At 64.6% G+C, this 115343-nt stretch carries 96 protein-coding genes (1 of these 96 running past the window's edge); 55 read left to right on the forward strand and 41 right to left on the reverse strand.

Going from position 1 to position 115343, the window contains the following annotated elements; translation table 11 throughout:
• The first annotated feature begins 310 nt into the window (after positions 1-310).
• The 3 genes from ACLFKU_RS08520 (at position 311) to ACLFKU_RS08530 (ending at position 2402) form a co-directional block, all read left to right on the forward strand.
• Positions 311-625 (forward strand): hypothetical protein, encoded by a 315-nt coding sequence (locus tag ACLFKU_RS08520; RefSeq protein WP_368583508.1) that lies wholly within the window; start codon positions 311-313, stop codon positions 623-625.
• A gap of 214 nt (positions 626-839) precedes the next feature.
• Entirely contained in the window at positions 840-1715 is an 876-nt protein-coding gene (locus ACLFKU_RS08525; protein ID WP_410848847.1) for a 3-hydroxyacyl-CoA dehydrogenase family protein, read from the forward strand.
• 75 nt (positions 1716-1790) lie between these two features.
• Entirely contained in the window at positions 1791-2402 is a 612-nt protein-coding gene (locus tag ACLFKU_RS08530; protein WP_368583509.1) for a flavin reductase family protein, read from the forward strand.
• 4 nt (positions 2403-2406) lie between these two features.
• Here ACLFKU_RS08530 and ACLFKU_RS08535 read toward each other — a convergent pair whose 3' ends face one another.
• Positions 2407-3846 (reverse strand): polyhydroxyalkanoate depolymerase, encoded by a 1440-nt coding sequence (locus ACLFKU_RS08535; protein ID WP_410848763.1) that lies wholly within the window; start codon positions 3844-3846, stop codon positions 2407-2409.
• 239 nt (positions 3847-4085) lie between these two features.
• Between ACLFKU_RS08535 and ACLFKU_RS08540 the strand changes: the two genes are divergently transcribed.
• Positions 4086-4739, forward strand: a complete 654-nt coding sequence (locus ACLFKU_RS08540) for a glutathione S-transferase family protein (RefSeq protein WP_368583511.1) — start codon at positions 4086-4088, stop codon at positions 4737-4739.
• A 44-nt stretch (positions 4740-4783) separates the two neighbouring features.
• Here the strand turns inward: ACLFKU_RS08540 and ACLFKU_RS08545 are convergent, their stop codons facing one another.
• From ACLFKU_RS08545 to ACLFKU_RS08555, 3 genes are all read right to left on the reverse strand, one after another.
• Positions 4784-6754, reverse strand: coding sequence for a Cache 3/Cache 2 fusion domain-containing protein (locus tag ACLFKU_RS08545; RefSeq protein ID WP_410848764.1), 1971 nt, complete (start codon positions 6752-6754; stop codon positions 4784-4786).
• Between the two features lie 189 nt (positions 6755-6943).
• On the reverse strand, positions 6944-9583 hold the full coding sequence (locus tag ACLFKU_RS08550; protein ID WP_410848765.1) for a heavy metal translocating P-type ATPase: 2640 nt from the start codon (positions 9581-9583) through the stop codon (positions 6944-6946).
• 95 nt (positions 9584-9678) lie between these two features.
• Positions 9679-10326, reverse strand: coding sequence for an FMN-binding negative transcriptional regulator (locus ACLFKU_RS08555; RefSeq protein ID WP_410848766.1), 648 nt, complete (start codon positions 10324-10326; stop codon positions 9679-9681).
• A gap of 343 nt (positions 10327-10669) precedes the next feature.
• Between ACLFKU_RS08555 and ACLFKU_RS08560 the strand changes: the two genes are divergently transcribed.
• Both ACLFKU_RS08560 and ACLFKU_RS08565 read left to right on the forward strand, forming a co-directional pair.
• Positions 10670-12088, forward strand: coding sequence for a DUF1254 domain-containing protein (locus ACLFKU_RS08560; RefSeq protein ID WP_368584184.1), 1419 nt, complete (start codon positions 10670-10672; stop codon positions 12086-12088).
• 215 nt (positions 12089-12303) lie between these two features.
• Entirely contained in the window at positions 12304-16086 is a 3783-nt protein-coding gene (locus ACLFKU_RS08565) for a DUF748 domain-containing protein (protein WP_410848767.1), read from the forward strand.
• A gap of 684 nt (positions 16087-16770) precedes the next feature.
• Here ACLFKU_RS08565 and acnA read toward each other — a convergent pair.
• The 6 genes from acnA to ACLFKU_RS08595 all read right to left on the reverse strand — a co-directional run bounded on the left by acnA (position 16771) and on the right by ACLFKU_RS08595 (position 25053).
• Positions 16771-19485, reverse strand: coding sequence for an aconitate hydratase AcnA (acnA, locus tag ACLFKU_RS08570; RefSeq protein ID WP_410848768.1), 2715 nt, complete (start codon positions 19483-19485; stop codon positions 16771-16773).
• Between the two features lie 42 nt (positions 19486-19527).
• Positions 19528-20979 carry a bifunctional 2-methylcitrate dehydratase/aconitate hydratase gene (locus tag ACLFKU_RS08575; RefSeq protein WP_410848769.1) on the reverse strand — a complete coding sequence of 484 codons (1452 nt, stop codon included), beginning with the start codon at positions 20977-20979 and terminating at the stop codon, positions 19528-19530.
• 24 nt (positions 20980-21003) lie between these two features.
• Positions 21004-21510 carry a hypothetical protein gene (locus ACLFKU_RS08580; RefSeq protein ID WP_018438462.1) on the reverse strand — a complete coding sequence of 169 codons (507 nt, stop codon included), beginning with the start codon at positions 21508-21510 and terminating at the stop codon, positions 21004-21006.
• A gap of 101 nt (positions 21511-21611) precedes the next feature.
• Complete coding sequence (gene prpC / locus ACLFKU_RS08585) at positions 21612-22799, reverse strand: 2-methylcitrate synthase (protein WP_410848770.1); 1188 nt, start codon at positions 22797-22799, stop codon at positions 21612-21614.
• Positions 22800-22856: 57 nt separating this feature from the next.
• Positions 22857-23873 (reverse strand): HpcH/HpaI aldolase/citrate lyase family protein, encoded by a 1017-nt coding sequence (locus ACLFKU_RS08590; RefSeq protein ID WP_368584179.1) that lies wholly within the window; start codon positions 23871-23873, stop codon positions 22857-22859.
• A gap of 196 nt (positions 23874-24069) precedes the next feature.
• On the reverse strand, positions 24070-25053 hold the full coding sequence (locus ACLFKU_RS08595; RefSeq protein WP_013092929.1) for a malate dehydrogenase: 984 nt from the start codon (positions 25051-25053) through the stop codon (positions 24070-24072).
• A 539-nt stretch (positions 25054-25592) separates the two neighbouring features.
• On the opposite strand from ACLFKU_RS08595, the gene ACLFKU_RS08600 reads away from it, so the two are divergent.
• From ACLFKU_RS08600 to ACLFKU_RS08715, 24 genes are all read left to right on the forward strand, one after another.
• A complete protein-coding gene (locus tag ACLFKU_RS08600) occupies positions 25593-26393 on the forward strand; it encodes a GntR family transcriptional regulator (protein WP_410848771.1) in 801 nt (266 codons plus the stop codon).
• Positions 26394-26550: 157 nt separating this feature from the next.
• On the forward strand, positions 26551-26967 hold the full coding sequence (sdhC, locus tag ACLFKU_RS08605; RefSeq protein ID WP_368584177.1) for a succinate dehydrogenase, cytochrome b556 subunit: 417 nt from the start codon (positions 26551-26553) through the stop codon (positions 26965-26967).
• 3 nt (positions 26968-26970) lie between these two features.
• The gene (sdhD, locus tag ACLFKU_RS08610) at positions 26971-27339 is read left to right on the forward strand and encodes a succinate dehydrogenase, hydrophobic membrane anchor protein (protein ID WP_013092932.1); all 369 of its coding nucleotides are present in this window, start codon (positions 26971-26973) and stop codon (positions 27337-27339) included.
• Positions 27340-27343: 4 nt separating this feature from the next.
• Positions 27344-29119: a succinate dehydrogenase flavoprotein subunit gene (sdhA, locus tag ACLFKU_RS08615; RefSeq protein WP_368584176.1), complete on the forward strand. Its 1776-nt coding sequence runs from the start codon at positions 27344-27346 to the stop codon at positions 29117-29119.
• Positions 29120-29145: 26 nt separating this feature from the next.
• Positions 29146-29850 carry a succinate dehydrogenase iron-sulfur subunit gene (locus tag ACLFKU_RS08620; protein WP_008924387.1) on the forward strand — a complete coding sequence of 235 codons (705 nt, stop codon included), beginning with the start codon at positions 29146-29148 and terminating at the stop codon, positions 29848-29850.
• An 84-nt stretch (positions 29851-29934) separates the two neighbouring features.
• Complete coding sequence (locus ACLFKU_RS08625) at positions 29935-30207, forward strand: succinate dehydrogenase assembly factor 2 (protein ID WP_008924386.1); 273 nt, start codon at positions 29935-29937, stop codon at positions 30205-30207.
• A 72-nt stretch (positions 30208-30279) separates the two neighbouring features.
• On the forward strand, positions 30280-31581 hold the full coding sequence (gltA, locus tag ACLFKU_RS08630) for a citrate synthase (protein ID WP_368584175.1): 1302 nt from the start codon (positions 30280-30282) through the stop codon (positions 31579-31581).
• Positions 31582-31899: 318 nt separating this feature from the next.
• On the forward strand, positions 31900-33309 hold the full coding sequence (leuC, locus tag ACLFKU_RS08635; RefSeq protein ID WP_368584174.1) for a 3-isopropylmalate dehydratase large subunit: 1410 nt from the start codon (positions 31900-31902) through the stop codon (positions 33307-33309).
• A gap of 5 nt (positions 33310-33314) precedes the next feature.
• Entirely contained in the window at positions 33315-33473 is a 159-nt protein-coding gene (locus ACLFKU_RS08640) for an entericidin A/B family lipoprotein (RefSeq protein WP_013092936.1), read from the forward strand.
• Positions 33474-33558: 85 nt separating this feature from the next.
• Positions 33559-34212, forward strand: a complete 654-nt coding sequence (gene leuD / locus ACLFKU_RS08645; RefSeq protein ID WP_410848772.1) for a 3-isopropylmalate dehydratase small subunit — start codon at positions 33559-33561, stop codon at positions 34210-34212.
• An 87-nt stretch (positions 34213-34299) separates the two neighbouring features.
• Entirely contained in the window at positions 34300-35367 is a 1068-nt protein-coding gene (leuB, locus tag ACLFKU_RS08650) for a 3-isopropylmalate dehydrogenase (protein WP_410848773.1), read from the forward strand.
• A 327-nt stretch (positions 35368-35694) separates the two neighbouring features.
• Positions 35695-36816 (forward strand): aspartate-semialdehyde dehydrogenase, encoded by a 1122-nt coding sequence (asd, locus tag ACLFKU_RS08655; protein WP_368584170.1) that lies wholly within the window; start codon positions 35695-35697, stop codon positions 36814-36816.
• Positions 36817-36954: 138 nt separating this feature from the next.
• Complete coding sequence (locus tag ACLFKU_RS08660; RefSeq protein ID WP_410848774.1) at positions 36955-39456, forward strand: FimV/HubP family polar landmark protein; 2502 nt, start codon at positions 36955-36957, stop codon at positions 39454-39456.
• On the forward strand, positions 39453-40265 hold the full coding sequence (gene truA / locus ACLFKU_RS08665) for a tRNA pseudouridine(38-40) synthase TruA (protein ID WP_410848775.1): 813 nt from the start codon (positions 39453-39455) through the stop codon (positions 40263-40265). The genes ACLFKU_RS08660 and truA overlap by 4 nt, the downstream gene beginning before the upstream one ends.
• Positions 40262-40972, forward strand: a complete 711-nt coding sequence (locus ACLFKU_RS08670) for a phosphoribosylanthranilate isomerase (RefSeq protein WP_410848848.1) — start codon at positions 40262-40264, stop codon at positions 40970-40972. The genes truA and ACLFKU_RS08670 overlap by 4 nt, the downstream gene beginning before the upstream one ends.
• Positions 40973-41032: 60 nt before the next feature.
• Positions 41033-42226 carry a tryptophan synthase subunit beta gene (gene trpB / locus ACLFKU_RS08675; RefSeq protein ID WP_410848776.1) on the forward strand — a complete coding sequence of 398 codons (1194 nt, stop codon included), beginning with the start codon at positions 41033-41035 and terminating at the stop codon, positions 42224-42226.
• A gap of 9 nt (positions 42227-42235) precedes the next feature.
• Complete coding sequence (locus tag ACLFKU_RS08680) at positions 42236-43150, forward strand: DNA-methyltransferase (RefSeq protein WP_410848777.1); 915 nt, start codon at positions 42236-42238, stop codon at positions 43148-43150.
• A gap of 80 nt (positions 43151-43230) precedes the next feature.
• A complete protein-coding gene (trpA, locus tag ACLFKU_RS08685) occupies positions 43231-44043 on the forward strand; it encodes a tryptophan synthase subunit alpha (RefSeq protein ID WP_410848778.1) in 813 nt (270 codons plus the stop codon).
• A gap of 78 nt (positions 44044-44121) precedes the next feature.
• Positions 44122-44994 carry an acetyl-CoA carboxylase, carboxyltransferase subunit beta gene (accD, locus tag ACLFKU_RS08690; protein ID WP_176378872.1) on the forward strand — a complete coding sequence of 291 codons (873 nt, stop codon included), beginning with the start codon at positions 44122-44124 and terminating at the stop codon, positions 44992-44994.
• A gap of 223 nt (positions 44995-45217) precedes the next feature.
• Complete coding sequence (folC, locus tag ACLFKU_RS08695) at positions 45218-46528, forward strand: bifunctional tetrahydrofolate synthase/dihydrofolate synthase (protein ID WP_368584165.1); 1311 nt, start codon at positions 45218-45220, stop codon at positions 46526-46528.
• Between the two features lie 29 nt (positions 46529-46557).
• Entirely contained in the window at positions 46558-47484 is a 927-nt protein-coding gene (locus ACLFKU_RS08700) for an SPOR domain-containing protein (RefSeq protein WP_410848779.1), read from the forward strand.
• A gap of 7 nt (positions 47485-47491) precedes the next feature.
• Positions 47492-48043, forward strand: coding sequence for a CvpA family protein (locus ACLFKU_RS08705; protein WP_368584163.1), 552 nt, complete (start codon positions 47492-47494; stop codon positions 48041-48043).
• Between the two features lie 89 nt (positions 48044-48132).
• Positions 48133-49683 (forward strand): amidophosphoribosyltransferase, encoded by a 1551-nt coding sequence (gene purF / locus ACLFKU_RS08710; RefSeq protein WP_368584162.1) that lies wholly within the window; start codon positions 48133-48135, stop codon positions 49681-49683.
• A gap of 121 nt (positions 49684-49804) precedes the next feature.
• Positions 49805-51001 (forward strand): O-succinylhomoserine sulfhydrylase, encoded by a 1197-nt coding sequence (locus ACLFKU_RS08715; RefSeq protein WP_410848780.1) that lies wholly within the window; start codon positions 49805-49807, stop codon positions 50999-51001.
• A gap of 17 nt (positions 51002-51018) precedes the next feature.
• Here the strand turns inward: ACLFKU_RS08715 and ACLFKU_RS08720 are convergent, their stop codons facing one another.
• Positions 51019-51825: a helix-turn-helix domain-containing protein gene (locus ACLFKU_RS08720; RefSeq protein ID WP_410848849.1), complete on the reverse strand. Its 807-nt coding sequence runs from the start codon at positions 51823-51825 to the stop codon at positions 51019-51021.
• Between the two features lies 1 nt (position 51826).
• Entirely contained in the window at positions 51827-52168 is a 342-nt protein-coding gene (locus ACLFKU_RS08725; RefSeq protein WP_368584159.1) for an FKBP-type peptidyl-prolyl cis-trans isomerase, read from the reverse strand.
• A gap of 196 nt (positions 52169-52364) precedes the next feature.
• On the opposite strand from ACLFKU_RS08725, the gene ACLFKU_RS08730 reads away from it, so the two are divergent.
• Together ACLFKU_RS08730 and ACLFKU_RS08735 are read left to right on the forward strand one after the other, a co-directional pair.
• Entirely contained in the window at positions 52365-53186 is an 822-nt protein-coding gene (locus ACLFKU_RS08730) for a sensor histidine kinase (RefSeq protein ID WP_410848781.1), read from the forward strand.
• A 91-nt stretch (positions 53187-53277) separates the two neighbouring features.
• Positions 53278-54621, forward strand: coding sequence for a hemolysin family protein (locus ACLFKU_RS08735; RefSeq protein ID WP_410848782.1), 1344 nt, complete (start codon positions 53278-53280; stop codon positions 54619-54621).
• A 40-nt stretch (positions 54622-54661) separates the two neighbouring features.
• On the opposite strand, the gene treY is transcribed toward ACLFKU_RS08735, so the two are convergent.
• The 8 genes from treY to ACLFKU_RS08775 form a co-directional block, all read right to left on the reverse strand.
• A complete protein-coding gene (gene treY / locus ACLFKU_RS08740) occupies positions 54662-57529 on the reverse strand; it encodes a malto-oligosyltrehalose synthase (protein WP_410848783.1) in 2868 nt (955 codons plus the stop codon).
• Positions 57526-59730: a 4-alpha-glucanotransferase gene (gene malQ, locus ACLFKU_RS08745; RefSeq protein WP_410848784.1), complete on the reverse strand. Its 2205-nt coding sequence runs from the start codon at positions 59728-59730 to the stop codon at positions 57526-57528. Before malQ ends, treY begins: the two co-directional genes overlap by 4 nt.
• Entirely contained in the window at positions 59727-61631 is a 1905-nt protein-coding gene (gene treZ, locus ACLFKU_RS08750) for a malto-oligosyltrehalose trehalohydrolase (RefSeq protein ID WP_410848785.1), read from the reverse strand. The genes malQ and treZ overlap by 4 nt, the downstream gene beginning before the upstream one ends.
• 135 nt (positions 61632-61766) lie before the next feature.
• Complete coding sequence (glgX, locus tag ACLFKU_RS08755; RefSeq protein WP_410848786.1) at positions 61767-63980, reverse strand: glycogen debranching protein GlgX; 2214 nt, start codon at positions 63978-63980, stop codon at positions 61767-61769.
• Between the two features lie 115 nt (positions 63981-64095).
• Positions 64096-66306, reverse strand: a complete 2211-nt coding sequence (gene glgB / locus ACLFKU_RS08760) for a 1,4-alpha-glucan branching protein GlgB (protein ID WP_410848787.1) — start codon at positions 66304-66306, stop codon at positions 64096-64098.
• Entirely contained in the window at positions 66299-69766 is a 3468-nt protein-coding gene (treS, locus tag ACLFKU_RS08765) for a maltose alpha-D-glucosyltransferase (protein ID WP_410848788.1), read from the reverse strand. The genes glgB and treS overlap by 8 nt, the downstream gene beginning before the upstream one ends.
• On the reverse strand, positions 69763-73215 hold the full coding sequence (locus ACLFKU_RS08770) for a maltotransferase domain-containing protein (protein ID WP_410848789.1): 3453 nt from the start codon (positions 73213-73215) through the stop codon (positions 69763-69765). Before ACLFKU_RS08770 ends, treS begins: the two co-directional genes overlap by 4 nt.
• A gap of 490 nt (positions 73216-73705) precedes the next feature.
• Positions 73706-74368 carry a DUF1345 domain-containing protein gene (locus ACLFKU_RS08775; RefSeq protein WP_368584149.1) on the reverse strand — a complete coding sequence of 221 codons (663 nt, stop codon included), beginning with the start codon at positions 74366-74368 and terminating at the stop codon, positions 73706-73708.
• Between the two features lie 344 nt (positions 74369-74712).
• Between ACLFKU_RS08775 and ACLFKU_RS08780 the strand changes: the two genes are divergently transcribed.
• The 4 genes from ACLFKU_RS08780 to ACLFKU_RS08795 all read left to right on the forward strand — a co-directional run bounded on the left by ACLFKU_RS08780 (position 74713) and on the right by ACLFKU_RS08795 (position 79399).
• A complete protein-coding gene (locus tag ACLFKU_RS08780) occupies positions 74713-75339 on the forward strand; it encodes a sugar dehydrogenase complex small subunit (protein WP_410848790.1) in 627 nt (208 codons plus the stop codon).
• An 80-nt stretch (positions 75340-75419) separates the two neighbouring features.
• Positions 75420-77021 (forward strand): GMC family oxidoreductase, encoded by a 1602-nt coding sequence (locus tag ACLFKU_RS08785; RefSeq protein WP_410848791.1) that lies wholly within the window; start codon positions 75420-75422, stop codon positions 77019-77021.
• 21 nt (positions 77022-77042) lie between these two features.
• Complete coding sequence (locus ACLFKU_RS08790) at positions 77043-78473, forward strand: cytochrome c (protein ID WP_410848792.1); 1431 nt, start codon at positions 77043-77045, stop codon at positions 78471-78473.
• Between the two features lie 188 nt (positions 78474-78661).
• Complete coding sequence (locus ACLFKU_RS08795; RefSeq protein ID WP_410848793.1) at positions 78662-79399, forward strand: metallophosphoesterase; 738 nt, start codon at positions 78662-78664, stop codon at positions 79397-79399.
• A gap of 37 nt (positions 79400-79436) precedes the next feature.
• Here the strand turns inward: ACLFKU_RS08795 and ACLFKU_RS08800 are convergent, their stop codons facing one another.
• Entirely contained in the window at positions 79437-80138 is a 702-nt protein-coding gene (locus tag ACLFKU_RS08800; RefSeq protein WP_410848794.1) for an RES family NAD+ phosphorylase, read from the reverse strand.
• Entirely contained in the window at positions 80135-80497 is a 363-nt protein-coding gene (locus ACLFKU_RS08805) for an antitoxin Xre/MbcA/ParS toxin-binding domain-containing protein (protein WP_368584143.1), read from the reverse strand. Before ACLFKU_RS08805 ends, ACLFKU_RS08800 begins: the two co-directional genes overlap by 4 nt.
• A gap of 186 nt (positions 80498-80683) precedes the next feature.
• On the opposite strand from ACLFKU_RS08805, the gene ACLFKU_RS08810 reads away from it, so the two are divergent.
• A complete protein-coding gene (locus tag ACLFKU_RS08810) occupies positions 80684-81310 on the forward strand; it encodes a hypothetical protein (protein ID WP_410848795.1) in 627 nt (208 codons plus the stop codon).
• 44 nt (positions 81311-81354) lie between these two features.
• On the opposite strand, the gene ACLFKU_RS08815 is transcribed toward ACLFKU_RS08810, so the two are convergent.
• Positions 81355-82206, reverse strand: coding sequence for a LysR family transcriptional regulator (locus tag ACLFKU_RS08815; RefSeq protein ID WP_410848796.1), 852 nt, complete (start codon positions 82204-82206; stop codon positions 81355-81357).
• 98 nt (positions 82207-82304) lie between these two features.
• Here ACLFKU_RS08815 and ACLFKU_RS08820 point away from each other — a divergent pair, with 98 nt between their 5' ends.
• The 6 genes from ACLFKU_RS08820 to arsH all read left to right on the forward strand — a co-directional run bounded on the left by ACLFKU_RS08820 (position 82305) and on the right by arsH (position 85917).
• On the forward strand, positions 82305-82697 hold the full coding sequence (locus tag ACLFKU_RS08820; RefSeq protein WP_410848797.1) for a tautomerase family protein: 393 nt from the start codon (positions 82305-82307) through the stop codon (positions 82695-82697).
• Positions 82698-82760: 63 nt separating this feature from the next.
• Complete coding sequence (locus tag ACLFKU_RS08825) at positions 82761-83093, forward strand: ArsR/SmtB family transcription factor (protein WP_410848798.1); 333 nt, start codon at positions 82761-82763, stop codon at positions 83091-83093.
• Entirely contained in the window at positions 83090-83557 is a 468-nt protein-coding gene (locus ACLFKU_RS08830; RefSeq protein ID WP_410848799.1) for an ArsI/CadI family heavy metal resistance metalloenzyme, read from the forward strand. Before ACLFKU_RS08825 ends, ACLFKU_RS08830 begins: the two co-directional genes overlap by 4 nt.
• A complete protein-coding gene (locus ACLFKU_RS08835; protein ID WP_410848800.1) occupies positions 83554-84075 on the forward strand; it encodes an arsenate reductase ArsC in 522 nt (173 codons plus the stop codon). The genes ACLFKU_RS08830 and ACLFKU_RS08835 overlap by 4 nt, the downstream gene beginning before the upstream one ends.
• Positions 84062-85159: an ACR3 family arsenite efflux transporter gene (arsB, locus tag ACLFKU_RS08840; protein WP_410848801.1), complete on the forward strand. Its 1098-nt coding sequence runs from the start codon at positions 84062-84064 to the stop codon at positions 85157-85159. The genes ACLFKU_RS08835 and arsB overlap by 14 nt, the downstream gene beginning before the upstream one ends.
• Positions 85156-85917, forward strand: a complete 762-nt coding sequence (arsH, locus tag ACLFKU_RS08845; protein WP_410848802.1) for an arsenical resistance protein ArsH — start codon at positions 85156-85158, stop codon at positions 85915-85917. Before arsB ends, arsH begins: the two co-directional genes overlap by 4 nt.
• Before the next feature lie 66 nt (positions 85918-85983).
• Here the strand turns inward: arsH and ACLFKU_RS08850 are convergent, their stop codons facing one another.
• Positions 85984-86232 (reverse strand): hypothetical protein, encoded by a 249-nt coding sequence (locus tag ACLFKU_RS08850; protein ID WP_410848803.1) that lies wholly within the window; start codon positions 86230-86232, stop codon positions 85984-85986.
• A gap of 144 nt (positions 86233-86376) precedes the next feature.
• Here ACLFKU_RS08850 and ACLFKU_RS08855 point away from each other — a divergent pair, with 144 nt between their 5' ends.
• Together ACLFKU_RS08855 and ACLFKU_RS08860 are read left to right on the forward strand one after the other, a co-directional pair.
• Complete coding sequence (locus tag ACLFKU_RS08855) at positions 86377-87081, forward strand: SDR family NAD(P)-dependent oxidoreductase (RefSeq protein ID WP_368584133.1); 705 nt, start codon at positions 86377-86379, stop codon at positions 87079-87081.
• An 86-nt stretch (positions 87082-87167) separates the two neighbouring features.
• Positions 87168-88013, forward strand: a complete 846-nt coding sequence (locus ACLFKU_RS08860) for a TOBE domain-containing protein (RefSeq protein WP_410848804.1) — start codon at positions 87168-87170, stop codon at positions 88011-88013.
• A gap of 63 nt (positions 88014-88076) precedes the next feature.
• Here ACLFKU_RS08860 and ACLFKU_RS08865 read toward each other — a convergent pair whose 3' ends face one another.
• From ACLFKU_RS08865 to ACLFKU_RS08880, 4 genes are all read right to left on the reverse strand, one after another.
• A complete protein-coding gene (locus ACLFKU_RS08865) occupies positions 88077-88787 on the reverse strand; it encodes a sulfate/molybdate ABC transporter ATP-binding protein (RefSeq protein ID WP_410848805.1) in 711 nt (236 codons plus the stop codon).
• 1 nt (position 88788) lies between these two features.
• Positions 88789-89463 carry a molybdate ABC transporter permease subunit gene (gene modB, locus ACLFKU_RS08870; protein WP_410848806.1) on the reverse strand — a complete coding sequence of 225 codons (675 nt, stop codon included), beginning with the start codon at positions 89461-89463 and terminating at the stop codon, positions 88789-88791.
• Between the two features lie 22 nt (positions 89464-89485).
• Positions 89486-90259 (reverse strand): molybdate ABC transporter substrate-binding protein, encoded by a 774-nt coding sequence (gene modA, locus ACLFKU_RS08875; RefSeq protein WP_410848807.1) that lies wholly within the window; start codon positions 90257-90259, stop codon positions 89486-89488.
• A gap of 189 nt (positions 90260-90448) precedes the next feature.
• Positions 90449-91150 carry a phosphatase PAP2 family protein gene (locus tag ACLFKU_RS08880; RefSeq protein ID WP_368584128.1) on the reverse strand — a complete coding sequence of 234 codons (702 nt, stop codon included), beginning with the start codon at positions 91148-91150 and terminating at the stop codon, positions 90449-90451.
• Positions 91151-91510: 360 nt separating this feature from the next.
• On the opposite strand from ACLFKU_RS08880, the gene ACLFKU_RS08885 reads away from it, so the two are divergent.
• Together ACLFKU_RS08885 and ACLFKU_RS08890 are read left to right on the forward strand one after the other, a co-directional pair.
• Entirely contained in the window at positions 91511-92689 is a 1179-nt protein-coding gene (locus tag ACLFKU_RS08885) for a PHB depolymerase family esterase (protein WP_410848808.1), read from the forward strand.
• A 109-nt stretch (positions 92690-92798) separates the two neighbouring features.
• Entirely contained in the window at positions 92799-92981 is a 183-nt protein-coding gene (locus ACLFKU_RS08890; RefSeq protein ID WP_176378905.1) for a DUF3563 family protein, read from the forward strand.
• On the opposite strand, the gene ACLFKU_RS08895 is transcribed toward ACLFKU_RS08890, so the two are convergent.
• From ACLFKU_RS08895 to ACLFKU_RS08925, 7 genes are all read right to left on the reverse strand, one after another.
• Entirely contained in the window at positions 92978-93436 is a 459-nt protein-coding gene (locus ACLFKU_RS08895; RefSeq protein ID WP_368584126.1) for a TspO/MBR family protein, read from the reverse strand. The genes ACLFKU_RS08890 and ACLFKU_RS08895 overlap by 4 nt on opposite strands.
• 45 nt (positions 93437-93481) lie before the next feature.
• Positions 93482-94981, reverse strand: a complete 1500-nt coding sequence (locus tag ACLFKU_RS08900) for a cryptochrome/photolyase family protein (RefSeq protein WP_410848809.1) — start codon at positions 94979-94981, stop codon at positions 93482-93484.
• Positions 94982-95167: 186 nt separating this feature from the next.
• Positions 95168-95587, reverse strand: a complete 420-nt coding sequence (locus ACLFKU_RS08905; RefSeq protein ID WP_368584124.1) for an organic hydroperoxide resistance protein — start codon at positions 95585-95587, stop codon at positions 95168-95170.
• Positions 95588-95758: 171 nt separating this feature from the next.
• Positions 95759-96211, reverse strand: coding sequence for a MarR family winged helix-turn-helix transcriptional regulator (locus ACLFKU_RS08910; RefSeq protein ID WP_368584123.1), 453 nt, complete (start codon positions 96209-96211; stop codon positions 95759-95761).
• A gap of 170 nt (positions 96212-96381) precedes the next feature.
• Complete coding sequence (locus ACLFKU_RS08915) at positions 96382-97188, reverse strand: BPSS1780 family membrane protein (RefSeq protein ID WP_368584122.1); 807 nt, start codon at positions 97186-97188, stop codon at positions 96382-96384.
• Complete coding sequence (locus ACLFKU_RS08920) at positions 97179-98174, reverse strand: homoserine kinase (RefSeq protein WP_410848810.1); 996 nt, start codon at positions 98172-98174, stop codon at positions 97179-97181. The genes ACLFKU_RS08915 and ACLFKU_RS08920 overlap by 10 nt, the downstream gene beginning before the upstream one ends.
• 214 nt (positions 98175-98388) lie before the next feature.
• Positions 98389-98787 (reverse strand): hypothetical protein, encoded by a 399-nt coding sequence (locus ACLFKU_RS08925; protein ID WP_013092991.1) that lies wholly within the window; start codon positions 98785-98787, stop codon positions 98389-98391.
• Positions 98788-98975: 188 nt separating this feature from the next.
• On the opposite strand from ACLFKU_RS08925, the gene ACLFKU_RS08930 reads away from it, so the two are divergent.
• On the forward strand, positions 98976-100502 hold the full coding sequence (locus tag ACLFKU_RS08930) for an AMP nucleosidase (RefSeq protein WP_368584187.1): 1527 nt from the start codon (positions 98976-98978) through the stop codon (positions 100500-100502).
• Between the two features lie 31 nt (positions 100503-100533).
• Here the strand turns inward: ACLFKU_RS08930 and ACLFKU_RS08935 are convergent, their stop codons facing one another.
• The 3 genes from ACLFKU_RS08935 to ACLFKU_RS08945 all read right to left on the reverse strand — a co-directional run bounded on the left by ACLFKU_RS08935 (position 100534) and on the right by ACLFKU_RS08945 (position 102530).
• Positions 100534-101064, reverse strand: a complete 531-nt coding sequence (locus ACLFKU_RS08935; protein ID WP_410848811.1) for a chromate transporter — start codon at positions 101062-101064, stop codon at positions 100534-100536.
• A complete protein-coding gene (locus ACLFKU_RS08940; protein ID WP_410848812.1) occupies positions 101061-101630 on the reverse strand; it encodes a chromate transporter in 570 nt (189 codons plus the stop codon). The genes ACLFKU_RS08935 and ACLFKU_RS08940 overlap by 4 nt, the downstream gene beginning before the upstream one ends.
• Positions 101631-101786: 156 nt before the next feature.
• Positions 101787-102530 carry a TIGR00730 family Rossman fold protein gene (locus ACLFKU_RS08945; protein ID WP_368584119.1) on the reverse strand — a complete coding sequence of 248 codons (744 nt, stop codon included), beginning with the start codon at positions 102528-102530 and terminating at the stop codon, positions 101787-101789.
• Between the two features lies 1 nt (position 102531).
• On the opposite strand from ACLFKU_RS08945, the gene polA reads away from it, so the two are divergent.
• From polA to ACLFKU_RS08960, 3 genes are all read left to right on the forward strand, one after another.
• Positions 102532-105273 carry a DNA polymerase I gene (polA, locus tag ACLFKU_RS08950; RefSeq protein WP_410848813.1) on the forward strand — a complete coding sequence of 914 codons (2742 nt, stop codon included), beginning with the start codon at positions 102532-102534 and terminating at the stop codon, positions 105271-105273.
• Positions 105274-105430: 157 nt separating this feature from the next.
• A complete protein-coding gene (locus ACLFKU_RS08955; RefSeq protein WP_410848814.1) occupies positions 105431-106786 on the forward strand; it encodes an NAD(P)/FAD-dependent oxidoreductase in 1356 nt (451 codons plus the stop codon).
• A gap of 99 nt (positions 106787-106885) precedes the next feature.
• Positions 106886-107758 carry a dienelactone hydrolase family protein gene (locus ACLFKU_RS08960; protein WP_368584116.1) on the forward strand — a complete coding sequence of 291 codons (873 nt, stop codon included), beginning with the start codon at positions 106886-106888 and terminating at the stop codon, positions 107756-107758.
• Between the two features lie 109 nt (positions 107759-107867).
• On the opposite strand, the gene ACLFKU_RS08965 is transcribed toward ACLFKU_RS08960, so the two are convergent.
• Positions 107868-108737 carry a sulfurtransferase gene (locus tag ACLFKU_RS08965; protein ID WP_410848815.1) on the reverse strand — a complete coding sequence of 290 codons (870 nt, stop codon included), beginning with the start codon at positions 108735-108737 and terminating at the stop codon, positions 107868-107870.
• A gap of 150 nt (positions 108738-108887) precedes the next feature.
• Entirely contained in the window at positions 108888-109994 is a 1107-nt protein-coding gene (locus ACLFKU_RS08970; protein WP_368584114.1) for an aromatic ring-hydroxylating oxygenase subunit alpha, read from the reverse strand.
• A 320-nt stretch (positions 109995-110314) separates the two neighbouring features.
• Here ACLFKU_RS08970 and ACLFKU_RS08975 point away from each other — a divergent pair, with 320 nt between their 5' ends.
• From ACLFKU_RS08975 to folE2, 4 genes are all read left to right on the forward strand, one after another.
• The gene (locus tag ACLFKU_RS08975; RefSeq protein ID WP_090808406.1) at positions 110315-110623 is read left to right on the forward strand and encodes an exodeoxyribonuclease VII small subunit; all 309 of its coding nucleotides are present in this window, start codon (positions 110315-110317) and stop codon (positions 110621-110623) included.
• On the forward strand, positions 110620-111501 hold the full coding sequence (locus ACLFKU_RS08980) for a polyprenyl synthetase family protein (protein WP_410848816.1): 882 nt from the start codon (positions 110620-110622) through the stop codon (positions 111499-111501). Before ACLFKU_RS08975 ends, ACLFKU_RS08980 begins: the two co-directional genes overlap by 4 nt.
• Before the next feature lie 87 nt (positions 111502-111588).
• Positions 111589-113496, forward strand: coding sequence for a 1-deoxy-D-xylulose-5-phosphate synthase (gene dxs / locus ACLFKU_RS08985; protein ID WP_410848817.1), 1908 nt, complete (start codon positions 111589-111591; stop codon positions 113494-113496).
• A 244-nt stretch (positions 113497-113740) separates the two neighbouring features.
• Positions 113741-114547 carry a GTP cyclohydrolase FolE2 gene (gene folE2, locus ACLFKU_RS08990; RefSeq protein ID WP_368584111.1) on the forward strand — a complete coding sequence of 269 codons (807 nt, stop codon included), beginning with the start codon at positions 113741-113743 and terminating at the stop codon, positions 114545-114547.
• A gap of 97 nt (positions 114548-114644) precedes the next feature.
• On the opposite strand, the gene tsaD is transcribed toward folE2, so the two are convergent.
• Positions 114645-115343 carry the 3' portion of a tRNA (adenosine(37)-N6)-threonylcarbamoyltransferase complex transferase subunit TsaD gene (tsaD, locus tag ACLFKU_RS08995; protein ID WP_410848818.1) on the reverse strand. Its footprint extends 330 nt past the window's final position, so only the last 699 of its 1029 coding nucleotides appear in the window; its start codon lies off the right edge, out of view — the gene reads right to left on this strand; it ends in the stop codon at positions 114645-114647.

Consider the following 115343-nt stretch of genomic DNA (forward strand, 5'->3'; position numbering starts at 1 on the left):
CTGCTGCACTCGTCCGATTCCTTGCGAAATATTTCGGGGCCGAAATGAATGTAACCGGCTTTCATGCCGGTTCAGCGGGTCGAACGACGGTGCCGCCGCGTAAGCCTTGTTCAATGCAGTGAGAAGGCGAAATCGAGCTTCGATCATCCGCCGCCAACTATGAAATGCACGCTTACAAGTGCTAACGTCTCTACGCGATCCTGGCCGCTAAAGTGGGTCTCAAGCGTACGGCGTCTGGTTCGGAAGCGAATCGAACGATCCGGACAAACACGGACGCTGGCCTGGAATAAAACTTTGACGGGAGGTCATTATGAAAACCTTTGGCAAGGCATCGCGCTCACTGATCGCAACGCTGCTCGCGGGCGGCGCACTCGTCGCGGCTGGTAGCGCATTCGCGCAAGACCGCGTGATCGTCGAGCACGGCCCGGCGCCGGTCGTGTACGGTCAACCGCACACGATGCCGGTGGGCTTGTCGATCAACATCGGCTGGCACGGCGATCGTTACTGGGACGGCCACCGCTACTGGGCGCACGACGACTGGATGCGCCGTCATCCGCACGACTACGATCCGCACCATCGCGGCGGCTATCACGACGATCACCGCCCGCCGCCCCCGCGCTACTAATGCGGACCTGACCGCGCCGCAACAGGCGGCGCGCGTCCACGAAGCCGGCCTTCTCTCCGCGGGAAGGCCGGCTTCGTCGCATTTGGGCTTGCAGGTCCGACCGGGGTATTGCTGCGTGCTGCGCTATGCTTCGGGACTTTGATCGACGGTGGTGGGAGTGCGGGTGGACAAGACGACGCAGGATGTAGCGATAGGGGTGGTGGGCACGGGACTGATGGGTGTCGGCATTGCGACGCAGGCCGCGCTGCATGGATACCGGACGATCGTTCACGACGTCGATCCGGCCAGGCTCGCGAGCGTCGCGCCGAAAGCGCAAGCGGTGCTCGACGAGCTGATCGACGCGGGCCGGATCGATGATGCCGCCAAACAGGCAGCGCTCGCGCGCATCGAAACGCATGCGCAGCTCGATGCGGTCGCGCAAGCGCGCTTCGTGATCGAGGCGATTCCCGAGGTGCTCGAACTCAAGCATCGCCTTTACACGACACTGACCGGCCTGCTCGCCGACGATGCGATCCTCGCGAGCAACACCAGCGGCTTCCCGCCCGACCAGCTCGCCACCCCGCTGCGCGCGAAAGAACGTTTCGTGATCGCGCATTTCTGGAACCCGCCGCACATGATCCCGCTCGTCGAGGTCGTGCCGGGCACCGAGACCGCCCCCGAAGTCGTGCAACAAACCGCTGCGCTGATGAGCGCGATCGGCATGGAACCGGTCGTGCTCGCGAAGGCGATTCCTGGTTTCGTCGGCAATCGGCTGCAGTTCGCGGTGCTGCGCGAGGCCTTGCATATCGTGCGTTCGGGGGCAGCAACGCCCGAAGTTGTCGATCGCGTGATGAAGGCTTCACTCGGACGCCGCTGGGGCATCGTCGGACCGTTCGAAAGCGCGGATATGGGCGGGCTCGACACCTTCGTCGACATCGCGTCGCATCTGATGCCGCAACTCGCAAAGGATGAGGACGTGATCGATCTGCTGCGCGCGCAGGTCGACGCCGGGCGGCTCGGCGTGCGCAGCGGCGCGGGTTTTCATGATTGGGACGAGGAGCGCATCGCGCGGGTCAAGGAGGGGCGCAAGCGCGTGATCGGGCGCGGCTAGTGCTGTTATAAATAGCCGTTCCGGACCTGCTTCTGCTCCCCTTTTTTGCGCTGACTATCACTCAAGTCTCAATTCATGCCTCACTACTTTTACGACCCCGCCGCCGGTCACGGCCTGCCGCACGATCCTTTCAAGGCGATCGTCGCGCCGCGGCTGATCGGCTGGATTTCGTCACGCGATGCCGAAGGCTCGCTCAACCTCGCGCCGTACAGCTTTTTCGGCGCGTTCGCGACCTTTCCGCCGATCATCGGTTTTAGCAGCGAGGGCCGCAAGGACAGTCTCGCCAACATCGAGGCGACCGGCGAATTCGTGTGGAATCTCGCCACCCGGCCGCTCGCCGAGCAGATGAACCGCTCGTCGGCGCCGGTCGCGCCCCACGTCGACGAGTTCGCACTGGCCGGGCTCACGCCGGCGCCGGGCCGCAACGTGGCGGTGCCGCACGTGGCCGAATCGCCCGCTGCGCTCGAATGCAAGCTGCTGCAGATCGTGCGTCTGCATGATGTCGACGGCAAGCCGATGGACAACTATCTGTCGCTCGGCCAGGTGGTCGGCGTGCACATCGACGAGGCGTATCTGAAGGACGGCCTGTTCGACACGCATGCCGCACAGCCGATCATGCGCGCGGGTTATCGCGCCGACTATGCGCAGATCGGCGAGATGTTCCAGATGATCCGGCCCACGGCCTGAACGCTCAGGACGTCGCGGACGGCGGTTTGCGCGACGACTGCCCGGACGATTGGGCCGACGAATCGCAGTTGCCGCTCCCGCTTCCGCCTACGGGCGCATCCACCTCCACCCCGACAACGGAGGCCGCGACCGGCGCGGCCGCCGCGACTTCCGCCGCGGTCGCCGCGGGCACCGGCTGGATCGGACGCGCGCGCGAACTGACGAGCACCGCGCGCGGTTCGTTGTCGTAAATCACGGCCCGCACGCGCGGATAAATGTGCCGCTCCCAGCGACGTCCGCTGAACACACCGTAGTGGCCGACGCCCGTTTGCACGTAATGCGTCTTCAGATACGGCCGCAGACGATCGCACATGTCCTGCGCGGCGAGCGTCTGACCGACTGCGCAGATATCGTCCTTTTCCCCTTCCACGGTCAGCAATGCGGTGCGGCGAATCTTCGATGGCTCGACCAGACGCCCCTCGACTTCGAGCGCGCGCAACGGCAGCGCATGCTGCTGAAAAACCGTGTCGACGGTTTCCAGATAGAAGTCGGCGGTCAGATCCATCGTCGCGAAGTACTCTTCGTAGAACGTGCGAATCGTGTCGGCCTTTTGTGGATCGCCCTTGCCGCGCTCGTAGTACATCGTTTCGAACGACTCGGCGTGGCGGCCCGGATTCATCGCCATGAACGCGGCCAATTGCACGAAACCCGGATACACGCGACGCTGCGCGCCGGCAAAACCGAACGGCACCGCGCTGATCAGGTTGCGCTCGAACCACTCGATCGGCCGGCTCCTCGCCAGTTCGTTGACGCGCGTCGGGTTGATGCGCGTGTCGATCGGGCCGGCCATCAGCGTCATGCTGGCCGGCTGCGCGGGATGGTCGTCGGCGGCCATCAGCGCGACGGCGGCTAGCGCCGCGACGGTCGGCTGGCAGACAGCGAGCAGATGCGTGCCGGACCCGATCGTCGCGGTGAAGTCGATCACGTGGCGCACGAATTCGTCGAAGCCGAAGCGGCCCTCGCCGAGCGGCACGTCGCGCGGATTGTGCCAGTCGGTGATATAGACGTCGTGCTCGGGCAGCATCGTGCGCACGGTTGCGCGCAGCAGCGTCGCGAAGTGTCCCGACATCGGCGCAATCATCAGCACGCGCGGCTGCGGCGTTGAAAGCACGGCGTCCTTGCGAAAGTGCAGCAGCGAGCAGAACGGCGTGCGCGCGACGACTTCCTCGATCACCGCGACCGGCTCGCCTTCGGTGACGACGCTGTCGATGCCGAACGGCGGCCGCGTCGGCGTGAGTCCGCCGAGTATCAGCAGTTCGCAGGTCGCGCGCAGCGAGCGTCCGTGGGGCGTAGCCGCGAATGCGGGCCACGCACCGAGCGAGTGGTTCGCCAGCGCCGCGCCGTGTCGCAGCGGCAGCAGCATGTCGGCGCAGGCCTGATAGGCGGGATAGGCGAACAGATTCATACTTTCACTCGAATGCGCCAGAAAAACAGGAACCCGAATAAAAGCAAGCGGTGCGCCAGGCGCTGGCGCGCGTCGCCCGGTGTGCCGAGCTATGTCGCGGCATGTCTGCGTGCGTCGGCATATCACTTGCATGCGTAGGCGAAACGGGCCGGCCTTGCCGCGCTTTGGTGCGCGCGCGCACCGTGGCGTGCATGAGTGCAGGCACGCGCGGCGCGATACCGGATCTGGAGGACACACGCATGGGAAATACTACGCTCACGATTAGCAGCAGGAACTATTCGTCCTGGTCGCTGCGCGGCTGGCTGCTGACGAAGTTCAGCGGCTTGCCGTTCGAAGAGCTCGTCGTGCCGATCGACGACCCCGCGACGCGCGCCGAACTACTGCTGCTATCGCCGTCGATTCTGGTGCCATGCCTCGTGCACGACGGCGTCAAGGTCTGGGACACGCTGGCGATCGCCGAATATCTGAACGAGCTGAAGCCGCAAGCCGCGCTGTTGCCGCACGAGGTCCGCGCCCGCGCGCATTGCCGCTCGATCTGCGGCGAGATGCATTCCGGGTTTGCGTCGTTGCGCTCGGCGCTGCCGATGAACCTGAAGGCGCATTTCCCGGGCTTCAAGGTCTGGGCGCGCGCGCAGTCGGATATCGAGCGGATCGTGACGATCTGGCGTGAATGCCTGAAGGAGTACGGCGGCCCGTTCCTGTTCGGCGAGCGGACCGCGGCGGACGCGATGTACGCGCCGGTGGTCACACGTTTCGTGACCTATGACGTGCAACTCGATCCGGATATCGTCGAATACGGGCAGCACATCATGGCGCTGCCCGAAATGCGCGAGTGGATCGCGCTCGCGCGGCAGGAGGTCGAGGAGATCGACGAACTGGACGTGGAGTTCTGAGCGCTGCGGGCGTCGTGCGCCGGCGCCCGCAGCAAGCAGATCCGTTAGCCGCGCTCGCCTTCTAGCTTGAACACGCTGACCAGTTGGGCGAGCCGCGCAGCCTGCTCGCGCAACTCGGCCGCCGCCGTTTCCGCATCGACGACGATCGTCGCATTCTGCTGCGTCGCCTCGCCGATCTGCGTGACCGCCCGGTTGACCTGCTCGATGCCGCCCGACTGCTCGCGCGACGCGACGTTGATCTCGCTCATGATCGCGCGGACCTGACCGACCTGAGTGACGATTCCCTGCATCGTCGCGCTCGCTTCTTCGGCGATGCGAAAACCGCTGTCGACGTTCGCGCCCGACGCCGCGATCACCCCCTCGATCTCCTTCACCGCGGCCGCGCTGCGCTGCGCGAGCGCGCGCACTTCCGACGCCACGACCGCGAAACCCTTGCCGTGCTCGCCCGCGCGCGCCGCCTCGACGGCCGCGTTCAGCGCGAGGATGTTGGTCTGGAAGGCGATGCCCTCGATCACCGTCGTGATCTCGGCGATTTTCTGCGACGAGCGGCCGATCTCGCCCATCGTCGACACCACGCGTTCGACCGCGCGGCCGCCTTCGAGCGCGGCGTCGGCGGCTTGCGTGACGAGCGTGTTCGCTTCGGTCGCGTTATCAGCGTTCTGCTGCACGGTCGATGTGATCTGCTCCATGCTCGCGGCAGTTTCCTCGAGGCTGCTTGCCTGGGTCGCGATGCGCATCGCGATGTTGCCGCTGCCGGCGGCGATTTTCTCGGTGCCCGCCGACATGTCGGCCGACGCGTTGCGCACCTGCGCGACGATGCGCGCGAGGCCTTCGCCGATGCCGTCGATCGCCTGCATCAGACGGCCGATCTCGTCGGCGCGCGCGCGGCCGTGTGCGAGGCGCACGCTCAGATCGCCCGCGGCAAGACGCTCGGACGCCCGCGCAGCTTCGTCGAGCGGACGGCTGACGAGCCGCCGCACCGCGATGAGGAACACGATCGCGAACAGGCCTACCAGCGCGAGGCCGACCAGCAGGAACGCGTTGCGGGTGCGCACGACGTCGGCCATCACTTCGTCGCGCGGCGCGACGCCGCCGACGAGCCACTGCCACTCCGGCACCGTGACGAACGACACGAACTTGTCGCGCGCGTCGCTCTCGCCGAGCGTCGCGTCGGCCGAGCGGTAGTCGAGCTCGCCCTGCTTCATGTCGAGCATGCGCTGATACGGTGCGTTCGCGTCGTCGGCTTTCTGGCCTGCGGCGGCCGGATGCACGAGCAGCTTGCCGCGCTCCGCGCCGCTCGACGCATCGAGCACGAAGTAATAGCCGCTCGTGCCGATCTTCAGCGCGCGGATGCCGTCCTGGACCGACTGGATCTCCTTGTCCACGTCGACGCCGACGAACAGCGCGCCGATCACCCGGCCGCTCGCGTCGGTGATCGGCTTGTACTGCGTGATCATGCGCTTGCCGAACAGCGGGGCGAGGCCGGTGTACGTGCGGTTCGCGAGCAGAGGCGCATACGCGGGCCCCTTGCGGTCGAGCAGCGTGCCGATCGCGCGGGTGCCGTCCTGCTTCTTCAGCGACGTCGTCACGCGCACGAAATCGTCGCCGCTGCGCGCAAAAATGGTCGCGATCGCGCCGCTGCGTTGGAGGAACTGGTCGGGAATCGTGAAGTCGAGGTTCAGCACCTTGTCGCCGGCTTTGAAAGTCGGCGTCGCGGTGCCGCCGATGTCGACTTTCTGCGTGTCGTCGAGCGAGAAGTCGGCGGGCAGGAAGCTCGCGAATAGCGCCATCGACCGATCGACCTCGGCCGACAGCGCCTGGTCGAACAGCGCGATCATCGCGGCGATCGAGCGGTCTTTTTCGGCGATGCGCGCGAGCACCTGGTCGCGCACCTGGTCGCCGGCGGCGCGTGCGAGCGCCCACGCGAAGGTGCTGAAAATTACCGCGACCAGCACGCACGAGAGCACGGCAAGCCGGGCGCCGACGCTGGCGCGGCGCGAGAAGAGTGAGTTCATGGGCAGGCGTGAAATGGGGATTAGGCGATGCTCGTCGGGCGTGGCCGCGATCGGGCATCGATTGACTTGTTTACGGCTCGGAGAGGGCGGGCTTGAGGGTGAATGTAAGCCGGCCGTAACAGGTCGAAAGGGGCCGCAGCGGGCCCCAAAAAGGACGAGACGGAAGGCGGGAAGGGTGTTCTTCGCTACTCAACGCGCCTGATCGACGGTGCGACCGCGCGCTGTGCGCCACGTCCGCAGCAGCAGCGCATTGGTGACGACGCTGACGCTCGAAAACGCCATCGCCGCGCCCGCCAGCATCGGATTGAGTAAGCCGAACGCGGCCAGCGGAATGCCGATCAGGTTGTACACGAATGCCCAGAACAGGTTCTGCTGGATCTTGCGCCAGGTTCGGCGCGAGATGTCGATCGCATCGGCGACCAGCGCCGGGTCACCGCGCATCAGCGTGATGCCGGCCGCGTGCATGGCGACGTCGGTGCCGGTCGCCATCGCAATGCCGATGTCAGCGGCGGCGAGTGCGGGCGCGTCGTTGATGCCGTCGCCAGCCATCGCGACGATGCCGGCGTGGCGCATCTTCAGGTCGCGGATCACCCGGGCCTTGTCGTCGGGCAGCACCTCGGCGTGAAATTCGTCGATGCCGAGCGCCCGCGCGACGCTCGCCGCACTGCCGTGGTTATCGCCGGTCACGAGTACGCTGCGGATGCCCATTTGCGCGAGCCGCGCGACGGCCGCGCGCGCGGTCGGCTTCACCGTGTCGCCGAACGCGATCAGCGCGAGCGCTTCGGGGGAGTCCGGCGCACGCGTCATCAGCCACGACACCGTGTTGTCCGCCGCTTCGAGTTCCTGCGCGCGCGCGGTGAGCGCGGCCGGCAATGCGATGTCGAGCTCGCGCAGCCAGCGCGTGCTGCCGAGCGCGAGGGTGCGGCCGTCGACGTCGGCTTCGACGCCCCGGCCGGCGACGGCGCGAGCGGCGCTGGCGGTTGGCCCGCCGGGTTCGCCAGCGATTCGCCCGAGTTGAGCCTCGTACGCGCGCACCACCGCCCGCGCCAGCGGATGATCGCTATGCCGCTGCACCGCCGCCGCGAGCGCGAGCGCTTCGTCGCGGCTCGTGCTGCCGACCGGCTCGAACGCCGTCACTGATGGCTGGCCGAGCGTCAGCGTGCCGGTTTTATCGAACGCGACGATCGACACGCGATGCGCGACTTCCAGCGCTTCCGCGTCCTTGATCAGCACGCCGTGGCGCGCGGCGACGCCGGTGCCGGCCATGATCGCGGCGGGTGTCGCGAGTCCAAGCGCGCACGGGCAGGCGATCACCAGCACCGCGACCGCGTTCAGGATCGCGGTTTCCGCGCCCGCGCCGGCGATCAGCCAGCCGATGAGGGTCAGCGCGGCGAGCGCGAGAATGGCCGGCACGAAGATTTCGCTGACGCGGTCGACTAGGCGCTGGATCGGCGCCTTCTCGGCCTGCGCGCTTTCGACGAGCCGGATGATGCGCGCGAGCGTCGTCTCCGCGCCGATCGCGGTGGTCGTCACCACGAGCGCGCCTTCGCCGTTGATCGAGCCGGCCGTGACGGCGTCGCCGGTCTGCTTCGGCACCGGCAGGCTTTCGCCGGTGATCAGCGCTTCGTCGATATGCGTGCGGCCTTCGAGCACTGCGCCGTCGACCGGCACGCGCTCGCCCGGCCGGACGATCACGATGGTGCCGACCCGCACCTGCGCGAGCGGTACCTCGCGTTCGCCGGCGCCGTCGCGGATGCGCGCGCGCTCGGGGCGCAGCGCGTTGAGCGCGCGGATCGCGTCGGTGGTCTGGCGCTTCGCGCGCGCCTCGAGCCATTTGCCGAAGCGCACCAGCGTGATCACGACCGCCGATGCCTCGAAGTACAGATGCATCGTGTCGCCCCGATGCAGAGCGAGTTCGTAGACGCTGATGCCGTACGCCGCCGACGTGCCGAGCGCGACCAGCAGGTCCATGTTGCCCGCGCCGGCGCGCACCGCGTGCCAGGCGGCGCGATAGAAGCGCGCGCCGAACACGAACTGCACGATCGACGCGAGCACGAACTGCGGCCACGCCGGCAGCATTGCGTGCAGGCCGAACCATTCGCCGAACATCGGCGCGACGAGCGGCAGCGTCAGCAACGCGGACGCGACCACGCTCGCGAGGTCGCGGCGGATTTGAATCTGCTTGCGGTCGACGGCCGGGGCGTGCGTCGTGTCGAGGATCTCGCTGACGTCGCCAGTCGAGGCGGCCGTCGCTGCCGTCGGCTCGGCCGGAGCGACAGCAGCAGGCGGCGCGCTCAGCGTCGCTTCGTAGCCGGCTTTCCTGACGGCGGCGATCAGCGCGGCGGCATCGGCGGATGCGGTGCCTTGCGGATGAACGGTGGCGGTTTCGGTCGCCAGATTGACCGACGCGCGCACGACGCCAGGCACCTTCGCGAGCGCCTTTTCGACGCGCAACGCGCAGGCGGCGCAGGTCATGCCGCCAATCTCCAGTTCAGTGGTTGGCGGCGTGTCGGCGGGTGCCGCGGCAAGCGGCGCGATTGTCTGTTCGGCGACATCGGGGTTAGCGACCGGCGTTGCTTCATATCCGGCCTTGCGCACGGCATCGGCCAGTTGCTGAGGCGCGAGCGTCGCGTCGCTTTCCACCCGGGCGCGCTCGGTCGCGAGATTCACCGATGCGCGCGCCACCCCCGGCAGCTTGGTCAGCGCTTTTTCGACGCGGCTCGCGCACGACGCGCAAGTCATCCCGCCGATGTCGAGTTCGACGACGCGCGTAAGTGAAGGGGAAGCGGCAGCGTCGGCGGGGCGCTGCGGGTTGGCAAGTCCGGTCATGGCAGGCAAGGCTCGTGGCGGCATCGGGCCGCATGGTGAAGCCAGTATCGACCTTCCCATGATGGGAAGGTCAAGGCCGGATTATGCGCTCGCCGTCAAAACGCCGGCGGCGCGTCGAGCATCGCCTGTCCGACCGCTTTCTGTTGATCGCCGTCGCGCGCGAGCAGCGTTTGCGCTGCGCCGCGCCGGTCTTCGGCCGCCTTGTTCTGGCCGAGCTTCCATTTGCCGACGAGCCGCGTCACCTCGATTTCGATACCGACTATCGCGCCGAGCATCTGCGCGATGTAGTCGGCCGGCGCGTCGCCCATCTTCCACGGCACCGGCTCGCCGGCTTCCATCTTGCGCGTGAGTCGCGCGACGAGGCCCCGCAGGAACGATTCATCGTCATGCACCACGATCCTGCCATGTGCATGTACGACCATATAGTTGTAGGTCGGCACCTGCTTGTGCGTTTCGTGTTTGCTCGGGTACCAGCTCGGCGAAATATAGGCGGTGGGCCCCTGGAAGATTACGAGCGCTTCGGGATGAGTCGCGGCTTCCTGCCAGACCGGGTTCGCCCGCGCGACGTGCGCGCGCAGTACCAGCCGTGACGAATCCGCCGCGTCCGCCTGCGCCTCGAACGGCAAATGATTCGCGTCGAGCCCATTGGGGCCGTGCGTAATCAGCGCGCCGAAAGAGTGCTCGGCGATCAGGCGGTGAAGAACCTCTGGACGGTTCTCTTCGAAATGGGCGGGCATGTACATTGAAACGCTCCGAATGCAGGACGACGAAAGAGTAGGGGCAATCGGCAAAAAGGCGGATCGACGGATTCGCGAATCAAAAAAGCGTCGCGCGTTCGCGCGAGCCGTTGGCGCGGGAACATAATGTGGCAGCGACGCTGGATGCTCCCTCTGGTAGCCGCCTGTGCGCCGCTAGCTGCAATTCCCTGCTTTGTGCTTGCCTGGCTAGCAAGGATACGATACAACGCGAGGTTGTCGGAATCGCAATCCGCGGACTCGCTGCGCAGTGTTTCGGGAGAACCGCGCATGCACGTGGCGCTGCACACCGGCATCTCCTATAGGACTGCACGCTCCGCACTCTGAACGAATGATAAAAAATCTCCGAGAACTGTTTTTGCTGCAACGAACCTGTGTTTCGCTCGCGGGTCTCGCACTGCTGGCCAGCTGCGCGTCGACCCCCATCGCGACGCAACAAAGCAACGGCTGGGTCAAGGACGAAGTCGCCGACTCGTACGTATTCGGCTATCCGCTCGTGCTGATGAGCGCCGCGCGCGATGCGGCGGTCGGCACAGAGCCGGGCCAGGCGCCGTTCAACACGCTGCGTCACGCGCAGGCGCTGCCGCCGATCGGCGCGACCAACCCGCCGCAGCCGAGCCTCGACACGCTCGACTCGACCGGCTGGCTCGACCTTGCAGCCGAGCCGGTGATCCTGGCGCTACCTGATTCGCATGGCCGTTACGTCGATGCGCGCGTGCTCGACATGTGGACCAACGTCGCGTGGTCGACCGGGCCGCAGTTCGCCACGGGCACGGGCACTGCGAAGGGCCTGCGCGCGCAGACGATCGCGTTCGTCGCGCCGGGCTGGAAGGGCGAGCTGCCGAAGGGCGCGACGCGCGTCGAGGTGCCGACCCGCAACGCCTGGATCAGCGTGCGCATCCAGTCGAGCGGTGCGCGCGATCTGAACGCGGTGCGCAAGCTGCAGCGCGCGATCCGTCTGGAGCCGTTGAGCGTGTTTGTCGGCGACGCGGAGCCGGCGGTGCCGCCGCGCAGTTACGCAAGCAGCGTGGCGGGCCCGAGCGGCACGCCGGCGCAGCAGGTCGCCGCGCTCGACGCAAGCGGCTTCTTCGGCCGTCTTGCCGATGCGTTGCCTGACAATCCGCCGACACCGGCCGATCCGCACGCGCTCAAGTTCCTCTCCGACCTCGGCGTGACGCCGGGCGATCCCGTGAAGCTGCCGAAGTCATCGGCTGTGCTCGCGGCCGGTCTCGCCGAGGGTCGCGAGCGCGTCGCGACACCGCCGTCGAATCTGCTGAGCGCGAATGGCTGGAGCTGGCTCGGCGACGGCGTCGGCAACTATGGTCCCGACTACGCATTGCGCGCGTATGCGGCGAGCGCGCAGTTGGGGATCGGCACGAAGGATGACGAAGTACGCGCGGTCGTCACGCAGGACAGCGACGGCAACACGCTGAACGGCGCGAATCGCTACGTGATCCACTTCGCGGCGAACCAGTTGCCGCCGGTGCGCGGATTCTGGACGATCACCGCGTACACGAAGGATGGCGCGCTGAGCGAGAACGCGCCGGCGCGGCTCGCGGTTGGCGATCGCAATGGCGCGCGCCGCAATCGCGATGGTTCGCTCGATGTGGTCGTGTCGTCGACGCGCAGCCGCACCGGCAACTGGCTGCCCGCACCGCGCGCGGACATGCAACTGGTGCTGCGCCTCTATGCGCCGAAGCCGCAAGCCACCGACGGCAGCTGGCAGCCGCCGCCGGTCGTGCGGCAATGATGTGAACGGCGCGCGGGCAAACCGCGCGCCGCCGTCCGGTGTCGTTATCTAACGCTCGCGATAATTTCTGCGCGGGAAAACCGGTCGGTCATCAGCACGATTCGTCAAGGTGGGCCTGACATTCCTGTCTAACCATTGATTCAAGACTTATACTGCCGCTTGCGGGATCTCTGTTTTTCGCGGCGGGCTTGCCGCCGCCTTCTTCCACATCGAGCATGGCAAGCCTCAATAAAGCATCGTTAGCCTCCTCCATTCAGACTGTGCGCGCAGTCGCGCAGTCGCACCGTACGCGGCGAATTCTCGTCGGTTTGTTGATCTTCGTCGTCGTGTTCGGCCTGCTCGGCTTTTTCGCGGCGCCGCCGCTGATTCGCCATATCGCGAGCCAGCAACTGAGCAAGCAGCTCGACCGGCCGGCGTCGATCGGCCGCATCGCACTCAATCCGTACACCCTGCGTTTCGAGGCCGACAACGTGCATATCGGCGAGCGCGGCGGCGCGGGTGACTTCGTCGATATTTCGCGGCTCATCGTGAAGCCGTCGTGGAGTTCGCTGTTTCGCGGCGCGCCGATCGTCGACGAAGTGCAGGTCGATTCACCGCGCTTTCATCTCGTTCGCCTCGATGCACAGCATTTCAATTTCAGCGACCTGATCGAGAAGTTCGCGAATCAGCCGGCAAAACCGAACAGCAAGCCGACGCAGTTCTCGGTGTCCAACATTCGCGTCGAAAACGGCCAGGTCAAGTTCGACGACCGCGTGCTCGGCACGAGTCACGTAATCGATGAATGGAAGCTCGGCATTCCGTTCATCGCGACGCTGCCGTCGAAGACCGATATCTTCGTCGAACCGCTACTGCGCGCGCGCATCGACGGCGACAGTCAGCTCGCGATCGACGGCAGGACCAAGCCGTTCGCTGCGTCGCGCGAGTCGGAAGTGTCGCTGCGCTTCGACGATCTTGACGTGCCGAAGCTGGTGTCCTACGCGCCGTCGAAGCTGCCGGTGATCGTGCAGTCGGGCAAGCTGTCCACCGACCTGAAGCTGAACTTTGTGATGGCGAACGACACGCCGTCGCTGCGCGTGGCCGGCACCGTCGACCTGAACGGCGTCGACGTGCAGGATCAGGGCAAGGCCCCGTTCTTCGCGGCGCGCGCGGTGCATGTGGCGGCGGCATCGCTCGAGCCGTTGAAGAGCGTCTATCACTTCGACGATATCCGCATCGACGCGCCGAGCGCGAGTCTCGCGCGCGACAAGAACGGTGTGTTGAGCGTCGAGCATATGTTTGCGCCCGCGCCGGGCAAACCGGCGGCAAAGGAAACCGCGGACACCAATGCCAAGCCCAAAGCCGCCGCCGCCGAAAAAGCGGCCCCGCCGTTCGACGTCGCGATCAAACGTTTCACACTCAACGACGGCACTGTGAACGTACACGACGAGGCCGCGTCCCGTCCGGTCGAAGCCGGTCTGCAAAATCTCGCGGTCACGCTGACCGATTTCTCGACGCTCGCGTCGGCGCCCGCGCATTACACGCTGAACACGAACCTGAAGGACGGCGGCGGTTCGCTCGCCGCCGACGGCACGGTCGGCCTCGCGGCGAAGACGGCGAGCGCGAAGCTCGATCTGAAGTCGCTGAAGCTGCCGCCGCTGCAGCCATATCTCGACACCGCGACGTCCGCGCAGGTGCTCGACGGTGCGTTGTCCGCGACGACGAATATCGACGCGAACTGGTCGAAGTCGCCCATGGCGCTGACGGTCGCGGACACGAAGCTGGACATGCAGAAGGTGAAGCTCGCGGCGCGCGGCGACAAAACGCCGCTGATCTCGCTCGCGCAGGGCAACGTGGTGGTCAAGCAGGTCGACGTCGCGGCGCGCACGGCCGACGTGACGAGCGTCGACGCAACTGGCCTCGCGGTCGACGCGCAACGCCTGAAGGACGGCACCATCAATCTGAACGCGCTCGCCGGGGCGCATCTACAGGCGACGGAGCGCACGGCGATTCACGCGGCGAAAAAAGCGCAGGCCGAGGGCCCGGCATGGCGCTACAAAATCGGCGAATTGACGCTCAAAGACGCGACCGCCGAGTTCACCGACAACACGACGCCGCAGCCAGTCAAACTGAGCTTTACGCCGGTGCAGCTGAAGGTGCAGCAGATCAGCGACGACCTGAGCCGACCGCTGCCCGTCGACCTGCAGGCGACGTTGAACAAAAAGGGCACGCTCGGCGTAAAGGGCGACGTCACCGCGACGCCGCTGAAGCTGGCCGTCAAGCTCAACGCGAACCAGCTCGACGCGGCCGCGTTCGAGCCGTACTTCGGCAGCAAGCTGAACGCGTCGCTCGCGAGCGCGCTGCTGAATGCGAATGGCGATCTCTCGGTCAGCCAGGCGAAGTCGCTGAAGGCGAACTATCGCGGCGACATGGCGCTCGTCGCCGTACGGCTGATCGACAAGGCGACATCCGACCTGTTCGCGGGCTGGGGCTCGCTTGCGCTGACGAACCTGAAGGCCGATTACGACGAGCACGGAGGGACCGTGGTCGACGCGGGGCGTGTGACGTTCTCGAAGTTTTATGGCCGCGTGCTGCTCGACGCCCAAGGCAAGCTGAACCTGAAGGATGTGGTCGCGCACGAGGGCGGTACGACGCAGTCGCTGACGCGCAGCAAGAGCGGCTCCCACCCGATTCCGCTGACGCCCGAGGCGGTGTCCGAAGCCGTCGCGGCGTCGGCGCCGGCGCCGGTCGCGGCAGCATCGGCTGTAGCGGCGGGCAAGGCAACCACCACGCCTGTGGCCACCGCCACGGCCGCGACGCCGCCACAAAATCCGCTCAAGATGCACTTCGGGCAACTGGTGTTGCAACAGGGCCGCGTGACTTACACCGACAACTTCATCAAGCCGAACTACACGGCGAACCTCGTCGACATTCAGGGCACCATCGGCGCGTTCGGTACGGAATCGACCACGCCCGCGCCGGTCGATGTCGCCGCGAAACTCGCGGCCAACGGTCCGCTGACGATTCGCGGCACCGTCAATCCGCTGATCGCGAAACCGGCGCTCGATCTGACCGCGACCGCGCACGACATCGAGCTGACCAACCTGACGCCGTATTCGGCGAAATACGCGGGCTATCCGATCACGAAGGGCAAGCTCAACGTCGATCTGCACTATCAGCTTGCGAACGACCAGTTGAACGCGAACAACCACCTGTTCATCGATCAGCTGACCTTCGGCGATCACATTGACAACGACACCGCGACCAAACTGCCGGTGCGTTTCGCGATCTCGCTGCTGAAGAACTCGCGTGGCGAGATCGACGTGAACCTGCCGGTGTCGGGCTCGCTGTCGAACCCCGAGTTCAGCATCGGCGGGCTGATCTGGCATGCGGTGCTGAATCTGCTCGAGAAGGCGGTGACCGCGCCATTCTCGTTGATTGCGCATGCGTTCGGCGGCAGTGGCGAGGACCTCGGCTATGTCGAATTCGAGGCCGGCTCGGCCACGCTCACCGACGCCGACAAGCAGAAACTGGACACGATCGTGAAGGCACTCACCGACAAGCCGTCGATCCGCATGGACCTGATTGGCCGCGTCGATCCGAAGGTCGACGAGCCGGCGCTGCGCACGCGATACGTCGATCAGATGGTCAAGCGGCAGAAGATCAAGGATACGGTGGGTAACGGCGAGAGCGTCGATCCGTCGACGGTCACGGTCGATCAGAAAGACTATGACAAGTATCTGACCAAGGCCTACAAGTCCTCCGACTTCAAGAAACCGCGCAACTTCATCGGCATGACGAAGACGCTGCCCGACGACGACATGAAGAGCGCGCTCGCGGCCAACGCGCCGATCGACGACGCGAGCCTGCGGCAGCTTGCGCAGCAGCGCGCGCAGAGCGTGCAACAGTACCTGGAGGGCAAGATCGACAGCAGCCGCGTGTTTATCGTCGCTCCGAAGATGAATGCCGACGATATCAAGGACAAGGGTGCGACCACGCGGGTCGATTTCGGCTTGAAGTGATGGTGGCGGTCACCGAACCCTGCACGTCCATCGCGGACTAGGTGCGTTCCCGTCGAGTTGGGCACCAGAAAAACAAACGCGCCGGACATTGCGTACCGGCGCGTTTCATACAGAACACGTCTTCAGACGTATCTATCAGGACCGTTCAGTCCTGCGGGATGCTCGCTGGCTCTTACCGAAGCCACGCGAGCGGCTTACATAGCAGTGGTCAGAGTCAGTATTCAAAGGCATTCCCTCCAAGGTGAAGTTGAGCATAGCATTCAGCTTGCGTTATATCAGGAGGACACGTCTCACGGGGCGCCGCAGCCAGGGGACAGCGTGCGGCCGTCATATGTGCGCTGTGCACGAGCGCGGCGCTGACGCCCGGGGGTGAGACGCATCCCACACACGTCTTCTCATGATCGAAGACGCCCTCGGCGGCTACTCCAACTACTTCAACTGTTTGCCGCCTCAAGGAAAATGTAAGGTATTTCCCGCGAAGAAGAAATTGGGCAGGTTGTCGCGCGGCATGTTGTCGTGATGCCGAACTTCGCGTCAGGTTCGAGTCCCTTCCGCATCCTGCTTGGCACGCTGCGAAGAACCAAAAAAAAAAGCCCGACCTGAGGTCGGGCTCCAAAGTCGGCTGCGCCCTCCACAGGACGCAGCCCCTGCAAAACAGCGAGGCTATATTCGTTGCCGCGGGGTTTAAGCAGCCAGCAGCGAGCGCAGCACGAACGGCAGAATCCCGCCGTGCTTGTAGTAATCCACTTCGATCGGCGTGTCGATACGCAGCAGCACCGGAACGCGCTTGTCGCCGTCCTTGCCGTGGATCACGAGCGTGACTTCCTGTTGCGGCTTGAAGTCGTCACCGAGGCCTTCGATGTCGTACGTTTCTTCGCCGGTGATGCCGAGCGACTGTACGCTATCCGAGCCCTTGAACTGCAGCGGCAGAACGCCCATGCCGACGAGGTTCGAACGGTGGATCCGCTCGAAGCTGCGTGCGACCACGGCCTTCACGCCCAGCAGCTGCGTGCCCTTGGCCGCCCAGTCGCGCGACGAACCCGTGCCGTATTCTTCGCCCGCGAAGACGATGGTCGGCGTGCCGGCGTCGATGTACTTCATCGCCGCGTCGTAGATCGACAGCTGTTCGCCGCTCGGCTGATGAATCGTCAGGCCGCCTTCGACGCGCGTGCCGTCCGCCTTCGCCGGGATCATCAGGTTCTTGATACGGACGTTCGCGAACGTGCCGCGCATCATCACGTCGTGGTTGCCGCGACGCGAGCCGTAGCTGTTGAAGTCGGCCTTCTGCACGCCGTTTTCCTTCAGCCAGCGGCCTGCCGGCGAGTCTTCCTTGATCGAGCCTGCCGGGCTGATGTGGTCGGTCGTGACCGAGTCACCGAAGATGCCCAGCGCGCGTGCGCCCTTGACCGGCGCGATGCTGGAAGCCGGCGTCATCGAGAAGTCCTTGCCGAAGAACGGCGGCTCGGCGATGTAGGTCGACTTCGGCCAGTCGTAGACCTGACCTTCTTCGCCCTCGATCTTGCTCCACAGGTCGCCCTTCTTCGTGAGCTGCGAGTAGTTCTTGCGGAACGCGTCGGCATCCATCGCGTACTTCAGCAGCGCGTTGACTTCGTCGCTGGTCGGCCAAATGTCGCCGAGGTAGATGTCCTTGCCGCCCTTGCCCTTGCCGACCGGCTCGGTCATCAGGTCGCGCGTGATGTTGCCGGCGATCGCGTATGCGACGACGAGCGGCGGCGACGCGAGGAAGTTCGCGCGGATATTCGGGTGGATACGCGCTTCGAAGTTACGGTTGCCAGACAGCACCGCTGCCGCGACGATGTCGTTCTTCGTGATTGCCTCGTTCAGTTCCGGCGTCAGGTCGCCCGCGTTGCCGATGCACGTCGTGCAGCCGTATGCGGCCAGCGTGAAGCCGAGCTTGTCGAGGTACTTCAGCAGGTCGGTCTTCGTCAGATACTCGGTGACGATGCGCGATCCCGGCGCCAGCGACGTCTTGATGTGCGGCGCAACCGTCAGGCCAGCCTCGACAGCCTTCTTCGCGAGCAGACCGGCGGCGAGCAGCACGCTCGGGTTCGACGTGTTCGTGCACGACGTGATCGCGGCGATCAGCACGTCGCCGTTCTTCACGTCGACGCCGTTGCTCGTCGTGTATTGCGCGTCGAGATCGGCGGCCTTTTTCGCGAAGCCGTTTTCAGAGACCGGCTTCGAGAACAGGTCGGTGAAGGTCGACTTCACGTGGCCGATCTCGATGCGGTCCTGCGGACGCTTCGGGCCTGCCAGCGACGGCGCGACCGTGGCGAGATCCAGCGTGACGACCTTCGTGTAGTCGATGTCGCCATCGGCCGGAATGCCGAACAGCTCCTGCGCCTTGAAGTAGTTTTCGAACGCCGAGATTTCCGCGTCCGTGCGGCCCGTGCCGTGGAAGAACTCGATGGTCTTTTCGTCGACCGGGAAGAAGCCCATCGTCGCGCCGTATTCCGGCGCCATGTTGCCGATCGTCGCGCGGTCCGGCACCGACAGCGAGCGCGTGCCTTCACCGAAGAACTCGACGAACTTGCCGACGACCTTCTCCTTACGCAGCAGTTCGGTGATCGTCAGCACGAGGTCGGTTGCGGTCACGCCTTCGATCAGCTTGCCCTTCAGGTGCACACCGACGACGTCCGGCGTCAGGAAGTACACCGGCTGGCCGAGCATGCCGGCTTCGGCTTCGATACCGCCCACGCCCCAGCCGACCACGCCGATGCCGTTGATCATCGTGGTGTGGCTATCCGTGCCGACCAGCGAATCCGGGTAGTACACGGTGTCCGCGCCGTCGGCCTTCTTGTGCACGCCGCGTGCGAGGTATTCGAGGTTCACCTGGTGAACGATGCCGACGCCCGGGGGCACGACCTTGAACGTGTCGAACGCCTGCATGCCCCACTTCATGAACTGGTAGCGCTCGTTGTTACGCTGGAATTCCAGCTTCATGTTCAGGTCGAGCGCGTTCTTCTCGCGGAAGTGGTCGATCTGCACCGAGTGGTCGACGACGAGGTCCACCGGCACCAGCGGCTCGATCGACTTCGGATTCTTGCCCACGGCCTTCGCGACGCCGCGCATCGCGGCGATGTCGGCGAGCAGCGGCACGCCGGTGAAGTCCTGCAGCACGACGCGCGACACGACGAACGGAATTTCATCGACGCGCGCCGCGTTCGGCTTCCAGTTCGCGAGTTGCGTGACATGTTCTTCGGCGATTTTCTTGCCGTCGTAGTTGCGCAGCACCGATTCCAGCACGATACGGATCGAGACCGGCAGACGGTCGATTTTGAGGTTCAGAGCCTTGCCGAGTTGCGGCAGGGAGTAGAACTTGCCTTTGCCGGAACCGCTTTCGAATTCCTTGAGCGTTTTGTGGAGGTTGTGGGCCATGGTGTTTTCCTTGGTTTGGATCGCGGAACTACAGTACTCAGCCTAGATGACGTAAAGATCGACGTATTCATTGACCGGCATCGCTTCGAGCCTGGCCTGGTCGAGCGATGCGTCGAGAATCGCCAGTTGTTGCTTGACCGGAAAGCGCCGCGCGAGGTTGGTCTTGAACTTCTCGACCAGCAACGGAATACCGTCCTCGCGGCGGCGCTTATGACCGATCGGGTATTCGACTACGACTTCCCCGAACTTCGACCCGTCGTTGAATTCGATCGTCAGTGCATTGGCGATCGAACGCTTCTCCGGGTCGTGATAATCCTTCGTGAACTGTGGATCTTCCACGCATTCCATTTTCGCGCGCAACGCATCGATACGCGAGTCCTGCGCCACTGAATCTTCGTAATCGGCGGCAGTCAGACGGCCGAAAATCAGCGGCACCGCGATCATGTACTGGATGCAATGATCACGGTCGGCCGGATTGTTCAGCGGGCCTTTTTTATCGATGATGCGAATCGCGGCTTCGTGCGTGCGGATCGTCACGCGGCGAATGTCTTCGACGCGCCGGCCTTGGCGCGCGAGCTGCGCATGCAGCGCGAGCGCGGCTTCCGCGGCGGTTTGCGCGTGGAACTCGGCCGGAAACGAGATCTTGAACAGCACGTTTTCCATCACGTACGAGCCGTACGGACGCTGGAACCGGAACGCGTTGCCGTTGAACAGCACGTCGTAGAAGCCCCACGTTTTTGCGCTGAGCACCGACGGATAGCCCATCTCGCCGGTCTTCGAGATCAGCGCGAGGCGCACGGCGCGCGAGGTGGCGTCGCCAGCGGCCCACGATTTGCGCGAACCGGTGTTCGGCGCATGGCGGTAGGTGCGCAGCGCGTGCCCATCGACGAGCGCCTGCGATACCGCGTTGATCAGCTCGTCGCGCGTGAGGCCGATCAGCTGGCCGACCACCGCGGTCGACGCGAGCTTGACGAGCAGCACATGATCGAGCCCGACCTTGTTGAACGAGTTCTCGAGCGCGATGCAGCCTTGAATTTCGTGCGCCTTGATCATTGCGATCAGGACGTCTTTCATCGTCAGCGGCGCTTTGCCGGCTGCGATGGCGGTACGCGAGAGCCAGTCGGCCGTCGCGAGAATGCCGCCGAGGTTATCGGACGGATGGCCCCATTCGGCCGCGAGCCAGGTGTCGTTGAAATCGAGCCAGCGGATCATCGCGCCGATGTTGAAGGCAGCCTGAACCGGGTCCAGCTGGAACGACGTGCCCGGCACCTTCGCGCCGTTGGGGACGATCGTGCCTGCCACGATCGGTCCCATCAGCTTGGTGCAGGCCGGGTAGGTAAGCGCCTCGAGTCCGCAACCGAGCGTGTCGATCAGGCAATGACGCGCAGTTTCCAGCGCGAGCGCGCTGTCGATCCGGTAATCCAGCACGTAGTCGACGATATCGACCAGGACGGCGTCCGGGGCGGGTCGTACGTTGGAGATCGGGGCGGACATCGGAGGCTTCCGTGGCGGCGAAAATCAGTTGCCGGTCTTGTTGATCGCGTTCGATTGCGTTGCAGCCGGCGCGCCCTGTTCCATCGCGACCGTCTTGCACTCGTCGGCGAGACGCGAGCTGTCCTTGTCCTGGAACAGCATGGCCTTCGTCGGGATCACGACGAGGTCCATACCGGTTGCTGCGTCGTGGAAGCGATCGGCGCCCGTCGTGGTCGCTTCGCGCGGCAGGTTGTAGTTTTTGTTCGCCCAGTGAACCGTGACGATCTGGTCACGCTTCATGTCGCCTTTCATTTCGAAAGCCAGACCGTCCTTGCACGACCACTTTTCCGACCCTTCCGGGATCGGATCGACCTTCGCTTCCTTCACCGGATTTGCCTTGCGTTTGACCAGGCGGCGCGGCTCCGGGCGCTTGGCGACGGCCTTCTTCGTGGTGGTGGTGGTGGCCGTGTCCGCAGCAGCGGCGTCAGTCGCGACGGTCAGCATCGTCGTAGACAGGGCGCCAATCATGGCGGCGATCATCAGCTTTTTCATGGAGAAAACCTTTCTATCAAAATCAGTTAAACAGTGCGCGGACGACCGGTCCGGCGGCCGCGCGGGCTGAACTGCACGCGCTGTGGAGCGCACAGCGACCGCTATTTTCTCCTATTTAGCGGCACGTACTTTAAATTCTCGGGTCCGGTGTAATTTGCGCTCGGCCGGATGATCTTGTTGTCGACGCGCTGTTCGATGATGTGCGCGCTCCAGCCGGCCGTACGCGAGATCACGAACAGCGGCGTGAACATCGCGGTCGGCACGCCCATCATGTGATACGACACCGCGCTGAACCAGTCGAGGTTCGGGAACATCTTCTTCACTTCCCACATCACCGATTCGAGGCGCTCGGCGATCGAGAACAGCTTCATGTTGCCCGCTTCCTTCGACAGCTTCTTCGCGACGTCCTTGATGACCTTGTTACGCGGGTCCGAGATCGTGTAGACCGGATGCCCGAAGCCGATCACCACTTCCTTGTTCTCGACGCGGCGGCGGATGTCGGCTTCGGCTTCGTCGGGCGTCTGGTAGCGCGACTGGATGTCGAACGCGGCTTCGTTGGCGCCGCCGTGCTTCGGGCCGCGCAGCGCGCCGATCGCGCCGGTGATCGCCGAATACATGTCCGAGCCCGTGCCCGCGATCACGCGGCCCGTGAAGGTCGATGCGTTGAACTCGTGCTCCGCGTACAGGTTCAGCGATACGTGCATCGCATCGACCCACGCCTTCGACGGCTCGACGCCATGCAGCAGATGCAGGAAGTGGCCGCCGATCGAATCGTCGTCGGTTTCGACCTCGATGCGCTTGCCGTTGTGCGAGTAGTGATACCAGTACAGCAGCATCGAGCCGAGCGAGGCCATCAGCTTGTCGGCGATGTCGCGCGCGCCGGACAGGTTGTGATCGTCCTTCTCGGGCAGCACCGTGCCGAGCACCGACACGCCGGTGCGCATCACGTCCATCGGATGCGCGGCGGCCGGAATCCATTCGAGCGCGGCCTTCACGTTGGCGGGCAGGCCGCGCATCGACTTCAGCCTGGTCTTGTAGGCGGTCAGTTCGGACTGGGTCGGCAGCTTGCCGTGAACCAGCAGGTAAGCGATCTCTTCGAATTCGCACGCCTCGGCGATGTCGAGAATGTCGTAGCCGCGATAGTGCAGATCGTTGCCGGTCTTGCCGACCGTGCACAGCGCGGTGTTGCCCGCGGTCACGCCCGACAGCGCGACGGATTTTTTCGGTTTGAAGCCGCTTTGCGTTTCGTTGCCGCCTGTTGCGTCAGCGGCTTGCGTCGTCTCGCTCATGTTCCGCCTTCTCCTGTGTGCCGGCTCATCGCTGCTGCCGTTTGAAAAACGCGTCGCTTATACCACTGACTGTCCGTTAGCGCCCACTCGCGCAAAGAGCGGCGCCGCTTCTTGCGGAACAGCGCGGCCGGTGCTCTGCGCGCGGCGCAGCACCGACCAGTAATAGCGGTAGCTCGCGCGGTCGTGCAGCGTATCACCGTGACGTGTCGGGCCCCAATGCGCGGACTGCGCAGCCAGCAGGATTTCGGTGGCGGTCGTGATTTCTTCGTCGCGCGGCGCGAACGCGGCGACGATCGACTCGATCTGCGCCGGATGAATGCTCCACATGCGCGTGTAGCCGAATTCATTGCGGGCGCGCTGCGCGTCGTTCGCGACCACGCTCATGTCGCGCACTTCGGTGCTGACGTTGTGCGACGGCACCTTGCCATACGCATGGCAGGCCGCCGAAATCTCGAGCTTCGCGCGCCGCACGAGCGGATGATCGAATTGGCCCGGCGAGCGCATCGCGGTATCGGGGATCGCGCCGTCGTGCGCGGAGACGAAGTCCATCAGGCCGAAGCTCAGCGCCTCGACGCCCGGCAGCGCGGCCAGTTCGAACACGCGCGTGAGCGCGCCGTGGGTTTCGACCAGCAACTGCACCGGCACCGGCTGCGCGATGCCGAGCTCGCGCCGCGTCGCCTCGATGAACGCGAGCATTTCGGCGGCATCGTGGACGTTGCGGATTTTCGGTAGCGTGATGTAAGCGGGTGCACGCTTTGCGGCGCGCAGAATCAGGCGCACGTCGTCGCGCCAGTGCGCGTGAGCGAAGTCGTGGATGCGCACGCCGACGCGGCCGAAGCGGTCGTGCTCGCTGCCCAGCAGCGATGCGACCAGTTCCGCGTGCTCGGCCTCGCGGCCGACCTGTGCGCCGTCTTCGCAATCGAGCGTGATATCGAACACCGGGCCGAGTTGCTGCTGTAACGCGAGCGACTTCAGCATCAGCTTTTCGCTTCCCGCGTAGTGGTCGCAGGCAGGCAGCACAGCGGGCGGCGCTTCGCCCTCAAACAGCACTTCGGCGGGTGTGAGAACGCGCATCTTCGGCGTGTGGGGCGTGGTGAGGATTGGGAATGTCGGATTCGGGCGCGCTCTGCGCGAGCATAGTCGGGCGACGGCAAAGCACGTTCGAATCAGAGACGAATGGCGACGATCGCAGCGCCATTCGCACGAAAAAAACCGGAACCCGCCGCGCTGACGCTTCGGAGTTCCGGTTCATCGGCATCAGATCAGATGCTTAGCCGAGCAGGTGCTGAACGCCGTCGCGCTCTTCCAGCAGTTCCTGCAGCGTGGCGTCCATCTTTTCGCGCGAGAACGCGTCGATTGCCAGACCTTCGACGCGCTTGTACTCGCCGTTTTCGCAGGTCACGGGCACGCCGTAGATGATGTCTTCGGGGATGCCGTACGAGCCGTCCGACGGGATGCCCATCGTGACCCACTTGCCGTTGGTGCCGAGCACCCAGTCACGCACGTGGTCGATCGCAGCGTTGGCCGCCGATGCCGCCGACGACAGGCCGCGCGCTTCGATGATCGCCGCGCCGCGCTTGCCGACAGTCGGGATGAACGTGTTGCGGTTCCATTCTTCGTCGTTGATCAGCTTGGTCAGGTCTTGACCTTCAGCCGTTGCGACGCGGAAGTCCGGGTACATGGTCGGCGAGTGGTTGCCCCACACTGCGAGCTTTTCGATCGACGCGACCGGCTTGCCCGACTTGGCCGCCAGTTGCGACAGCGCGCGGTTGTGGTCCAGACGCAGCATCGCGGTGAAGTTCTTCTTCGGCAGATCCGGCGCCGACTTCATTGCGATGTACGCGTTCGTGTTGGCCGGGTTGCCGACCACCAGAACCTTCACGTCGCGGCTGGCGACTTCGTTCAGCGCCTTGCCCTGAACCGTGAAGATTTCGGCGTTGGCCGACAGCAGATCCTTACGCTCCATGCCTTTCGAACGCGGACGCGCGCCGACGAGCAGTGCAATGTCGGCGTCCTTGAACGCGACCTTCGGGTCGTCCGTGATCACGACGCCCGACAGCAGCGGGAATGCGCAATCATCCAGTTCCATCACGACGCCTTTGACGGCGGCTTGCGCTTGCGGCAGATCGAGCAGTTGCAGGATCACCGGCTGGTCCTTGCCGAGCAGGTCGCCATTGGCGATGCGGAACAGCAGGGAGTAAGCGATTTGACCTGCGGCGCCGGTGACGGCAACGCGCTTTGCGGGCTTAGCCATTGAGAAATCTCCAGGACGATGCGTTAGACGCTAGGGAAAACGCCATTCTATATGCGCGTTCAGCGAAGCGTTATGAAACACGGCGGAATTCACTGTTCGCGTGCGGGCTCGGAATGTGCCGAGACCGGGCGGCGCGTTGCGGCAAGACCGCCGTGCCGGAAATCCGTACTACCGAGCGGGACGGGATGGTCCAGGGCTGACGCCGGGCCGGGCCGCGATTGCACGGTGCGGGCTCCTGCAAACAGCGCGTTTCGGCGAGTGTCGGGCCAGCGGCTGCAACACGGATACAGCACGCGAATGCAACGGATGGCGGCGAATCGAAACCTGGACTGCGTAGGGGACGGCATGGTGCAGAGTGGCGGCCGGAGCGTCGCGGCACTGCATCAAACAGCTGCCGCAAAATCCCGCAAACCCTTGCTCGACAAGGAGTGTAGGAGTCGAAACCGACAAAGTCAACAGTATCTTATGTCTTATATAAGACACATCTATCGAAGGGAAAACCCTAGACGTGCCCGGGCGCTTTATGATGAAATGCGCGCATGAATTCGAACCCGGCGAATCCTGTGAACCCGAATGGCCAGGGGGCCGCGGGCGAAGGTGTATCCGCTGTTTCCGCTGCTGCGTCGCCTACATTCAGCCCTTTGTATCAGCAGATCAAGGGTTTGATTACGCAGAGCCTCGAAAGCGGCGAATGGAAGCCGGGCGAGATCATTCCTAGTGAAGTCGAACTGGCCGCGCGTTTCAAGGTGAGTCAGGGTACGGTGCGCAAGGCGATCGACGAACTCGCCGCCGACAACCTGCTGGTGCGCCGTCAGGGCAAGGGCACCTTCGTTGCGACGCACAACGAAGAACGCGCGCAGTTCCGTTTCCTGAGATTGCTCGCCGACGACGGCGCCGAGCATCCGCACGTCAGTCGTCTGCTCGAATGCCGGCGGCTGCGCGCATCGGCGGAAATCGCGCGGCAACTCGATCTGAAGCCGGCCGATCCGGTCGTGTTGATCAAGCGTTTGCTGCAGTTCGACGGCGAAGTCACCGTGCTCGACGAGATCTGGCTACCAGGCGCCGTGTTCCGCGGGCTCACGCTCGAGCGGCTTTCGGAATACAAAGGTCCCCTCTACGCGATGTTCGAGACCGAATTCGGCACACGCATGATTCGCGCCACGGAAAAAATCCGCGCGGTCGCGGCGGAGCCTTCCGTGGCGGACCTGCTGCAGGTGCCGGCGGGTTTTCCTTTGCTCTCGGTCGAGCGCGTGTCCTATACCTATGGGGATCGGCCGGTTGAAGTCCGGCGAGGTTGGTATGTCACAACCGGGTATTACTATCAGAACGATCTGAGCTGAATCGGGCTGAAACGAGGCGCGGCGTCCCACACGCGTGCCGATCGGAAGGCGCTTTCATTGCGCGCGCAGCAAAGGACCTAGGGTGGTTTTCGCTGCAGCGCGTTATAAAAAGGCGCTAAAATTGCGGATTAGTGTGACTACATAGTAGGGGTCTAGCATGGCAGAAGCGGTAAAGAAACCGAGGCCGGAATTCCGGAACATCGGTATTGGGCAAATATTGACGGCATACCGTCTCCCGCTGGCGGGGCGCGTGTCGATTCTGCATCGCGTGAGCGGTGCCTTGTTGTTTCTTTTCCTTCCGTTCCTGCTGTTCCTCTTCGATCAGAGCCTGACTTCCGAACTGAGCTTCGAAGTCTTCAAGGGCTTCCTCTCCAACATCCTCGTCAAGCTGATCACGCTGGTTCTCGCGTGGGCTTTCCTGTTCCATTTCTGCGCCGGCATCCGTCACCTCCTGATGGATACGAATCACGATGCCGTGTCGAAGGAAAAGGGCAAGTCGACTTCTATCGTCGTGTTTGTCGTGTCGTCGCTGCTCACCATCGCATTCGCGGCAAAACTGTTCGGAGCATTCTAAAAAATGGCAGCCAATAACCGAATCGGTTCGAAGCGTCTCGTCGTCGGCGCGCATTACGGCCTGCGCGACTGGCTCGCGCAACGTGTCACCGCCGTCGTGATGGCGGTGTACACGGTGATTCTGCTCGCGTGGTTCTTCCTCGCGCGCGACTTTTCGTACGACGGCTGGGCGTCGATCTTCGCGACGCAGTGGATGAAGCTCGCCACGTTCGTCACGCTTCTCTCGCTGTTCTACCACGCGTGGGTGGGTGTGCGCGACATCTGGATGGATTACGTGAAGCCCGTTGGCACGCGTCTCGTCCTGCAGGCGCTGACGATCCTCTGGCTGCTCGCATGTGCGGGCTACGCTGCGCAGATTCTCTGGAGAGTATAAAAGCATGGTTGCAATCAAGAATTCTCTGCCGCGTCGCAAGTTTGACGTGGTTATCGTCGGCGCGGGCGGCTCGGGGATGCGCGCGTCGCTGCAACTGGCACGCGCCGGTCTATCGGTCTGCGTGCTGTCCAAAGTGTTTCCGACGCGTTCGCACACGGTCGCTGCCCAGGGCGGCATCGGCGCTTCGCTCGGCAACATGAGCGAAGACAACTGGCACTACCACTTCTACGACACGATCAAGGGCTCCGACTGGCTCGGCGACCAGGACGCGATCGAGTTCATGTGCCGTGAAGCACCGAACGCCGTCTACGAACTCGAACACTTCGGCATGCCGTTCGACCGTAACGCCGACGGCACGATCTATCAGCGCCCGTTCGGCGGCCACACCGCGAACTACGGCGAAAAGCCGGTGCAACGCGCCTGCGCGGCGGCTGACCGTACCGGTCACGCGCTGCTGCACACGCTGTATCAGCAGAACGTTGCTGCCAAGACGCAATTCTTCGTCGAGTGGATGGCGCTGGACCTGATCCGCGACGCCGACGGCGACGTGCTCGGCGTGACCGCGCTGGAAATGGAAACCGGCGACGTCTACATCCTCGAAGGCAAGACCACGCTGTTCGCCACGGGCGGCGCAGGCCGGATCTTCGCGGCATCGACCAACGCGTTCATCAACACCGGTGACGGCCTCGGCATGGCGGCCCGTTCGGGCATCGCGCTGCAGGACATGGAATTCTGGCAATTCCACCCGACCGGCGTGGCCGGCGCGGGCGTGCTGATTACCGAAGGTGTGCGCGGCGAAGGCGGTATTCTGCGTAACTCGAACGGCGAGCGTTTCATGGAACGCTACGCACCGACGCTGAAGGATCTGGCGCCGCGCGACTTCGTTTCGCGTTCGATGGACCAGGAAATCAAGGAAGGCCGCGGCGTGGGTCCGAACAAGGATCACGTGCTGCTCGACCTGTCGCACATCGGCGCCGAGACCATCATGAAGCGTCTGCCGTCGATCCGCGAAATCGCGCTGAAGTTCGCGAACGTCGACTGCATCAAGGAGCCGATCCCGGTCGTGCCGACCATCCACTACCAGATGGGCGGTATCCCGACGAACATCAACGGTCAGGTCGTCGGTACGCCGAAGGGCCACGAAGAAGTCGTCAACGGCTTCTACGCAGTGGGCGAATGCTCGTGCGTGTCGGTGCACGGTGCGAACCGTCTCGGCACGAACTCGCTGCTCGACCTCGTGGTGTTCGGCCGTGCTGCCGGCAACCACATCGTCAAGCACGTGAAGGAACTGAAGGAACACAAGCCGCTGCCGGCAGATGCAGCCGACTTCGCGCTGTCGCGTCTGGCGAAGCTCGATAGCTCGTCGTCGGGCGAGTACGCACAGTCGGTCGCGAACGACATCCGCGGCACGATGCAGAAGCACGCTGGCGTGTTCCGTACCTCGGCGCTGCTGGCCGAAGGTGTCGAAGCCATCCGCGAAGTGGCGGCACGCGTCGACAACATCCATCTGAAGGACAAGTCGAAGGTCTTCAACACGGCCCGCGTCGAAGCGCTGGAAGTGGCGAATCTGATCGAAGTGGCACGCGCCACGATGGTCTCCGCCGAAGCGCGCAAGGAAAGCCGTGGCGCGCACGCGCAAAACGACTTCGAACATCGCGACGACGAAAACTGGCTGCGCCATACGTTGTGGTTCAGCGAAGGCGATCGCCTCGACTACAAGCCGGTTCACATGCAACCGCTGACCGTCGAATCGGTTCCGCCGAAAGCGCGTACCTTCTAAGGCACAAGTCAAAGGAATTCAGAGAAATGGCCAAGCGTACATTTGAAATTTACCGCTACGATCCGGACAAGGACGCCGCTCCGCGCATGCAAACGTACGAGATCGAAATCGACTCGCACGAACGCATGCTGCTCGACGCGCTCGTCAAGCTGAAGGCGCTCGACGAAACCCTGTCGTTCCGTCGTTCGTGCCGCGAAGGCGTGTGCGGTTCGGACGCAATGAACATCAACGGCAAGAACGGCCTCGCGTGCCTGACGAACCTGAACGACCTGCCGCAGAAGATCGTGCTGCGTCCGCTGCCGGGCCTGCCCGTCGTGCGTGACCTGATCTGCGACTTCACGCAGTTCTTCAACCAGTATCACTCGATCAAGCCGTACCTGATCAACGATACGCCGCCGCCGGAAAAGGAACGTCTGCAGTCGCCGGAAGAACGCGACGAGCTCGACGGCCTGTACGAATGTATCCTGTGCGCGAGCTGTTCGACGTCGTGCCCGAGCTTCTGGTGGAATCCGGACAAGTTCGTCGGCCCGGCCGGTCTGCTGCAAGCCTACCGCTTCATCGCGGATAGCCGCGACCAGGCAACCGGCGAGCGCCTCGACAACCTGGAAGACCCGTATCGTCTGTTCCGTTGCCACACGATCATGAACTGCGTCGACGTTTGCCCGAAGGGCCTGAACCCGACGAAGGCAATCGGCAAGATCAAGGAATTGATGGTTCGCCGCGCTGTCTAGTATCAATGAGCCCCGCGCTCCCTGGCGCGTGCTGTCCCCGAGAGGGCAGTCAGTGCGCTTGGGCGCGGCGCGGGGTGTACCGACATGACCGATACATCGCATCAGTCCGACCCTCTCCGCCGCGCGCGTCTTCGCTGGCGCGCACGGCGGGGCCTGCTGGAAAACGACCTGATTTTCGAGCGTTTTTTCAGCCGATATGAGCATGACCTCAGCGATGCCGACGTTGGCGCACTCACGCGCCTGCTCGAGCTGAGCGATAACGACCTGATGGACTTGCTGCTCGCACGCAAGGAACCAGAAGGCGATCTAGCCGACCCGGACGTGGTCCGGGTTCTGGAGTTGCTGCGCAATGCTTGAGCGCCGCCAGTCCGTTGTTCCAGGCGTGCAATTATCGAAACCCTGTATCCATACTTCGATTGAGGATGTGCTATGACCCCGTCAGATGTTAAAGCCACGCTATCGTTCAGCGACAATTCGCCGAGCGTTGAAATGCCGATTTACAAGGGCACGATTGGCCCCGATGTAATCGACATTCGCAAACTGTACGGCCAGACCGGCAAATTCACGTACGACCCGGGCTTCATGTCGACGGCGGCGTGCAATTCGGCGATCACCTACATCGACGGCGACAAGGGCGAACTGCTCTACCGCGGCTACGCGATCGACAACCTCGCGCAGAACGCCGACTTCCTGGAAACCTGCTACCTGCTGCTGAACGGCGAGCTGCCGAACGAAAAGCAGAAGGCCGAATTCGTCGGCACCGTCACCAAGCACACGATGGTGCACGAGCAGATGCAGTTCTTCTTCCGCGGCTTCCGTCGGGACGCGCACCCGATGGCGATTCTGGTTGCCGCGGTCGGCGCGCTGTCGGCGTTCTATCACGACTCGCTCGACATCAATAACCCGCGTCACCGCGAAGTGTCGGCGATCCGCATGATTGCGAAGCTGCCCACGCTGGTCGCGATGGCGTACAAGTACAGCATCGGCCAGCCGTTCGTGTATCCGAAGAACGACCTGTCGTACAGCGCAAACTTCATGCGCATGATGTTCTCGAACCCGTGCGAAGAGTACGTGGTCAACGACGTGCTGGTGCGCGCGCTCGACCGTATCCTGATCCTGCACGCGGACCATGAGCAGAACGCGTCGACGTCGACCGTGCGTCTCGCCGGTTCGTCGGGTGCGAATCCGTTCGCATGTATCGCGGCCGGTATCGCGTGTCTGTGGGGCCCGGCGCACGGCGGCGCGAACGAAGCCGCGCTGAACATGCTGGAAGAAATCGGCTCGGTCGACAACATTCCCGAGTTCATCAAGCAGGTGAAGGACAAGAACTCGGGCGTGAAGCTGATGGGCTTCGGCCACCGTGTGTATAAGAACTATGATCCGCGCGCGAAGCTGATGCGCGAAACCTGCCACGAAGTGCTCGAAGAGCTGGGCCTGCACGACGACCCGCTGTTCAAGCTCGCGATGGAACTCGAAAAGATCGCGCTCGAAGACGAATACTTCGTGTCGCGCAAGCTGTACCCGAACGTCGACTTCTACTCGGGTATCGTGCAGCGCGCGCTGGGCATTCCGACGTCGATGTTCACGTGCATCTTCGCGATGGCACGCACGGTCGGCTGGATCGCGCAGTGGAACGAAATGATCGCTGATCCTGAGCAGAAGATTGGTCGTCCGCGTCAGCTGTTCGTCGGCGAGACGCTGCGTCAAGCGAAGCCGATCGCACAGCGCTAAGCGCTGATCAACCGCGATACGCGCGCCTGGCCACGGCATTCGTGTCGCGCACAGGCGCGAAATGGGAGTAAATAAAACGCCTCAACGGATCTGCCGTTGGGGCGTTTCTGTTTCTGCGGCGCCGCGGGCCGCGCATGCGGCGCATTGGCGCCGCCGCTCGCCGATGCTTGCCGGGTAACACCGATACAGGTATTGGCACTACCAGCCAACTCCATGTTTTTTATCGGTTTTTTCGCTGTTTAAGCAGCCCATCGCGGGGCGTCGCGTGGCATAATCGACCGACACAGTCAGCCCGCAGTCATTACTACCCCGCATACCATGGCACAGACTCTCTACGACAAATTGTGGAACACGCACGTGGTCCACACGGAAGACGACGGCACCGCGATTCTCTACATCGACCGTCACCTGCTGCATGAAGTGACCAGCCCGCAGGCGTTCGAAGGCCTGAAAATGGCTCATCGTCCGGTGTGGCGCATCAGCGCGAACCTGGCCGTGTCCGACCACAACGTGCCGACTACGGACCGCAGCCACGGCATCGCCGATCCGGTCTCGAAGCTGCAGGTCGACACGCTCGACACGAACTGCGACGCCTTCGGCATCACGCAGTTCAAGATGAACGATCAGCGTCAGGGCATCGTCCACATCATCGGGCCGGAACAGGGCGCTACGCTGCCGGGTATGACGATCGTCTGCGGCGACTCGCACACGTCCACGCACGGCGCGTTCGGCGCGCTCGCGCACGGCATCGGCACCTCGGAAGTCGAGCACGTGCTGGCCACCCAAACGCTGCTGCAGAAGAAGAGCAAGAACATGCTCGTGAAGGTCGAGGGCCAACTGCCGCGCGGCTGTACCGCGAAGGACATCGTGCTCGCGATCATCGGCAAGATCGGCACCGCGGGTGGCACCGGCTACGCGATGGAATTCGGCGGCTCGACGATCCGTTCGCTGACCATGGAAGGCCGCATGACGGTCTGCAACATGGCGATCGAAGCGGGCGCGCGCGCCGGCATGGTCGCCGTCGACGACACCACGGTCGAATACCTGAAAGGCCGTCCGTTCTCGCCGCAGGGCGCCGAGTGGGATCACGCGGTCGAGTACTGGAAGCAGTTCAAGTCGGACGAGGGCGCGCATTTCGATCACGTGGTCGAGTTGAACGCCGCGGAGATCGTGCCGCAGGTCACGTGGGGCACGTCGCCGGAAATGGTCACGCCGGTCGACGGCCGCGTGCCGGATCCTGAGCGCGAGAAAGACCCGGTCAAGCGCGACGCGATGGAGCGCGCGCTCAAGTACATGGCGCTCGAGCCGAACGCGCCGATCGAGTCGATCAAGCCGGATAAAATCTTCATCGGGTCGTGCACCAACGCGCGCATCGAAGACATTCGCGCCGCGGCTTACGTCGTGAAGAAGCTCGGCCGCCGCGTCGCGCCGAACATCCGTCTGGCGATGGTCGTGCCGGGTTCGGGTCTGGTGAAGGCGCAGGCGGAGCGTGAAGGCCTCGACAAGGTCTTTACCGACGCCGGGTTCGAATGGCGTGAGCCGGGCTGCTCGATGTGTCTGGCAATGAACGCCGACCGGCTCGAGCCGGGCGAGCGTTGCGCGTCCACGTCGAACCGGAACTTCGAAGGTCGTCAGGGCGCTGGTGGCCGCACGCACCTGGTGAGCCCCGCAATGGCCGCGGCTGCAGCCATCGAAGGGCATTTCGTCGACATTCGCAAGCTTGGATGAATCGCATGATGAAGAACATGAATCGCATCACTCTATTGCGCCGCTTCGCACTCGGCACGCTCGCCGGGCTTCTGCTCGGCCTGGCCGGATGCAACACGGTGCACGGATTCGGCCAGGACATGTCGCACCTCGGCAATTCGATCAGCAATCACGCTGAGAAATAAGCGGTTTTTGATTTTTGCCGGCGATGCGGCGCGGCGGGTTCCAACCGTTGGTCGCATCGCCCGTTCCTGAACAGGCGCAAGCGTCATGGATAAATTCATCGTACACACCGGCGTCGTGGCGCCGCTCGATCGCGAGAACGTCGACACGGACGCGATCATTCCGAAGCAGTTCCTGAAGTCGATCAAGCGCACGGGCTTCGGTCCGAACGCGTTCGACGAATGGCGCTACCTCGACCACGGCGAACCGGGTCAGGACAACTCGAAGCGTCCGCTGAACCCGGACTTCGTGCTGAACCAGCCGCGTTACCAGGGCGCCTCGGTGCTGCTCACGCGCAAGAATTTCGGCTGCGGAAGCTCGCGCGAACACGCGCCCTGGGCGTTGCAGCAGTACGGCTTTCGCGCGCTGATCGCGCCGAGCTTCGCTGACATCTTCTACAACAATTGTTTCAAGAACGGCGTGCTGCCGATCGTGCTGACCGAACAGCAGGTTGATCATCTGTTCAACGAGACGTATGCGTTCAACGGCTTCGAGCTGACGATCGACCTCGAAGCGCAAGTCGTGCGTACGGCCGACGGCGGCACCGAATATCCGTTCGAAGTCGCGGCGTTCCGCAAGTACTGCCTGCTGAACGGTTTCGACGACATCGGCCTCACGCTGCGTCACGCGGACAAGATCCGCCAGTTCGAAGCGGAGCGTCTCGCGAAGCAACCGTGGCTGAACAATCGCCTCGTCCGTTAAGCGAACCCGTGAGAGCGTAGGCGCGGCTAGTCCGCGCCCGCGTCGGTTTGCGCGAGAAACACCTGAAAAAATCATCAAGGAATTCGCATGAAGATCGCAGTATTGCCGGGCGACGGCATCGGTCCCGAAATCGTCGAGGAGGCAGTCAAGGTCCTGAACGTGCTCGGCGAGACGTTCGAACTCGAAGAAGCGCCGGTCGGCGGCGCGGGCTACGAAGCGAAGGGCCATCCGCTGCCCGATTCGACGCTCGCACTGGCGAAGGAAGCCGACGCGATCCTGTTCGGCGCGGTCGGCGACTGGAAATACGACAAGCTCGAACGCGCGCTGCGCCCCGAGCAGGCGATCCTCGGTCTGCGCAAGCACCTGGAACTGTTCGCGAACTTCCGTCCGGCGATCTGCTACCCGCAACTGACGGGTGCTTCGTCGCTGAAGGAAGAGATCGTTTCTGGTCTCGACATCCTGATCGTGCGCGAACTGAACGGCGACATCTACTTCGGCGCGCCGCGCGGCGTGCGTACGTCGCCGGACGGCCTGTTCGCCGGCGCGAAGGAAGGCTTCGACACGATGCGCTATTCGGAACCGGAAGTGCGCCGCATCGCGCACGTCGCGTTCCAGGCGGCGCAAAAGCGCGGCAAGAAGCTGACCTCGGTCGACAAAGCCAACGTGCTCGAAACGTCGCAGTTCTGGAAGGACGTGATGATCGACGTGTCGAAGGAATACGCGGACGTCGAGCTGTCGCACATGTACGTCGACAATGCCGCGATGCAGCTCGTGAAGGCGCCGAAGTCGTTCGACGTGATCGTGACCGGCAACATGTTCGGCGACATCCTGTCCGACGAGGCGGCGATGCTGACCGGCTCGATCGGCATGCTGCCGTCGGCGTCCCTCGACAAGAACAACAAGGGCTTGTACGAGCCGTCGCACGGTTCCGCACCGGACATCGCCGGCAAGGGCATTGCGAATCCGCTCGCTACGATCCTGTCCGCCGCGATGATGTTGCGCTATTCGCTGAACAAGGCCGAGCAGGCCGATCGCATCGAAACCGCGGTGAAGAAAGTGCTCGAACAAGGCTATCGCACTGGCGACATTCTCACGCCGGGTTGCAAGCAGGTCGGCACCGCCGCGATGGGCGATGCCGTCGTGGCCGCGCTGTAAAACGCGCGCAATAGTCAGGTCACCAATACTGACCATTAAAGCGCGAATCGGCCTTAAAACAGGCCGATTCGCGCGTCATTCGGCGAAGAACGCCGCCAGTTTTCTGTTTTCGTGTATATTGTTGCGATGGCTCAGATCTCCCAAATCTCCTCGATTTCAAAATTGCACGGCGCAACGGCCCGTGCAATCGAGTTCGCCATTACCATCAAAACCATTACCCCGAAAACGATCACGAAGCGCTGATCGTCCGTCGTGCCCGCCCATCTTCCCCGCGCGGTCACTGCGGGCAAAGATGCGGGGAAGTTTCCATTCGAAGGGTATGAAGTCATGAACGTAGGTCTCGTAGGTTGGCGCGGCATGGTCGGCAGCGTCCTGATGCAACGCATGCAGCAGGAAGGCGATTTCGACTTGATCGAACCGGTGTTTTTCAGCACCAGCAACGCGGGCGGCAACGCGCCGTCGTTCGCCAAAAACGAGACCAAGCTCAAAGATGCGACAAGCATCGAAGACCTGAAGAAGTGCGACGCGATCATCTCCTGCCAGGGTGGTGATTACACGAACGAAGTGTTCCCGAAGCTGCGCGCGGCGGGCTGGAACGGCTACTGGATCGACGCGGCTTCGTCGCTGCGCATGAAGGACGATGCGGTCATCATTCTCGATCCGGTCAATCTCGACGTGATCAAGAACGCGCTCGTCAAAGGTCAGAAGAACTTCATCGGCGGCAACTGCACGGTCAGCCTGATGCTGATGGCGCTGGGCGGCTTGTTCCGCGAAAACCTCGTCGACTGGATGACGGCCATGACTTACCAGGCCGCCTCGGGCGCGGGCGCGCAGAACATGCGCGAACTGCTGTCGCAAATGGGCACGCTGAACGGCGCGGTGAAGAACGAACTGGCTGACCCGGCTTCGGCGATTCTCGACATCGACCGCCGCGTGCTCGAAGCGATGAACAGCGACAGCATGCCGACCGACCATTTCGGCGTGCCGCTCGCGGGCTCGCTGATTCCGTGGATCGACAAGGATCTCGGTAACGGCATGTCGAAGGAAGAGTGGAAGGGCGGCGCGGAAACCAACAAGATTCTCGGCAAGCCGGCCATGGGCACGCCGGGCTCGATTCCGGTCGACGGTCTGTGCGTGCGGATCGGCGCAATGCGTTGCCACTCGCAAGCGCTGACGATCAAGCTGAACAAGGACGTGCCGCTCGACGAAGTGAACGGCATCCTCGCGTCGGCCAACGACTGGGTCAAGGTCGTGCCGAACGAGCGCGAAGCGTCGATGCGCGATCTGTCCCCGGCGGTCGTCACCGGTACGCTGACGGTGCCGGTCGGCCGCGTGCGCAAGCTCGCGATGGGTGGCGAATATCTGTCGGCCTTCACCGTCGGCGATCAGCTGCTGTGGGGCGCGGCTGAACCGTTGCGTCGTATGCTTCGCATTGTGCTCGACAAGTAAAGTAAACTACGCGCTCACGACGCGTAGACAACTCAAGAAGCGTCGCGCTTGCGCGGCGCTTTTTTCATTCTGTGCTCCGATCATCTTGTTTCTTTCCACTCGCAAAAAAGGCTGCGCGCTGACGCGCCAGGAGTCCCGATGAACTTTCGACGCTCCGCTCTTCGGGCCATGTTTATTCGTCACGAGAAGGTGCGATTCAGCGGCCGTCCGACGGCGATCGCCGCTGCTGCCGCTTTCGCCATTGCGTTGCTCGGCGGTGCCGGGGGCAATGCGCTTGCCGCGCCGGCTCGTGCCACGAGCGCGCCGGATACCGCTTCCGCTGGCAGTTCCACTACCGCTGTCGTTGCCGTCGCCGCGGGCGCGCAGTACACGGTACATGCGGGGCAGTCGCTCAACGATGTCGCGATCGCTATTACGCAGTCGCATGACCGCGCGGTTCTCGCGCGCGCGACGCGCGCATTGTTCGACACGAATCCGGCTGCGTTCATGAATCACGATCCGAGCCGCATGCGTGTGGGCGCGGTGTTGATCGTGCCGGCGCTCGATGCGTCGGGGGCATTGGCGGCTTCGTCGACGGGGGCTGCGGGGGGGGCGTCGGAGTCGACGGCGGCTGCGCCCGCTTCCGCGTCGACGGCGGCGCCGGCCGAGGCTGCGGCCAGCATGGCGAGTGCGGCCCGCGCCGCAGTTCAAGCGACGACGCCAGCCGCATCCGAGGTCTCTGGCGCGGCCAGCGCGGCGGTATCGACTGGCGCGGCGGCGGGCGGCTTGGCTTCGTCCGCGCCAGTGGCCGGTTCGGCGCCTGCGGCGGCGAGTGGCACGCAGGAATGGACCGGATCGATTCAACCGGCGGCGAGCGCGCCTGCTGGACAAGCGCCGTCGGCGGCAACCGCGGCGGCACCCGCGGCGGCACCTGCGGCCGCAGCCGCGCAGGCGGCTTCGCAGCCCCGTCAGAAAGTGTCGAGTCTGCAGCAACTGCTGGCGCTGAAAAACCGTGTGCTAATGGAATTGCAGAAGCACGGTATCGGCGGGGCGCCCGTCGCTTCGAGCCCGAAGCCGACGAGCGCTGCGCAGCCGGCAGCGGCAGGTTCGGCGGCGACAGTACCCGTGGCGCCGCAGCACGCGAATGCGGCGACGTCGCCGTCGAATGAGGGCGGCCTGTCTCAGCGCAATTTGAGCATCGCGGCGGCGGTGGGCGCGGCATTGGTCGTTCTGCTCGCTGCTCTGCGCATGGGGCGCCGCAAGCGCGAAAAGGAGGCTGCGGCGCGGGCTGCCGAGGCGACTGATGCCGCGGTGGCGGGATCGGCGCGTGACGGCGATTCGCGCGATGGCAGCGCGGTGGCAGGGCAGACAGCGGTCGCGGAAGCATCGGACGCGCAAGATCAGGAGCTTGCACGGCAAGCTGCTGCGGCGGCAGCGGCGGAGCATGCAGCTGCGGAGCGTGAGGCAGCCGAGCGGGCAGCGGAAGAAAGCGCGGCGGCAGAAGGTGCAGCAGCCGAGCAAGCCGCCGCCGAAAGAGCCGCAGCCGAACAGGTCGAACGGGAGCGAGCAGCAGCAGAGCGAGCAGCAGCCGAGGAACATGCCGAGGCGGAACGCGTGGCAGCGGAACGCGCAGCAGCCGAACAGGCAGCAGCCGAACAAGCAGCAGCCGAACAAGCAGCAGCACGCGTCGCCGCCGAACATGCAGAAGCGGAACGCACAGCGGCAGAACGCATCGCATCCGAGCGCGCCGCAGAGGAACAGGCGGCACAGCAAGCAGGCACGCTATCCAGCGGAAGCGAGCCGTCAACCGAACCACCATCGGACGCACCCGCCCCCGACGAGACGCTGCGCTCCGCGGGCACAGCCGCCAATCTGGCCGCCGCGGCAGAACTCGGCGCCGACGCGTTGCCGCTAGGACCGCTCGAACCGACCATCGGCGCGACGCAGGACGAGAACGCGCATCACGTGCAATGGGACGAGGAATCCACAGAAAGCCCGACCGCACCGCACACCGCGACGGCCGAACCGCAGTCCCCTTTGAACGTTCCGCCCCCAGTGATCGATTTCACGCAACACCAGACTGAACCGCGCGCCACCACGTCGCTCGGTCAGCCGTTCAGCGACATCCCCGTGCCGGTGCAACCCGCGGCGTCCGCGCCGACCGACTTCCCGCGCGACGCCGTCGACGCATTCGGCAGCCTGAACATGCCGCTGCCGCCCCGCATCGAAGTGCCCACCGTCGGCGAAGCAGCGCCTTCCACGTCGCTGTCGACGCAACCGGTTGCATCGCCCGACACGACCGCGCAGCAGGCCTTCGGCGTCCACGGCGCTGACGACGACACGCCGCACGTCGCCGACCAGATCGCCGCCGGCACGGCGGGTCACGGCGCCGTTGCGGGTCTCGGCGCGGCTGGCTTCGGCGCGCTGAAGCTCGACTTCGACCTCGAACTGCCGCCGAGTCCGGCCCAGCCGTTGCCGGCCTTCACGCCGGCCGATCTCGCCCGCATCGCGCGCAACAAGCTGGAGTTGGCCTCCGAGTACATCGAGCTCGGCGATTTGGGGGGCGCCCGCGCGCTGATCAACGAAGTGATCGAAGCGAACGATCCGGCCACGCGCACCGAAGCTCGCGCGTTGCTTTCGACACTCGCACCGCTGTCGTGAAGCGCATCGCATTAGGCGTGCAGTACGACGGCGCGGCGTTCGCTGGATGGCAATCGCAGCCGCATGGCAACACGGTTCAGGACGAGCTCGAACGGGCGCTGCGCGAATTCACGCGCACGCCCGTGCACACGGTGGTCGCCGGCCGCACCGACCGCGGCGTGCATGGCTTGGGCCAGGTCGTACATTTCGACACCGAACTCGATCGCGTCGACATCTCCTGGGTGCGCGGCCCGAACGCGTTTCTGCCGAAGACCATCGGCGTGCAATGGGCCAAGCCGATGCCCGACGATTTTCACGCGCGATTTTCGGCATTCGAGCGGACCTATTACTACGTGCTGTACGTCAGTCCGGTTCGCTCGCCAATGCTCACGACGCGCGCCGGCTGGGTGCACACGCCACTCGACGTCGACGCGATGCGCTCGGCCGCCGAGCACCTGATCGGCGAGCACGACTTTTCGGCGTTTCGTTCGTCGCAATGTCAGTCGAAGACGCCGTTCAAGCATCTGTACCAGATCGACGTCAAACGACAAGGTAACTTCGTGCATCTCCGCTTTCGCGCGAACGCGTTCCTGCATCACATGGTGCGCAACGTCATGGGCTGTCTGATCGAAATCGGCAGCGGCCGCCGCCCGGCCGCGTGGATGGCCGACGTGCTCGCGAGCCGAAGCCGCGACTGCGCGGCGCCGACCTTCATGCCCGACGGCCTGTATCTCGCGCAAGTGGGCTATCCTGAGCAATTCGGCGTGCCCGACCCGGCGACGGGCAGCGTGCCGTGGAGCAGCGTATGGACCGAGCAACCCGAAACATGAAAGCAGCCGAGACCCACGCCAACCAGGCCGACGCCACCGCCTTGCAAAGCGTGCCGCATCGCACGCGCATCAAGCTGTGCGGACTGTCCAAGCCCGCCGACATCGCACACGCGATCGACCTCGGTGCCGACGCGATCGGCCTCGTGTTCTATCCGCCGAGCGCGCGCTCGGTGAGCGTCGCCCAAGCGGTCGAACTCGTGCACGATGTGCCGCCGTTCGTGTCGGTCGTCGGCCTGTTCGTCAACGCAACGCCGGACTGGGTCCAAGAGGTCGCGAGCAATGTGAACCTGACAATGTTGCAGTTCCACGGTGACGAGACGCCGGATCAGTGCGAGACGCTCGCCGGCGTTGCGGGTTTGCCTTGGTTGCGTGCGCTGCGGGTCGCGGCGGATACTCGATCGGCCGATTTGGTAAAATCGGCGTTCAACTATTCAGCAGCCAGTGGTCTTCTGTTCGACACTCATGTCGAAGGCTACGGCGGCGGCGGGAAGGTTTTCGATTGGTCACTTATTCCAGCAGAGCTCGCGCATCGGGCCGTTTTGAGTGGTGGGTTGAACACGCAAAACGTCAGTGATGCGATCCATCGCGTGCGCCCGTACGCGGTCGATGTCTCGAGCGGCATCGAAGTGCCGGGCGCCCGGGGCGTGAAAGATCACGCCCGGATGGCGGCGTTCGTGCGCGCGGTGCGCGCCGCGGACGCTGAATGATTCAGGCTCGCGGGCGCTTTCCGATGAAAGCCGCGAGCCATTCTGAGAAGAGTGATCACCATGTACAACTTGCCTGACGAAAGAGGCCACTTCGGCCAGTTTGGCGGCGTGTTCGTAGCCGAAACGCTGTTTTCTGCACTCGACGAGCTGCGCGAAGCGTACCAGAAATATCAGAAAGACCCGGAATTCGTCGCCGGATACGAGCGCGAACTGAAGTACTTCGTGGGTCGCCCGTCGCCGATTTATCACGCACAGCGCTGGAGCGAATTGCTCGGCGGCGCGCAGGTTTATCTGAAGCGTGAAGACCTGAATCACACCGGCGCACACAAAATCAACAACGTAATCGGCCAGGCGCTGCTCGCCAAGCGCATGGGCAAACCGCGCGTCATCGCGGAAACCGGTGCCGGTCAGCACGGCGTGGCCACGGCGACGATCTGCGCGCGCTTCGGTATGGAGTGCGTGGTCTACATGGGCGCCGAGGACGTACGCCGTCAGGCCGCCAACGTGTACCGCATGAAGTTGCTCGGCGCGACCGTCGTGCCGGTCGAATCGGGTTCGCGCACGCTGAAGGACGCGCTGAATGAAGCGATGCGCGACTGGGTCACCAACGTCGAAAACACGTTCTACATCATCGGCACGGTCGCGGGTCCGCATCCGTATCCGATGATGGTGCGCGATTTCCAGCGTGTGATCGGCGACGAATGCCGCGTGCAAATGCCCGAACTCGCCGGTCGCCAGCCGGATGCGGTCATTGCGTGTGTCGGCGGCGGTTCGAATGCAATGGGTATCTTTTACCCATATATCGACGACAAATCAGTGCAGTTGATCGGAGTCGAAGCGGCCGGCGACGGCATCGAAACGGGTCGCCACGCGGCTTCGCTGATCGGCGGCAGCCCCGGGGTGTTGCACGGCAACCGTACCTATCTGCTGCAGGATGAAGACGGCCAGATCATCGAGACGCATTCGGTATCGGCAGGCCTCGACTATCCGGGCGTCGGTCCCGAGCACGCGTGGCTAAAAGAGAGCAACCGCGCGCAATATGTTGGCATCACCGACGAAGAAGCACTGAAGGCGTTCCACGACTGCTGCCGCATCGAGGGTATTATTCCCGCGCTGGAGTCGAGCCACGCGCTCGCGTATGCCACGAAGCTCGCGCCGACCTTGTCGAAAGACAAGATTCTGCTGGTCAACCTGTCGGGCCGCGGCGACAAGGACATGCACACGGTCGCCGAGCGATCGGGTATCCAGTTCTGAGCCGCGACGATGCGTGACGAGTTCGACGAGCCGCAGCCGGCGATTGAAACCACGAATCCGGCCGCCGAAGTACCGGCGGCCGCGGCATCTGCACCGCTGCTTGCGCAAGTGCCGGCTGGCATTCAGCTGTTGAACCGCGATTTTCTGACCGATGTAGCGAACATTCCCGACGGGTCGATCGACCTGATCGTCTGCGATCCGCCTTATGGGCTTGGGAAGGACTATGGCAACGACTCGGACATGCGCACTGGCGAGGAATTTCTCGTCTGGACGCGTGGCTGGCTCGAGCTGGCTGTCCCGAAGCTCAAGTCGTCGGGTTCGCTCTACATTTTCTGCACCTGGCAATACGCACCGGAAATCTTCAGTTTCCTGAAAACGAAACTCGTGATGGTCAACGAAATCATCTGGGACCGGCGTGTGCCGAGTATGGGCGGCACCACGCGCCGCTTTACGTCGGTGCACGACAACATCGGTTTTTTCGCGGTGTCGAAGGACTATTTCTTCGATCTCGATCCCGTCCGCATCCCGTACGATGCAGTCACGAAGAAGGCGCGTTCGCGAAAGTTGTTCGAAGGAAGCAAGTGGTTGGAGCTTGGCTATAATCCGAAGGATGTCTGGTCGGTCTCGCGTCTGCATCGGCAGCATGCGGAGCGCGTCGCGCATCCGACCCAGAAACCTCTGGAAATCGTCGAGCGAATGGTGTTGTCCAGTTGTCCGAAGGGCGGCCGAGTGCTCGACCCGTTCATGGGCAGCGGCACCACCGCAGTCGCTTGCGTCCGTCATCAGCGCGAATTCGTCGGCTATGAGATCAACGAGAGCTATTGCGCGATAGCGCGCGAGCGCGTCAGCGCCGCTGCTACGCCTGCAGCGGCGCGTCGGACTCGAGCGAAGCCGAAAGTGCAGTCGTCGACCGAACTGCAGTGAAAAGCGCGCAATACGCCGCTAGTTTCGCCTAAAGGCGCGCGGCGATGAGCGCGCAGTAGCCCTAATTCGAGAATACTTCCATGTCCCGTATCAAGAACACGTTTGCCGCGCTGTCCGCCCAAGGGAAGAAAGGCTTGATCCCGTTCATGACCGCTGGCGATCCGGACCCGGCTCGCACGGTCGAATTCATGCACGCGCTCGCCGCCGGCGGTGCCGATGTGATCGAACTCGGCGTGCCGTTTTCCGACCCGATGGCCGACGGCCCGGTGATCCAGCAGTCGTCCGAACGCGCGCTCGCGAAGGGTGTGTCCCTGCGCCACGTGCTGGCCGACGTCAAACGCTTCCGCGAAAGTGACGACAAAACCCCTGTTGTGCTGATGGGCTACGCGAACCCGATCGAGCGGATGGGCGCCGCGGCCTTCGCGAAAGCCGCGAAAGAAGCCGGTGTCGATGGCGTGCTGGTGGTCGATTATCCGCCTGAAGAATGCGCTAACTTCGCCGAACAGATGCAATCCGCCGGTATCGATCCGATCTTTTTGCTCGCACCGACTTCAACCGACGAACGTATCGCCGAAGTCGGCCGAATCGCCAGCGGGTACGTCTACTATGTGTCGCTGAAAGGGGTCACCGGCGCCGCAAATCTGGACGTTTCCAGCATCGCGAGTAAAATCCCGGCCATCAAGTCGCGCGTCCCCCTGCCAGTGGGCGTCGGTTTCGGCATTCGCGACGCGCAAACGGCGCGTGCGGTGGGCGAGGTGGCCGATGCCGTCGTAATCGGCAGCCGTATCGTTCAATTGCTCGAACAGGCAGCGCCTGACGCAGCTGCCGAGACGCTCAAGCGTTTCGTTGCCGAAGTGCGCGAGGCGCTCGATAGCGTCGCGACTGCCCGATAACAGTTATTTTTGTCGCGGTAACGTGAGCGGCGGGCTCGTCCCGCCGTTTGCGCGACTGCTGACCCAGAAGGATTCCCTATGAGCTGGCTCGATAAGCTGCTGCCGCCAAAAATCAAACAAACCGACCCGAAGAACCGCAAGGGAATTCCGGAAGGCCTGTGGATCAAGTGCCCGTCGTGCGAAGCCGTGCTGTATCGCAACGACGTCGAGGCCAATCTGCATGTTTGCCCGAAGTGCGACCATCACATGCGCATCGGCGCGCGTGAGCGGCTCGACAGCCTGCTCGATCCGGAAGGCCGCTACGAAATCGGCCAGGAAATCGTTCCGGTCGACGCGCTGAAGTTCAAAGACAGCCGCAAGTACCCCGAGCGCATCAAAGAGGCGATGGACGAAACGGACGAGACCGATGCAATGGTCGTGATGGGCGGCGCGATTCACACGCTGCCGGTCGTCGTGGCGAACTTCGAGTTCTCGTTCATGGGCGGCTCGATGGGCTCGGTGGTCGGCGAGCGTTTCGCGCGCGGCGCGCAGAACGCGCTCGAACAGAAAGTGCCGTTCATCTGCGTCACCGCTTCGGGCGGTGCGCGGATGCAGGAAAGCCTGCTGTCGCTGATGCAAATGGCGAAGACCACCGCGATGCTCACGAAGCTGGCCGAAGCCAAGCTGCCGTTCATCTCGGTGCTGACCGACCCGACGATGGGCGGCGTGTCCGCGAGTTTTGCGTTCCTCGGCGACGTCGTGATCGCCGAGCCCAAGGCGCTGATCGGCTTTGCCGGCCCGCGCGTAATCGAACAGACGGTGCGCGAGAAACTGCCGGAAGGGTTCCAACGCGCCGAGTTCCTGCTGCAAAAGGGCGCGATCGACATGATCGTCGATCGTCGCAAGCTGCGCGAAGAGATCGCGCAACTGCTGGCGCTGTTGAGCCATCAGCCGGCGGACGCGGTCGCGTAAGAACCGGGTACCGAAGCAAAAATAGCGCGCCGTGCGAGCAATCAAGCGGCGCGCTGTCATTTCCGGGATAATTACGGTCGCCTGCGATGCCGTGGCGCGGTTTATGCGCACAAACCCGATCTCCACCGATGACCGGCGACCCGCGATCCGGACGGCAACCGCCTGACCGCACCTTCGCAGCACTGCAGAACCGAACTACCGCGACTCACTCAAGATTCACCCGATGACGACATTCCCTACCCTCGACGCGTGGCTCACGCACCTTGAATCCGCGCATCCGGTCGGCATCGACATGGGTTTGAGCCGCATCTCCCAGGTACGCGATGCGATGCAGCTGTCGTTCGCGTGCCCGATCATTACGGTCGGCGGCACGAACGGCAAAGGGTCGACCTGCGCGATTCTCGAAGCGATTCTGCTGCGCGCGGGCTATACGGTCGGTTGCCACACGTCGCCGCATCTGCTTTCGTTCAACGAGCGCGCGCGCATCAACGGCGCAATGGCGAGCGACGCAGATCTGCTGCCGCACTTCGAAGCGGTCGAAGCCGCGCGCCAGAGCCTGGCTAAACCGGTCTCGCTGACCTACTTCGAATTCACGACGCTGGCGATCATGAGCCTGTTCGCGTCGCGCGGCCTCGACGCGGTGATTTTCGAGGTCGGCCTCGGCGGCCGTCTCGACGCGGTCAATATCCTCGATACCGACTGCGCGATCATCACGAGCATCGACATCGATCACACCGACTATCTCGGTGATACACGCGAGAAAATCGCCTTCGAAAAGGCCGGTATCTTCCGTCCCGGCAAGCCGGCGATCTGCGCGGACCCGGTGCCGCCGCAATCGCTGATCGATCACGCGGAAAAGATCGGCGCGCAATTGTGGCTGTTCGGCCGCGACTTCCGTTACGAAGGCCAGGCCGGCAGTGAGCGCCAGCAGTGGAGCTACGTCGGTCCGACGCTGCGCCGCTCGGCGCTCGCCTATCCGTCGCTGCGCGGTGCGAATCAGCTTATCAACACGTCGGCGGCGCTGGCCGGGCTCGAAGCGTTGCGCGACCGTCTGCCGGTGTCGGCGCAGGACATTCGGCTCGGCATCGCCAACGTCGATCTGCCGGGCCGCTTCCAGGTGCTGCCGGGCAAGCCGTCCATTGTGCTCGACGTCGGCCACAACCCGCATGCCGCCGCGGTGCTCGGGCAGAATCTCGGCAACATGGGCTTTTTCCCGTACACGTACGCGGTGTTCGGTGCGATGCGCGACAAGGACATCGCCGGCGTGCTCAGTCATCTGAAAGGGGAGATCGATCACTGGTGCGTGACCGATCTGCCGACCCCGCGCGCCGCCTCCGCGCTAGAACTGGAAACCGCATTGCGCGAGCTGGGCGTGGAAGACAGCGCCGACAGCAGCGTCACGCGTTACGCGACGCCGGCAGAGGCTTTCCAGGACGCGCTAAAACGTGCGTCAGAGAATGATAGAATCGTGGTTTTCGGCAGTTTCTATACGGTAGCGGGTGTGATGGCCTACCGGAAATCGCAGCAACACTGAGCGGGCGCCAGGCTCGAACCAAGCGATTCATGGGAATTTTCTCGTTCGGCAAGAAAGACGACGCGCCCAGCAGGCGCGGCGCAAACACCAGTTCCAATCGGGCCGCCCGGGGTGAGCGCGTCGAGCGGCGTACCCGCCGCACCGAGCGCACCGTCGATGCAGACGCAATGCTGCTCGACCCCACGCTGCCGGAAAAGCAGCGCGCGCGCCGCCGGCTCGTCGGCGCAATCGCACTGGTCGTCGCGGCGGTAATCATTCTGCCGATGGTGCTGGATTCGCACCCGAAGCCCGTCACCGACGACATCTCGATCGACATTCCTAGCCGGCCCGCGCCGAGGCTCTCCAGGTCCACCGCCAACGAAGACGTGCAAGCCGGCGTCGCGCCGGACAATCCGCCGGCCGCCGACAGCGGCATCGCCGCGTCCAGCCTTGCGCCGGCAGCGACCGCGGCATCCGCCGCGACTACGGCGGCGGCCCCGGCCTCTGCCGCGAAACCAGCGCAACCGACTCAATCGACTCAATCGACTCAATCGACCGCAGCGAAACAGGGCACGACCTCGTCCGTCGCAACCGGCAGCGTTACCGCCGCGACGCCGAAGCCCGCCAAACAGACGAAAGCACCTGCCGCCGCACCGTCGGCATCGACCGACGACGACGCGAACCCAGCCACCGCCAGCGCCGACGCGAATTCCGGCACGCCGGCTTCGCCGCCGGGCAACCGTTTCGCGGTGCAGCTCGGCGCGTTCCCGAACGAAGCGAATGCGCGCAATTGGGCCGCGAAGTTGAAAGCGGCGGGCGTGCCCACATATACCGAGCATAGGAAGCAAGCCGACGGTTCGACGCTGACCTTGCTGCGTGCGGGCCCGTTCGCCGATCGCGCCGCGGCCACCGCCGCTGTCGCGAAGGTCCGCGAGGCGGGCCTCGTGTCGGGCTCGAACGGCAGCGGCGCACAGTAAGCGAGCGATGTTCACTGCCTTCGACTACGCTGTAATGGCGGTGATCGGTTTGTCGGCGCTGCGAGGCGCCTGGCGCGGTTTGCTGTCGGAAGTGTTTGGTTTGATCGGCTGGGTCGCGGCGTTTTTCGTCGCCTGCGAGTTCGTCGGCTATGTGGTCCCGTATATCCCGTCCACCTGGCCGGGCGGCGCGTTGACGCAGTGGCTGCTGGCTTTTTCGCTCGTGGTGATCGGCGTAGTGCTGGTCACGAGCGTGGTGAGCGCGCTGCTCAGCCGCCTCGTGCAGGTCACGGGACTGGGCGGTGCGGACCGCTCGCTCGGTTTGATGTTCGGCCTCGTCCGCGGGGTCGTTCTGGTGCTGATTCTGGTCGCCCTCGCAGGCTTGACCGAACTGCCCAAAGAGGAATTCTGGCGCAATGCGCTGCTTCGTCCGTATGCGGTTGCGGGCGTCCGCGCAATGAAACCGCTGCTCCCCGAGGCGCTCGCCGCTTACGTCCATGTGGACGATCTGGGCGCCCCGAGCAACGCGCAACAGGACTCCGGCGCATACCGGCTGCCTTGACGGCGTAGCGCGTCCCGTCGCATCGAAGCGCGGGCGCGAGCATAGGCACCGGTCGCCATCACGAATTTTGTACCTTTGAAGGACATGCCATGTGCGGCATCGTAGGCGTAGTTTCCCACTCCCCGGTCAACCAGCTGATCTATGACAGCCTGCTGCTGCTGCAGCATCGCGGTCAGGACGCCGCCGGCATCGCGACGGCGAACGGCAGCAATTTCCACATGCACAAGGCCAACGGCATGGTGCGCGACGTGTTCCGCACGCGCAACATGCGTAGCCTGCCGGGCACGACCGGCATCGGCCAGGTCCGTTACCCGACCGCCGGTTCGGCGTCGAGCGAAGAAGAGGCGCAGCCGTTCTACGTGAACGCGCCGTTCGGCATCATCCTCGCGCACAACGGCAACCTGACCAACTGGCAGCAGCTGAAAGATGAGATGTTCCGCATCGATCGCCGCCACGTGAACACCAATTCCGATACCGAAGTGCTGCTCAACGTGTTCGCGCACGAGCTGCAACTGTCGAGTTCGGGTCTGCAACTCGATCCGGCCGCGCTGTTCAAGGCGGTAGCGGGCGTGCATCGGCGGGTGCGCGGTTCGTATGCGATCGTCGCGCTGATCGCCGGTTACGGTCTGCTCGGCGTCCGCGATCCGTTCGGTATCCGTCCGCTGTGCCTCGGCAAGCTGGAGACGCCTGAAGGCGTCGAGTGGATGCTGGCGTCGGAATCGGTGGCGATCGAAGGCATTGGTTTCGAATTCGTGCGCGACGTGCAGCCGGGCGAAGCGGTTTTCATCGATGCAGAAGGCCAGCTGCATTCGCAACAGTGCGCGACGGCTCCGAGCCTGAACCCCTGCATCTTCGAACTCGTGTATCTGGCGCGTCCGGATTCGGTGCTCGACGGCGTGCCGGTCTACAACGTGCGCCTGCGCATGGGTGACTACCTCGCCGAGAAGATCAAGCGCGAACTGCCCGACGTTGCGATCGACGTCGTGATGCCGATTCCCGACTCGTCGCGCCCGGCCGCGATGCAAGTCGCGAAGAAGCTCGGCGTCGAGTATCGCGAGGGCTTCTTCAAGAACCGCTATGTAGGCCGTACCTTCATCATGCCGGGCCAGGCGGTGCGCAAGAAGTCGGTGCGCCAGAAGCTGAACGCGATGAACATCGAGTTCAAGGGCAAGAACGTGCTGATCGTCGACGACTCGATCGTGCGCGGTACGACGTCGCATGAAATCGTGCAGATGGCGCGCGATGCGGGCGCGAACAAGGTGATTTTCGCGTCGGCGGCGCCGCCGGTGAAATTCCCGAACGTCTACGGCATCGATATGCCGACGCGCGGCGAACTGGTCGCGCACGGCCGCTCGGACGAGGAAGTCGCGCGCATGATCGGCGCGGATCACCTCGTGTATCAGGACGTCGACGCGCTGAAGCAGGCGGTGCGCGATATCAATCCGGCGCTGAGGGCGTTCGAGGCTTCGTGCTTCGACGGCAACTACGTGACCGGCGACATCACGACCGAGTACCTCGACCGCATCGAAAGCGCGCGTCTCGCGCCGTCGTCGCAATCGGATCGCGATGCCGCGAGCGAAGCGATCGACGGTGGTGGCCCGGCGCGTTCGCAGCTGCATCTGCAACTGTCGGTGGGTTGAGCGTACACACCGCGCCCCTCCCCACACGAAGCCCGCTTATGCCGACGCAAAAGCGGGCTTTTTTGTTGCTGCCTCATTTAGCCACCAAAGCCGCGACGGACTCCTGGAGACCAGACCCAACATGGACGACTCCCTGAACCTCGACTTCGACACGCTGGCCGTCCGCTCGGGCACCGCGCGAAGCAACTTCAACGAGCACTCGGAAGCGATCTTCCTGACCTCGAGCTTCGTATTCGCGAGCGCCGCGGAAGCCGCTGAGCGTTTCAAGAACTCCGAAGACTATTTCACGTACTCGCGCTTCTCGAATCCGACCGTCTCGATGTTCCAGGACCGGCTGGCCGCGCTCGAGGGCGGCGAGGCCTGTATCGCGACCGCGTCGGGCATGGCCGCGATCATGTCGGTCGTGATGTCGATGTTGCAAGCGGGTGATCACCTCGTCAGCTCGCGGGCGCTGTTCGGCTCGACACTAGGCATGTTCTCGCAGATCTTCAGCAAGTTCGGCATCACGACTACGTTCGTCGATCCGACCGATTTGAACGCGTGGAACGAAGCGGTGCGTCCCGAAACGAAGATATTTTTCCTCGAGACGCCTTCCAACCCGCTGACCGAGGTTTCGGATATCGAAGCGATCGGCAGGATCGCGAAGGCCGCGAATGCGTTGTTCGTCGTCGATAACTGCTTCTGCAGCCCGGCGTTGCAGCAGCCGCTGAAACTGGGCGCGGATGTCGTCATGCATTCGGCGACCAAGTTCCTCGATGGCCAGGGCCGCGTGCTCGGCGGCGCGCTGGTCGGTTCGAAGCAATTCATCATGGAAAAGGTGTTTCCGTTCGTGCGCAGCGCCGGGCCGACGCTGTCCGCGTTCAACGCGTGGGTGCTGTTGAAAGGCATGGAAACGCTGTCGCTGCGCGTCGAAAAGCAGTCAGCGAACGCGCTCGAAATCGCGCGCTGGCTCGAGTCGCATCCGGCCATCAATCGCGTGTTCTATCCGGGGCTCGAATCGCATCCACAGCATGCGCTCGCGATGCGTCAGCAGAAGTCGGGCGGCGCGATCGTGTCGTTCGAATTGAAGGGCGACACGCCCGAGCAGATGCGCGCGAACGCATGGCGCGTGATCGACGGCACGAAGGTCTGTTCGATCACCGGCAACCTGGGCGACACGCGCACGACGATCACGCATCCGGCGACGACCACGCACGGCCGCATCACGCCCGAAGCGCGCGCGGCGGCGGGCATCAGCGAAGGTCTGATCCGGCTTGCGGTGGGGCTTGAAAACGCGGGCGATATCCGTGCGGATCTGCAGCGTGGATTAGAACGCTGACAGTACCTTCGCCGCCCTCAGTGCCGCAACGCGCGCCACTGTCCGGGCGCGAGCCCAAAACGCCGCGTAAATGCGTGCGTGTAAGCGCTCTGATCGGCAAAGCCGATGTCAAGCGCAATATCGGTCAACGAAAGACGCGGGTCCGCGAGCAGCGTGATCGACGTGTCGAGCCGCAGCCGCTGCAAATAGCGATGCGGCGTCTCGCCGAACGCATCGATAAACAGTTGATGAAAACGCCGCATGCCGAAGCCGCAGTGCGCGGCGAGGTCCGCGATCTTCAGCGGCTCGGACAGATGCGCGCGCAGCCAGCGGTCGATGCGCGCGAAATCGAGCCGAACGCCTTCGCTCTGCGCACCGGCGAGTGCCCCGGAATCGACGACGAGCGCGGCGCCCAGACGTGCCGCGGCATCCCAATGGAAGCGACGGTGACCGACGGCATTATCTTGCGCTTCAGCCGCGCCGCCCGCCGCATGCGCGGCAATCGTGTGCACGAGCTGTGCGAGCGATGGATCGACGGCCACGGCTCGCGCGCGCTCGAACAGCCGCTCGGGCACCGCCAGCGACGTCGCGGGCAAATCGAGTACGAGCTGACGGTTCGTGCCGACGCCCGAGTAATCGTGCCGCGCGCCGGCCGGGATCAGCCATGCGGAGCCGGCGTCGATCTGCTCCGCGACGCCGTCCACCGACATCACCATCGCGCCGTCGAGCCCCAGCACGACTTGGTGGAAGTCGTGCACGTCCGACGCTTCGATCGCAGCGTAGCAGCGCAGCGAAACGTTAGGGGCGGTGACGGCGGCGTGACTCATGACAGTACTTAGATGCAGCTCAGACTGCGAGCAGTTCGACTTCGAACACGAGCGTCGCGTTCGGCGGAATCACGCCGCCCGCGCCGCGCACGCCGTAGCCGAGTTGCGGCGGAATGGTCAGCTTGCGCTTGCCGCCGACCTTCATGCCTTGCACGCCTTCGTCCCAGCCCTTGATGACCATGCCGCCGCCCAGCACGAACGCGAACGGGTCATTGCGGTCCTTGCTCGAATCGAACTTCTGGCCGTCGGTCAGCCAGCCCGTGTAGTGCACGGTCACGCTCTTGCCGGCGACGGCTTCGGCGCCGGTGCCTTCCACGAGGTCTTCGTACTTCAGGCCGGATTCGGTCGTCATAGTCGACATGCGTTGCTCCTCAGATCAAAAACGTAAAACCGACATTGTAGGCGCGTTGACGCCGATCGCCGAATCTTGTCCGGTTTCGCGCATGGCATGCGGATTGCGTCGCGTCTCGCGGTTCGGCCTCCACTGGTCGGTCCGAACGGGATGCCTATAATGAGGCTTCCCCCCATCATCCAGCACTGCCTGAGAGGACTCGATCGTGACTACGTCACCCACCGGGACTGCTGGCGCCCAGCCGGCGTCGGCCGGCTTCGTCATCTCCGAACGCAGCGCGCTGCTGCGCGCGGAAACCGCGTTGTTCATGCGCGATCATGTGCTGTCGCTGGTGTCGCACGACCTGCGCGGTCCGTTGAATGCGATTCATAGCTGGGCTTACGTGCTCGAGCGCAAGCTCGACGCGAACGATCCCAACTCGCAGCGCGCGATCACCGGCATTCGCAGCGGCGTCGATCAGCAGGTGAAGCTGCTCGAGACGATCGTCGATACGACGCGCGCCGAAACCAAATCGCTCGCGCTCACGTATGAGCCTTTTCCGCTGCATCCGCTGCTTGCCGAAACCGTCGAGGAAGTCCGCGCCGGCCTCGCCCGCGCGCGCGGCGTCGACGTGCGGCTCGACTCGCAGATCGCCACCGAGCAACTGAACGGCGACCGCGTTCGTCTTGCCGCCGCGCTGTGGCTGATGCTGACGTTCGCCGTCGAAGCGAGCGCGCGGGGCGCCGAGGTCGCACTGGCCGCGCGCGCGGACAACGGCACATGGCATGCGAGCGTCACGTACGAGCCGAACGAGGCCGCGTTGAACGACGCCGCGCTGCCGCACGTGCTCGAAGCGTTCGCGCGCAAGCAGGCGGGCGAGCCGCGCGAGGCGAAGCGCATCGCGTGGGTGTTCGCGTTGTGCAAGCGCGTCGCGGAGGCGCACGGCGGCAGCTTCGAGCAAAGCGATTCGACGGAAGCGGGCAGCGTCACCGCGACGCCCGCTACGCTCGTGCTGCGCGTGCCGTTCAGCGCGGCGGTGCCGAAATGAGCGTCGCACGCGAATGCGTTTGCGCACAATAAATATTTCATTGAGCTTTCAGCCCCTATACTGACAACTTTTGTTGCCGGAGCCCGTCGCTTTGATACAGGTTGTCGCCCTCATCGGTGCAATGTTTCTGGTTGCACTCAACGGCTTTTTCGTCGCAGCCGAATTCGGTCTGGTCAAACTGCGGCAGACCCGCGTGCAAAGCCTCGCCGCCCAGCATGGCATGCGCGGCCGTCTGCTCGCGAAGGTGCACGGACAGCTCGACGCATATCTGTCGGCCTGTCAGCTCGGCATCACGCTCGCGTCGCTCGGGCTCGGCTGGATCGGCGAACCGGCTTTCGCGCAACTGCTGATGCCGCTTTTCTCGTTGATCGGCGTCGAGTCCGAGAAGCTGATCCACGGCATTTCGCTGTTCTTCGCGTTTTCGTGCATTTCGTTCCTGCATATCGTGGTCGGCGAGCTCGCGCCGAAATCTCTGGCGATCCGCGCGGCGGAGAAAATTTCCCTATGGGCCGCCACACCGCTGTACGCGTTCTACTGGGCGATGTACCCGGCCATCTGGCTGCTCAACACGAGCGCGAACGCGGTGCTGAAGGCCGCGGGCCTCGATACCGACCACGGCCACGACTCGCATTACTCGACCGAAGAACTCAAGCTGATCCTGCGCGGCCGCCGCGCGAACGTCGCGAGCGAACTCGGTTCGTCGAGCGGCGCGTACAGCCAGGACGAATGGAACACGATCGCGCACTCGCTCGACTTCTCGCGTATGACCGTATCGGACCTGATGCGGCCGTCGCATGAAATGGTTTGTCTGCGGCGCGATCTGCCGCTGCGCGACAACATGCAGGTGGTCGCGCGGCACCGCTTCAGCCGCTATCCGCTGTTCGAGGATGCCGCGGGCGAGCGCGTGGCCGGCATGATCCATCTGAAGGATCTGCTGCTCGCGCGCCAGGCGGGCAGCACGCTCGAAGACCTGTCGCGCTACGTGCGCCCCGTGCAGTACGTGAAGCCGGACATGCCGGCGCTGGAACTGTTCCGGCGCTTTCGCAAAGGTGCGCCGCACTTCGCGCTGGTCGGCCACAAGAACGAGAAGCCGATCGGCTTCCTGACGCTCGACAACCTGCTCGGCGCGCTGGTCGGACAGATCCACGACGAGTTCCGTCAGGGCGACGCCGACTGGACCCGCATGGACGACGGCACGCTGATGGGCAAGGGCAGCTTGCCGGTGGTGTCGCTCGAACGGGCGCTGGGTATCGACATCGATGAGGGCAAGGCCGAGTCCGTGGGCGGCCTCGTGATCCAGGCGCTCAACGATTTGCCCGGCGAAGGGCAGCGCGTCGAGTTCGAAGACTTCGACGTGGTGGTCAAGAAGATGAAGGGACCGCGCATCGTGCTGGTGCGCGTGTATCCGAAGGTGTTCGACGACGAGGGCGGTTGAGGCCCGAGCCGACCCGCAGCCTCAACCCGGTTCATCCGCCTCAGCTTCGAGGCACTCCATCCTCCACCAACACCGCGACCGGCATCGCGGCGAGCGCGTCGCGCAGATACAGCAGCCCGTGATCGTCGACTTTCGGCGCCGCGGGGCTCAGCCAGTCGAACAGCGCGCGCGCCGACAGATCGGGCGGCATCTCGATGGCCGTATCCGCCCATTGCGCCGGTTCGACGAGCGGCAGATCGCCTTCGTCGCCAAGCAGGCCCGCGGCCAACCGGCTGGCGATCACTACGGCCCACGCATTGCCATGGCGCCGCGCGAACGCGATCACATTCGACGCATGCACGCCGCGCACCGTGAGCGGCAAATACGTGCCCTGACTCAGCAGCTCCGGCAGATGCGCGCGCAGCGCCAGCACGCGCTGGATCATCGCGAGCTTCACGCGCCCGTCGCGCCAGTCCGCAAGGAATTCCGACGGCGGCGTTTGCGGCTGAGGCAGCCATGCCTCGCGTTTCGCGAAATCGACGGGCCGCCGATTGTCCGGATCGACGAGGCTGAAGTCCCACAGCTCGGTGCCTTGGTAAAGATCGGGGATTCCAGGTGACGCGAGACGCAGCACCGTCTGCTGCAGACTGTTGAGCGCGCCCGCGCGACCGATTCGCTCGACGAACGCAGACAGTTCCTTCAGGAACGCGTCGCGCCGCTGCGGCGCGAGGATGCCGAACAGAAACTCGCGGCAGCCGGCTTCGTAGGCTTCATCGGGGGCGAGCCAGCTGGTTTGCAGCTTCGCCTCGCGCAGCTCCTTCAACTGCCATTGCGCGACGCGTTCGGCCAGCTCCTTGACGCCGGCTTCGTCGTCGGCACGCAGATCGGGCGGCCAACAGCCCACTAGCGTCTGGTACAGCATATCCTCGGCGGCGGGCCCGGGAGCCCATGCGTCGCTCTTGTCCTGGCTCACACTGCTGATCGGCGTGCCGTCGAGCGCGCGACGCTGCGGCGCGTTCAACGTCGACCATGCACGCAGCGTCGCGCCCCATTCGTCGGCGATCTCGCTCAACACCGCGAGCCGCGCTCGCACGTCTTCACCGCGCTTGTGATCGTGCGTGGCGGTCGCCAGCATCGCATGCGGAAAACGTTGCGCGCGCTCGAGATTGCCCGCATGAAACTGCTCGACCGACAGCGCGAACTCGCCGGGATCCGAGCCCACTTCGTTGCGCGACAGCAGACGCCCGTAGCGATAGCAGGCGGTGTCCTCGATCGCTTTGGCGGCGAGCGGCGCGGTCAGCTGCGAAAACAGCGTTTGCGCGCTGCGCCGGGACGATCCCGCGTGCGGCGGCGGCCCGCCGCCTTGCGCCTGCTGCTGCGACTGCGCGCCGGGCCGCGCGGGGGGCACCTCTTCGGCGCTGCCGCCGAGCCACGCATTCACGCGCTCGAGCGTCGCGTCGTCCGAGCGCGGCAGCGAAGCGCGCGCGCCGGCGAGCGCCTGCTCGAAATAGACGTTGTCGGCGGCGCTGCGCAGTCCGCCCAGCGGATACATGCGGTACACGGGGAAATGCACGACCAGTTCGGTCAGCACGCGGCGCAGCGCCGGGTACGTGAAGTCGCGCGTGCTGAGCGAATCGCGTGCGATCCGATGCAGCGCGCGCGCCGCGCGGTCCAGTTCCGCCGAGAAGTTTTCCGCGAGAATCTTGCGCCGTGCCGCGTGCGCTTCATCGGCGAAGCGCGCGCTGCGGCCGGTCAGCTCGGCCCAGGTGTTGGCGAGCGGTTCGGCGCCGGCCGGATCGTGCAGCAGCGCGCCGACGTCGCTCATGAAGTCGTAGCCGGTCGTACCGTCGACGGGCCAGTCGTCGCGCAACGGCTCGCCGCGGCCGAGAATTTTCTCGACCACCACGTACGGCGCGGTGTCGCGCAACTCGCTGAGCCGCTGGCGCAAACGCTGGCAGTATTCGCGCGGCTCGGCGAGCCCGTCGATATGATCGATCCGCAAGCCGTCGATGAGTCCTTCGCGGTAGAGGCGAAAGATCAGAGCATGCACCGCCTCGAACACCTCGGGCCGCTCGACGCGCACGGCGGCGAGCGTCGAGATGTCGAAGAAGCGCCGCCAGTTCACTTCGTCGGAGGCGGTGCGCCACCACGCGAGCCGGAAATGCTGCCGCTCGATCAGCCGATGCAGCCGGTCGCGCGTGACCGGATCTTGCGGCGCGTAAGTCTCCAGCACGAACTCGATCGCCGACGCGCCTTCGCGCGCGACGAACTCGCGCAGCGCGTCGCGCGCCTCGGCGGCGCGCGGCTGATCGGCGGGCTGCGTCGTGAGTCCGTGAAAGCGATTGGCGAGCGCGCTCAGATCGGCGCGGTCGGCGCCTTGCAGGATCGCCGCGTAATCGACCGGGCAGACCGGGAACACGTGCGGACCGTAGCCGATATAAAAGCGTCCGCTGTCAGCGGCGAAATGCAGCGCGATGCGGCCCGCCACCAGTTCATCGCCGTACGACGCGCCGAGCGTCGGCAGCAGCACCTTGCCGCGCAGCGCGGGATCGGGCGAATGCCAGTCGACGTCGAAATGACGCGCAAACGCGCTGTGGCGTCCCCATTCGAGGATGTCGAGCCACCACGCGTTGCTCGAACCGCCGACGCCCATATGATTCGGCACGATGTCGGCGATGAGCCCCATGTCGTGCGCGCGCAGCTTGTCGACGAGGCGCCTCAAGCCCGCCTCGCCGCCGTATTCGGCGCTGACCTGGGTGTAGTCGACGGTGTCGTAGCCGTGCATCGAGCCGGGCTCGGCCGTCGTGATCGGCGACGCGTACAGATGGCTGATGCCGAGCGCGGCGAAATATTCGACGTGGCGCGCGGCGTCGTCGAACGTGAAGCCCCGATGGAACTGGAGGCGCAGTGTGGAGCGTGGGACGGTCATGGCGTGTCGGGCTCCGCGGAAGTGTTCGGTGAAGGCGCGGCGGCGCGGCGGGCGCCGTCGACGGCCAGCAGTCGGTCGGTGAATACAGGGTCGTCGAACATCGCGTCGACGGGCAGCGTCATGCGGCGGCGCCAGTTCGGATGTTCGTCGATCGAGCCCGGCAGGTTCGGCTGCTCGGCAAGCGCGAGCAGGTCTTCGAGCGGGAACGTGACGAGCGGCCCGGGCGTCGCGGCGACGAATGCGAGCGCTTCGTCGACTGGCGGGTTGTCGGCGTCCGGCGGCGCGACGTCGGGCGCGGCCACGCCCGCTCGCTGAAACGCGCGCCACAAGTCGGCGCGCTGCTGCGCGCGCTCTTCGAGCGCCGCTTCTTCGGGGTCGCGCCCGTCGGCGCGCGCCATCGTCTGGCCGATGCGATTGCGCCACATGATGTCGCTGCCGCGCCACCAGCCGGCAACGGTCGGCAGATCGTGGGTGGTCGTCGTGCCGACCGCGTAGCGGTCCCAATCGGCGGGCGCCTTGAAACCGTGGCCGTCGGGCGCGCCTTCGAACCACAGCACGCGAATCCCTTCGATGCCGTGCTCGTCGAGCCGCTCGCGAAAACCGGACGGCACGGTGCCGAGATCCTCGCCGATCACGATCGCGCGATGCCGCCACGATTCGAGCGCGATCAGCCGCAGCAGGTCTTCGAGCGGATAGCGCAGATACGCGCCGTTGCGCGCGCTTTCGCCTTCGGGCACGAGCCACAGGCGCCGCAAGCCGAGAATGTGATCGATGCGGATGCCGCCGGCATGCGCGAACGCCGCGCGCAGCATGTCGATGAACGCGGCGAAGCCTTGCGTGCGCATCGCGCGCGGCGAAAAGGTGGTGAGTCCCCACGACTGGCCGGCCTGGTTGAACAGATCGGGCGGCGCGCCGACCGACACGCCCTGAAGCATGTCGTCGGGATAGGACCATGCATGGCTGCCGGCGCTGTCGCAACCCACCGCGAGATCGGCGATCAGGCCGACCGCCATGCCGGCTTCGCGCGCGGTGTGCTGCGCGTGCAACAGGCCGCGCGAGGCCAGCCATTGCAGGAACAGATGAAAGTCGACCTCGTTGCGATGCGCGGCGGCGAACGCGTCGACTTCGGGGCTGCGCGGGTCGCGCAACGCGTCGGGCCAGTTGCGCCAATGGCCGTCGCCGCCTTGCGCGAGTTGCGCGGCTTGCAGCGCTTCGAAGCGCGCGTGATCTTCGAGCGCGCGCCCCGCGCGTTCGCAGAAGCCGTGAAATTCGAGTGCGCGGGGCGAGTGCTGCGGGCGCTCGTGCGCGTTGAACTGCTCGTACAGCGCGCGCAATACCGAGAGTTTCAACGCTGTCGCGTGCGGCCAGTCGATCAGCGGCAGCTCTTCGTATTTCGACGATGCGTTGCCGGCCCGCGCCGATGCCGATGCGCACGCGTCCCCGCCGAACACCGCGGCCGGATCGATATGCGTGACGTTGAGCCACAAACGCGACGACGGTGCGTATGGGCTGAAGCGCTCGGGCTGCGCGCTGAACATCGCGTGGGTCGGACTGACGGCGAGTGCGTGTGCGCCGCGCTGCGCGCCGTGCCGCGCAAGCTGCGCGAGCGCCGTGTAATCGCCGATGCCGCCATCGCCGACGCGACGCAAGCCATACAGCTGCGCGGCGATGCCCCACAGGGGCGGCATGGGCGGCACGCCCTCGCGTTCGCCATCGCCTTCGCCGCCGTGCAGCGTGCGCCACGCGTCGGCGACGGTGTAGCAGCGCGGCGGCGCGACCGCGAGCGTCATGCGCTGGTCGTTGATCACGAGCGTGTGATAGCCGGCTTCGTCGATCGGCGCGAGCAGCGCTCCCTCGCCTTTCGGCGCGGTGAAGCGGCCGTCGATGATCGCGCCGCTCTCCAACTCGATCCGGTAATGGCTGCCCGACTTGACCGCGGCCGCCGGCAGCGCGATGCCACGCCCGATCACCGCGGTCATCAGCGGCGGTAGCCGTCGGCCCGATAGTTCGGCCTCCAGAGCAGCGGCGCTGTGGCGGATATCGGTGGCATTGCCGCACGGCAGACCCATGCGTTCGAGCAGCGTGCCAAGCGTCTTCTCGGGCACGTGCTGCGCGTTGTGGTGCGCGTCCTGCCACTCCACCTCGAAGCCTGCACGGGTGGCGAGCGCGACGAGCCGGTCGTTGGGGCGTCGGGTCGTCACGCGCGCTGCTCCTCGTGCGATGCGATGCGCGCATCGTGGCGGCTGGCGAATTCGTTGATGTCGCCGGTCAGCCATGCGATGCACGCATCAGCGGGCAATAGCCGCGCGTCGGCCTGCTCGCGCGCGCGTGGCGGCGTTTCGAAAATGATCTTGCCGGCGGGGATGTCGTCGAACGCGACGCTCTGTTTCGACAGATTCAGCGCGATCGACAGCGTCTCGCCATCGCCGAGTTTCCAGCGCGCGACTAGCGCGTTCGCGTCGCCGCCACCTGCGTCGCGCAGCACGGTCGCGCCGCACGCCTTCGTATGTTTCAGGCGTGGCGTGATCAGCTTCGCGCGCACCGCGAGCGCGGACTTGTAGTAATGCATCCAGTCGAGCCGATCCGGTGTCGGCTTCGCATCGGGCGCGGGTGGCGACGACGCGGCGAAGGTCTGGGCATCGTTCGGATCGGGAATCTGCGCGCGGCTTTTCTCGTCGCTGAACGCGGCGAAGCGCGCGAATTCACGGCGTCGCCCTTCGCGCACCGCGTCGGCGAGATCGCCGGTGTAATCGGTGAAAAACAGGAACGGTTGCGTCGAGCCGTATTCTTCGTCCATGAACAGCAGCGGAATTTGCGGCGACAGCAACAGCAACGCGGTCGCGGCGCGCAGCGCGTCGTCCGAAGTCAGCTTGCGTAGACGTTCCCCGAACGCACGGTTGCCGATCTGATCGTGGTTCTGCAAAAACATCACGAACGACGTCGGCGGCAGATGCGCACTCGCTTCGCCACGCGGTGCACCATCGTGCAGCGGCGACGGCTCGCCCTGATACGCGAAGCCTTCGGACAACACACGCGCGAGCCGGCGAATCGGTTCGTTCGCATACGCGTGGTAATAGCCTTCGGTTTCGCCGGTCAGCAGCACGTGCAGCGTGTTGTGCGCGTCGTCGTTCCATTGCGCGTCGAAATGCGTGTCGAGCAGGCTCGCGCTGTTGTGCTCGTTTTCGAGCACCAGATGCACATGGCGGCCATGCTGCACGCGCGCGCGGATATGGTCCGACAGCTCGCGCAGCCACGCGGGGTTGTCGATCGCATGCACCGCGTCGAAGCGCAGGCCGTCGAAGCGGTACTCGTTGATCCAGTAGACCGCGTTGTCGGTGAAGAAGTCGCTGACTTCGCTGCGCTCGAAGTCGATCGCGGGGCCCCATGGCGTCTTTACGCCCGCGCGGAAAAACGGCTCCGCGTAAGTATGCAGATAGTTGCCGTCGGGTCCGAAGTGGTTGTAGACGACGTCGAGAAACACCATCAGGCCGATACCATGTGCGGCGTCGATCAGCGCCTTCAGTTCTTCAGGGCGGCCGTACGCGGAGTCGGGCGCGTACGGCAGCACGCCGTCGTAACCCCAGTTGTGACGGCCGGGAAAGTCGTTCAACGGCATCAGTTCGATTGCGGTGACGCCGAGCGCGGCGAACTCGGGCAGACGTTTTTGCACGCCCGCATAGCCGCCCATTGCACCGACGTGCAATTCGTACAGTACCGTTTCTTCCCAGGGCCGGCCGTGCCATTCGGTGTGTTCCCAATGGTAGGCGCGCGGATCGATGACCTCGCTCGGGCCATGCACGTCCCGCGGCTGGAATCGCGAGGCGGGATCGGGCACTGTCTGCTTGCCGTCGAGCTGGAACCGATACAGCGTGCCCGCACCGCTCTCCACGGTGGTCTCGAACCAGCCGTTGCCGGTCGGCGCCATGTCGTGCGTGCCTTGCGCGTGGTCGCTTTCGATGACCACCTGCACGCTGTTGCACGACGGTGCCCAGAAACGGAACCGCGTGCGCGGTCGCGCGCCGCTCGCGCCGATCAACTGCGCGCTGAACGGCAGACAGTGCGCGTGATGATGCGTGTGAGGATCAATCGGACTATCGGACATGTCTTCACCATTCGAATCTGCAAACGCGCCTGGCTAGCAAGGTGACGCAACGCAAGCATTGCGTCGCAACATTCTTGCCACCCCGGCCGCGTTGCGATTTGTCCACGCTCGAACTATGTCGCCGCAGTGCATCGTTCATTGCGAGCCATCGTCGTCTGGTGTCTGCGCGCCGGGGTCGGGCGGCAGCGCGGTCAACAACCGCGGCCCGTGCTGCGCGCCGGCCACCCAGCCGGCTTGCCAATCCGCTTCGCCGGTCGGCTGCGCGGCGAGTATCACGAGGCCGTGTGCGCCGACCTCGAGTTCGGCCGTGGCGAGTCTCTGCGGCGCGCGGTCCGGATCGGCGGTGTCCAGCAGCACATGCCATTCCAGATGCGGCGCGGGAGGCGAGAACTGCAGCGGTTCGTCGTGAGCGTTGAGCATCAATAACAATACTTCGGTTTCGCCATTCAGGCCCGGTCCCGCGCGGCGCAACGTGAACGCGCGTCCCTCCGGGTCCTGCCACGCTTCGATCGTCAGCGGATCGCCGTGTTCGTCGAACCAGCCGACGTCGAACAGGCCGGGCAGCACTTCGCGGTCGCCGAACAGAAAGCGCGTTTCACGCAACAGCGGGTGGCGCTTTCGCAAGCCGATCACGCGCGCGACGAACTCGGTCATGCGCCGGCCTTCGGGCGAATCCGCAAGGTCCCAGTCGATCCACGATAGGTCGTTATCCTGACAGTAAGCATTGTTGTTGCCGCGTTGGGTGCGCAGCGCTTCGTCGCCGGCGAGCAGCATCGGCGTGCCGAGCGCGATCATCAGTGTCGCGATCAGCGAGCGCGACACGCGGCGGCGCGTGGCGAGAATCGCGGGGTCGTCGGTCGCGCCTTCGACACCCCAGTTGCGGCTGCAATTCTCGTTGTGGCCGTCGTTGTTGTCTTCCTGATTCGCTTCGTTGTGCTTCTGCTCGTACGCGGTGACATCGGCCAATGTGAAGCCGTCATGCGACGTGACGAAGTTGAGCGACGCCCACGGCTTGCGATGCCGCCGGTTGAACAGATCGGCCGAACCGGTCAGGCGCGCCGCGAGGTCGGGCCGCAGGCCGGCGTCGCCGCGCCAGAACCGTCGCACCGTGTCACGGAAACGGTCGTTCCATTCGCTGAAGCCCGGCGGATGATTGCCTAGCTGATAGCCGCCAGGGCCGATATCCCATGGCTCGGAAATCAGCTTGCGTTGCGACAGCACCGGGTCCTGGCGCAACGCGTCGAACAGGCCCGAACCCGGGTCGAAGCCGTGGCTTTCGCGCCCGAGCGTCACACCGAGATCGAAACGGAAGCCGTCGATGTTGAACGCGGTCGACCAGTAGCGCAGCGAATCCATCACCATCTGCATCACGCGCGGATGCGGCAGATTGACCGTGTTGCCGCAGCCGGTGTCGTTGATATGGTGACGCTCGTCGCCGGGGATCAGCCGGTAGTAGCTGGCGTTGTCGAGGCCGCGCCATGAGATGGTCGGGCCCATCTCGTTGCTTTCGCAGGTGTGGTTGTAGACCACGTCGAGAATCACCTCGATGCCGGCCGCGTGAAGTTGCCGCACGGCGATGCGCATTTCGTCGAGCCGGTGCGTGCTCAGGTAGGTCGGCTCCGGAGCGAAGAACGCGGCCGTGTTGTAGCCCCAGTAGTTGCGCAGGCCGCGCTCCACGAGGAAGCGGTCGTTCAGAAACGCGTGCACGGGCAGCAGCTCGACCGCGGTCACGCCGAGCTTCAGCAGATGCTCGATGAACTCCGGCGCCGCGAGTGCCGCGAACGTGCCGCGTTCATGCTGGCGCAGATCGGAGCGCAGCATCGACGCGCCGCGCAGGTGCGTTTCGTAGATCACGGTTTCGCCCCACGGCACGTCCGGACGCCGGTCGTGCGACGAGTCGAACGCCTCGTCGACGACGACGCACTTGGGCATCGCGGGCGCGGAATCGCGCCGGTCGATCGAAAGATCCGCGCGATTCGAATGCACGCGATAGCCGAACAGCGCGTCGGACCAGCGAAACTGCCCGACGAGCTTGCGCGCATACGGGTCGAGCAGCAGCTTGTGCGGATTGAAGCGATGCCCGAAATGCGGCTGATACGGCCCGTGCGCGCGAAAGCCGTACGCGGTGCCCGGATGCGCGTTCGGCAGATAGCCGTGCCAGATCTCGTCGGTGCATTCGGGCATGGCGAAGCGGCGGATCTCCTTGCGTCCGGTGGAATCGAACAGGCACAGCTCGATTTTTTGCGCATTGGCCGAGAACACCGCGAAGTTGACGCCCAGCCCGTCCCAGCTCGCGCCGAGCGGATACGGTGAGCCGGGCAGCAACCGGTCGGGCAACGCATGCGACATGTTTTCCCTTTCCTGTTCTGATTGTCGAGCTAGAGCCCGGGTCCGTCCGAGTCTTCATGCAACGGGGGCGCGGCGCTTGCCTTCGCGCCGCGCGCCTGTGCTGCGGCACGTTTCCTTAGTCCGCGCGCAAGACGATAGTTGCGAGTGGCGGCAAAGTCAGCGCGGCGGAATGCGGCCTGCCGTGGCTCGTTACCTGGTCGGAATGGATCAGCCCGCCGTTGCCCATGTTCGAGCCGCCGTATACGGCCGCATCGGTATTGAGCACTTCCACCCAGCGCCCGCCGCGCGGCATGCCGAGCCGATAGCCGAGCCGCGGCACCGGCGTCATGTTGCACACCACGACGAACTCCTGGCCCGCGCCGTCGGTGCGCCGATAGGCGAACACGCTGTTGGCGCTGTCGTCGCCGATCAACCATTCGAAGCCGCCCGGTTCGCTGTCGAGCAGATGCAGCCCCGGCTCGTTGCGGTACAGATGGTTCAGGTCGCGCACCAGCAATTGCACGCCGTGGTGAGCCGGATCGTCGAGAAGATTCCAATGCGGCGAGCCGTCATGATCGAACTCCGCCATCTGGCCGAATTCGCCGCCCATGAACATCAGCTTCTTGCCCGGGTGCGTCCACATGAAACCGAAGTACGCGCGCAGATTCGCGAAACGCTGCCAGCGGTCGCCGGGCATCTTGCCAAGCAGCGAACCCTTGCCGTGCACCACCTCGTCGTGCGAAAGCGGCAGCACGAAGCGCTCGGAATACGCGTAGACCATGCCGAACGTCATGTTGTGGTGGTGGTACTGGCGATACACCGGGTCTTCGTGCATGTAGTGCAGCGTGTCGTGCATCCAGCCCATGTTCCACTTGAAGTCGAAGCCGAGACCGCCGTCCGCGACGCTTGCGGTCACGCCGGGCCATGCGGTCGATTCCTCCGCGACCGTGATCGCGCCGGGTGCGCCCGGCACATAGCGGACTTCATGATTCAAGCGCTTCAGGAACGCGATCGATTCGAGATTCTCGCGCCCGCCATAGATGTTCGGCACCCACTCGCCGGCCGCGCGCGAGTAGTCGCGATACAGCATCGACGCGACCGCGTCCACGCGCAGGCCATCGACGTGATAGCGCTGCAGCCACGCGAGCCCCGACGCGATCAGGAACGCGCTCACCTCGTTGCGGCCGAGGTTGTAGATCATCGTGTTCCAGTCCTGGTGATAGCCCTCGCGCGGATCGGCATGTTCGTAGAGCGGCGTGCCGTCGAAATCGATCAGGCCATGCGCGTCGTTCGGAAAATGCGCGGGCACCCAGTCGAGAATCACGCCGAGCCCCGCTTCGTGCGCGCGATCGACGAAACGCGCGAACTGCTCGGGCTTGCCGAAGCGCGCGGACGGCGCGAACTGCCCAAGCGGCTGATAGCCCCACGAGCCGCCGAACGGATGCTCGGCGATCGGCAGAAATTCGATGTGCGTGAAGCCCATGCTCTTCGCGTAGGGAATCAGCCGCTCGGCGAGCTCTTCCCAGACGAGACCGCGCTGGCCTTCTTCGGCGATGCGCAGCCATGACTCTGCATGCACTTCGTAGATCGCAATCGGCGTGCGCGCGGTCTGCTTGCCGGCGCGCGACTGGATCCACTCGTGATCGGTCCACGGAAACTGCTCGATCTCGTCCACGTGCGCGACGATCGACGCGGTGCCCGGCGGCTTTTCAGTCTGCATCGCGCACGGATCGGCCTTCAAAGGCAGCGGATGGCCGTCGCGCGACAGCAGCTCGTACTTGTAGCGCGTGCCGGCGCCGACGCGCGGCACGAACAGCTCCCACACGCCCGCCTGGTGACGCAGCCGCATCGGATGGCGGCGGCCGTCCCACGCGTTGAAGTCGCCGACCACCGACACGCGCCGCGCATTCGGTGCCCACACGGCAAAGCGCACGCCCGGCACACCGTCGATGTCGACCGGCCGCGCGCCCAGACATTCGAGCACCGCGTACGGATCGCCGTGCGCAAGACGTTGGAGCGGCTCGTCGCCGAGCACCGGACCGAATGAATAGGTATCTTCCACTTCCTGCACGACGCCATGCCAGTCGATGCGCAACCGATACGGCATCGCCGACGTGATGCGGCCCGCGAACAGGCCAGGCCGCAGTTGCTCGAGCTCGCCGAGCGTCGCGCCATCGGCGCGCGAAATCACGGTGACGTGCCCGGCATTCGGCAGCAGCGCGCGCACGATCGGACCCGCGGCGGTCTGATGCAGCCCCAGCTGCGAAAACGGATCGGGGTGGCGCGCTTCGACGAGCGCGTCGATATCGACGGGTTGAAGGCCTGCGGCCGGATCATGCTCACTCATAGTCGCCCTCGGCCGGGTTGGGCGGCGTAGCGGAGCCGGACACCCGGGTTGATGGATCGTAATGCGGCGGTGCGCCGGTATCGCCCAGCAGTCGGCTCGTGAGCGCGGCGAGGCCGCGTACCGGTAAGCCGAGCCATGTCGGCCGGTTGGCCGCCTCGTAGCGAATCTCGTAAGCGGCCTTCTCGATCAGGAACAGATCGAGCAGCGCCTCTTCGGATTCGGGCGCGACGAGCGGCTCCGATGACTGAGCGGCCGCCGCGCGGTATTCGGCGAGGAACGCCGTGGTCGCGTGGGAGCGGAAGCGCTCGAACAGAGCACGCTTGCGATCCGCGGTCTGTTGCGGCGCGCTTTCGGTGGTCGATTGCGCGGCCGCGCTCGCATACGACAGCGAGCGCACCAGACCGGCCACGTCACGCAACGGGCTCGATTTCTGGCGACGCTCCTCGAGCGAACGCGCGGGCTCGCCCTCGAAGTCGATCAGATACGCGTCGCCGTGCGCGACCAATACCTGACCGAGATGGAAGTCGCCGTGGATGCGGATGCGCAACGCCCCCGCGTCGCCCGGCACGAGATTGTCGACCGCCTTGACCAGCGCGGCGCGCCGATCGATCAGACTTTGCGCGAGCCCCTTCGTGTCCGCGTCGCTCATCTCCGCGATGCGCGGCGCGAGCAGATCGAGCGCGCTCGCGAGCATCGTCTGCGTTGCGTCGACCCATGCTTTCACCTGCTCGGCGTTGGCATGTTCCGGCGCGAACGCGGGGTCGTCGCTCGGCGTGGCGAGCGCGACGTGCAGCTCGCCGAGCCGTCGGCCGATGATGCCCGCGAGTTCACCGTAGCCGTCCAGCAGAATCGACTCGTTCGTGCGGTCGGGTGCGGTCTGCGTTTCAGTGTCGACCGCGATTGCCAGCTCGTCGACCGAGCGGCGCAGATAATCGAGCGACCAGTTCCACGCGTCGCCCTGATTGTCGATAAAGCCCTGCAGGATCGCGAGCGTATGCGGCACGCCCTCGGGATCGACGCGCACCACTTCGCCATACAGCGGCGCGGTGTTCGCATAGCCGAGCTGTGTCAGATAGCGGCTGATTTCCGCTTCCGGATGGATGCCGCTGACGAGCCGCCGCACCAGCTTCAGCACCGCGGCATCGGCGATGATCAGCGAGCTGTTGCTCTGCTCGGCGGCAAGCCAGCGAATCTCGGGCCGCTCGCCGAGATTGTCGAGTTCGGCGAAGCGCTCGGTCGGCAGGAACTTGATTTCGCTCTTCTGCACGGTCGGCACGACTGCGTGTTCGCGCATCTTGCGCAGCACGTTGTGCGCGAAGATCGGCAGCGAGAACGCGTCGGTCAGATGGCCGACGGTGCGGCCGCGTCGCACGCGCGCCAATGCCAACTGCAGGAACAGCGGCGTGGTGGTTTCACCGCCCCATGTGAGCGCGATCGGCACCACGTAGCGCTCGGTGTGATCGCCGACGTCCACTTCGATTTCGGTGAATGCGAAGCCGCCGTTCGGAATCGTGGTCAGCGCGGCGAGCCGCACCGCATGCATCTTCTGATCCTTCGACGCGAACCAGCGGCGCCGGCTCAGCCACGACGGCAGCACTTCGGATTCGAGCAGCCGCACGTTTTCGGGTGTCGGCCCGGTCTGCCCCTCGCGGATCACGATCGTGACGAACTCGGGCAGCGGCTCGGAATGCGCCTGCGCCCACGTCGGCCGTCCGCCGCCTTCGCACAGCATGAACCACAGGAAGCCGTATGGCGGGAACGTCAGCAGATAGGTCAGTTGGCCGATCGCGGGGAACACCGAATCGGCGGTCATCTCGACCGGCACGAAGCCGTTGAATTCGGACAGGTCCAGCTCGACCGCCTGCGGCGCGCGCGACAGATTCGCGACGCACAGGATCGGCGCCTCGCCGGGCATCTCGCGCAGATACGCGAGAATCTTGCGGTTTTCCGGCTTCAGAAAGCGGATCGTGCCGCGTCCGAAGGTCTGCTTCGAGCGCCGCGTCGACAGCATGCGGCGCGTCCAGTTCAATAGCGAGTGCGGGTCGCGGCTCTGCGCTTCGACGTTGACCGCGTCGAAGCCGTACAGCGTACCCATCACGGGCGGCAGCACCAGTTGCTCGGGGTCGGCGCGCGAGAAGCCGCCGTTGCGATCCGACGACCACTGCATCGGCGTGCGCACGCCGTCGCGGTCGCCGAGGTGGATGTTGTCGCCCATGCCGAGTTCGTCGCCGTAGTAGATGACGGGCGTACCGGGCATCGACAGCAGCAGCGAGTTGATCAGCTCGATGCGGCGGCGGTCGCGCTCCATCAGCGGCGCGAGACGGCGGCGAATGCCGAGATTCAGACGTGCGCGGCGATCGCTCGCATAGGTGTTCCAAAGATAGTCGCGCTCGGAATCGGTGACCATTTCGAGCGTCAGCTCGTCGTGATTGCGCAGGAAGATCGCCCACTGGTTCGAATCGGGGAGGTCCGGCGTCTGCTTCATGATGTCGGTGATCGGGAAGCGGTCCTCGCTCGCGATCGACATGTAGATGCGCGGCATCAGCGGGAAGTGGAACGCCATATGGCATTCGTCTTCGTTGCCGAAGTACTCCTTCACGTCCTCGGGCCACTGGTTCGCCTCGGCGAGCAGCATCCGGTTCGGATACTCGGCGTCGATGGTCGCGCGAATCCGCTTCAGGATCTCGTGCGTTTCCGGCAGGTTCTCGTTGTTGGTGCCTTCACGCTCGACCAGGTACGGCACCGCATCGAGCCGCAGCCCGTCGATGCCCATGTCGAGCCAGAAGCGCATCACCTGCAGCACCTCTCGCATCACCGCCGGATTGTCGAAATTCAGATCGGGCTGGTGCGAATAGAAGCGGTGCCAGTAGTACGCGCCCGCAACCGGATCGTGCGTCCAGTTCGACGGCTCCGAGTCGATGAAGATGATGCGCGTCTCCGCGTACTTCTGATCGGTATCGGACCACACGTAGTAGTTGCGATAGTTCGAGCCGGCCTTCGCACGCCGCGCGCGCTGGAACCACGGGTGCTGATCCGACGTGTGGTTGATGACGAGCTCCGTAATCACGCGGATGCCGCGCGCGTGCGCTTCCTGAATGAAGCGCCGCACGTCCGCGAGCTGACCGTAGTCGGGATGCACGTTGCGGTAGTCGGCGATGTCGTAGCCGTCGTCACGGCGTGGCGACGGATAGAACGGCAGCAGCCAGATCGCGTTGACGCCGAGCTCGGCGATGTAGTCGAGCTTGGCGATCAGGCCGGGGAAATCGCCGACGCCGTCGTTGTTCGCATCGAAAAACGACTTGATGTGGACCTGGTAGATGATCGCGTCCTTGTACCACAGCGGATCGTCGCTGAGCGCCGCGGGTTTGCCGCGCCGGCGCGTGCGTACCTTCGCCGCGGTGCCGACGGCCGCGGCCGTTTGCGCCTCGTGCGTGGATTGGGCTGGATCGTCGCGCTTCATGTTCCACCTTCCATCCAGGTTGGGGTGACAGCGTCTGCGTGAAGAGTGCTGTCGTGTTCGTGGTCGCTGTCCTCCGGGCGATCGGCGGGCAGGCCGCCTAGCGGCGCGATGCGCCAGATCGAGAACGGCTGGCCCGAGCCGAGCCGCACGTGCTGCCAGCGTCCGTGCCATTCAAAGCGTGCGCCGGTCATCTGGTCGATCACTTCGAGCGCGGCGTGGTCGTGCAGATGCCAGCGCTGGAACGTGTCCCACGACAACTCGATGTCCGCGCCCTGTTCGTTGAACGGATCGAGATTGATCGCGACGACGATCACGTTGTCGCGCGACTCGGTCGCTTTCTCGAAGAACAGGATGTGATCGTTGTGCGCGGTGAGGAACGTGAGACCGAGATGCGTCTGCAGCGCGGGATTCGCGCGCCGGATGCGATTCAGCGCGGTGATCTCGCCGACGATATTGCCGGGCCGGTGCCAGTCCCACGCGCGCAATTGATACTTTTCGGAGTCCAGGTACTCTTCGCTGTTCGGCAGCGCGGTGGCCTCGCACAGTTCGAAGCCGCTATACACGCCCCACAGCCCGGCCAGTGTCGCGGCCAGCGCCGCGCGGATCAGAAAGCCCGTGCGTCCCTGCGATTGCAGATGGCGCGGGTTGATGTCCGGGGTATTGACGAAGAAGTTCGGCCGGTAGAAATCGCGCGCGCCGGTCTGCGTGAGCTCACTCATGTACTCGATGAAATCGCGCTTCGACTCGCGCCACGTGAAGTACGTGTACGACTGCGAGAAGCCGATCTTGCCGAGCCGGTTCATCATGCGCGGCCGCGTGAACGCTTCGGCGAGGAAGATGACATCGGGGTGGCGCGCACGCACGTCGGCGATCATCCATTCCCAGAACGGCAGCGGCTTGGTGTGCGGATTGTCGACGCGGAAGATGCGCACACCCGCGTCGACCCAGAACAGGATCACGTCGCGCAACGCGAGCCACAGGTCGGGCTTCGCATCGTGCGCGTAGAAGTCCGGGTTGACGATGTCCTGGTACTTCTTCGGTGGATTCTCTGCATAGCGCAGCGTGCCGTCGGGGCGCCACGCGAACCACGTCGGATGCTCCTTCAGCCACGGGTGATCGGGCGAGCACTGGATCGCGAAGTCGAGCGCGATTTCGAGGCCGTGCGCATGCGCGGCGGCCAGCATCGCCTTGAAATCGTCGAGCGTGCCGAGCTGCGGATGCACGGCGGTGTGGCCGCCTTCGGCCGCGCCGATCGCATAGGGACTGCCGACATCGCCCGGCTGCGCGGTCAGCGTGTTGTTGCGGCCCTTGCGGTTCGCGAGGCCGATCGGATGAATCGGCGGGAAGTACAGCACGTCGAAGCCCATGTCGCGGATGCGCGGCAGTTTCGCGGTCACGTCCGCGAACGTGCCGTGGCGCGATTCGTCGTCGCTCATCGAACGCGGGAAGATCTCGTACCAGCTCGCGAAATAGGCCGCGGTGCGTTCCGCGTCGATCTTGTAGATCACCTGATCGCGGCTCAGAAACGGCCGGTGGCGCGCGGCGGTCATCGCTGCCGCGGTGGCGGGCGCGAGAATCAGCGCGAGCTTCTGTTCGGCGTCGGCCTTCTGGAAGTCGCGCACGATGTGTTCGAGCTGCTCCTTGTCCGCGCCTTCGCTAGTCTCGACTTCGGCGAGCACGAGCGCGAACAGATGCGCGGCTTCGTCGAGTTCGATCTCGACGGTCTGGTTCGCCTTCAGCTTCTTCTGGATGTGCTCGACGAGCGAGGCAAAGTCGTCGCGCCACGCGATCACGGTGAATTCATAGCGGCCGATCCGCTCGAGCGGAATCCGCGCGCTCCACAAGTCGAGACCGGCCGGCGGCGCGGGCGACATCAGCTCTTCGTGCCACGCGGTTTCGTCGGCCGCGCGCCACAGCACGGCGGCCGCGATCTTGTCGTGACCTTCGGCGAAGATCGCCGCGCGAATCTCCGCGCGCTCGCCGACGCTGCGCTTGGCCGCGAAGCGGCCGTTTTCCACCGACGGCGACACGCTCTCGATTGCGACGCGCGGCGCTTCGATCGCGTCGAGCACGGTCTTGTGGCCGCTGCGCTTGCTGTTCGACTTGTCGATGGGCGGCGCGAGGTAGATTGGCTGTTCCGCGAACGCGCGCAGCAGCCGCACCGCGCCCGGCGCGAGCGCGAACGGCGCGAGGGCCGCGGGTTCGTTCCGGCCGCGCGCATCGAGCGGCACGAAGCGCGTGAAGCTGCCCGGCACGCCCGCGAGGAAGCGCGCGGGATCGACCCGCACTGGCGCGCCGAGTTCGGGATTCACGACGATCAGGAGTGCTTCGCTGGCGTCGCGCAGATCGGCCGCGTCGGCGCGCAGCAGAACCGCGGCCGATGCGCCGGGTCCGCTCAATTGGCGCAATTCACCGTTCGCATGCAGCGTCGGCGTATTGCGCGCGAAGTCGTTCGCCTGGGTGACGGCGGCGCTCAGATCGAAGCGCCGTGACTGCACGGCGCGCGCGAACTGCGCGGCGTCGCCGCGCGTTTGCGACATCGGTTCGGCGATGCCGTATTCGAAGCCCATCGGCATCATCCAGCCGCTGCCCAGTGCAACCGACGTGAACAGCGCGCGTCGATACGCCCGCTCGACGATCGCCGCATCGTGCACGTCGCTCAACTCGGCGGCGAGGCGCGTGCCGTACGGCGCTTCGGGAAAGGCGATCGGCGCACCGACGCGCGCGAGCGCCGCATGCTCCTCGGCCATCCAGCTCGAACGGAAGTCCCACCAGCGCACGGACGAAAACGCGCTGTCGAAGCCGGCTGCTTCGAGCCCGGGCAGATCGCCGCGCGACAGGCCCGGCGTTGCCGCGAGAAAGCGCATATGCGGATGCTTCGCGCGCACTTCATCGCCGAGATGCCGCCATACGGCAGCCGGCACGCGGTGCGGCGAATCGAAACGGAAGCCGCCGACGCCCGCCTCGGCGAGCGCGAGCAGTTGCTGGGTCCACCAGACGCACAGCGAGGCACTCGTCGCGGGGTCGTCGAAATTCGCATAGGCGACGTTGTCTTCACGATGCACGTGACGCGGATCGAGCCGCGCGAGCTCGGACTCGCGCGCGTGAAACCAGTCCGAATGTTCGCTGTACAGCACGCCGTCGGCGGCCACGCGGTCGATCACCAGATCGATCAGCAGCGTCAGATTATTGCGGCGCGCGGCATCGGCGAGCATGCGTACGGCGTCGGGCACCGAATGCTGCGCCTCGAACACCGGATGCAGCCGCGCGTGATTGCCGACCACCTGAGCGTGGCCCGCCTGGCCCGGCTCGAACAGCCCGGCGATCAACGCGTGATCGAAGCCGAGCCCGGCCGCGTGAGCGAACTGCGCGGGCCAGGCATCGAGAGGCCCGACGAGAAGAGAGTGAAAAAAGTAAATCCGCGGCGCGTACCCGTTTGGAGGTTCCATCGGTCGTTTCCAGAGTTGTCCTGCTGCGGTGTGGATGCAGTTGGCATGCGATCACAGCGCTCATTGGGCTTCCCGAGCCGGATACCGCGCGATGCGTCAGCGGGGGCACGTACTGGTCAATGTAGTGCAAAGATCGTCACGCCGCTGGCCAGTCGCGGGTGCTTTCGCGCCAGACGCCGGTCCGGTGGGACTGGTCGTCACTCGTGGCGGAAAGGGAGCAAACCGTGTGCCAACGCGGCGACCCGCTAGCGGGAAAAGGGGGAGGTTACGTTGAGATGGCGGGTGCCGAAGGTGCGCGTCCGCACGGAGCGCGTGCGATTAAGCGGGCATTGTTACGCACGCCGCGGCTGGCGCGGCATGTAAAACGCGACCACGCGGGTCGGATTTACACGGACGGACGCGCGATGCCAGGGTGACGCTCACGTGGCAACCATGTGGCACGCGCGTGGCATTTGCATGAAATTCATGCGAGCGCTGCGCAATGGCCGAGTCACGAACCCAGCAGCCCCGCCGCGATGTTCACGCACAAGCCGAGCACCGCGACGTTGAAGTAGAACGACAGGACCGATTGCGCGAGTGTCGCGCGACGAATTTCGCGCGAGCGCAGCACCACGTCGGAGGTCTGCGACGCGACCGCGATCGTGAACGAGTAGTACAGGAAGTCCCAGTAATTCGGCAGTAAATGATGATCGGGAAATTTCAACGCGGTCTCTTTGGCGTCGGTGTCGTAGTAGAGGCGCGCGTAGTGCAGCGTGAAGATCGTCGGAATCAGAAACCATGCGCCGATCAGCGTCAGACCGGTCAGCAGGTAGTGCCAGAAGGTCGTTGCGCCGCCCGAGCCCTTGGCCGACGCGAGTTCGAGCACGATCGCGGCGATGCTTGCGATCGTCGCGACGCAGATCACGATCAGTACGACGCCCGCGTTTTCGTCGTCGCGTATCGCGTATTCGCGCACGCGGTGCTCGTCGGCGAGAGCCATGTGCACCCAGATCATCAGCAGGTAGCTCCAGATGGCCGCGTCCCAGCCGATCAGTGTGCGCGCCATCGGACTCGTATGAACGGGCACCAGGAACGCGACGACGATCCCGATCACGAGGCCGATCACCGTGCGGGGCCGATTGCGAAGAACCTGCGGATAGTAGTTGATGGCCATGAGTCGAGATGTACGGCGAAGTATAGGGCAGTCGGTGTCGCGGATTCTACGCGTGCAACGAGGACCGATTGTCGAATGGTGGGTCACAGGCTATAGTCTTCCGCAGCGGCCTTGCGCGCCGCTTTCAGTTGAAAGGCGATTGGCAGAAAACGGCAGTAATCGTTGCCATTTCGCTCATGCATGCAACACCACACATGCGGCGCGCGTGAATCGCGCGCACGGATTCGAGACCGCTGGAAGCGGCGTCAGACCAGGTTTGGGGAAGAGCAAACGAAGCGGCACGCGAACGGCATCATGCCTTCCGAGTGCGGCTCGTCGAGAACGACTCATCATCTGGAGCCCCCATGACAGATGTTCCTGAGGATAACGATGCGCATCCCCACATGACGCATCGGCAAGGAGCGAAGTCCTATCGCAATGCCACGCGTTTCACCGGTTTATCCCAGTCGTTTTCCGCTTCGCGCAGGGCCTGGGTGCTCGGTTCGTGCGCGGCGGCCGCGGCGCTCGCGTTCGCCGGCGCGAGCCGTTCGCTGTCGTGGCTCGCGCCCGTCTTCGCCGCGACGCCGCCAGCCGGCGGCGGACTCGATGCCTTCCTCGCGCTGTCGCAACACCTCACCGGTCGTAGCAGTTTCGACACCGTGCTCGGCCAGCGTGTCTACGATGCGCTGTCGCGGGCCGATAACCAGTTCGCGCAGAACGTCGCGGCGCTGAATACGTGGCTGCAAGGCCACGGCGGCGTGCCGTCCGATACCGTCACGCAGGCGCTGCAGACCGACCATCCGGCGCTTGCGAAAGCGGTCGGCGCGATCATGCGCGCGTGGTATCTCGGACTCGTCGGCGACATGCCGCACGTCCAGGTGGTCGCGTATGAAAAGGCGCTGATGTTCGAGCCCGTGCAAGACGTGCTTACGATTCCCTCTTATTGCCGCGACGTGCCGTTCTACTGGACGCAGAAGCCGCTGCACGCGTGAGCCGCGCGGGCCCGCTAGCGGGCCACGCCAGCAGCGCACGAACAAAGCCCGCAACAGGCAGGGCACCGAAGAGAGAAACGATGGCAAACACACAATCCGCCGATATCGTCGTGGTCGGCTCGGGCGTCGCCGGCAGTCTGGTTGCGCATCAACTGGCGCTGGCGGGCGCGTCGGTGATCCTGCTCGAAGCTGGGCCGCGCATTCCACGCTGGCAGATCGTCGAGAACTTCCGCAACTCGCCGGCCAAGTCCGACTTCGCGACGCCGTATCCGTCGACGCCTTACGCGCCGCATCCCGAGTACGCGCCCGCGAACAACTACCTGATCCAGAAGGGCGATTATCCGTACAACTCACAATACGTGCGGCTCGTCGGCGGCACGACGTGGCACTGGGCGGCCGCCGCGTGGCGGCTGCTGCCGTCGGACTTCCAGTTGCACAAGCTGTATGGCGTTGGGCGCGATTGGCCATATCCGTACGAAACGCTCGAGCCGTGGTACGTCGCCGCCGAAGTGCAGCTCGGCGTGTCCGGTCCGGATAGTTCGATCGATCTCGGTTCGCCGCGCTCGAAGCCCTATCCGATGCAGCAGTTGCCGCTGTCGTACATGGATCAGCGTTTCAGCGACGTGCTCAATGCCCAGGGCTTCAAGGTCGTGCCCGAGCCGGTCGCGCGCAACAGCCGGCCCTACGATGCGCGACCGACCTGCTGCGGCAACAACAACTGCATGCCGATCTGCCCGATCGCCGCGATGTACAACGGCGTGATCCATGCGGAGAAGGCCGAGCAGGCCGGCGCCAAGCTGATTCCCGAAGCGGTCGTGTATCGCATCGAAGCGGACGACAAAGGGCTCATCACCGCGGTCCACTACAAGGACCCGAACGGCAATAGCACACGCGTCACCGGCAAGCTGTTCGTGCTCGCGGCGAACGGCATCGAAACGCCGAAGCTGATGCTGATGTCGACCTCGGACAAATTCCCGCACGGCGTCGGCAACAGCTCCGATCAGGTCGGCCGCAACCTGATGGACCATCCGGGCACCGGCGTCACGTTTCTCGCCAACGAACCGCTGTGGCCCGGCCGCGGTCCGATGGAGATGACCTCGATCGTCAACTTTCGCGACGGCGCGTTCCGCTCCGACTACGCGTCGAAGAAGCTGCATCTGTCGAACGGCGTGCCGACCATGGGCGTTACCGCCGACCTGCTGAAAAGCGGCCTGACCGGCGCCGAGCTCGACCGGCAGATTCGCGACCGCGCGGCGCGCACGCTGAGCATCAACAGCTTTCACGAACATTTGCCGGAGCCGCAGAACCGCATCGTGCCGTCGGCCGATCACAAGGACGCGCTCGGCATTCCGCAGCCCGAGATCTACTACTCGATCAACGACTACGTGAAGAAGAGCGCCGCCGATACGCACGAACAGTACGCGAAAATCGCAGCGCTATTCGGCGGCAGCGAGGTCTCGTTCGACGACAGCTTCGCGCCGAACAATCACATCATGGGCACGACGATCATGGGCAGCGATGCGGCGAGTTCGGTCGTCGACGCCGACTGCCGCACGCACGATCATGCGAACCTGTTCATCGCCAGCAGCGGCGTGATGCCTACCGCCGCGTCGGTGAACTGCACGCTGACGATCGCGGCCTTGTCGCTGAAGCTGGCCGACAGGCTGAAGCGCGAAATCTGAGCGCTGACCGGGGAGCCACAAATGCTGAAGAACATCTCTCGCGTGCAGCCGGATCCTGCGCGGACGCACGTGGCCCAGCGCCGCCGCTTCGGCGGCGCGGCGCTCGCGGCCGCGTTTTCGCTGTTCGCGCTGTCGATTGCGTGGCACGAGTCGCACGGCCCCGACGCAGTTTCGACCGACGAAATGCCGATCACCCAGGCGCGCGCAGACGACGCGGCGCAGGCGACGGACGGCGCCCCGGCCACGCTCAACGGCAGCGCCACGAATGGCGAACTCGTGAAGCGCGGCCAATACCTGACCCGTGCCGCCGATTGCGCGGCCTGCCATACGGCGGACAAGTCGCGCCCATTCGCGGGCGGCCTGCCGATCAGCACACCGTTCGGCACGATCGTGACACCGAACATCACGCCCGATCCCGACACCGGCATCGGCCGATGGAGCGACGCCGACTTCATGCGCGCGATGCACGAAGGCATCGGCAAGGGCGGCGAGCGGCTCTATCCGGCGTTTCCGTACACGGCCTACACGCGCGTGACCAATGAGGACGTGCTCGCGATTCGCGCTTATCTGAACACGCTGACGCCGATTCACTACACGCCGCCCGCGAACAGTCTCAAGTTCCCGTTCAATCAGCGCTGGCTGATGGTGTTCTGGAACATGTTCAACTTCACAGAGGGGCGCTTCGTGCCGGACCCGAAAAAGCGCGCCGAATGGAACCGAGGCGCGTATCTGGTCGAAGGGCTTGCGCATTGCGAGGAATGCCATACGCCGCGCAATTTCATGCAGGGTCTGCAGTCGAGCGCGCGTTTCTCCGGTGCGGTGCAGGCCGGCTGGCATGCGTTCAATATCTCGCCGGACAAACTGAGCGGCGTCGGCGACTGGCGCGACGACGAACTCACGTCATATCTGTCGACCGGCGCGGCGCCGGGCCGCGCGAACGCTGCCGGACCGATGGGCGAGGTGGTCGCGAATAGCACGCAGTATCTGACGCCGGTGGATCTGCGCTCGGTCGTCGAGTTCTTGCGCTCGGTGCCGGCCGTGAGCGGCGGTGACGCGCGTCCCCGTCATCAATGGGGCAATCCCGCCAACGATGTCACCGCGCTGCGCGGCACCGCGATCACCGGCGTGAACGGCGCGCAGCTGTTCGTCGCCAATTGCGCGACCTGTCATAACTCGACCGGGCAGGGCGTGGGTGCGAGCGCGCCGGGCGCGTATCCGTCGCTGATTCACAACTCGACGGTCGGCGCGAACGACACAAACAATCTCGCGTTGGTGATTCTGCACGGCGTGAACCGCACGACCGCGCACGCGGACGTGCTGATGCCCGCGTTCGGCGGCCATCTCGACGACGAGCAGATCGCGGCGATCACCAACTACGTGACGAAACAGTTCGGCAATCCGCAGGCGACGATCACGACCGGCCAGGTGGCGAAGCTGCGCACGCTGCAATAGCACGCGAGGCGACTCGCGCGCGCGGCAGGAGTGACTCGCGAAAGCGTGCATTTCCGGTAACGCATACCGCGAACGTGTCGTTTCAGCGTCGTTTTTGCGTCGTTCGATCTCTTTCTTGCTCGATGAAGCGCGCCGCTACGATAGGCACCCCGCATACGCGGGCGCGTCGGCGGCATTATCATGATGAGATGAATGCCACCCCCGCCAACTTCGTTCAGCATCACGACGCCAACGAGGCCGGCCGCGATTTCGTGGTCGGCGATCTGCACGGCTGCGTCGATGCGTTGCGTTACCTGCTGCGTCAGATCGCCTTCGATCCGACGTGCGACCGGCTGTTTTCGGTCGGCGATCTGGTGGATCGGGGCGAGCACTCGGAGCAGGCGCTCGCGCTGCTCGCGAAGCCGTGGTTCTATGCGGTGCTCGGCAATCACGAAGACGCGCTGTGCGCGGTCGCCGACGGCCGCTTGCGGCGGCAGTGGTGGTACGGCATCGGCGGCGCGTGGGCGGCCAACGTGCCCGACGAACGTCTGCGTTACTACGCCGAGCATCTGCGCACGCTGCCGCTCGTGCGCGTGGTCGGCAGCGGCAAGACGCGCTTCAACGTTCTGCACGCCGAATTCTTCGGCTCGGACGCCGATCTCGACGCGGGCAATTATTCGGCCGCAACGCGCCAGCAATTACTGTGGGGCCGCGAGCTCGCGCTCGGTCACGGCGATCCGCTGCGGCAACGCGGACTGTCGCTGACCTATTGCGGCCATACGCCGGTGCGCGACATCACGCAGATCGGCTCGCAGGTGTTCATCGATACCGGCGCGTTCGGGCCGGACGGCACGCTGACGATCGTGCAGCCGCAGGCGCTGCGCCGCTGGTCGATCTCGGTCGAAGCCGCTCGCGCGGAAGGCGCGGCGGAACTGGCCTTGCCTTGAGCGGCTGAAGTCGCCACGCGGCTGCGCTGCTATTCTGTCAGCCGACCTGGTTCAACTCGAACACCATATCCACGCTCGTGCCGTTCCAGTTGTATTCGAGGTATGCCGCGTGATGGCAGTCGCGCAGCAGCGTCGTGCGGAACGCCGCGAGGCATTCACCGGCGCTGTCGCGCACCGACGGATAGACGATGCCAGGCGCGCTCGCCTCGCGCACCGCGCGCCCGAGCGCCTGCCCGGCAACGTAGTCGTCGGGCGATAGCACGGCTGCGTCGAGCTCGGGGTCGCGACGCAAGTCGACCACGCTGCCTTGCGCGGCTACCGTGTAAAGACGCATCTGCTGACGCATCGGCGGCTCGGCGGTCGCTTTGAGAAACTGACCGGTGTGATAGCGCGTTTCGGCGATCGCCGTCTCGCGTGAACGCGCGCAATAGAACACGCCGTAGGTGCCGTCGGAAAAGCGGCTGCCAAGCGGATTCAAATGCGTGAGCGCGGCCATGATCGGCCCGTAGCCCGGCCCGAAGCGGCGCTCCTCGCGCGGCACCAGATCGAGTTCGCCGATTTCGGTGCGCAGACGGTCGTTGGTCATCGCTTCGAGCGCGTACAGCGCTTCGAAATCTTCCGGCGACGCGACCCGATCGAACAGATTGATGGCCGGGAAGCGCGTCGGAATCACGCGATACGCGGGCGTCCAGTCGAGCGCGGCGCTGGTCCAGCGGTCCTGCCATTGCGGTTTTGTCACGCCCAGCCGCCTCGCATTGCGTCGAGATACTGGCGCACGGCCACGAGATCGCTGATGTTGCCCGCCAGCATGCGGTCCAGCGCGCGTTTGCCGCCGAACGGCGGTGCGCTGTTGGGGCGTTTGACCCAGGTGTCTGCGGCGTTGGGCTGCGGCAGCAGAATCTGCAGCGCCTTGTAGATGCCAAGCAGCAGCGACAGTCGCTCCAGCGTGTCGTGGCTGAGGCGTGCGGTCTCGGGCGTCGCCCTCCACTTGAAGAACGTCGAGCGGCCCGGCTTGCCGAGCAGCACGATCTGCTCGTCGGCGCTCAGGTCCCAGTCGCGCGCGATGTTGAAGAACGCACGCAGACCCGCCGCGGACATTTGCGTTAGCGTGGGTTCCGAAAGCGATCGTCGCGGCGACGCCTCGGGCGAGGAAATTCGGGCAGCGTGAGCCATTTCGGGTAAGTCCCTATGTGTACTTTTCAATGATATTAGTCCATAAATGGATTTTTGCAAGAGAATATAATCCCGGCTCGTTTGGGCAGTCGTCGATCAGGAGAGCAGCAGATGCGGGTTCGAGCAGTGACAGCGGCGCTGGCCGTGTGGTGTGTGTCGCAGGTGGCGTTGGCCGCCGGTTATGCGGAAGTATGGAATCCGCCGGAGGCGAGCGGACACGTTGTCAGGCAGGCGCACGCGCGGAAAAAGCCTGAGGCGACGAAGGTGAAGGTGAAGGCGGGCACGCGGAGTGGCGTCAAGTCCAAGGCCGGTGCGCATGCGCAGCAGGCTGCCAGTGTCCGGCACGCGGCGCCTCGCGTCGCATCGGCCGGCGCGAGCCACGGCGGCAACGTCGCGGCGCATGGCGGCGGCGTGGAAGCCGCGGCGTCGAGCCGGAACCGGTCGCACGCCACCGTGACCGCGCGGGCCGCGCAGCAAGCGCAGCCGCATGTGCAACTGGCGCACGCAAAGCCGGCTCAGGGCAAGGTCGTGCGCGCCGATTTCGCGGCAGTTCACACCGCGCGTCCGCATGTGGACAAGGTTGCGGCCCAGCCGGCGGTTTCCCGTGCGAATCCGATCAGGCCCGCTACGCAGACTTCGCCGGACACGTCCGCAAACGTTAGCGGCATCGCGCCGATGGGCTCGGTGCCCAATCCGGCGACCGCCAGCAGCGGTTCCCTGCCGCCGATCATCCACTGAGACTCCTTCGAGCGGTGCCGCGCGGTGTGGCATCGGTCGACGTGTCACGCCGCGGCGAGGCCGTTTGCGAGCAGCCGCAGCGTTTCCGCCGAGCGAGCCTCGCGCACGCGGGAATGCAGCGTTACACGCGATTCCGGTAGCGCAGGCAGGCCGAGCCGCGCGCCGACGTCGATCAATCCGCGCGGCGCAACCCGGCGCGCGAGCGGCGACACGGCGAGCCCGGCGGCCACGGCCGCGCCCACCGCCGCGACACCACCCCCCACAAACACCTCCTGCCATGCGACCCCCGCCGCTGTGAGCGTGCGCAACGCGACGTCGCGCACGTTGCACGGCGGGCTCAATAACGCGAGCGCCAGCGGCTCATCGAGTCGCGGTAGCCATGTCGGCGTCGCCAGCCAGCCGAGCGGTTCGCTGAACAGCGTCTGCGCGTCGTCGCGCGGCGGTTCGTCGGCGCCGTAGCGGACGATCGCCGCATCGAGCCGGCGTTCGTCGAACTGCGCGAGCAGCGCCGCCGACGTGCCCATATGCAGCTCGACCACCAGACCCGGATCGTGCGCGTTGAGCCGGCCTAGCAGGTGCGGCAGATCGGGCCCAGCGACGTGCTCGCTCAGCCCGAGCACGAGCCGCCGCCGCTCCACCGACAGCGCGCCGAGCGCGCGCTCGTGCGCGTTCAGCAACTCGCGCGCGGCGCCGAGAAACGCCTGGCCGTCGGCGGACAGACGCACGACGCGCGGCGTGCGCTCCAGCAACTGCTTGTCAAGGTGCGCCTCCAGTCGCTTCAATTTCAGGCTGACGGCCGATTGCGTGGTGTCGAGCGCGTCCGCGGCGCGCGTGAAGCTGCGCAGATCGGCGACCAGCACGAAGGCCCGCACGGCATCGAGATCGAGGACTTTCATTTCGGATGGAAATGGATGAAATAGGCATGGATATCTGTTTATTATGATCGAGCGCGCCTAAGCTGTGTTCATTCCAACACCGCAACAAGGAACCCATCATGCCGCTCACCCGAATCTCACTGCGCGCCGGCAAGCCGGCCGACTATCGCCATGCGCTGACCGCCGGTATTCAACGCTCGCTGGTGGACACGTTCAACGTGCCGAAGGACGACATGTTCATGCTGATCACGGAGCACACGGCCGACAACATGGTCTACGACCGGCAATACCAGAATATCGAGCGCGGCGACGATCTCGTCGTGATCCAGCTGACCGTCAGCAACACGCGCTCGGTCGAGCAGAAGAAGGCGCTGTACCGGCGCATCGTCGATGAACTCGGGAAGTCGCCCGGCGTGCGGCCCGAGGATGTGTTCATCAATCTCGTCGAGGTCGAGAAGGAGAACTGGTCGTTTGGGAATGGGATTGCGCAGTACGCGAGCCGTCCCGACTAGCGCCCTGATCTCTACATTTCAACAAATGTTGAAATGTAGAGATGGAGTGGCTATAGTGTCTTCATGGACACGATCAATGCCGTACGCGCGCTCGGCGCGCTCGCTCACGAATCCCGTCTCGCGATCTTTCGCCAGCTCGTCGTTGCCGGTCCCAAAGGCATGGCGGCTGGCGAAATAGCGCAGCAATTGGGCATTTCGCCTTCCGGCCTTTCATTCCACCTGAAAGACCTGACCCACGCCGCACTGGTGAATCCGCGGCAGGAAGGGCGCTTCGTCATCTACACCGCGAACTTCGACGCGATGACGTCGCTGATCGGCTTCCTCACAGAGAACTGCTGCTCCGGTACCTCGTGTGCCGCCAGCCACCTTCCCAACTGCTGCCCGGACGAAACATGAAACGCATGCACATTCACGTGGCTGTCGACAATCTTGCCGACAGCATCCGCTTCTACAGCGCGATGTTCGGCAACGTCGAGCCGGCGGTCATCAAGAGCGATTACTGCAAGTGGGAGTTGAGCGACCCGGTCGTGAACTTCGCGATCTCGCAACGCGGGGCGAAGCCTGGCGTCGATCACATCGGCATCCAGGTCGAAACCGACGAGGAACTGGCAGAGATGAACGCGCGTTTCGCCGCCGCTGAAGTTCCCGTGCAGCACCAGAGCGGCACGACATGCTGTTACGCGAAGTCGGACAAGGCATGGACAGTCGATCCGCAGGGCGTGGCCTGGGAAACCTTCCGGACGCTCGAATCGGCTCCGATCTATGGACAGTCTCATACCCAGGCATTGGCAGCGAACGAACCCGCGGCAGCCTGCTGCGCTCCGTCGCAGACAAGCATTTCATTTAGGAGCCGCACGTGAGCGGCAAACCGTATTCCGTGCTGATTCTCTGCACTGGCAACAGCGCCCGCAGCATCATGGCTGAGGCGCTGTGCAACGTGCTCGGCAAAGGCCAGTTTCGCGCGTACAGCGCGGGCAGCCATCCGTCCGGCGCAGTGAATCCGTTCGCGATCGAGAAATGCGCGGCGCTTGGCTACGACACCGCGAAGATGCGCAGCAAGAGCTGGGACGAGTTCGCCACGCCCGGCGCGCCGCGGATGGACTTCGTCATTACCGTATGCGATCAGGCTGCGGGCGAGGTCTGCCCGATCTGGCCCGGCGAGCCGGTCAGCGCACACTGGGGCTTTGAAGATCCCGCAGCCTGCCACGGAACCGACGACGAGAAGCGCCAGGTTTTCGACAAGGTCTATCGACAGATCATGAACCGCGTGAACCAGTTCGTGAACCTGCCGCTGCATGCGCTCAGCCACGACACGATCGAGCGCGAAATGCGTGCGATCGGCGAGCGTCCGGCAGAGGAAACCAATGAGTCGCGCTGACGCTCGTGCAGCCGCGCGCCCAGCTATCGGCTTCTTCGAGCGCTATCTGACAGTGTGGGTCGCGTTGTGCATCGTGGCAGGCGTGATACTCGGCCAGATCTCGCCCAACGTGTTTCAGGTGCTCGGGCGCATGGAAGTCGTGCACGTGAACCTCCCGGTCGGCGCGCTGATCTGGGTGATGATCATCCCGATGCTCATCAAGATCGACTTCTCGGCGATGAAGCAGGTCCGCAGCCAATGGCGCGGCATCGGTGTCACGCTCGCGGTCAACTGGCTCGTCAAACCGTTCTCTATGGCCGTGCTGGGCTGGGTGTTCATTCGTCACGTGTTCAGGCCGTGGCTGCCTGACGAGCAACTCGACAGCTACGTCGCGGGTCTCATTCTGCTCGCGGCCGCGCCGTGCACGGCGATGGTTTTCGTGTGGTCGCAGTTGTGCAAGGGCGATCCGTATTTCACGCTGTCGCAGGTCGCGCTGAACGATTCGATCATGGCCGTAGCGTTCGCGCCACTCGTCGCGTTGCTGCTGGGGCTGTCCGCGATTACGGTGCCGTGGGACACACTGATTGCTTCGGTTGGCCTGTATATCGTGTTCCCGGTCATCCTCGCGCAACTGCTGCGCCACCGCCTGCTTCGAAAGGGCGAAGAGCATTTCCGTAGCGTCGTTGCCAGTCTCGGTCCCTGGTCCATCTGCGCTTTGCTCCTGACGCTGATCCTGCTGTTTGCGTTTCAGGGTCAACAGATCCTCGAGCAGCCGCTGGTAATCGCGATGCTCGCCGTGCCAATCCTGATCCAGGTGTTTCTGAACTCGGGACTGGCCTACCTGCTCAACCGCCAGTTGGGCGTCGCGCATTGCGTCGCTGGCCCGTCGAGTCTGATTGGCGCGAGCAACTTTTTCGAACTCGCGGTGGCCACGGCGATCAGCCTGTTCGGTTTTCATTCGGGTGCCGCGCTCGCGACCGTGGTCGGCGTCCTGATCGAGGTCCCGGTGATGCTGCTCGTCGTGGGCGTCGTGAAGCGTTCGCAAGGATGGTACGAATCAGGGCAGCGAAAAGTCGCGCCCGCTTTGGGGAGAAACGGACCGTGATGAGTGACCTGCCGAACGCCAGCCCTTTGCACCTCGACATACCGGACGCGGACAAGCTGGCACCCGTGACGATTTCGGCGCATCCGCCACGCATCCTGCTGCTGTATGGTTCGCTGCGAGCAACGTCGTATAGCCGGTTGCTGACGCTCGAAGCCGAGCGCATCCTCCGGCATTTCGGCGCTGAAACTCGGGTATTCGACCCGCACGGCTTGCCGCTCGCCGATAGTGTCCCGGCAGACCATCCGAAAATCGTCGAACTGCGCAAGCTGTCCGAATGGTCGGAGGGGCAGGTTTGGTGCAGCCCGGAGCGCCACGGCAATCTCACGGCCGTATTCAAGAATCAGATCGACTGGCTGCCGCTCGAAAGCGCGGGAATACGGCCGACCCAAGGCCGCACGCTGGCTGTGATGCAGGTGTGCGGAGGTTCGCAATCGTTCAATGCGGTCAACGCGCTGCGCGTGCTTGGCCGCTGGATGCGGATGGTGACCATCCCCAATCAGTCGTCGGTCGCGAAGGCATACCAGGAGTTCGATTCCGATGGCCGGATGAAGCCCTCGTCCTACTATGACCGCGTGGTCGATGTGATGGAAGAGCTGTTCAAGTTCACGCTGCTGGTGCGGGACCGTTCCGACTATCTGACCGATCGGTACAGCGAGCGCAAGGAGGCTGCGCCGATGCAGGGGAGCCTGCTTGCAGGCGCGGCGATGCGGCACGAAATCAGCTCCAATGCCGACACCGACGACAGCGAAACCGAATGAACCCTTAAGCCGAGCACCTGCATGCCCGGCTGAAGACGCGGGTGCTGGCGTGGCCGAGCGGGCTGGCTAGTCCTTACCCCACCGCCAGCGTGGCGGCTCGCCCTTCAGCCAGCACACGAGCGCGAGAGCCGCGGTTAATAGTGCGACCAGCAACGCGAACATGAGCGGATGACCCGCGGGATGAAAGCGGAAAGCGACCACCCCGAGCAACACGAGATACGCGAGCAGCGTCACCCATCCTTGCCAGCGCACGGGAAAGCCCCAGCCCCAGCCATAGCGTTTAGCCGGGAACCAGTAGTGATCAGAGAGTGGCATCGGGCGGTCTCCTGATTCGGGCGTTTGCTCATTGTCGACGATTCACGGTCGATAAGTGCAAGCATTGCATCTTCCGCGCCGTGTCACGCGTGACTATGTTTCGTTGACCAGTTTCAACCCGATTCCATCGACAGGAAACGCTCCATGCAACCCGCAACCGAACAAAAAACCGTGCTTCTGATCGGCGCCTCGCGCGGCCTCGGCTTCGCAATGGTCGAGGAGTACCTGAAACGCGGCTGGCGAGTCATCGCCACCGGCAGGCAAAATTCCACGAGCCGGCTCCTTCAGCTTGCGAAGGCGTCACCTGCGGCGCTCGAAGTCGAAACGGTCGACATCACGATTCCCGAACAGGTCGCCGCGCTGCGCGGCCGCCTCGAAGGACGCCCGATCGACATGCTCTTCGTCAATGCCGGCGTCAAGAACGACGATCGCGAAACGATCGCGGATGTATCGACCGACGAATTCGTGCGCGTGATGGTGACCAACGCGTTGAGTCCGATGCGGGTCGTCGAGGCGCTGCAGGATCTCGTTCGGCCGAGCGGCACGATCGGCGTGATGTCGTCGGGGCAGGGCAGCGTCGCCAACAACGAGAACGGCAACTACGAGGTCTATCGCGGCAGCAAGGCCGCGCTCAACATGTTCATGCGCAGCTTTGCCGCGCGTCATCGAAGCGACACCAAAACCCTGCTGCTGATGGCGCCCGGCTGGGTGCGAACCGACCTGGGCGGCCCGGACGCGCGTCTGAGCATCGACGAAAGCATCCCGAACCTGGTCAGCACGATCGACGCTTACGAAGGCCGCACCGGTTTGCATTACCTCGACTACCTCGGCAGAGTCGTGCCGTGGTGAGCCGCGAGCGCAGCGGCCAGCGGCGCAAGAGCGCGTCGCTATAATGATTTTCCGCCCCGACCACGTACGCTCGACTACTGTCCGTCATGACCACCGACCGCCCCGATCCTCCGCGCGACGCTCTCGAACTCGGCGGCTCCGTCTGGTTTCAAGCCGGCACGCAGACGCTCGGCGGCGCGGCCCGTATCGCGCTGCTCGCAGCGATTGGCGAGACCGGCTCGATCACGAGCGCGGCGAAGGCGGTCGGCATCAGCTACAAAGGCGCGTGGGATGCCATCGACACGATGAACAACCTCGCCGGCGAGCCGCTCGTCGTGCGTCTGACCGGCGGCAAGGGCGGCGGCGGCACGACGCTGACGCCGCGCGCGATGAAGCTGATCGACACTTTTCGCGCGGTCGAGCGCGAGCATCGGCGCTTTCTCGAACGCGCCGGCGCGGCGATCGGCGAAGGCTTCGCGACGGACTGGGACCTGATCGGCCGCATCGGCGTGAAGACGAGCGCGCGCAATCAGTTCTACGGCACGGTGTCGGCGATCGAGCGCGGCACCGTCAACGACGAGGTGTCGCTCGCGCTGCCCGGCGGCCACACGATCGTCGCGGTGCTCACGCACGAGAGCACCGAAGCGCTCGGGCTCGCGGTCGGCGTGGCGGCGTTTGCGCTGATCAAGGCGTCGTGGGTCGTGCTGCTCGTTGCGGGTGACGGCGATGGCGATGCGCCGTTGAAGCTGTCGGCGCGCAATCAGTTGCGCGGCACCGTGCAGAGCGTGAAGCGCGGCGCGGTGAACGCGGAAGTGTCGCTCGGGCTCGAAGGCGGCGCGGTTGTCACCGCGATCGTCACCAATGGCAGCGTCGACACGCTCGGTTTGCAGGAAGGCGCGAGTGCGGTCGCCGTGTTCAAGGCGTCGAGCGTGATACTCGGCGTGAAGGATTGAGGGTTGCCGGGGCGTAGTGGAGGCGCAAGCCAAGCCTCGAAGCGAGGACGCCAGGCCGCCCGCTCAACGAGGTGACGCCTCGCTGCGCGCATACCCGGGAAAAGGATGATCCTCGAGCACGCGGCCGTCGCTGATCTGCACGACCTGATCGCCGAATGCGGCGACGTCGTCGGGATCGTGCGTGATCAGCACCATCGGAATGTCGAGCCGCGTTTGCAGGTCCGATAGCTCGCGCCGCATGCGCTGGCGCAACTGGCTATCCAGTGCGGAAAACGGCTCGTCGAGCAGCAGCAGGCGCGGCTGCGAAATGAGCGCGCGCGCGAGCGCGACCCGCTGCTTCTGCCCGCCCGACAGTTGCGCCGGATGATTGCCCGCCACGCCCCTCAATTCGAGCGCGTCGAGCCAGTAATCGACCTCCGTGTGCGCGCCGCGCGCGCGCGGATTGAGCCAGCCCTGGTGTAGCCCGAAGCCGATGTTTTGCCGCACGTTCAGATGCGGAAACAGCGCGTAGTCCTGAAACAGATACGCGATCTTGCGCGCCTGCGGCTTCTGATCGATACCGACCGCGCTATCGAACAAGGTGGTGCCGTACAGGGTGATGATCCCTTCATCGGGACGCAGCAAGCCGGCGATCGCCTGCAACGTCAGGCTTTTACCCGCGCCCGACGGTCCGAACAGCACGAGCCGTTGCGTGTTCGCGCTGAACGCGATGTCGAGCGTGAAGCGCCGCTCGGCGGTCTCGAAGGTCTTGCGGATGGCGACGTTGAGCGGCATGTCAGCGGGCTCTCAGAAGCGTGTGCTGCGGCACGAGGCGTCCCGCGAGCAGCAGGATCGTCACGCACGCGACCGAGGTCACGAGCACGAGGAAGTTGGCGGTGCTGTCGTCGCCGGCCTGCACCGCCGAATAGACCGCGACCGACAGTGTCTGCGTGCGGCCCGGCAGATTGCCCGCGACCATCAGCGTCGCGCCGAATTCGCCGAGCGCGCGCGCGAACGCGAGCAGGCCGCCGGCGAGGATGCCGCGCGCGGCGAGCGGCAGCGTCACGCGGAAAAACACCGCGGGCTCGCTGATCCCGAGCGTGCGCGCCGCGTGCTCCAGCTGCGGATCGACGCCTTCAAAGGCGGCGCGCGCCGACTTCAGCACCAGCGGAAACGCGACCACCGTCGACGCGATCACCGCACCCTGCCACGTGAAGACGAGCTGGATGTCGAAGCGGTCGAGCCACGCGCCGATCACGCCGCGTCGGCCGAGCAGCACTAGCAGGTAGTAGCCGAGCACGGTAGGCGGCAGCACGAGCGGCAGCATCAGCAGCGAATCAATCACGTCGCGCGCGCCGGAGCGCCAGCGCGACAGACCGAGCGCCACCGCGACGCCGAGCACGAGATTGAGCGCGGTGGCCCAGCCCGCCACCTTCAGCGACAGCAGCAGCGGAACCCAGGCCTGTTCCATGAGCGTGTGCTCTCCGTGTGAATCAATGCGCCGGCCTGAAGCCGTACTTCGCGAGCACCGCCTGGCCGGCCGGCGACAGCACGAAGTCGATAAATGCCTGAGCGTCGGCTGTGTGATGGCTGCCTTCGACCTGCGCGATCGGATAGGTGATCGGCGTTTGCGTCGGCAGGCTCATCGCGACCTTGACCTTGTCGGGCATGATCGCGGCGTCGGTGCCGAACACGAAGCCGGCGTCGACTTCGCCGCGCGCGACGTAATCGAGGCTCTGACGCACGTTCGACGCAAGCACCGCCTTCGCGTTGACCGCGTCCCACACGCCCGCGGCCTGCAGCGCGCCCTGCGTGTAGCGGCCGACCGGCACCGAGGCCGGATCGCCGAATGCGACGCGCTTGACGTTCGCGGTCGTCAGCGCCTTCAGGTTGGCGGGAGCGAGATGACTGTCGGCCGGTACGATCAGCACCAGCGAGTTGGCGGCGAAGTCGCGCCGCGTCGCCGGCACGATCACCTTTTCTGCGGTGGCCTTGTCCATTGCCTTCTGATCGGCGGACGCGAAAACGTCGGCGGGCGCGCCTTTGACGATCTGTTGCATCAGCACGTCGGACGCGCCGAAGTTCAGCAGAACCTTGATGCCCGGATGCTGCTGCTCGAACGCGTCGCCGACCGCCTTGAACGCATTGGTCAGACTGGCGGCGGCCGAGACCACCAGTTCATCGGCGTGCGCATTCGCGCTGACCACGACGGAGGCAGCGGCTGCGACGCACAGCGCGTACTGCTTCAGATGGCGAAAGAGGGTCATGTAGGCTCTGGAGTCTGACGTGAACGAGAAGCAGCGGCTTAAAAACTCTATCGTAATATATGCGCGGTTATAGCGGTGGGCGAAACGATCGATTCGGTGTTGCGCTTCGCGCATAGCGCGAGCGCAAGCGAACTGTTACGAAGCTGTAAAAGGAAGCTCGAAAACGCGCCGGAAGGGCCGGCGCAGCGTTCAGATGTCCGACGCGCGCATCGGCTCGAGCGTATTGCGAGTTTGCGACAGCGGCGCGGCCGATGGCCGAATGATGCGGGTGGACCGCCATGTCGCGCGAATGAACGGCCGGTCGTGGCCGGACACCTTCAGCGCGATATGCGTGACCCAGCGCTGCGTGGGCACGTGCACGCCATGCATCAGCAGTGCGAGCACCATCATGCTGACGGCCACCGGCAGCGCCGACAGCCGGTCCGCTTCCGCATTCCACGCGATTCGCACGAACGCGAGCGCGGCAAGCGCGCCGACGAGGCAGCCAGTCACCGCTTCGGACGGCGAATGCGCGCTCAGCACGACGCGCGACAAGCCCACCGCCAGGCCGGCGGCAAGCCCTGCAAGCACACCCAGCACCCGGATGGCGCGGCGCGCAGGCAATAGCATCAAAAATAGCGCGACCGGATAGACGGCCGTGGACAGCATGGAGTGACCGCTGACGCCGGTGAAATCGAGTTCGCGCACGCCGACGCCCCACCCGAGGAAGGCGAGCTTGGTCACGGTCACGACGCCGATCGCCGTACCCAGCAGTGCGAGCCAGCAGGCCGCGAGGCGCCACGAGTAGCCGACCGCCAACCACAGCGCTATGGCGAACGCGAGCGGCAGCGTCAAGCCGGCGCCGCCGAGGCTAGTGATCGAATACCACAGGTGGATCGGTAAATCGGGCATGGGCGAAGCGCGACGGGGTCGCGTGAAATCGGGTTGGTGGAAATCGGCGCGCTGCCGGCGCGGAACGCCGCTGCGGCCAGGATCGACACGTCGGGAAATCAACCGCCAGTATAGTCGGGTGTCGCGCGAACGGTCTCGCGGCGCACGGCGCATTTGCGCGCCGAAGTGTGGGCTGCCGAACAGCTATCGACGCAGTTTGACGACAGGCCGCAGGCAAGGTTCGCGGTGACTGAAATGGGCACGAAGACCGGCGCCGACGTTCAGCAACGCAGGAAAAATGATGTTATTGTGCATTGCACAACTTCATCTGATCCGCAGTATCTGGGGTCCGTTTTTGTCCCTTTTGCGAGGCTATCGCCGATGGCAAAAAGCCTGTCGAAAATCTGGCTGCGCGGTTTCAAGCGCCTGCTCGCGATCCAAACCGAACACGCGCAAAAAACCGCCAAGCGAGTACAGGCGCGACCGGCTCGCGCCGCTACCACCAAACCGTCGAGCAAGGCTCATCCACTGAAGCCGACTGCCGCGCTGCGCAAGCCCGCGAAACGCGAAGCGCCGCGCGAGTCGCGCGTGCGTCCCCGGGCGGCCGCATGGGCGAGCGGCGCGTGGACGCGCTCGTTCCATTCCGCGCCGGCCGCGCCGGGCCGGCTGGTCAATCATTTGCAGTACGGGCTCTATATACCGTCCGGGCACGCGCACGAGGCGATGCCGCTCGTCGTGATGCTGCACGGCTGCACGCAGTCGATCGACGAGTTCGCCGAAGGCACGCGGATGAACCTGCTCGCCGATCGCTACGGCTTCGCGGTCGTGTACCCCGAACAATCGAAGCACGCGCACTCGCACCGCTGCTGGCATTGGTACGACGCCGGCGACAACGCGGGCGGCGCGGAAGCGCGCGCGGTCGTCTCGCTGGTGGATGCGCTGGTCGAGCAGCACGGCTTTGACCGCGAGCGTGTGTACGTGGCGGGGATTTCGGCGGGCGCGGGGCTGACGGCGCTGTTGGCCGTCAAGTATCCGCAGCATTTCGCCGCTGTCGCGCTGCATTCCGGCCCCGCGTTCGGCGAAGCCCGCTCCGGCATTACCGCGATGGACGTCATGCGGCGTGGCGCGCGTCGGGAGCCGGTCGAACTCGTCGACGAAACGACGAACGTCGCGCAGTACCCGGGCATGCCGGCATTGATCATCCATGGCGACGCCGACCATGTGGTCACGCCGGTCAACGCCGACCAGTTGGCGACACAGTTCGTGCGCCTGAACCGCCTCATCGACGCAAACGGCGCGCGCAAAGCCGGCGAGACGCGCGAAGACCGCAAAAATGGCGTCGTGGTGCGCGATTATCTGCGCGGCGGGCGGCGCGTGGTGCGGGTGTGTCGCGTGCAAGGGCTCGGTCACGCATGGGCCGGCGGCGACGATGCGCTGCCGTTCCATTCGTCCAAGGGCCCGGACGCGAGCGCTATGTTGTGGGAGTTTTTCCGGCACCAGCGTCGCACGGACGCAGGCCGCATCGCGGAAGGATTCGCGGCGTCTTCGGCTGGGCGGTGACGTCCGAGCAACACCTCGAAAATGAACAGTAGCGCGAACTCAGGGTTTTCCCTATCATACGGGTTATCCCTTAGGCGCAAACGCCTAGCTATCATTGCCGAGGTGAACCATGTATCTGCTCAGCCGCCTGTTCCTCTTTTTGACCAAGTCGCCGGACCAGCTCGCAAAAGAGCGTGCTGACGCTTATCTGGCCGAAGCGACCGATCTCTACGACCTCGAATTCCGTATGCGCAAGCTCGATCAGGAATCGAACCTGCGTGCGCCGTCGTGGATGAGCCAGCACTACGGCTAAGCAGCCGGATTCAGCTGCCACAACGCGTAGTTCAGAAGGGCCGCATACGCGACCCACACGACGTACGGCACGAGCACAATGCCCGCGAGGCGATCGCGTCGCCAGAACACATACGTTAGCATCACGATCAGCAGCAGCAAGATCAGGATGTCGATCAGTGCTATCTGCGGCCGATGCAGGCCGAAAAACAGCCACATCCATGCTGCGTTGAACAGCAACTGCACGACCCACAGTACGATCGCCGCGCTCGGGCCGTCGCGCTTCCACACGCGCCAGGCGGAAAACGCCATCAGCACGTAAAGCACGGTCCACACGGGCGGGAAAACCCAGTTCGGCGGATTGAACACGGGCTTTTGCAGGCCCGTGTACCACGCATCCGGCAGCGACAGACTCGCGGCCCAGCCGGCCGCCAGCGTCAAAATCAGAAACACGAGCAGCGACGGCAGACGGCGCATCTTCACCCCCTCCAGACGTTCTTATTCAACGATGTGAGCAGGCACTCACTTTCCGTATCGGGCCAGTGTGCGCTCGCGGGCTTGTGCGTGATCGACGATCGGCTCGGGATAATTTCCGCCTAGCACCACGCCGAACTCCGCGAGCCGCTCCGCACCTGCCAGCCACGGCGCGTGAATCCATTTTGCCGGCAACTTGGCGAGCTGGGGTAGATATCGTTTGATAAAGCGTCCGTCGGGGTCGAATTTTTCGGATTGCGTGACCGGATTGAAAATACGGAAGTAAGGTTGCGCGTCGCAGCCGGTCGAGGCGGCCCACTGCCAGCCGCCGTTGTTCGCCGAGAAATCGAAGTCGTTCAGCAGATCGGCGAAGTAGCGCTCGCCGAGACGCCAGTCGATGCCGAGATCTTTCGCGAGGAAGCTCGCCGTGACCATCCGCAGGCGGTTGTGCATATAGCCGGTCCGGTTCAACTGCAGCATCGCGGCATCCACGAGCGGATAGCCGGTGCGGCCGTCGCACCAGGCGGCGAACGCTGCGTCGGCCGAGGGACCTTTTTCCCAGCGCAAATGCTCGTATTCCGGTTTGAACGGCGCGCCTTTCGCGATGCGCGGATGGTGCGCCAGGACCATGAAGTAGAAGTCCCGCCAGATCAGTTCCGACAACCACGTTGCCGCGCCTTTGCCGTCGGGTTGCAGCGACATCTCGTACGCGAGCCGTGCGAGTGTGCGGATCGATATCGTGCCGAAGCGCAGGTGCACCGACAGATAGCTCGGCCCCTTGCCGGCGGGGAAATCACGCCTGTCCGCGTAGCTATCGATGCGCGTCAGAAAATCATCGAGCAACTGTTGCGCGCCGCTCATGCCGGCGGGCAGTTGCAAGTCCGTCAGGTTGCTCGGCGCGAAGCCGAGGTGATCGAGCGTGGGCAAGCGACGATCGAGCTCGCGCGGCAGCGCCGCCAGATGCTTCGTGTAGGTCTCCACCGGGTAGGGCTTGAGATCGAACCCGTTCAATCGCTTGAACCACGCGTTCCTGTACGGCGTGAAGACCGCGAACGGCTTGCCCTGGCCGTTCAGCAGCTCGTCGCGCTCGAAAATCGTCTGGTCCTTGAACGTTAGCCACTGCCGGCCCGCATCCTCGAGACGCTCGCCGACTGTCGCGTCGCGTTCGATCGCCACTGGCTCATAGTCGTGATTCGCGAACACCGCAGCGACGCGCAACTCCGCCGCGAGCTTCGGCACCAGCTCGGCCGGATCGCCGTATAGCACGACGAGGCCGCCGCCGAGCGCGCGCAACGCGTCGTCGAGTTCAGCCAGTGACGCGAGAATGAAGTCGATGCGGCGATCCCGCACCGGCTCGCCTGGGTGGCGCGTCTGCCAGGCATCGACGATTGGCTGCAGGATCGTCGTGTCGAACACGAACACGCACCAGACGCGCTCGCAATGCTTGAGCGCGTAGTACAGCGCGGCATGGTCGGTGCTGCGCAGATCGCGGCGAAACCAGACGAGGCCGGCGTCGAAACTGTCGTGCAGGCGGCGGGCGCGTGTCATCGGGAAGAGCGGTCGGAATGAAGGTGGTTGACGACCGGCATCGCACATAGCGTGCCGCACGCGCCAGAATGATCAGCGCCCGTCCCTATTGTGCAGGGTGCGGGCGCTGCTCGCGACGGCGCCGGGTAATGCGCCGGCAGCGGTTCTTCCCTGGCGGTGCTGATCGGCGCGACGGCCGACCTCACCTCAAGCGACGTGCAGACGAACCGCGACGTTGTTACGCGTAGCGTTCGAGTACGGGCAGACCTGGTGTGCCGCATCGACCAGTTCCTTCGCTGCGTCCGCAGCGAGGCCCGGCAGCGAGATACGCAGATCGATGTCGAGCGCGAAGCCGCCCTTGTCGTTCGGGCCGATGCCGACGTCGGCGGAAACCTGCGTGTCGGCCGGCAGGGCCTGCTTGCGCTGGCCGGCGACGAACTTCATGGCGCTCAGGAAACAGGCCGAGTAGCCGGCCGCGAACAGCTGTTCAGGGTTCGTGCCTGCCGCGCCATTCCCGCCGAGCTCACGCGGCGCGGCCAGCTTCACTTCCAATGCATTGTCCGACGATACGGCGCGGCCGTCGCGGCCACCGGTGCTCGTTGCGCTTGCCTTGTAGAGGATGTTCATGGTGCAGCTCCTTGTTTTGGGTGTCGAAGTTGGCATGTTTGCCGCTGGCTGCCGGTTCGCCGGTCTGGCGAAGTGCTAGCGAAGCGGCATGTGAGTAAGATAGTACACAAATCATTTGTGTGCAAATTAATTTTGCGGTTAAACCGGAACTAGTCCGTTTCAGTTATCGCACTACTGGTCCATAAAGTCGTTGAGCGTCGTGCGCAGGCGGGTGAGGTCGTCGCGCAGACGCAGCAGGAAGTCCGGCGACTGCTGCGTCGCGCAGAGGATCTCGCCGGGCACGTCGCGCGCCTGACGCTTGAGCGCTTTGCCCGCGCCGGTCAAGCGAATGTAGACGAGGCGCTCATCGTCGGTGCCCCGCGCGCGCTCCACGAGTCCCTGCGCTTCGAGGCGCTTGAGCAGCGGCGTGACCGTCGCCGGGTCGAGATTCAGACGCGTGGCCATGTCCTTGACGGTGACGTCGTCGGTTTCCCACAGCACGAGCATCGCCAGATATTGTGGATACGTGAGTCCGAGCCTTTCGAGCAGCGGCTTGTACGCTTTCGTCATCGCAAGGGAGGTCGAGTAGAGCGCGAAGCACAGTTGCTCGTCGAGCGTGAAGGGGAGAGCGGGGCGCTGGGTCATGATCCACCTCGGCAAAAAAAAGCGTGCAAATGGATTGCACACAAACCATTGTGCCGCAAATCGATTCAGAATGCCGGGCGTTGGGAGCAGGTGTTCCGACAGAGACGTCGGGGAGATGCGTAACACGCAATGCGCGGGCGCCAGAACGGCACCCGCGCGGGAACGACGGATCAGGCCGCCGGCGTGGTCGGCAGATCCGGCGTTTGCGGCGTCTGCACGCCGAAGCAGCCGCGATAGGTCGCGTAGAACGAGCAGTACAGCATGGTCGTCACGATCATCGTCGCGGGCATCAGGATCGCAAACGCGAAGTCCGCCGCGCCGAGCGCCTGCATCAGCGCGGACAGCCCGATCGACACGACCGTTGCGACTGCGAACCACAGCGCCGCAAACACGATGAAAGCGCCGCGATTGCGCCAGCAACTGACGACGCTGAAGAACATCGCTTTGACGGGCGGCACGTCATGCCAGGCGGCGAGGATCGGCGAGAACCAGAACAGCATCGCGACCGGCACGTAGAACGCGAGCGCGGTGATCACCGCGAGCGGGATATTGCTGTTGGCGATTGCGTTTTCATCCATCGACGCGTTGCCGAGCATCACCTTCAGCAGCATGCCGCCGTCGGCGAGCGCCGAGCCGGCCAGCACGAGCGCCATCGCGATCACATACAGCGCGCCGAGCACGAGCAACCGCCGCGCAACCACCGGGCCATACGAATGAAAGCCGTCGACGAGAATGGTCGGAAACACCGGTTTGCCCGCGATCGTGTTGCGGCACGCGGCCATGAAGCCGACCGCGACACCCGGAATGAACAACAGCGGCAACACGCCGCCGACCACCGGAATCTGCGACACGAGCGTCATCACCAGCAAATAGGTGAAGAACAGCGTCAGGAAAGCGAGCGGATTCTTGCGGAACAGCCAGATGCCCTGGCGGAACCACACGTAGCCGGTTTTCGCGGGGACTTCGATCAGTTGCATGGGGTATGGATGCCTGGATTCGCGACGCCCAGCAGGCGCTCGCGCAGAATGCGTTCGAAATGACCGGGGTCGTGCGGCTTCAGCAGTTCGGCCGCGCGCGGTAAATGAAAATCATACAGGCGCGAGACCCAGAAACGGAATGCACCCGCACGCAGCATGTCGCCCCAGTGATGGTTTTCCTCGACGGTGAACGGCCGCACCGTCTGATACGCGCGCAACAGCGCCTCGGTGCGTTCGGAGTCGAGCTTGCCGGTCGCGAGGTCGACGCACCAGTCGTTGACCGTGACCGCGACGTCGAATAGCCACTTGTCGCAGCCGGCGAAATAGAAATCGAAGAAACCGCCGAGCCGCACTTCGTGGCCGGTCTCGGGCGCCGCGTGCGCGAACATCGCGTTGTCGCGGAACAGATCGGCGTGGCACGGACCCGAGGGCATGGCCGCGTAATCTGCGGAGGCGAAGAACGCCTCCTGATGCGCAAGCTCGGACGCCAGCAGATCGCGCTGCTCGCCTTCGAGATACGGCAGGATCGTCGGCACGGTCTCGCGCCACCACGGCAGGCTGCGCAGGTTCGGCTGATAACGCGGATAGTCGCGGCCCGCCAGGTGCATGCGCGCGAGCATGTGGCCGACCTCGGCGCAGTGCTCGACGCCCGGCGCGAGTTCGGGCGCGCCTTCGAGCTTCGTCACGATCGTCGCGGGTTTGCCGAGCAGGATGCCGAACAGCGCGCCGTCGAGGCGCGGCATCGGATCCGGCACCGGCACGCGATGCGCGGCAAGATGCCGCATCAGGTCCAGATAGAACGGCAGTTGTTCAGCTGTCAGCTTCTCGAAAATGGTCAGCACGTATTCGCCGCGCGTCGTCGTCAGAAAGAAGTTGCTGTTTTCAATGCCGGACGAAATGCCGCGAAACTCGACGACATCGCCGAGATCGTAGTGACTCATCCATTCTGCGAGTTGGGATTCGTTGACAGCGGTGAAGACGGCCATGCGGAAACGTCGGATCAGGTTGTTCGGGCTGGCGCTGTGCGGCCAGTGCGAGGTGAGACAAGCGAATGGGGTGCAGCGCGCGACGAGTGCGGAACGGCGAAATGTACGCGTCGCCGCATTCAGCGCAAGTTCATCGCGCCGCGGCCGCGATCGGGTGTAACCGGGTCACGACCACGCCGCGGCCGCCGTTGCCGGCGGGCCGCTTTCGTAACGATCAATAGCGGAGATTCACCGACGGCAGGCGGGTGCTGGGCTTGCCGCTGTCGTGAACGGTCGGCGACGTGTCGGGCGACGCGCTCATCTGGTAGCGCGTGCCGAAATTCGATTGCACGTTGATTTCGACCGGCTTGCCCTTGTCGCGGAATTCAGTGATTTCGGTGCCGTTCGGGCTGACCTCGTGAAAGCTCGGCGTGCGCGGAACGTTGTTGATGTCGACCTTCGAGCTGACCTCTGCGGCTGGACGATTGATCTTGGCGAGGTCCGGCAGACCGGCCCGTTCATTGGCGGACTGGGGCACGCCGGCGGGCGGCGGTTCGTCGACGGGCTGGGCAGCCATCGCGGCGTTGCCGAAGGCGAGAGCCAGCGCAACAGCGATGGGAAGGAGCGGCTTCATGGTGATTCTCCAATGGGGTGCCCGGATTCTAGCAAATCCGGCCTGGCGTTCGGGCGCGAAGCCTTATTTTGCGCCGCTTTCGCACATCACGCGCGCGTTCTCGCGAGCGCTGTTGCAAGCGTCGCCGCCGACATTTGGCAATAGCGGGTTCCGTGGTAATGTCGTCTCATCAAAAAGGGTGAACGATGATGAACAACGATATCAATCAGCGCACGGTGCAGACTCCCGCCAACAGCTTCCCTACCGAAGGCTTCGACGACGCGGCCGAAGCCGTCACCCGCCTCGCCGCGATCTACGAGGCGAACACGTCGTTCCTGCGCGATGCGTTCGCGCGCTACCGCCGCAACGAGCAGTTCGACCATCGTGTGCGCGCCTGCTATCCGTTCGTGCGCGTGCGTACCGACGTCAACACGCACATCGATTCGCGCCGCTCGTACGGGTTCGTCGCGGGGCCGGGCGTGTTCGAGACGACCGTCACGCGACCAGACCTGTTCGGTAACTACTATCGCGAGCAATTGCGGCTGCTGGCGAAAAACCATCACGTGCAGATCGAGGTCGGCGTATCGGACCAGCCGATTCCGATTCATTTCGCATTCGCCGAGGGCATCCACCTCGAAGGCGATCTGGACCGCGAGCGCCTGTTCCTGATGCGCGACATCTTCGATACACCTGACCTCGCGCTGCTCGACGACCGCATCGTCAACGGCACGTACGAGCCGCTGCCGGGCGAGCCGCATCCGCTCGCATTGTTCACGGCGGCGCGCGTCGATTTTTCGCTGCATCGGCTGAAGCACTACACGGCGACTTCGCCGACGCATGTGCAGAACTACGTGCTGTACACGAACTACCAGTTCTATATCGACGAATTCGTCAAGCTCGGCCGCGCCATGATGGCCCGCACCGACGACGCGGAGTTGCGCGCGTATCGCAGCGAATACACGTCGTTCGTCGAACCCGGTGACGTCGTCACCTACAACGAGAATCTCGGCGAGCAGGCGCAGGAGGGCACGCCGCCGCCGCGTCTGCCGCAGATGCCCGCGTATCACCTGAAACGCGCGGACGGCAGTGGCATCACGATGGTCAACATCGGGGTCGGGCCGTCGAATGCGAAGACCATCACCGATCACATCGCGGTGCTGCGCCCGCATGCGTGGATCATGCTCGGCCACTGCGCGGGGCTGCGCAACACGCAGCGTCTCGGCGACTACGTGCTCGCGCACGGCTATGTGCGCGAAGATCATGTGCTCGATGCCGATCTGCCGCTGTGGGTGCCGATTCCGGCGCTCGCCGAAGTGCAGGTCGCGCTCGAGCGCGCGGTCGCGCAGGTCACGCAACTCGATGGCGTCGAGCTGAAGCGCGTGATGCGCACGGGCACCGTGGCGAGCGTCGACAATCGAAACTGGGAGCTGCGCGATCATCGCGAGCCGGTGCAGCGGCTATCGCAGAGCCGCGCGATCGCGCTCGATATGGAAAGCGCGACGATCGCCGCGAACGGCTTTCGCTTCCGGGTGCCTTACGGCACGCTGCTATGCGTGTCGGACAAGCCGCTGCACGGTGAGTTGAAGCTGCCGGGCATGGCCGATCAGTTCTATCGCGCGCAGGTCGACCAGCATCTGCAGATCGGCGTGAAGGCGATGGAACTGCTGCGCATGAACGGGCTGCATCGGTTGCATAGCCGCAAGCTGCGGAGTTTCGCGGAAGTCGCGTTTCAGTAACTCGGGCCGAGGCAGGGTGACGCTCGCGTGTTCAACCCTGCCCGAACCCGGTCAACCCGATCAGGCTTCCAGCGGCTAACAGCCACAACGGATGAATCCGCGTCTTCGTCGCCATCACGGACGTGAACGCGGTAATCGCCCACCCTATCGCGGTCGGATTCGACGCGCGCGCGATCAGCGCCGCGCTCGCCGCCACGAGGCCGGCCGTCACCGGCACGAGTCCGAGTTGCGCATAGCGGCGCCACGGGCGGTCCTTGAAGCGGTCCCACGCATGCAGCGCGAGGATCGTCACGAGCGACGAAGGCCCGAACTTCGCAATCGACGTGACGAGCATGCCGGCCCAGCCGGCCACATGCCAGCCGATCAGCGTGACGATCATCAGGTTCGGGCCGGGCGCGGCTTGAGCGAGCGCGAACAGCGCGCTGAATTCGCTGGCCGGCATCCAGTGATGCACGTCGACCACTTGCCGCTGCATCTCCGGAAGGATCGTATTGCCGCCGCCGAACGCGAGCAGCGACAGCTGACTAAAAATCGCCGCGAGGGATACGAGCGTGTCGTTCATCGCGCGCTCCTTGCCGCAAGATAAATACTGAGCGGCGTGAGCACGAGCATCGTTGGGAGCAGCGGCAAGCGCAGCACGGCAATCGCGACGAAGCCGAGCACGGCGATCAACGCGGCGAGCGGCTTGTTGCGCAACGGCAGCACGATCTTGAATGCCATCGAAATCAGCAGGCCCGAAGCCGCCGCGGCGAGCCCCGTGAACAGATGACGCACGTGCGGATCGTTCTGCGTGTGTTCGTACAGCACGCCGAGCCCGATCACCACCAGCGAAGGCCCGGCAATCAAGCCGAGCAAACCGGCCAGCGCACCGGGCACGCCGCGAAAGCGCATGCCGATCGCGACCGATAGGTTGATGACGTTGCCGCCGGGCAGGAATTGACAGAGGCCGAGCAGGTCGGTGAATTCGTCGCTGGTCAGCCAACGGCGTTGCTCGACGAGTGCGCGGCGCGCGAGCGGCAACGCGCCACCGAATGAAATGAGGCCGAGCCCGAGAAAGCCGCCGAAGATCTCACGCAACGTTGGCGTGGGTGCGAGCGCGGCTTCGGGCGAGGTGAGGTCGTCGTTCATATCGCTAGCTTCGGGTACAAGCTGGGGAGGTTAGCGCCGAACGGCAAGCCTGCAAAACGAAAGCGGGCAGCCGGAAGGCTGCCCGCCATGTGCGCGACCTGATGGGTGCGCAATGCATCGTGCTACGCGTATTGCGAGGCGCGCAGCGTCATGCGATCACAGGTAGAACATCCGGTCTTCGTCCGACTTGACCGGATGCGCTTCGCCTTCTTCACGGTCTTCGTAGAACTTGAGCACCGCTTCGAGCACCTGGTCCGGATTGTCGATCACCTGCATCAGATCGATATCCGTCGGATTGATCAAACCCATCGGAATCAGCGAGCTCTTGAACCACGCGAGCAGACCCTCCCAGAACTCGCCGCCGACCAGAATGATCGGCACGTGGCGCGACTTCTTGGTCTGGATCAGCGTGAGTACTTCGGCCAGTTCGTCGAGCGTGCCGAAGCCGCCGGGCATCACGATCACCGCGTCCGAGTTCTTCACGAACGTGACCTTGCGCGTGAAGAAATGGCGGAAGCGCAACGAGATGTCCTGCCACTGGTTGCCCGACTGCTCGTGCGGCAACTCGATGTTCAGACCGACCGACGGCGCCTTACCCGCATGCGCGCCCTTGTTGGCCGCTTCCATGATGCCGGGGCCGCCGCCGGAGATCACCGCGAAGCCAGCATCCGACAATTTGCGCGCGATCTGCGTGGCGAGTTTGTAGTACGGCGAGTTCGGTTTCAGGCGCGCCGAACCGTAGATGCTGACCGCCGGTCGAATCTCCGACAGGTACTCGGTCGCCTCGATAAACTCTGCCATAATCGTGAACATCTGCCACGATGCGCGGGCTTTTTTGGCCGTTGCGCGCTCTTGATCTGCGAGCGATCGCAGACTCGGAATCACTTTTCTCTTAGTCATAATGCCTGAAGAACGAAGCCTTGAAGGTAAGACCCTGCTGTTGGTCGACGGTTCGAGTTATCTGTACCGGGCCTACCATGCGATGCCTGATCTGCGCGGTCCCGAGGGTGGCCCGACGGGTGCGCTCTACGGGATGATCAACATGCTGCGGCGCATGCGCAAGGAAGTCACAGCAGAGTATAGCGCGTGCGTGTTCGACGCCAAGGGCAAAACGTTTCGCGACGACTGGTATCCGGAGTACAAGGCGAACCGTCCATCGATGCCGGAAGATCTTGCCCGTCAGATCGAGCCGATTCACGTCGCGGTGCGTGCGCTCGGCTGGCCGCTGCTGATGATCGATCGTGTCGAAGCAGACGACGTGATCGGCACGCTGTGCACCGAGGCGGAAAAGCTCGGCATGAACGTGGTCGTGTCGACCGGTGACAAAGACCTCGCGCAACTGGTGTCGAACCGCGTGACGCTCGTCAATACGATGACCAACGAAACGCTCGATCGCGACGGCGTGGTCGCGAAGTTCGGTGTGCCGCCGGAGCGGATCATCGATTATCTGTCGCTGATCGGCGATACCGTCGACAACGTGCCGGGCGTCGAGAAATGCGGTCCGAAAACCGCGGTCAAATGGCTGACGCAATATGAGTCGCTAGATGGCATCGTCGAGCATGCGAACGAGATCAAGGGCGCGGTCGGCGATAATCTGCGCCGCGCGCTGGACTTCTTGCCGATGGCGCGTAAGCTCGTCACAGTCGAGCGTCATTGCGATCTGACCGGCCACATCGTATCGATCGAAGAAAGCTTGCCGAGCCTTCCCGAGTCGCGCGAAGAGTTGCGCGAGGTGTTCACGCGCCACGGCTTCAAGACGTGGCTGCGCGAAGTCGAGATTGCCGACGCGGTCGAAGGTCCGGAAACCGACGTGCCGCCCGCGTTGTCCGTCGATCACGAGCGCCACTACGAGACCGTGCAAACATGGGAGCAGCTCGACGCGTGGCTGGACAAGATCAATGCGGCCGAGATAACTTCGTTCGATTCCGAAACCACGTCGCTCGATCCGATGGTCGCGCAGATCGTCGGCTTATCGCTGTCGGTCGAAGCGGGCCGCGCCGCGTATGTGCCGCTCGCGCATCGCGGCCCCGACGCGCCGGTGCAGCTGCCGCTCGACGAAGTGCTCGCGAAGCTCAAGCCGTGGCTCGAAAGCGCGGACCATAAGAAGGTCGGTCAGCATCTGAAGTACGACGAACAGGTGCTCGCCAATTACGGCATCGAAATGCGCGGCGTCGAGCATGACACGCTGCTCGAATCGTATGTGCTCGAATCGCATCGCACGCACGACATGGACAGCCTCGCGCTGCGTCATCTCGGCGTGAAGACGATCAAGTATGAAGAGGTCGCGGGCAAGGGCGCGCAGCAGATCGGCTTCGACGAAGTCGCGCTGGACAAAGCCGCCGAATATGCGGCCGAAGACGCAGACATCACGCTGCGGTTGCATCAGGCCTTGTATCCGCAAATCGCCGTGGAGAAGTCGCTCGACCACGTGTATCGCGAGATCGAAGTTCCGACTTCGCGCGTGCTGCGCAAGATGGAGCGCACCGGCGTGCTGATCGACGCGGAGAAGCTGCGTCAGCAGAGCAGCGAGATCGCCACGCGTCTGATCGAGCTCGAAGGCAAGGCGTACGAACTGGCTGGCGGTGAATTCAACCTGGGCTCGCCGAAGCAGATCGGCCAGATTTTCTTCGAGAAGCTCGAACTGCCGGTCATCAAGAAAACGCCGAGCGGCGCACCTTCCACCGACGAAGAAGTGCTGCAGAAGCTCGCCGAAGACTACCCGCTGCCGAAGATCCTGCTCGAACATCGCGGCCTGTCGAAGCTGAAGTCGACCTATACCGACAAGCTGCCGCGCATGGTCAATCCGCAAACCGGCCGCGTGCATACGAACTACGCGCAAGCCGTCGCGGTGACGGGGCGGCTCGCGTCGAACGATCCGAACCTGCAGAACATTCCGGTGCGTACCGGCGAAGGCCGGCGCATCCGCGAAGCGTTCATCGCGCCGCCGGGGCACAAGCTCGTATCCGCCGATTACTCGCAGATCGAATTGCGCATCATGGCGCACATCTCCGGCGACGAATCGCTGATGCGCGCGTTCTCGCAGGGCGAAGACATTCACCGCGCCACCGCATCGGAAATCTTCAACGTGACGCCGCTCGAAGTGTCGAGCGATCAGCGGCGGGTCGCGAAGGTCATCAACTTTGGTCTCATCTACGGCATGAGCGCGTTCGGCCTCGCGTCGAATCTCGGCATCACGCGCGATGCGGCGAAGATGTATATCGACCGCTATTTCGCGCGCTATCCCGGTGTCGCTCGCTATATGGACGAGACGCGTTTGAGCGCGAAGGCGAAGGGCTACGTCGAAACGGTGTTCGGCCGCCGGCTGTGGCTACCCGAGATCAACGGCGGCAACGGTCCGCGCCGCCAGGCCGCGGAGCGGGCCGCGATCAACGCACCGATGCAGGGCACCGCGGCCGACCTGATCAAGATGTCGATGATCGCCGTGCAGAACTGGATCGAAGACTCGAAGATCGGCACGCGCATGATCATGCAGGTGCACGACGAACTGATTCTCGAAGTGCCCGACGCTGAGCTGTCCGAAGTCCGCAAGCGCCTGCCAGAACTGATGTGCGGTGTCGCCGCGCTGAAGGTGCCGCTGGTCGCCGAAGTCGGCGCGGGGCTGAACTGGGAGGAGGCGCATTGACATGCCCGTGACACGCGCACGATAACGTCGTGCGCATGTCACACATGGGTATTGGTCACTTGTGACTTCCCTGGCGGGTCGAGGACAATCGGTTCAGGACGGCGCATTCATGCGCCGCGTCGCGACAGATAATTCATCGGCTACACGGAGAAGTGCAATGCATCGATTTATCGTCGTTGGCGGAGGTGCGGGAGGACTGGAACTGGCGACGCGTCTTGGCGATCGCTACGGGGCCGGCAAGAAGGGGCGCAGCGCGCAGGCCCAGGTCACGCTGGTCGATCGCTTTCCGACGCATATCTGGAAGCCGCTGCTGCACGAAGTGGCGGCGGGCAGCATGGACCCGTTCACGCAGGAGCTCCCTTACGCGGCGCAGGCGCGCTGGCATGGCTTCGAGTTCCAGCAAGGCGATCTGACCGCACTCGACCGCGCGAACCGGCGCATCACGCTCGGCACCGTGCTCGACGACGACGGCGCGGAACTGCTGCCCGAACGTGTGCTCGAGTACGACACGCTGGTCATCGCGATCGGCAGTACCACGGCCTTCTTCGGCGTCAAGGGAGCGGCCGAATTCTCGATTGCACTGGATACGGTTAGCGAGGCAGAGCGTTTCCGCAAGCGGCTCATCGCGGCGTGCATGCGCGCCGAACATCAGGCGCACCAGCCCGTCGAGTCGCGACCGGGACCCGGCACGTGGACGTCCAGCGAGCCGCGCATTCAGGTGGCGATTGTCGGCGGCGGCGCGACGGGGGTCGAGTTATCGGCGGAGTTGCGTAATACCGCCCAGGTGCTGTCCGCATATGGCTTGCACAAGCTCGATCCGCGGCATGACGTCGGCATCGTGCTGATCGAGGCGGGGCCGCGCATTTTGCCCGCGTTGCAGGAACGCGTTTCCACGGCCACCGCCGAACTGCTGACCAAGCTCGGCGTGAAGCTGATGATCGGCGAGACCGTGGCCGAGGTTGCGCCGGGCTACATCCGCACCGCGAGCGGTCACACAGTGCGGGCCGACCTGACCGTGTGGGCGGCGGGCATCAAGGCGCCGGCGGTGCTCGGCCAGCTCGACGGCTTGCCGGTCAACCGGCTCGGCCAGCTGGTGGTGCGCCGCACGCTGCAAACCGAGGTCGACGACAACATCTTCGCGCTCGGCGACTGCGCGGCCTGCGAGTGGCCGGGCAACGAGCGCAACGTGCCGCCGCGCGCGCAGGCCGCGCATCAGCAGGCGAGCTTTCTGCTGAAGGGACTGGCGGCGCGCCTCGAGAACAGGCCGCTACCGGAGTTCACTTATCGCGACTTCGGCTCGCTGGTCTCGCTCGGACACTTCAGCGCGGTCGGCAATCTGATGGGCGGGGTGATCGGCGGCAATATGCTGATCGAAGGGCTGTTCGCGCGCTTCATGTACATGTCGCTGTACCGGCTGCATATCGCGGCGCTGCACGGCTATCCGCGCATGATGCTCGACACCTTCGCGCATTGGTTGCGCCGTACCACGCTGCCGCGCGTCAAGCTGCACTGACTGCATCGGCGCGGGCGGACGTTCTGCTCAGTTGAATCTGCAACGGGATGCGCGCAAGGCGTATCCTGTTGCCTCTAACAATTCTTCGAGGAGCGCCCCATGCTGAAGCCTGAAGTTGATTGTCTGATTCCGCACGTTTCCTTCGATCGGCGCACCTTCATGAAGGCGGCGCTCGGCACTGGTTTCGCGGCAGCGGTGCTGCCAGTCTCGGCGCAGACCATTCATACCGACAGCGACGGCCTCGAAGCAGGGGAAGTGGCGTTCCATTCGGGCGGTACGCTGATACCGGCCTATCGCGCGCAGCCGAAGGGCAAGACGCATCTGCCGGTGATCCTCGTCGTGCATGAAATCTTCGGCGTCCACGAGCATATCGCCGACGTGTGCCGGCGCTTCGCGAAGCAGGGCTATCTGGCGATCGCGCCGAATCTGTACGAGCGCGAGGGCGACCCGACCGCCTACACGAGCATGCAGCAACTCAACGAGCAGTTGGTCAGCAAAGTGCCCGACGAGCAGGTGCTGGCTGACCTCGACGCGGCCGCCGCGTGGGCCGGCGAGAACGGCGGCGACCTGAACCGGCTCGGCGTGAACGGCTTTTGCTGGGGCGGGCGCATCTCGTGGCTGTATGCGGAGCACAATCCGCGCGTGAAGGCGGGCGTCGCCTGGTATGGTCGCGTGACCGGCGCGAAGAATGCGATGACGCCGGCCAATCCGCTCGATCTCGTCGCCGACCTGCATGCGCCCGTCCTCGGCCTGTATGGACGCCAGGATCAAAGCATTCCGCAGGACACGCTCGAGCAGATGAAGCAGGCGATCGCGCAAGGGCCGCAAGCGGGACGCGGCTCGCAGTTCGTCGTTTATGACGACGCAGGTCACGCGTTTTTCGCCGACTACCGTCCGAGCTACAAGAAGGCCGATGCCGAGGATGGCTGGCGTCGCACGCTCGTGTGGTTCAAGCAACATGGGGTTGCTTGAAACCCTCATGTGTTTGTTTCTCTAGCGATAAATCCGATAAAAAAAGGCCGTTGCCGCTTCGAATCGGCAACGGCCTTTTTGTCTGATGACGACTCGCCGCGGCAAGTGCTCAGGGGTTCGCTCCGGTCGCCACCGGCCGTTTCGGATCGGAACTCCACTCGCTCCACGAGCCCGGGTACAGCGCTGAGCCATGCAGGCCGGCAACCTCCATCGCGAGCGAATTCACGCAGGCGGTCACGCCCGAGCCGCATTGCAGCACCACGTGCTCCGGCGACGTGTCGCCGAGCAGCGCATGGAATTCCTCGCGCAGAGTGTGCGCCGGCTTGAAGCGGCCGTCGGCGGTCAGGTTGTCCTTGAAGAAGCGGTTCAGCGCGCCCGGGATATGGCCGCCGACGCGGTCGAGCGTTTCGTTTTCGCCGCGATAGCGATCGGGCGCGCGCGCATCCACGACGATTCGCTCCTTCGAGTCGAGGTTGCGCTCGATCGCCTGGCTATCGATGGTCACCGCGAGCGGCGCGGCCGCCTTGAAGTCGCCGGTGTTCTGCGCCGGTACAGCCTGCGTCAGCGGTTGGCCGGCCGCTTCCCATGCCTGCAGCCCGCCGTCGAGCAGCGCGACCGCGTCGTGGCCGAGCCAGCGCAACAGCCACCAGACGCGCGCCGCGTACATGCCGCCTTGCGCGTCGTATGCGACGACCTGTTGACCTTGCTTCAGCCCCCGCGACTCGAGCGTTTCGACGAGCCGCGCGCGATCGGGCAGCGGATGCCGGCCGTTCGAGCCGTTCTTCGGCCCGGACAGATCGCGATCGAGATGCAGATAGTGCGCGCCCGGCAGATGGCCAGCCAGCCAGGCTTTCTCCCCCGCGTCGGTATCGGCGAGGTCGAACCGGCAGTCGATCACGAACACGCTGCCCGGCGCGGCCGTGAGCCGCTCGGCAAGATTGGTCGCGGAGATCAGGGTGGTGTAATGAGTGTGGGGCATGAGCGTCTCCTCGATACGGGCGATGGCGGCTGCGGGCCGCGTCGTTCACGCGGTTGGCGCAATCGCCGGTCTATGTCGTTAGTCTAAACAAAAAAAGACGGGTCGAAGCCCGTCTTTCCTTGAGTCGATCGATGCGCCGCGCGGCGCGGATCAGATCGTGCCGAGTTCGCGCCGCAGAAACTCATGGAAGTGCTGCATGCCGTCTTCCATCGGGCTCTGATACGGACCGACCTGCGACTCGCCGCGCTCCATCAACGCGAGACGGCCGGCGTCCATGCGCTCGGCGATCTCGTCGTCTTCGCGGGCCGTCTCCATATAGGCGGCGCGCTCGGCTTCGACGAAATCGCGCTCGAACAGCGCGATTTCCTCGGGGTAATAGAACTCCACCACGTTGGTGGTCTTCTGCGGACCGCGCGGAATCAGCCATGACACCACCAGCACGTGCGGATACCACTCGATCATGATGCCCGGGTAGTACACCATCCAGATCGCGCCGAACTCGGGCGGATTGCCGTCGCGAAAGCGCAGCACTTCATCGTGCCACTTGCGATACGTCGGGCTTCCCGGTTGCTCGAGCGCCTTGTGCACACCGACTGTCTGCACGCTGTACCAGTCGCCGAACTCCCAGGTTAGATCATCGCAATTGACGAAGCTGCCGAGGCCCGGATGGAACGGCGCGACGTGATAGTCCTCCAGATAGACCTCGATGAAGGTCTTCCAGTTGTAGTTGCACTCGTGGACTTCGACGTGATCGAACATGAAGCCCGAGAAGTCGAAGTGGCGCTTGGTGCCGAGGCGTGCGAGATCTTTCGCGACGTTGCGACCTTGCGCCTCGAACAGCAGACCCTGCCAGTTCTGCAGCGGCGTGGAGCCGAGGTTCAGGCACGGGTTGTCGGCGAAATGGGGCGCGCCGAGCAGCTCGCCCTTCAGGTCGTACGTCCAGCGATGCAGCGGACAGACGATGTTCTGCGTCTGCCCGCGGCCGTTGAGCATGATGGCTTGCCGGTGGCGGCACACATTCGACAGCAACTCAACTTGCGACTGCTGGTTACGGACGAGTACCCGCCCCTCGCGTTCGCTGGGCAAGGCAAAATAATCCCCCGCTTCGGGCACCATGAGATCGTGGCCGATGTAGCGAGGGCCTTTCTTGAAAAGGGTGTCGATTTCGCGCGTAAGAAGCGCTTCGTCAAAGTAAGCCGTGACTGGCAGCTGGCTGTGAACAGACCGCAACTGCAATGCATTGCTCAGATTGGACATTCCCACTCCCGATGAAGACGTGAAAGCAGTGAACAACCCAACCATCGAAGATTCGATTTAGGGAGCCCGCGATTATACCCGTTTCCCTGTGACAGGGACACTTAAGTCCCTGATTTGGGTTAAAAATGTCAAGAAAGTTCGGCATTTTCGCCGCAGACCTCGAGCTTTTTTTCTGCGAGACTTCAGGGTCGAAGCGGGGCAAAGGTGGACATCGGACAGGCTCGAAGCAAGGTGGCACGGCGGAGCGCAGGCCTTCGAGCGGATCGAAAATGTCGCTTTTGCCGTAGAATGTCCGACTTGTTTTAATTTTGCGACTATTCATGGCGAAGACCGCATCGAACGATTCCGCCGCCGCGCCAGCCGAAAGCGGCGACAGCGCGCCGCTGCCGGAGAATTACGAGGCAGCGCAGACGGAGCTGGAAGAGCTCGTTGCGCGCATGGAAGGCGGCAGCCTGAGCCTCGAGGAATCGCTGGCCGCCTACCGTCGCGGGGCGGCACTTGTCGCATTCTGTCAACAGCAGCTCGAAAAGGTCGAGCAGCAGGTGCGGGTCCTCGATGGCGAGACCCTCAAGCCGCTGCCCATGAATACCGCAGGCACAGCCGCGACTGAGAGCGGGGACGACCTATGACATTCGAACAATGGACGCGCTCGGTGCTCGAACGCGTCGAAACGGCTCTGGAACACTATCTGCCGGCCGAGACGACCGAACCCGCCAAGCTACACGAGGCGATGCGCTATGCGGTGCTGGGTGGCGGCAAGCGGGTGCGGCCACTCCTGTGCCACGCGGCCGGCGAGCTGACCGGCGCGCGCGCCGAACGCCTCGATGCGGCGGCGGCGGCGCTGGAAATGATCCACGTGTACTCGCTCGTGCACGACGACATGCCCTGCATGGACGACGACGAACTGCGCCGCGGCAAGCCGACGGTCCACGTCAAGTATGACGAAGCGACCGCGCTGCTGGTCGGCGACGCGCTGCAATCGCAGGCATTCGTCGTGCTCACGTCCGACGTATTGGGCCAGCCGCAGCAGGCCTCGCTCGTGCGCGAACTCGCGCTCGCCAGCGGCTCGATCGGCATGTGCGGCGGGCAGGCCATCGATCTGGCGAGCGTCGGCCACACGCTGACCCGCCCGCAACTCGAGACCATGCATCGCATGAAGACCGGCGCGCTGCTGCGCGCGGCCGTGCGCATGGGCGCACTGGCTGGCGAGACGCCGGACGCGCAGGCTCTGGCTTCGCTCGACGCCTACGCCGCCGCGGTCGGTCTCGCGTTTCAGGTCGTCGACGACATTCTCGACGTCACGACCGACTCCGCAACGCTCGGCAAGACCGCCGGCAAGGACGCGAAGGACGGCAAGCCGACCTACGTGCCGATTATCGGGCTCGACGCGTCGCGCGCGCTCGCGGCGCAACTGCGCAGCGACGCTCACGCGGCGCTTGCACCGTTCGGCGCTCGCGCACAGCGTCTTGCCGAACTGGCCGACCTGGTGGTGAACCGGGTCAGCTGAACGCGAAAGCCCGCCGCCGCGCACCCTCCATCCCCGGGGTGCATGAATGAAGTGCGGGCGCGTAAGTTTTCCTACAATGGAACGACGATGTACGACTTGCTGAAAACCATCGACGACCCGGCAGCCCTGCGCCGCCTCGATCGCCGTCAATTGCAACCGCTTGCCGACGAGTTGCGCGCCTTTGTGCTCGACAGCGTATCGCAGACGGGCGGCCATCTCTCGTCCAACCTCGGCACGGTCGAGTTGACCATCGCGCTGCATTACGTGTTCGACACGCCGCACGATCGGATCGTCTGGGACGTAGGCCATCAGACCTATCCGCACAAGATCCTGACCGGTCGTCGCGACCAGATGCACACGCTGCGTCAGTTGGGCGGCATCTCGGGCTTCCCGAAACGCGACGAATCGGAATATGACACCTTCGGCACCGCGCACTCGAGCACGTCGATCTCGGCCGCGCTCGGCATGGCGATCGCGAGCAAGCTGCAGGGCGACAATCGCATGGGTATCGCGGTTATCGGCGACGGCGCGATGACGGCCGGCATGGCCTTCGAGGCCATGAACAACGCGGGCGTCGAAGACGACGTCCCGCTGCTCGTGATCCTCAACGACAACGACATGTCGATCTCGCCGCCGGTCGGCGCGCTGAATCGCCATCTCGCGCGTCTGATGTCGGGGCGCTTCTACGCGGCCGCGCGTGCGGGCGTCGAGCGCGTGCTGCGGGTTGCGCCGCCGGTGCTCGATCTCGCGCGCAAGCTCGAGGAGCACGCGAAGGGCATGATTGTGCCGGCCACGCTGTTCGAAGAGTTCGGCTTCAACTACATCGGGCCGATCGACGGTCACGATCTCGATTCGCTGATCCCGACGCTGCAAAACATCAAGGAACTGCGCGGGCCGCAATTCCTTCACGTGGTCACGAAGAAAGGCCAGGGCTACAAGCTGGCCGAGGCCGATCCGGTGCTGTACCACGGCCCGGGCAAGTTCAACCCGGCCGAGGGCATCAAGCCGGCCGCGACGCCGTCGAAGAAGACCTACACGCAGGTGTTCGGCGAATGGCTGTGCGATGCGGCCGAGCTCGACTCGCGCGTGGTCGGCATTACACCGGCGATGCGTGAAGGCTCGGGCATGGTCGAGTTCGAAAAGCGCTTCCCGGATCGTTACTTCGACGTCGGCATCGCCGAGCAGCACGCGGTGACGTTCGCGGGCGGCCTCGCCGCGGACGGCATGAAGCCGGTCGTCGCGATCTATTCGACCTTCCTGCAACGCGCGTATGACCAGTTGATTCACGACATCGCGCTGCAAAACCTGCCGGTGGTGTTCGCCATCGATCGCGCGGGTCTCGTCGGTGCGGACGGCGCGACGCATGCGGGCGCGTACGACCTAGCGTTCATGCGTTGTATCCCGAACATGACCGTGATGGCGCCGTCGGACGAAAACGAGTGCCGTCAGATGCTGTACACCGCGTTGCAGCAGTCGCATCCGACCGCTGTGCGCTACCCGCGCGGCGCGGGTACCGGTGTCGCAACCGTCAAGCAGATGGCCGCGTTGCCGCTCGGCAAGGGTGAACTGCGTCGCGAGACGTCGGCGCCGGCTGGCAAGCGCATCGCGATTCTCGCGTTCGGCACGATGGTCGCGCCGTCGCTCGCGGCCGCCGAGCAATTCGACGCCACCGTCGCGAACATGCGCTTCGTGAAGCCGCTCGACACCGAACTCGTGCGCAAGCTGGCCGAGACGCACGACGCGATCGTCACCGTCGAGGAAGGCTGCATCATGGGTGGCGCGGGTTCGGCCTGCGTCGAAGCCCTGCTCGCAAGTGGGGTTATGCGCCCCGTACTACAATTGGGCCTCCCCGATCGGTTCATCGATCACGGGGACCCGGCCAAGCTGCTCGCCGCGTGCGGTCTCGACGCCGCGGGTATCGCCCGGTCGATTCGCGAACGCTTCCTCGCAAGCGGCGCGGTCGGCGGTCAGTCGTCGGTGAAGCGCGTCGCTTAAGGCGCTGTCGCCTGTCGTGCCGCCGCGGTACGACTCATGCCGCCGTCATGCGACGGCGGCTTCGGCAATCTCCAGTTTGAATCGACGGGTCCTGCGGCCCGTCACCCAACGCCGGCGGCAGCCGGCGTTCGCCGTTGCGCGCGCTGATCTGCACGGCCGCTGGGCGCTTCGAGCTCGCTGCGCGATGGTCGCCGATGCAGCGAGACCTTGACGCAGCCAGGCGCTTTCCAGAAAGGACAAAAGAATGAATCAGATGAATCCCGCCTTCGTGATGCCCGACGTGCAAAGCACCCCCGACACGCGCCAGATTCCGATCCAGCGGGTCGGCGTGAAGGGCGTGCGTCATCCGTTGACGGTCCGCACGCAAGCCGGTGAAGTGCAGCCAACGGTCGGAACGTGGAATCTCGACGTGCATCTGCCGGCCGAGCAGAAGGGCACGCACATGTCGCGCTTCGTCGCGTTGCTCGAAGAGAACAAGGCGCCGCTCGAACCGGCCACGTTCCGCACGATGCTCGCGGCCATGCTCGATAAGCTCGAGGCCGAGGCGGGCCGCATCGAAGTGTCATTCCCTTACTTCGTGAACAAGACCGCGCCGGTGTCGGGCGTGCAGAGCCTGCTCGACTACGAAGTCACGCTGACCGGCGAGACCCGCCATGGCGCGACGCGGCTGTTTCTGAAGGTGCTGGTGCCGGTCACGAGCCTTTGCCCGTGCTCGAAGAAAATCTCGCAGTACGGCGCGCACAACCAGCGCTCGCACGTGACGATCGATGCCGAGCTGATCGGCGACGTCGCTGTCGAAGAGTTGATCCGCATCGCCGAGGAAGAAGCGTCGTGCGAGCTGTGGGGTCTGCTCAAGCGTCCGGACGAGAAGTTTGTTACCGAGCGCGCGTATGAAAATCCGAAGTTCGTCGAAGACCTCGTGCGCGACGTTGCCCAGCGTCTGAATGCCGACGAGCGCATCGTCGCGTATGTGCTCGAAGCCGAGAACTTCGAGTCGATTCACAATCACAGCGCTTATGCGGTGATTGAGCAGGACAAGCGCCTGGCCTGATACGTTCTGTGTCGGTCTATGCCGTTCGTTGCAAATGCATTGAACCCATGAAAAAGCCGCTTTTAAAGCGGCTTTTTTATCGTCTTGCGGCTCCGGTTCAGTGCGCGAGCGACGTCAGATCCCAGCGCGGCTTCACGGTGAACGCGTAGTCGTTGACGGCCTGTTCGGGCCAGCGTTGCAGACGCAGCGCGCCGGCCAGCGCGATCATCGCCCCATTGTCCGTGCACAGCGACAGGTCGGGATAGTGCACGTAAAAATTGCGCTTCTGCGCGGCGGCCGACAGCGCTTCGCGCAACTGCCGGTTCGCGCCGACGCCGCCCGCCACCACCAGCCGGTTCAGCTTCGTGCGCTTGAGCGCGGCGAGCGATTTCGCCACCAGCACTTCGACGGCGGCATCGACGAAACCGCGCGCGAGGTCGGCCTTGGCCTGCTCGCAGATGTTTGCGCCGCCCAGCCGGTTGGCGTGCGTGAGCACGGCGGTCTTCAGGCCGCTGAAGCTGAAATCGAGGTCGCCGGAATGCAGCATCGGGCGCGGCAGCACGACCGCGCCGGGTGTGCCGAACTCGGCCATGCGCGAGACTTCCGGGCCGCCCGGATAGCCGAGGCCCAGCAGCTTGGCGGTTTTGTCGAAGGCTTCGCCGGCGGCGTCGTCGAGCGTTTCGCCGAGCGTCTCGTAGACGCCGACGTCCGTCACGCGCATTAGCTGCGTATGGCCGCCCGACACCAGCAGCGCGACGAATGGAAACGGCGGCGGCTCGTCGACGAGCAGCGGCGACAGCAAATGCCCTTCGAGATG

Source organism: Paraburkholderia sp. EG304, assembly GCF_046543485.1.
Lineage (GTDB): Bacteria > Pseudomonadota > Gammaproteobacteria > Burkholderiales > Burkholderiaceae > Paraburkholderia > Paraburkholderia youngii.

What these genes read in the sequence shown, in the direction of transcription:
- ACLFKU_RS08520 (WP_368583508.1), top strand. Translation starts at nt 311, where the DNA reads ATGAAAACCTTTGGCAAGGCATCGCGCTCACTGATCGCAACGCTGCTC.
- ACLFKU_RS08525 (WP_410848847.1), top strand. Translation starts at nt 840, where the DNA reads ATGGGTGTCGGCATTGCGACGCAGGCCGCGCTGCATGGATACCGGACG.
- ACLFKU_RS08530 (WP_368583509.1), top strand. Translation starts at nt 1,791, where the DNA reads ATGCCTCACTACTTTTACGACCCCGCCGCCGGTCACGGCCTGCCGCAC.
- ACLFKU_RS08535 (WP_410848763.1), bottom strand. Translation starts at nt 3,846, where the DNA reads ATGAATCTGTTCGCCTATCCCGCCTATCAGGCCTGCGCCGACATGCTG.
- ACLFKU_RS08540 (WP_368583511.1), top strand. Translation starts at nt 4,086, where the DNA reads ATGGGAAATACTACGCTCACGATTAGCAGCAGGAACTATTCGTCCTGG.
- ACLFKU_RS08545 (WP_410848764.1), bottom strand. Translation starts at nt 6,754, where the DNA reads ATGAACTCACTCTTCTCGCGCCGCGCCAGCGTCGGCGCCCGGCTTGCC.
- ACLFKU_RS08550 (WP_410848765.1), bottom strand. Translation starts at nt 9,583, where the DNA reads ATGACCGGACTTGCCAACCCGCAGCGCCCCGCCGACGCTGCCGCTTCC.
- ACLFKU_RS08555 (WP_410848766.1), bottom strand. Translation starts at nt 10,326, where the DNA reads ATGTACATGCCCGCCCATTTCGAAGAGAACCGTCCAGAGGTTCTTCAC.
- ACLFKU_RS08560 (WP_368584184.1), top strand. Translation starts at nt 10,670, where the DNA reads ATGATAAAAAATCTCCGAGAACTGTTTTTGCTGCAACGAACCTGTGTT.
- ACLFKU_RS08565 (WP_410848767.1), top strand. Translation starts at nt 12,304, where the DNA reads ATGGCAAGCCTCAATAAAGCATCGTTAGCCTCCTCCATTCAGACTGTG.
- acnA (WP_410848768.1), bottom strand. Translation starts at nt 19,485, where the DNA reads ATGGCCCACAACCTCCACAAAACGCTCAAGGAATTCGAAAGCGGTTCC.
- ACLFKU_RS08575 (WP_410848769.1), bottom strand. Translation starts at nt 20,979, where the DNA reads ATGTCCGCCCCGATCTCCAACGTACGACCCGCCCCGGACGCCGTCCTG.
- ACLFKU_RS08580 (WP_018438462.1), bottom strand. Translation starts at nt 21,510, where the DNA reads ATGAAAAAGCTGATGATCGCCGCCATGATTGGCGCCCTGTCTACGACG.
- prpC (WP_410848770.1), bottom strand. Translation starts at nt 22,799, where the DNA reads ATGAGCGAGACGACGCAAGCCGCTGACGCAACAGGCGGCAACGAAACG.
- ACLFKU_RS08590 (WP_368584179.1), bottom strand. Translation starts at nt 23,873, where the DNA reads ATGCGCGTTCTCACACCCGCCGAAGTGCTGTTTGAGGGCGAAGCGCCG.
- ACLFKU_RS08595 (WP_013092929.1), bottom strand. Translation starts at nt 25,053, where the DNA reads ATGGCTAAGCCCGCAAAGCGCGTTGCCGTCACCGGCGCCGCAGGTCAA.
- ACLFKU_RS08600 (WP_410848771.1), top strand. Translation starts at nt 25,593, where the DNA reads ATGAATTCGAACCCGGCGAATCCTGTGAACCCGAATGGCCAGGGGGCC.
- sdhC (WP_368584177.1), top strand. Translation starts at nt 26,551, where the DNA reads ATGGCAGAAGCGGTAAAGAAACCGAGGCCGGAATTCCGGAACATCGGT.
- sdhD (WP_013092932.1), top strand. Translation starts at nt 26,971, where the DNA reads ATGGCAGCCAATAACCGAATCGGTTCGAAGCGTCTCGTCGTCGGCGCG.
- sdhA (WP_368584176.1), top strand. Translation starts at nt 27,344, where the DNA reads ATGGTTGCAATCAAGAATTCTCTGCCGCGTCGCAAGTTTGACGTGGTT.
- ACLFKU_RS08620 (WP_008924387.1), top strand. Translation starts at nt 29,146, where the DNA reads ATGGCCAAGCGTACATTTGAAATTTACCGCTACGATCCGGACAAGGAC.
- ACLFKU_RS08625 (WP_008924386.1), top strand. Translation starts at nt 29,935, where the DNA reads ATGACCGATACATCGCATCAGTCCGACCCTCTCCGCCGCGCGCGTCTT.
- gltA (WP_368584175.1), top strand. Translation starts at nt 30,280, where the DNA reads ATGACCCCGTCAGATGTTAAAGCCACGCTATCGTTCAGCGACAATTCG.
- leuC (WP_368584174.1), top strand. Translation starts at nt 31,900, where the DNA reads ATGGCACAGACTCTCTACGACAAATTGTGGAACACGCACGTGGTCCAC.
- ACLFKU_RS08640 (WP_013092936.1), top strand. Translation starts at nt 33,315, where the DNA reads ATGATGAAGAACATGAATCGCATCACTCTATTGCGCCGCTTCGCACTC.
- leuD (WP_410848772.1), top strand. Translation starts at nt 33,559, where the DNA reads ATGGATAAATTCATCGTACACACCGGCGTCGTGGCGCCGCTCGATCGC.
- leuB (WP_410848773.1), top strand. Translation starts at nt 34,300, where the DNA reads ATGAAGATCGCAGTATTGCCGGGCGACGGCATCGGTCCCGAAATCGTC.
- asd (WP_368584170.1), top strand. Translation starts at nt 35,695, where the DNA reads ATGAACGTAGGTCTCGTAGGTTGGCGCGGCATGGTCGGCAGCGTCCTG.
- ACLFKU_RS08660 (WP_410848774.1), top strand. Translation starts at nt 36,955, where the DNA reads ATGAACTTTCGACGCTCCGCTCTTCGGGCCATGTTTATTCGTCACGAG.
- ACLFKU_RS08670 (WP_410848848.1), top strand. Translation starts at nt 40,262, where the DNA reads ATGAAAGCAGCCGAGACCCACGCCAACCAGGCCGACGCCACCGCCTTG.
- trpB (WP_410848776.1), top strand. Translation starts at nt 41,033, where the DNA reads ATGTACAACTTGCCTGACGAAAGAGGCCACTTCGGCCAGTTTGGCGGC.
- ACLFKU_RS08680 (WP_410848777.1), top strand. Translation starts at nt 42,236, where the DNA reads ATGCGTGACGAGTTCGACGAGCCGCAGCCGGCGATTGAAACCACGAAT.
- trpA (WP_410848778.1), top strand. Translation starts at nt 43,231, where the DNA reads ATGTCCCGTATCAAGAACACGTTTGCCGCGCTGTCCGCCCAAGGGAAG.
- accD (WP_176378872.1), top strand. Translation starts at nt 44,122, where the DNA reads ATGAGCTGGCTCGATAAGCTGCTGCCGCCAAAAATCAAACAAACCGAC.
- folC (WP_368584165.1), top strand. Translation starts at nt 45,218, where the DNA reads ATGACGACATTCCCTACCCTCGACGCGTGGCTCACGCACCTTGAATCC.
- ACLFKU_RS08700 (WP_410848779.1), top strand. Translation starts at nt 46,558, where the DNA reads ATGGGAATTTTCTCGTTCGGCAAGAAAGACGACGCGCCCAGCAGGCGC.
- ACLFKU_RS08705 (WP_368584163.1), top strand. Translation starts at nt 47,492, where the DNA reads ATGTTCACTGCCTTCGACTACGCTGTAATGGCGGTGATCGGTTTGTCG.
- purF (WP_368584162.1), top strand. Translation starts at nt 48,133, where the DNA reads ATGTGCGGCATCGTAGGCGTAGTTTCCCACTCCCCGGTCAACCAGCTG.
- ACLFKU_RS08715 (WP_410848780.1), top strand. Translation starts at nt 49,805, where the DNA reads ATGGACGACTCCCTGAACCTCGACTTCGACACGCTGGCCGTCCGCTCG.
- ACLFKU_RS08725 (WP_368584159.1), bottom strand. Translation starts at nt 52,168, where the DNA reads ATGTCGACTATGACGACCGAATCCGGCCTGAAGTACGAAGACCTCGTG.
- treY (WP_410848783.1), bottom strand. Translation starts at nt 57,529, where the DNA reads ATGACCGTCCCACGCTCCACACTGCGCCTCCAGTTCCATCGGGGCTTC.
- treZ (WP_410848785.1), bottom strand. Translation starts at nt 61,631, where the DNA reads ATGTCCGATAGTCCGATTGATCCTCACACGCATCATCACGCGCACTGT.
- glgX (WP_410848786.1), bottom strand. Translation starts at nt 63,980, where the DNA reads ATGTCGCATGCGTTGCCCGACCGGTTGCTGCCCGGCTCACCGTATCCG.
- glgB (WP_410848787.1), bottom strand. Translation starts at nt 66,306, where the DNA reads ATGAGTGAGCATGATCCGGCCGCAGGCCTTCAACCCGTCGATATCGAC.
- treS (WP_410848788.1), bottom strand. Translation starts at nt 69,766, where the DNA reads ATGAAGCGCGACGATCCAGCCCAATCCACGCACGAGGCGCAAACGGCC.
- ACLFKU_RS08770 (WP_410848789.1), bottom strand. Translation starts at nt 73,215, where the DNA reads ATGGAACCTCCAAACGGGTACGCGCCGCGGATTTACTTTTTTCACTCT.
- ACLFKU_RS08775 (WP_368584149.1), bottom strand. Translation starts at nt 74,368, where the DNA reads ATGGCCATCAACTACTATCCGCAGGTTCTTCGCAATCGGCCCCGCACG.
- ACLFKU_RS08780 (WP_410848790.1), top strand. Translation starts at nt 74,713, where the DNA reads ATGACAGATGTTCCTGAGGATAACGATGCGCATCCCCACATGACGCAT.
- ACLFKU_RS08785 (WP_410848791.1), top strand. Translation starts at nt 75,420, where the DNA reads ATGGCAAACACACAATCCGCCGATATCGTCGTGGTCGGCTCGGGCGTC.
- ACLFKU_RS08790 (WP_410848792.1), top strand. Translation starts at nt 77,043, where the DNA reads ATGCTGAAGAACATCTCTCGCGTGCAGCCGGATCCTGCGCGGACGCAC.
- ACLFKU_RS08795 (WP_410848793.1), top strand. Translation starts at nt 78,662, where the DNA reads ATGAATGCCACCCCCGCCAACTTCGTTCAGCATCACGACGCCAACGAG.
- ACLFKU_RS08805 (WP_368584143.1), bottom strand. Translation starts at nt 80,497, where the DNA reads ATGTCCGCGGCGGGTCTGCGTGCGTTCTTCAACATCGCGCGCGACTGG.
- ACLFKU_RS08810 (WP_410848795.1), top strand. Translation starts at nt 80,684, where the DNA reads ATGCGGGTTCGAGCAGTGACAGCGGCGCTGGCCGTGTGGTGTGTGTCG.
- ACLFKU_RS08815 (WP_410848796.1), bottom strand. Translation starts at nt 82,206, where the DNA reads ATGAAAGTCCTCGATCTCGATGCCGTGCGGGCCTTCGTGCTGGTCGCC.
- ACLFKU_RS08820 (WP_410848797.1), top strand. Translation starts at nt 82,305, where the DNA reads ATGCCGCTCACCCGAATCTCACTGCGCGCCGGCAAGCCGGCCGACTAT.
- ACLFKU_RS08825 (WP_410848798.1), top strand. Translation starts at nt 82,761, where the DNA reads ATGGACACGATCAATGCCGTACGCGCGCTCGGCGCGCTCGCTCACGAA.
- ACLFKU_RS08830 (WP_410848799.1), top strand. Translation starts at nt 83,090, where the DNA reads ATGAAACGCATGCACATTCACGTGGCTGTCGACAATCTTGCCGACAGC.
- arsB (WP_410848801.1), top strand. Translation starts at nt 84,062, where the DNA reads ATGAGTCGCGCTGACGCTCGTGCAGCCGCGCGCCCAGCTATCGGCTTC.
- ACLFKU_RS08850 (WP_410848803.1), bottom strand. Translation starts at nt 86,232, where the DNA reads ATGCCACTCTCTGATCACTACTGGTTCCCGGCTAAACGCTATGGCTGG.
- ACLFKU_RS08855 (WP_368584133.1), top strand. Translation starts at nt 86,377, where the DNA reads ATGCAACCCGCAACCGAACAAAAAACCGTGCTTCTGATCGGCGCCTCG.
- ACLFKU_RS08860 (WP_410848804.1), top strand. Translation starts at nt 87,168, where the DNA reads ATGACCACCGACCGCCCCGATCCTCCGCGCGACGCTCTCGAACTCGGC.
- ACLFKU_RS08865 (WP_410848805.1), bottom strand. Translation starts at nt 88,787, where the DNA reads ATGCCGCTCAACGTCGCCATCCGCAAGACCTTCGAGACCGCCGAGCGG.
- modB (WP_410848806.1), bottom strand. Translation starts at nt 89,463, where the DNA reads ATGGAACAGGCCTGGGTTCCGCTGCTGCTGTCGCTGAAGGTGGCGGGC.
- modA (WP_410848807.1), bottom strand. Translation starts at nt 90,259, where the DNA reads ATGACCCTCTTTCGCCATCTGAAGCAGTACGCGCTGTGCGTCGCAGCC.
- ACLFKU_RS08880 (WP_368584128.1), bottom strand. Translation starts at nt 91,150, where the DNA reads ATGCCCGATTTACCGATCCACCTGTGGTATTCGATCACTAGCCTCGGC.
- ACLFKU_RS08885 (WP_410848808.1), top strand. Translation starts at nt 91,511, where the DNA reads ATGGCAAAAAGCCTGTCGAAAATCTGGCTGCGCGGTTTCAAGCGCCTG.
- ACLFKU_RS08890 (WP_176378905.1), top strand. Translation starts at nt 92,799, where the DNA reads ATGTATCTGCTCAGCCGCCTGTTCCTCTTTTTGACCAAGTCGCCGGAC.
- ACLFKU_RS08895 (WP_368584126.1), bottom strand. Translation starts at nt 93,436, where the DNA reads ATGCGCCGTCTGCCGTCGCTGCTCGTGTTTCTGATTTTGACGCTGGCG.
- ACLFKU_RS08900 (WP_410848809.1), bottom strand. Translation starts at nt 94,981, where the DNA reads ATGACACGCGCCCGCCGCCTGCACGACAGTTTCGACGCCGGCCTCGTC.
- ACLFKU_RS08905 (WP_368584124.1), bottom strand. Translation starts at nt 95,587, where the DNA reads ATGAACATCCTCTACAAGGCAAGCGCAACGAGCACCGGTGGCCGCGAC.
- ACLFKU_RS08910 (WP_368584123.1), bottom strand. Translation starts at nt 96,211, where the DNA reads ATGACCCAGCGCCCCGCTCTCCCCTTCACGCTCGACGAGCAACTGTGC.
- ACLFKU_RS08915 (WP_368584122.1), bottom strand. Translation starts at nt 97,188, where the DNA reads ATGCAACTGATCGAAGTCCCCGCGAAAACCGGCTACGTGTGGTTCCGC.
- ACLFKU_RS08920 (WP_410848810.1), bottom strand. Translation starts at nt 98,174, where the DNA reads ATGGCCGTCTTCACCGCTGTCAACGAATCCCAACTCGCAGAATGGATG.
- ACLFKU_RS08925 (WP_013092991.1), bottom strand. Translation starts at nt 98,787, where the DNA reads ATGAAGCCGCTCCTTCCCATCGCTGTTGCGCTGGCTCTCGCCTTCGGC.
- ACLFKU_RS08930 (WP_368584187.1), top strand. Translation starts at nt 98,976, where the DNA reads ATGAACAACGATATCAATCAGCGCACGGTGCAGACTCCCGCCAACAGC.
- ACLFKU_RS08935 (WP_410848811.1), bottom strand. Translation starts at nt 101,064, where the DNA reads ATGAACGACACGCTCGTATCCCTCGCGGCGATTTTTAGTCAGCTGTCG.
- ACLFKU_RS08940 (WP_410848812.1), bottom strand. Translation starts at nt 101,630, where the DNA reads ATGAACGACGACCTCACCTCGCCCGAAGCCGCGCTCGCACCCACGCCA.
- ACLFKU_RS08945 (WP_368584119.1), bottom strand. Translation starts at nt 102,530, where the DNA reads ATGACTAAGAGAAAAGTGATTCCGAGTCTGCGATCGCTCGCAGATCAA.
- polA (WP_410848813.1), top strand. Translation starts at nt 102,532, where the DNA reads ATGCCTGAAGAACGAAGCCTTGAAGGTAAGACCCTGCTGTTGGTCGAC.
- ACLFKU_RS08955 (WP_410848814.1), top strand. Translation starts at nt 105,431, where the DNA reads ATGCATCGATTTATCGTCGTTGGCGGAGGTGCGGGAGGACTGGAACTG.
- ACLFKU_RS08960 (WP_368584116.1), top strand. Translation starts at nt 106,886, where the DNA reads ATGCTGAAGCCTGAAGTTGATTGTCTGATTCCGCACGTTTCCTTCGAT.
- ACLFKU_RS08965 (WP_410848815.1), bottom strand. Translation starts at nt 108,737, where the DNA reads ATGCCCCACACTCATTACACCACCCTGATCTCCGCGACCAATCTTGCC.
- ACLFKU_RS08970 (WP_368584114.1), bottom strand. Translation starts at nt 109,994, where the DNA reads ATGTCCAATCTGAGCAATGCATTGCAGTTGCGGTCTGTTCACAGCCAG.
- ACLFKU_RS08975 (WP_090808406.1), top strand. Translation starts at nt 110,315, where the DNA reads ATGGCGAAGACCGCATCGAACGATTCCGCCGCCGCGCCAGCCGAAAGC.
- ACLFKU_RS08980 (WP_410848816.1), top strand. Translation starts at nt 110,620, where the DNA reads ATGACATTCGAACAATGGACGCGCTCGGTGCTCGAACGCGTCGAAACG.
- dxs (WP_410848817.1), top strand. Translation starts at nt 111,589, where the DNA reads ATGTACGACTTGCTGAAAACCATCGACGACCCGGCAGCCCTGCGCCGC.
- folE2 (WP_368584111.1), top strand. Translation starts at nt 113,741, where the DNA reads ATGAATCAGATGAATCCCGCCTTCGTGATGCCCGACGTGCAAAGCACC.